General features: G+C 61.7%; 107 protein-coding genes, 1 tRNA gene and 3 pseudogenes (1 of these 111 only partly in view). 54 read left to right on the plus strand and 57 right to left on the minus strand.

Translation table 11 applies throughout. From position 1 onward, the window contains the following. Window positions 1–1,529, plus strand: the 3' portion of a protein-coding gene (locus tag RB548_RS03420) for a coiled-coil domain-containing protein (RefSeq protein ID WP_331373650.1). It extends 1,177 nt beyond the left edge of the window; the window shows 1,529 of its 2,706 coding nt (coding positions 1,178–2,706); the start codon falls outside the window, past its left edge; the stop codon is at window positions 1,527–1,529. A gap of 1,106 nt (window positions 1,530–2,635) precedes the next feature. On the opposite strand, the gene ggt is transcribed toward RB548_RS03420, so the two are convergent. Both ggt and RB548_RS03430 read right to left on the minus strand, forming a co-directional pair. After that, window positions 2,636–4,255, minus strand: a complete 1,620-nt coding sequence (gene ggt, locus RB548_RS03425) for a gamma-glutamyltransferase (protein ID WP_331373651.1) — start codon at window positions 4,253–4,255, stop codon at window positions 2,636–2,638. Window positions 4,256–4,642: 387 nt separating this feature from the next. Next, window positions 4,643–5,056, minus strand: a complete 414-nt coding sequence (locus tag RB548_RS03430) for a hypothetical protein (RefSeq protein WP_331373652.1) — start codon at window positions 5,054–5,056, stop codon at window positions 4,643–4,645. A gap of 291 nt (window positions 5,057–5,347) precedes the next feature. On the opposite strand from RB548_RS03430, the gene RB548_RS03435 reads away from it, so the two are divergent. Next, window positions 5,348–5,424, plus strand: a tRNA-Pro gene (locus tag RB548_RS03435). Between the two features lie 607 nt (window positions 5,425–6,031). Here the strand turns inward: RB548_RS03435 and RB548_RS03440 are convergent. From RB548_RS03440 to RB548_RS03455, 4 genes are all read right to left on the minus strand, one after another. After that, on the minus strand, window positions 6,032–6,169 hold the full coding sequence (locus RB548_RS03440) for a hypothetical protein (RefSeq protein WP_408642429.1): 138 nt from the start codon (window positions 6,167–6,169) through the stop codon (window positions 6,032–6,034). A 193-nt stretch (window positions 6,170–6,362) separates the two neighbouring features. Beyond that, window positions 6,363–7,865, minus strand: a complete 1,503-nt coding sequence (gene cysN / locus RB548_RS03445; RefSeq protein ID WP_331373654.1) for a sulfate adenylyltransferase subunit CysN — start codon at window positions 7,863–7,865, stop codon at window positions 6,363–6,365. Next, window positions 7,865–8,818: a sulfate adenylyltransferase subunit CysD gene (gene cysD, locus RB548_RS03450; RefSeq protein ID WP_331373655.1), complete on the minus strand. Its 954-nt coding sequence runs from the start codon at window positions 8,816–8,818 to the stop codon at window positions 7,865–7,867. Before cysD ends, cysN begins: the two co-directional genes overlap by 1 nt. Before the next feature lie 46 nt (window positions 8,819–8,864). Further along, the gene (locus RB548_RS03455) at window positions 8,865–9,620 is read right to left on the minus strand and encodes a phosphoadenylyl-sulfate reductase (protein WP_331373656.1); all 756 of its coding nucleotides are present in this window, start codon (window positions 9,618–9,620) and stop codon (window positions 8,865–8,867) included. 287 nt (window positions 9,621–9,907) lie between these two features. On the opposite strand from RB548_RS03455, the gene RB548_RS03460 reads away from it, so the two are divergent. Next, the gene (locus RB548_RS03460) at window positions 9,908–10,294 is read left to right on the plus strand and encodes a DUF6152 family protein (protein ID WP_331373657.1); all 387 of its coding nucleotides are present in this window, start codon (window positions 9,908–9,910) and stop codon (window positions 10,292–10,294) included. A gap of 8 nt (window positions 10,295–10,302) precedes the next feature. Next, window positions 10,303–10,779, plus strand: coding sequence for a DUF6644 family protein (locus RB548_RS03465; protein ID WP_331374872.1), 477 nt, complete (start codon window positions 10,303–10,305; stop codon window positions 10,777–10,779). Between the two features lie 56 nt (window positions 10,780–10,835). Here RB548_RS03465 and betA read toward each other — a convergent pair whose 3' ends face one another. The 4 genes from betA to betI form a co-directional block, all read right to left on the minus strand. Beyond that, entirely contained in the window at window positions 10,836–12,485 is a 1,650-nt protein-coding gene (gene betA / locus RB548_RS03470) for a choline dehydrogenase (protein WP_331373658.1), read from the minus strand. Between the two features lie 222 nt (window positions 12,486–12,707). Beyond that, the gene (gene betB / locus RB548_RS03475; protein WP_331373659.1) at window positions 12,708–14,171 is read right to left on the minus strand and encodes a betaine-aldehyde dehydrogenase; all 1,464 of its coding nucleotides are present in this window, start codon (window positions 14,169–14,171) and stop codon (window positions 12,708–12,710) included. A 1-nt stretch (window position 14,172) separates the two neighbouring features. Then, entirely contained in the window at window positions 14,173–15,711 is a 1,539-nt protein-coding gene (gene betC, locus RB548_RS03480) for a choline-sulfatase (RefSeq protein ID WP_331373660.1), read from the minus strand. A gap of 112 nt (window positions 15,712–15,823) precedes the next feature. Continuing rightward, window positions 15,824–16,462, minus strand: coding sequence for a transcriptional regulator BetI (gene betI, locus RB548_RS03485; RefSeq protein WP_331373661.1), 639 nt, complete (start codon window positions 16,460–16,462; stop codon window positions 15,824–15,826). Window positions 16,463–16,610: 148 nt separating this feature from the next. On the opposite strand from betI, the gene RB548_RS03490 reads away from it, so the two are divergent. The 3 genes from RB548_RS03490 to RB548_RS03500 all read left to right on the plus strand — a co-directional run bounded on the left by RB548_RS03490 (window position 16,611) and on the right by RB548_RS03500 (window position 20,206). Then, on the plus strand, window positions 16,611–17,159 hold the full coding sequence (locus RB548_RS03490) for an HdeD family acid-resistance protein (RefSeq protein ID WP_331373662.1): 549 nt from the start codon (window positions 16,611–16,613) through the stop codon (window positions 17,157–17,159). 159 nt (window positions 17,160–17,318) lie between these two features. Beyond that, complete coding sequence (locus tag RB548_RS03495; RefSeq protein WP_331373663.1) at window positions 17,319–19,118, plus strand: GGDEF domain-containing protein; 1,800 nt, start codon at window positions 17,319–17,321, stop codon at window positions 19,116–19,118. Between the two features lie 80 nt (window positions 19,119–19,198). Continuing rightward, window positions 19,199–20,206: an NAD(P)H-quinone oxidoreductase gene (locus tag RB548_RS03500; protein ID WP_331373664.1), complete on the plus strand. Its 1,008-nt coding sequence runs from the start codon at window positions 19,199–19,201 to the stop codon at window positions 20,204–20,206. 408 nt (window positions 20,207–20,614) lie between these two features. Here RB548_RS03500 and RB548_RS03505 read toward each other — a convergent pair whose 3' ends face one another. Continuing rightward, the gene (locus tag RB548_RS03505) at window positions 20,615–21,352 is read right to left on the minus strand and encodes a DUF3750 domain-containing protein (RefSeq protein ID WP_331373665.1); all 738 of its coding nucleotides are present in this window, start codon (window positions 21,350–21,352) and stop codon (window positions 20,615–20,617) included. A gap of 71 nt (window positions 21,353–21,423) precedes the next feature. Here RB548_RS03505 and RB548_RS03510 point away from each other — a divergent pair, with 71 nt between their 5' ends. Beyond that, window positions 21,424–22,431 carry an asparaginase gene (locus tag RB548_RS03510; RefSeq protein WP_331373666.1) on the plus strand — a complete coding sequence of 336 codons (1,008 nt, stop codon included), beginning with the start codon at window positions 21,424–21,426 and terminating at the stop codon, window positions 22,429–22,431. Here RB548_RS03510 and RB548_RS03515 read toward each other — a convergent pair. After that, window positions 22,428–23,177 (minus strand): DeoR/GlpR family DNA-binding transcription regulator, encoded by a 750-nt coding sequence (locus RB548_RS03515; protein ID WP_331373667.1) that lies wholly within the window; start codon window positions 23,175–23,177, stop codon window positions 22,428–22,430. The two genes, RB548_RS03510 and RB548_RS03515, sit on opposite strands and share 4 nt — an antisense overlap. Window positions 23,178–23,269: 92 nt before the next feature. Between RB548_RS03515 and RB548_RS03520 the strand changes: the two genes are divergently transcribed. Both RB548_RS03520 and RB548_RS03525 read left to right on the plus strand, forming a co-directional pair. After that, on the plus strand, window positions 23,270–23,641 hold the full coding sequence (locus tag RB548_RS03520; RefSeq protein WP_331373668.1) for a DUF4406 domain-containing protein: 372 nt from the start codon (window positions 23,270–23,272) through the stop codon (window positions 23,639–23,641). A gap of 124 nt (window positions 23,642–23,765) precedes the next feature. After that, window positions 23,766–24,386, plus strand: a complete 621-nt coding sequence (locus RB548_RS03525) for a glutathione S-transferase family protein (protein WP_331373669.1) — start codon at window positions 23,766–23,768, stop codon at window positions 24,384–24,386. A 9-nt stretch (window positions 24,387–24,395) separates the two neighbouring features. On the opposite strand, the gene RB548_RS03530 is transcribed toward RB548_RS03525, so the two are convergent. Together RB548_RS03530 and RB548_RS03535 are read right to left on the minus strand one after the other, a co-directional pair. Further along, window positions 24,396–24,761 (minus strand): MmcQ/YjbR family DNA-binding protein, encoded by a 366-nt coding sequence (locus RB548_RS03530; protein ID WP_331373670.1) that lies wholly within the window; start codon window positions 24,759–24,761, stop codon window positions 24,396–24,398. Between the two features lie 55 nt (window positions 24,762–24,816). After that, a complete protein-coding gene (locus RB548_RS03535) occupies window positions 24,817–25,011 on the minus strand; it encodes a hypothetical protein (RefSeq protein WP_331373671.1) in 195 nt (64 codons plus the stop codon). 90 nt (window positions 25,012–25,101) lie between these two features. Here RB548_RS03535 and RB548_RS03540 point away from each other — a divergent pair, with 90 nt between their 5' ends. Next, entirely contained in the window at window positions 25,102–26,031 is a 930-nt protein-coding gene (locus RB548_RS03540) for a LysR substrate-binding domain-containing protein (RefSeq protein ID WP_331373672.1), read from the plus strand. A gap of 72 nt (window positions 26,032–26,103) precedes the next feature. On the opposite strand, the pseudogene RB548_RS03545 reads toward RB548_RS03540, so the two are convergent. Beyond that, a pseudogene (locus tag RB548_RS03545) lies at window positions 26,104–26,761 on the minus strand (glutathione S-transferase family protein). Between the two features lie 269 nt (window positions 26,762–27,030). Between RB548_RS03545 and RB548_RS03550 the strand changes: the two are divergent. Both RB548_RS03550 and RB548_RS03555 read left to right on the plus strand, forming a co-directional pair. Beyond that, window positions 27,031–29,331, plus strand: a pseudogene (locus RB548_RS03550) (EAL domain-containing protein); the annotation flags it as partial. A gap of 310 nt (window positions 29,332–29,641) precedes the next feature. Beyond that, window positions 29,642–30,424, plus strand: a complete 783-nt coding sequence (locus RB548_RS03555; protein ID WP_331373673.1) for a L,D-transpeptidase family protein — start codon at window positions 29,642–29,644, stop codon at window positions 30,422–30,424. Between the two features lie 83 nt (window positions 30,425–30,507). On the opposite strand, the gene RB548_RS03560 is transcribed toward RB548_RS03555, so the two are convergent. Then, window positions 30,508–30,984 carry a MarR family winged helix-turn-helix transcriptional regulator gene (locus RB548_RS03560; protein ID WP_331373674.1) on the minus strand — a complete coding sequence of 159 codons (477 nt, stop codon included), beginning with the start codon at window positions 30,982–30,984 and terminating at the stop codon, window positions 30,508–30,510. A gap of 116 nt (window positions 30,985–31,100) precedes the next feature. On the opposite strand from RB548_RS03560, the gene RB548_RS03565 reads away from it, so the two are divergent. Then, window positions 31,101–31,523: an organic hydroperoxide resistance protein gene (locus tag RB548_RS03565; protein WP_331373675.1), complete on the plus strand. Its 423-nt coding sequence runs from the start codon at window positions 31,101–31,103 to the stop codon at window positions 31,521–31,523. A 231-nt stretch (window positions 31,524–31,754) separates the two neighbouring features. Here RB548_RS03565 and RB548_RS03570 read toward each other — a convergent pair whose 3' ends face one another. Continuing rightward, the gene (locus tag RB548_RS03570; RefSeq protein WP_225105191.1) at window positions 31,755–31,967 is read right to left on the minus strand and encodes an alkylphosphonate utilization protein; all 213 of its coding nucleotides are present in this window, start codon (window positions 31,965–31,967) and stop codon (window positions 31,755–31,757) included. An 87-nt stretch (window positions 31,968–32,054) separates the two neighbouring features. After that, window positions 32,055–33,617 carry a helicase HerA-like C-terminal domain-containing protein gene (locus RB548_RS03575; RefSeq protein WP_331373676.1) on the minus strand — a complete coding sequence of 521 codons (1,563 nt, stop codon included), beginning with the start codon at window positions 33,615–33,617 and terminating at the stop codon, window positions 32,055–32,057. Window positions 33,618–33,908: 291 nt separating this feature from the next. On the opposite strand from RB548_RS03575, the gene RB548_RS03580 reads away from it, so the two are divergent. Then, window positions 33,909–34,301 (plus strand): hypothetical protein, encoded by a 393-nt coding sequence (locus RB548_RS03580; RefSeq protein WP_180940466.1) that lies wholly within the window; start codon window positions 33,909–33,911, stop codon window positions 34,299–34,301. 92 nt (window positions 34,302–34,393) lie between these two features. Here the strand turns inward: RB548_RS03580 and RB548_RS03585 are convergent, their stop codons facing one another. Together RB548_RS03585 and RB548_RS03590 are read right to left on the minus strand one after the other, a co-directional pair. Continuing rightward, on the minus strand, window positions 34,394–35,227 hold the full coding sequence (locus RB548_RS03585; protein ID WP_331373677.1) for an aldo/keto reductase: 834 nt from the start codon (window positions 35,225–35,227) through the stop codon (window positions 34,394–34,396). An 80-nt stretch (window positions 35,228–35,307) separates the two neighbouring features. Further along, a complete protein-coding gene (locus RB548_RS03590) occupies window positions 35,308–36,489 on the minus strand; it encodes an MFS transporter (RefSeq protein ID WP_331373678.1) in 1,182 nt (393 codons plus the stop codon). Between the two features lie 155 nt (window positions 36,490–36,644). On the opposite strand from RB548_RS03590, the gene RB548_RS03595 reads away from it, so the two are divergent. After that, window positions 36,645–37,538 (plus strand): LysR family transcriptional regulator, encoded by an 894-nt coding sequence (locus tag RB548_RS03595; protein ID WP_331373679.1) that lies wholly within the window; start codon window positions 36,645–36,647, stop codon window positions 37,536–37,538. A gap of 4 nt (window positions 37,539–37,542) precedes the next feature. On the opposite strand, the gene RB548_RS03600 is transcribed toward RB548_RS03595, so the two are convergent. The 3 genes from RB548_RS03600 to RB548_RS03610 all read right to left on the minus strand — a co-directional run bounded on the left by RB548_RS03600 (window position 37,543) and on the right by RB548_RS03610 (window position 40,042). Then, window positions 37,543–38,205, minus strand: a complete 663-nt coding sequence (locus RB548_RS03600; protein ID WP_331373680.1) for a haloacid dehalogenase type II — start codon at window positions 38,203–38,205, stop codon at window positions 37,543–37,545. 173 nt (window positions 38,206–38,378) lie between these two features. After that, on the minus strand, window positions 38,379–38,930 hold the full coding sequence (locus tag RB548_RS03605) for a phosphatase (protein WP_331373681.1): 552 nt from the start codon (window positions 38,928–38,930) through the stop codon (window positions 38,379–38,381). Window positions 38,931–39,001: 71 nt separating this feature from the next. Beyond that, window positions 39,002–40,042, minus strand: coding sequence for a zinc-dependent alcohol dehydrogenase family protein (locus RB548_RS03610; protein ID WP_331373682.1), 1,041 nt, complete (start codon window positions 40,040–40,042; stop codon window positions 39,002–39,004). 259 nt (window positions 40,043–40,301) lie between these two features. Between RB548_RS03610 and RB548_RS03615 the strand changes: the two genes are divergently transcribed. After that, window positions 40,302–41,183 carry a branched-chain amino acid aminotransferase gene (locus RB548_RS03615; RefSeq protein WP_331373683.1) on the plus strand — a complete coding sequence of 294 codons (882 nt, stop codon included), beginning with the start codon at window positions 40,302–40,304 and terminating at the stop codon, window positions 41,181–41,183. Between the two features lie 144 nt (window positions 41,184–41,327). On the opposite strand, the gene RB548_RS03620 is transcribed toward RB548_RS03615, so the two are convergent. The 5 genes from RB548_RS03620 to RB548_RS03640 form a co-directional block, all read right to left on the minus strand. Further along, window positions 41,328–41,618, minus strand: coding sequence for a YdeI/OmpD-associated family protein (locus RB548_RS03620; RefSeq protein ID WP_331373684.1), 291 nt, complete (start codon window positions 41,616–41,618; stop codon window positions 41,328–41,330). Window positions 41,619–41,621: 3 nt separating this feature from the next. Next, window positions 41,622–42,032: a VOC family protein gene (locus RB548_RS03625; protein WP_331374873.1), complete on the minus strand. Its 411-nt coding sequence runs from the start codon at window positions 42,030–42,032 to the stop codon at window positions 41,622–41,624. A 119-nt stretch (window positions 42,033–42,151) separates the two neighbouring features. Next, window positions 42,152–42,673: a hypothetical protein gene (locus tag RB548_RS03630; RefSeq protein WP_331373685.1), complete on the minus strand. Its 522-nt coding sequence runs from the start codon at window positions 42,671–42,673 to the stop codon at window positions 42,152–42,154. Between the two features lie 63 nt (window positions 42,674–42,736). After that, a complete protein-coding gene (locus RB548_RS03635) occupies window positions 42,737–43,324 on the minus strand; it encodes a TetR/AcrR family transcriptional regulator (RefSeq protein WP_331373686.1) in 588 nt (195 codons plus the stop codon). 109 nt (window positions 43,325–43,433) lie between these two features. Further along, window positions 43,434–43,568, minus strand: coding sequence for a hypothetical protein (locus RB548_RS03640; RefSeq protein ID WP_331373687.1), 135 nt, complete (start codon window positions 43,566–43,568; stop codon window positions 43,434–43,436). A 407-nt stretch (window positions 43,569–43,975) separates the two neighbouring features. Between RB548_RS03640 and RB548_RS03645 the strand changes: the two genes are divergently transcribed. Next, window positions 43,976–44,578 (plus strand): superoxide dismutase, encoded by a 603-nt coding sequence (locus RB548_RS03645; protein ID WP_331373688.1) that lies wholly within the window; start codon window positions 43,976–43,978, stop codon window positions 44,576–44,578. A 205-nt stretch (window positions 44,579–44,783) separates the two neighbouring features. Here the strand turns inward: RB548_RS03645 and RB548_RS03650 are convergent, their stop codons facing one another. Beyond that, a complete protein-coding gene (locus RB548_RS03650; protein ID WP_331373689.1) occupies window positions 44,784–45,497 on the minus strand; it encodes a helix-turn-helix transcriptional regulator in 714 nt (237 codons plus the stop codon). A 134-nt stretch (window positions 45,498–45,631) separates the two neighbouring features. On the opposite strand from RB548_RS03650, the gene RB548_RS03655 reads away from it, so the two are divergent. The 3 genes from RB548_RS03655 (at window position 45,632) to RB548_RS03665 (ending at window position 47,939) form a co-directional block, all read left to right on the plus strand. Beyond that, window positions 45,632–46,270 carry a LysE family translocator gene (locus RB548_RS03655; RefSeq protein ID WP_331373690.1) on the plus strand — a complete coding sequence of 213 codons (639 nt, stop codon included), beginning with the start codon at window positions 45,632–45,634 and terminating at the stop codon, window positions 46,268–46,270. A gap of 225 nt (window positions 46,271–46,495) precedes the next feature. After that, window positions 46,496–46,942, plus strand: coding sequence for a c-type cytochrome (locus RB548_RS03660; RefSeq protein ID WP_331374874.1), 447 nt, complete (start codon window positions 46,496–46,498; stop codon window positions 46,940–46,942). Window positions 46,943–47,024: 82 nt separating this feature from the next. Beyond that, the gene (locus tag RB548_RS03665; RefSeq protein ID WP_331373691.1) at window positions 47,025–47,939 is read left to right on the plus strand and encodes a c-type cytochrome; all 915 of its coding nucleotides are present in this window, start codon (window positions 47,025–47,027) and stop codon (window positions 47,937–47,939) included. A 75-nt stretch (window positions 47,940–48,014) separates the two neighbouring features. On the opposite strand, the gene RB548_RS03670 is transcribed toward RB548_RS03665, so the two are convergent. The 3 genes from RB548_RS03670 to RB548_RS03680 all read right to left on the minus strand — a co-directional run bounded on the left by RB548_RS03670 (window position 48,015) and on the right by RB548_RS03680 (window position 49,736). Continuing rightward, entirely contained in the window at window positions 48,015–48,596 is a 582-nt protein-coding gene (locus tag RB548_RS03670; RefSeq protein ID WP_331373692.1) for a DJ-1/PfpI family protein, read from the minus strand. 12 nt (window positions 48,597–48,608) lie between these two features. Beyond that, window positions 48,609–49,112, minus strand: a complete 504-nt coding sequence (locus RB548_RS03675; protein ID WP_331373693.1) for a GNAT family N-acetyltransferase — start codon at window positions 49,110–49,112, stop codon at window positions 48,609–48,611. A 210-nt stretch (window positions 49,113–49,322) separates the two neighbouring features. After that, entirely contained in the window at window positions 49,323–49,736 is a 414-nt protein-coding gene (locus tag RB548_RS03680; RefSeq protein ID WP_331373694.1) for a MerR family transcriptional regulator, read from the minus strand. Between the two features lie 334 nt (window positions 49,737–50,070). Between RB548_RS03680 and bla the strand changes: the two genes are divergently transcribed. Beyond that, the gene (gene bla, locus RB548_RS03685) at window positions 50,071–50,961 is read left to right on the plus strand and encodes a class A beta-lactamase (RefSeq protein ID WP_331373695.1); all 891 of its coding nucleotides are present in this window, start codon (window positions 50,071–50,073) and stop codon (window positions 50,959–50,961) included. 14 nt (window positions 50,962–50,975) lie between these two features. On the opposite strand, the gene RB548_RS03690 is transcribed toward bla, so the two are convergent. The 4 genes from RB548_RS03690 to RB548_RS03705 form a co-directional block, all read right to left on the minus strand. Continuing rightward, window positions 50,976–51,437: a hypothetical protein gene (locus tag RB548_RS03690; protein WP_331373696.1), complete on the minus strand. Its 462-nt coding sequence runs from the start codon at window positions 51,435–51,437 to the stop codon at window positions 50,976–50,978. 82 nt (window positions 51,438–51,519) lie between these two features. Beyond that, window positions 51,520–53,856, minus strand: coding sequence for a glucose/quinate/shikimate family membrane-bound PQQ-dependent dehydrogenase (locus RB548_RS03695; protein WP_331373697.1), 2,337 nt, complete (start codon window positions 53,854–53,856; stop codon window positions 51,520–51,522). Window positions 53,857–54,101: 245 nt separating this feature from the next. After that, window positions 54,102–55,607: a protein adenylyltransferase SelO gene (locus RB548_RS03700; protein ID WP_331373698.1), complete on the minus strand. Its 1,506-nt coding sequence runs from the start codon at window positions 55,605–55,607 to the stop codon at window positions 54,102–54,104. 253 nt (window positions 55,608–55,860) lie between these two features. Beyond that, window positions 55,861–56,817: a homocysteine S-methyltransferase family protein gene (locus RB548_RS03705; RefSeq protein ID WP_331373699.1), complete on the minus strand. Its 957-nt coding sequence runs from the start codon at window positions 56,815–56,817 to the stop codon at window positions 55,861–55,863. Between the two features lie 232 nt (window positions 56,818–57,049). Here RB548_RS03705 and RB548_RS03710 point away from each other — a divergent pair, with 232 nt between their 5' ends. Then, the gene (locus tag RB548_RS03710) at window positions 57,050–57,670 is read left to right on the plus strand and encodes a TetR/AcrR family transcriptional regulator (RefSeq protein ID WP_331373700.1); all 621 of its coding nucleotides are present in this window, start codon (window positions 57,050–57,052) and stop codon (window positions 57,668–57,670) included. A 6-nt stretch (window positions 57,671–57,676) separates the two neighbouring features. On the opposite strand, the gene RB548_RS03715 is transcribed toward RB548_RS03710, so the two are convergent. From RB548_RS03715 to RB548_RS03725, 3 genes are all read right to left on the minus strand, one after another. Next, the gene (locus RB548_RS03715) at window positions 57,677–58,204 is read right to left on the minus strand and encodes a DUF1697 domain-containing protein (RefSeq protein ID WP_331373701.1); all 528 of its coding nucleotides are present in this window, start codon (window positions 58,202–58,204) and stop codon (window positions 57,677–57,679) included. Window positions 58,205–58,216: 12 nt separating this feature from the next. Further along, entirely contained in the window at window positions 58,217–60,325 is a 2,109-nt protein-coding gene (locus RB548_RS03720; RefSeq protein WP_331373702.1) for a S9 family peptidase, read from the minus strand. Window positions 60,326–60,445: 120 nt separating this feature from the next. Then, window positions 60,446–61,336, minus strand: a complete 891-nt coding sequence (locus RB548_RS03725; RefSeq protein WP_331373703.1) for a VOC family protein — start codon at window positions 61,334–61,336, stop codon at window positions 60,446–60,448. Between the two features lie 346 nt (window positions 61,337–61,682). Here RB548_RS03725 and RB548_RS03730 point away from each other — a divergent pair, with 346 nt between their 5' ends. The 3 genes from RB548_RS03730 (at window position 61,683) to trhA (ending at window position 63,599) form a co-directional block, all read left to right on the plus strand. Continuing rightward, window positions 61,683–62,105: a universal stress protein gene (locus RB548_RS03730; protein ID WP_331373704.1), complete on the plus strand. Its 423-nt coding sequence runs from the start codon at window positions 61,683–61,685 to the stop codon at window positions 62,103–62,105. 60 nt (window positions 62,106–62,165) lie between these two features. Beyond that, window positions 62,166–62,507 (plus strand): TraR/DksA family transcriptional regulator, encoded by a 342-nt coding sequence (locus RB548_RS03735; protein ID WP_180940496.1) that lies wholly within the window; start codon window positions 62,166–62,168, stop codon window positions 62,505–62,507. 429 nt (window positions 62,508–62,936) lie between these two features. Further along, the gene (gene trhA / locus RB548_RS03740; RefSeq protein WP_331373705.1) at window positions 62,937–63,599 is read left to right on the plus strand and encodes a PAQR family membrane homeostasis protein TrhA; all 663 of its coding nucleotides are present in this window, start codon (window positions 62,937–62,939) and stop codon (window positions 63,597–63,599) included. An 18-nt stretch (window positions 63,600–63,617) separates the two neighbouring features. Here trhA and RB548_RS03745 read toward each other — a convergent pair whose 3' ends face one another. Both RB548_RS03745 and RB548_RS03750 read right to left on the minus strand, forming a co-directional pair. Beyond that, entirely contained in the window at window positions 63,618–64,118 is a 501-nt protein-coding gene (locus RB548_RS03745) for a hypothetical protein (RefSeq protein WP_331373706.1), read from the minus strand. Window positions 64,119–64,272: 154 nt separating this feature from the next. After that, window positions 64,273–64,602, minus strand: a pseudogene (locus RB548_RS03750) (peptide-methionine (R)-S-oxide reductase); the annotation flags it as partial. A gap of 144 nt (window positions 64,603–64,746) precedes the next feature. Here RB548_RS03750 and RB548_RS03755 point away from each other — a divergent pair. The 8 genes from RB548_RS03755 (at window position 64,747) to mucR (ending at window position 71,526) form a co-directional block, all read left to right on the plus strand. Then, on the plus strand, window positions 64,747–67,107 hold the full coding sequence (locus RB548_RS03755; RefSeq protein WP_331374875.1) for a putative monovalent cation/H+ antiporter subunit A: 2,361 nt from the start codon (window positions 64,747–64,749) through the stop codon (window positions 67,105–67,107). Then, window positions 67,104–67,523 (plus strand): Na(+)/H(+) antiporter subunit B, encoded by a 420-nt coding sequence (locus RB548_RS03760; RefSeq protein ID WP_331373707.1) that lies wholly within the window; start codon window positions 67,104–67,106, stop codon window positions 67,521–67,523. Before RB548_RS03755 ends, RB548_RS03760 begins: the two co-directional genes overlap by 4 nt. Next, window positions 67,523–67,900, plus strand: a complete 378-nt coding sequence (locus tag RB548_RS03765; protein WP_331373708.1) for a Na+/H+ antiporter subunit C — start codon at window positions 67,523–67,525, stop codon at window positions 67,898–67,900. The genes RB548_RS03760 and RB548_RS03765 overlap by 1 nt, the downstream gene beginning before the upstream one ends. A gap of 7 nt (window positions 67,901–67,907) precedes the next feature. Further along, the gene (locus RB548_RS03770; RefSeq protein ID WP_331373709.1) at window positions 67,908–69,467 is read left to right on the plus strand and encodes a Na+/H+ antiporter subunit D; all 1,560 of its coding nucleotides are present in this window, start codon (window positions 67,908–67,910) and stop codon (window positions 69,465–69,467) included. A gap of 11 nt (window positions 69,468–69,478) precedes the next feature. Next, window positions 69,479–69,955, plus strand: coding sequence for a Na+/H+ antiporter subunit E (locus tag RB548_RS03775; RefSeq protein ID WP_331374876.1), 477 nt, complete (start codon window positions 69,479–69,481; stop codon window positions 69,953–69,955). Further along, window positions 69,952–70,329, plus strand: coding sequence for a cation:proton antiporter (locus tag RB548_RS03780; RefSeq protein ID WP_408642396.1), 378 nt, complete (start codon window positions 69,952–69,954; stop codon window positions 70,327–70,329). Before RB548_RS03775 ends, RB548_RS03780 begins: the two co-directional genes overlap by 4 nt. Further along, entirely contained in the window at window positions 70,329–70,688 is a 360-nt protein-coding gene (gene mnhG / locus RB548_RS03785; RefSeq protein WP_331373711.1) for a monovalent cation/H(+) antiporter subunit G, read from the plus strand. Before RB548_RS03780 ends, mnhG begins: the two co-directional genes overlap by 1 nt. 406 nt (window positions 70,689–71,094) lie before the next feature. Then, the gene (gene mucR, locus RB548_RS03790) at window positions 71,095–71,526 is read left to right on the plus strand and encodes an exopolysaccharide biosynthesis transcriptional regulator MucR (protein ID WP_136504043.1); all 432 of its coding nucleotides are present in this window, start codon (window positions 71,095–71,097) and stop codon (window positions 71,524–71,526) included. 144 nt (window positions 71,527–71,670) lie between these two features. On the opposite strand, the gene RB548_RS03795 is transcribed toward mucR, so the two are convergent. Then, complete coding sequence (locus RB548_RS03795; RefSeq protein ID WP_283962664.1) at window positions 71,671–72,093, minus strand: SufE family protein; 423 nt, start codon at window positions 72,091–72,093, stop codon at window positions 71,671–71,673. Window positions 72,094–72,384: 291 nt separating this feature from the next. Next, on the minus strand, window positions 72,385–72,816 hold the full coding sequence (locus RB548_RS03800; protein ID WP_331373712.1) for a DUF5330 domain-containing protein: 432 nt from the start codon (window positions 72,814–72,816) through the stop codon (window positions 72,385–72,387). A gap of 658 nt (window positions 72,817–73,474) precedes the next feature. Here RB548_RS03800 and RB548_RS03805 point away from each other — a divergent pair. The 3 genes from RB548_RS03805 (at window position 73,475) to RB548_RS03815 (ending at window position 76,320) form a co-directional block, all read left to right on the plus strand. Next, complete coding sequence (locus RB548_RS03805; protein WP_331373713.1) at window positions 73,475–74,989, plus strand: sensor histidine kinase; 1,515 nt, start codon at window positions 73,475–73,477, stop codon at window positions 74,987–74,989. Beyond that, the gene (locus RB548_RS03810; RefSeq protein ID WP_331373714.1) at window positions 74,961–75,869 is read left to right on the plus strand and encodes a peptidoglycan-binding domain-containing protein; all 909 of its coding nucleotides are present in this window, start codon (window positions 74,961–74,963) and stop codon (window positions 75,867–75,869) included. The genes RB548_RS03805 and RB548_RS03810 overlap by 29 nt, the downstream gene beginning before the upstream one ends. Window positions 75,870–75,960: 91 nt before the next feature. Next, window positions 75,961–76,320, plus strand: a complete 360-nt coding sequence (locus RB548_RS03815) for a DUF1491 family protein (RefSeq protein ID WP_331373715.1) — start codon at window positions 75,961–75,963, stop codon at window positions 76,318–76,320. Between the two features lie 144 nt (window positions 76,321–76,464). Here RB548_RS03815 and RB548_RS03820 read toward each other — a convergent pair whose 3' ends face one another. Then, window positions 76,465–77,511, minus strand: coding sequence for a DUF2336 domain-containing protein (locus RB548_RS03820; protein ID WP_408642397.1), 1,047 nt, complete (start codon window positions 77,509–77,511; stop codon window positions 76,465–76,467). A 292-nt stretch (window positions 77,512–77,803) separates the two neighbouring features. On the opposite strand from RB548_RS03820, the gene RB548_RS03825 reads away from it, so the two are divergent. Both RB548_RS03825 and RB548_RS03830 read left to right on the plus strand, forming a co-directional pair. After that, window positions 77,804–78,409, plus strand: coding sequence for an SH3 domain-containing protein (locus RB548_RS03825; protein WP_331373716.1), 606 nt, complete (start codon window positions 77,804–77,806; stop codon window positions 78,407–78,409). Window positions 78,410–78,595: 186 nt separating this feature from the next. Next, the gene (locus tag RB548_RS03830; protein WP_331373717.1) at window positions 78,596–78,880 is read left to right on the plus strand and encodes a hypothetical protein; all 285 of its coding nucleotides are present in this window, start codon (window positions 78,596–78,598) and stop codon (window positions 78,878–78,880) included. Between the two features lie 600 nt (window positions 78,881–79,480). On the opposite strand, the gene RB548_RS03835 is transcribed toward RB548_RS03830, so the two are convergent. The 3 genes from RB548_RS03835 to RB548_RS03845 all read right to left on the minus strand — a co-directional run bounded on the left by RB548_RS03835 (window position 79,481) and on the right by RB548_RS03845 (window position 82,910). Continuing rightward, window positions 79,481–80,026, minus strand: coding sequence for a DUF1254 domain-containing protein (locus tag RB548_RS03835; RefSeq protein ID WP_331373718.1), 546 nt, complete (start codon window positions 80,024–80,026; stop codon window positions 79,481–79,483). Continuing rightward, the gene (locus tag RB548_RS03840) at window positions 80,019–80,606 is read right to left on the minus strand and encodes a DUF1214 domain-containing protein (protein WP_331373719.1); all 588 of its coding nucleotides are present in this window, start codon (window positions 80,604–80,606) and stop codon (window positions 80,019–80,021) included. The genes RB548_RS03835 and RB548_RS03840 overlap by 8 nt, the downstream gene beginning before the upstream one ends. Window positions 80,607–80,702: 96 nt before the next feature. Then, window positions 80,703–82,910, minus strand: a complete 2,208-nt coding sequence (locus tag RB548_RS03845; protein WP_331373720.1) for a transglycosylase domain-containing protein — start codon at window positions 82,908–82,910, stop codon at window positions 80,703–80,705. A 153-nt stretch (window positions 82,911–83,063) separates the two neighbouring features. Here RB548_RS03845 and RB548_RS03850 point away from each other — a divergent pair, with 153 nt between their 5' ends. Then, window positions 83,064–83,531: a YcgN family cysteine cluster protein gene (locus RB548_RS03850; RefSeq protein ID WP_331374878.1), complete on the plus strand. Its 468-nt coding sequence runs from the start codon at window positions 83,064–83,066 to the stop codon at window positions 83,529–83,531. A 32-nt stretch (window positions 83,532–83,563) separates the two neighbouring features. On the opposite strand, the gene RB548_RS03855 is transcribed toward RB548_RS03850, so the two are convergent. Beyond that, complete coding sequence (locus RB548_RS03855) at window positions 83,564–83,899, minus strand: MmcQ/YjbR family DNA-binding protein (RefSeq protein WP_331373721.1); 336 nt, start codon at window positions 83,897–83,899, stop codon at window positions 83,564–83,566. Between the two features lie 139 nt (window positions 83,900–84,038). After that, on the minus strand, window positions 84,039–84,179 hold the full coding sequence (locus RB548_RS03860) for a hypothetical protein (protein ID WP_225105150.1): 141 nt from the start codon (window positions 84,177–84,179) through the stop codon (window positions 84,039–84,041). Between the two features lie 607 nt (window positions 84,180–84,786). On the opposite strand from RB548_RS03860, the gene feuN reads away from it, so the two are divergent. From feuN to RB548_RS03920, 12 genes are all read left to right on the plus strand, one after another. Further along, window positions 84,787–85,038 (plus strand): two-component system FeuPQ modulator FeuN, encoded by a 252-nt coding sequence (gene feuN, locus RB548_RS03865; protein WP_180940511.1) that lies wholly within the window; start codon window positions 84,787–84,789, stop codon window positions 85,036–85,038. A 41-nt stretch (window positions 85,039–85,079) separates the two neighbouring features. Continuing rightward, entirely contained in the window at window positions 85,080–85,751 is a 672-nt protein-coding gene (feuP, locus tag RB548_RS03870) for a two-component system response regulator FeuP (protein ID WP_136504056.1), read from the plus strand. Beyond that, window positions 85,741–87,126 carry an ATP-binding protein gene (locus RB548_RS03875; protein ID WP_331373722.1) on the plus strand — a complete coding sequence of 462 codons (1,386 nt, stop codon included), beginning with the start codon at window positions 85,741–85,743 and terminating at the stop codon, window positions 87,124–87,126. Before feuP ends, RB548_RS03875 begins: the two co-directional genes overlap by 11 nt. 180 nt (window positions 87,127–87,306) lie before the next feature. Next, a complete protein-coding gene (locus RB548_RS03880; RefSeq protein WP_331373723.1) occupies window positions 87,307–87,753 on the plus strand; it encodes a hypothetical protein in 447 nt (148 codons plus the stop codon). Window positions 87,754–88,099: 346 nt separating this feature from the next. Continuing rightward, window positions 88,100–89,245 (plus strand): c-type cytochrome biogenesis protein CcmI, encoded by a 1,146-nt coding sequence (gene ccmI / locus RB548_RS03885; protein ID WP_331373724.1) that lies wholly within the window; start codon window positions 88,100–88,102, stop codon window positions 89,243–89,245. Then, window positions 89,242–89,694, plus strand: coding sequence for a cytochrome c maturation protein CcmE (gene ccmE / locus RB548_RS03890; protein WP_331373725.1), 453 nt, complete (start codon window positions 89,242–89,244; stop codon window positions 89,692–89,694). The genes ccmI and ccmE overlap by 4 nt, the downstream gene beginning before the upstream one ends. Further along, window positions 89,691–91,679: a heme lyase CcmF/NrfE family subunit gene (locus tag RB548_RS03895; protein ID WP_331373726.1), complete on the plus strand. Its 1,989-nt coding sequence runs from the start codon at window positions 89,691–89,693 to the stop codon at window positions 91,677–91,679. Before ccmE ends, RB548_RS03895 begins: the two co-directional genes overlap by 4 nt. Next, window positions 91,676–92,131, plus strand: coding sequence for a cytochrome c-type biogenesis protein (locus RB548_RS03900; protein WP_331373727.1), 456 nt, complete (start codon window positions 91,676–91,678; stop codon window positions 92,129–92,131). Before RB548_RS03895 ends, RB548_RS03900 begins: the two co-directional genes overlap by 4 nt. A gap of 406 nt (window positions 92,132–92,537) precedes the next feature. After that, on the plus strand, window positions 92,538–94,100 hold the full coding sequence (locus RB548_RS03905) for a Do family serine endopeptidase (protein WP_331373728.1): 1,563 nt from the start codon (window positions 92,538–92,540) through the stop codon (window positions 94,098–94,100). Window positions 94,101–94,383: 283 nt separating this feature from the next. After that, a complete protein-coding gene (locus tag RB548_RS03910) occupies window positions 94,384–95,082 on the plus strand; it encodes a response regulator transcription factor (protein WP_153442097.1) in 699 nt (232 codons plus the stop codon). Further along, window positions 95,079–96,485 (plus strand): sensor histidine kinase, encoded by a 1,407-nt coding sequence (locus RB548_RS03915; protein WP_331373729.1) that lies wholly within the window; start codon window positions 95,079–95,081, stop codon window positions 96,483–96,485. Before RB548_RS03910 ends, RB548_RS03915 begins: the two co-directional genes overlap by 4 nt. A 32-nt stretch (window positions 96,486–96,517) precedes the next feature. After that, the gene (locus RB548_RS03920; RefSeq protein ID WP_331373730.1) at window positions 96,518–99,475 is read left to right on the plus strand and encodes a bifunctional [glutamine synthetase] adenylyltransferase/[glutamine synthetase]-adenylyl-L-tyrosine phosphorylase; all 2,958 of its coding nucleotides are present in this window, start codon (window positions 96,518–96,520) and stop codon (window positions 99,473–99,475) included. 91 nt (window positions 99,476–99,566) lie between these two features. Here the strand turns inward: RB548_RS03920 and RB548_RS03925 are convergent, their stop codons facing one another. The 3 genes from RB548_RS03925 to RB548_RS03935 form a co-directional block, all read right to left on the minus strand. Beyond that, window positions 99,567–101,900, minus strand: a complete 2,334-nt coding sequence (locus RB548_RS03925) for a PAS domain-containing sensor histidine kinase (protein ID WP_331374879.1) — start codon at window positions 101,898–101,900, stop codon at window positions 99,567–99,569. Window positions 101,901–102,252: 352 nt separating this feature from the next. Beyond that, window positions 102,253–104,901: an aminopeptidase N gene (pepN, locus tag RB548_RS03930; protein ID WP_331373731.1), complete on the minus strand. Its 2,649-nt coding sequence runs from the start codon at window positions 104,899–104,901 to the stop codon at window positions 102,253–102,255. Window positions 104,902–105,173: 272 nt separating this feature from the next. Beyond that, window positions 105,174–105,368: a hypothetical protein gene (locus RB548_RS03935; protein ID WP_331375056.1), complete on the minus strand. Its 195-nt coding sequence runs from the start codon at window positions 105,366–105,368 to the stop codon at window positions 105,174–105,176. Between RB548_RS03935 and RB548_RS03940 the strand changes: the two genes are divergently transcribed. Next, a complete protein-coding gene (locus RB548_RS03940) occupies window positions 105,325–106,263 on the plus strand; it encodes a DMT family transporter (RefSeq protein ID WP_331373732.1) in 939 nt (312 codons plus the stop codon). The two genes, RB548_RS03935 and RB548_RS03940, sit on opposite strands and share 44 nt — an antisense overlap. A gap of 16 nt (window positions 106,264–106,279) precedes the next feature. Here RB548_RS03940 and RB548_RS03945 read toward each other — a convergent pair whose 3' ends face one another. From RB548_RS03945 to RB548_RS03965, 5 genes are all read right to left on the minus strand, one after another. After that, entirely contained in the window at window positions 106,280–107,572 is a 1,293-nt protein-coding gene (locus RB548_RS03945; protein WP_331373733.1) for an MFS transporter, read from the minus strand. Window positions 107,573–107,756: 184 nt separating this feature from the next. Continuing rightward, window positions 107,757–107,912 carry a hypothetical protein gene (locus RB548_RS03950; RefSeq protein WP_331373734.1) on the minus strand — a complete coding sequence of 52 codons (156 nt, stop codon included), beginning with the start codon at window positions 107,910–107,912 and terminating at the stop codon, window positions 107,757–107,759. Between the two features lie 60 nt (window positions 107,913–107,972). Continuing rightward, the gene (locus RB548_RS03955) at window positions 107,973–108,152 is read right to left on the minus strand and encodes a hypothetical protein (protein WP_331373735.1); all 180 of its coding nucleotides are present in this window, start codon (window positions 108,150–108,152) and stop codon (window positions 107,973–107,975) included. A 141-nt stretch (window positions 108,153–108,293) separates the two neighbouring features. Continuing rightward, entirely contained in the window at window positions 108,294–109,178 is an 885-nt protein-coding gene (locus RB548_RS03960; protein WP_331373736.1) for a uracil-DNA glycosylase, read from the minus strand. Between the two features lie 40 nt (window positions 109,179–109,218). After that, window positions 109,219–110,514: an Hsp70 family protein gene (locus tag RB548_RS03965; RefSeq protein WP_331373737.1), complete on the minus strand. Its 1,296-nt coding sequence runs from the start codon at window positions 110,512–110,514 to the stop codon at window positions 109,219–109,221. 299 nt (window positions 110,515–110,813) lie between these two features. On the opposite strand from RB548_RS03965, the gene RB548_RS03970 reads away from it, so the two are divergent. Next, window positions 110,814–112,478 carry an electron transfer flavoprotein-ubiquinone oxidoreductase gene (locus RB548_RS03970; protein ID WP_331373738.1) on the plus strand — a complete coding sequence of 555 codons (1,665 nt, stop codon included), beginning with the start codon at window positions 110,814–110,816 and terminating at the stop codon, window positions 112,476–112,478. Window positions 112,479–112,735 lie beyond the last annotated feature (257 nt).

Consider the following 112,735-nt stretch of genomic DNA (forward strand, 5'->3'; position numbering starts at 1 on the left):
CGCTTGCGCGGGATCTCGACGCTGCTCGCCGGGAACGCGACGCGGCAGAAGAGGAATTGACCCGGGTCTTGGCGGCGCAGCGCACGGCGTTGGAGCAGCTTGAGCGCGATAATGGCGGCGAGATGGCGGCGGCGCGGCGCGAGATGGAAGATTTGAAGGCCAAAGCCGCTGGAGCGATCCAGTCAGAGGCCGCCGCGCTGAGAGCGCGGCAAGCCGGGGAGCTGGCCCTGGCCGATGCGAAACGAGCCCTTGATGAGGAGCGGCATAGGCTTGGCGCTTACGAACGCGATCTCGCAGCAGCCCGCCAATCGCTTGCCGCCCTCGAGGCTCGCGCCAATCTCGCCGCCACTGAGCAGGCTGCCGCTGTCGAGGCTCGAAAGCTTGCCGAGGCGGCGGCAAGCCGGACAGGCGAGGCACTCGCATTGGAGTCCGAGAAGAGAAGATCGCTTGCGCACGATCTCTACGTTGTTCGCCGGGAACGCGACACGGCAAAAGGGGAATTGACCCGGGTCTTGGCGGCGCAGCGCACGGCGCTGGAGCAGCGTGAGCGCGGTATCGGCGACCTGGCGGCGGCGCAGCGCGAGATGGAAGATTTGAAGGCCAAAGCCGCTGGAGTGATCCAGTCAGAGGCCGCCGCGCTGAGAGCGCGGCAAGCCGGGGAGGTGGCCCTGGCCGATGCGAAACGAGCCCTTGATGAGGAGCGGCATAAGCTTGGAGCCTACGAACGCGATCTCGCGGCAGCCCGTCAATCGCTAGCAGCCCTCGAGGCTCGCGCGGATCTCACCGCGGCTGAGCAGGCTGGCGCTGTCGAGGCTCGAATGCTTGCCGAGACGACGGCAAGCCGGGTAGGCGAAGCGCTCGCATCGGAGTCCGAGAAGAGAAAATCGCTTGCGCGGGATCTCGACGCTGCTCGCCGGGAACAGGCCGATGCGAAACGAGCCCTTGATGAGGAGCGGCACAAGCTTGGAGCTTACGAACGCGATCTCGCGGCAGCTCGCCAATCGCTAGCAGCCCTCGAGGCCCGCGCCAATCTCGCCGCCGCTGAGCAGGCTGCCGCCGCCGAGGCTCGAAAGCTTGCCGAGACGGCGGCAAGCCGGGCAGGCGAAGCGCTCGCACTGGAGTCCGAGAACGCAAGATCGCTTGCGCGCGATCTCGACGCTGCTCGCCGGGAACGCGACGCGGCAAAAGAGGAATTGACCCGGGTCTTGGCGGCGCAGCGCACGGCATTGGAGCAGCGCGAGCGCGGCAATGGCCGCGACCTGGGGGCGCGTAAGGAGCGGGACATCCTCAAACCTCGAGCTGAGCGCCGCGTGGAGGATATCGAGCAACCGAAGGCGCGCGCGGGTAATCGTACAAGTGAACGTGCAAAGGCCGCTGCACCGACCGGTGCACGATCGGCCCGTGATTCGGGATCGCAGAAGGTTCGGAAGGTACAGGTCCGCAAGCCAATGCGGGTCGTTCGACCGGCGACGATTGCGCTCCCCGACGCGCTGCTTCCTGAACGGTTGCCGGTGAGTGGGCTTTGGTAACGGAGGTGGAGGGCAAATTCGAGGGCTGATTTGCCCGGAGATGAGGAATACGACGATGCGCGCGAATCTAGCGGTCACATTGTTGATCACAGTTGCGATCGGCCCTGCCTCGGCCCTTGGCGCTGGCGTTACGGTCGGCGGTACCGGAGTCGGTGTCAGTATAGGTCTCAGCAAAAATGGCGCCTCGGTAGGTATTAGCACGAGCGGCAGCCAGGTGGGCGGAGCAAACGCTGGAGTGTCGGTCGCCAAGAATGGGAAATCAACCGTTGGCGTCAGTGGCAAAGGCGGCGGTAAGAGTGGCGGCAAATCGGGGGGCGCCGGTTTGAAAGCCGGGTCATCGCACGGTGGAAGGGCGGGAACTCGTCCCGCGGCTTCAGGGGGTTCGGTCACAGCACCTGGTTCGGGTGTCGTGTTGTCGGGAGGTGCGGGAGCGGGGACCGTTCCGGGGACGGTTTCAGGTGGCCCGCCAGGGAGTGCCGGCGGGACTCCCAGCCCGGTCACCGGCAACCCTCCCGCAGGCGGCTTACGACCGCTCGCGGCTCTGCCTCGCTTCCTGTGGCCGTTTAGAGTGGGGCGGACCGGAAACGAGCGAGGCGAACCGGGCTACCCCTCATTGGACCCGACTCGAACTGGGGCGATCCCGGCCATACCGCGCGCCGCCATACCGCTCGCCGTGGTTCGCGCCTGCCGTCAGGCGATCGTGTCGGCTGCGTCGCCCCTCGGCGCCGTGTGGGTGGGCGCGACAAGCGCCGGTCCTCTCCAGCGGGACCGCCGCGGCGCGCTCGTGGCCCCGCTCGCGGTGCGCATAGACTACGCAAGACAAGGTGGCATTCAGGTCCGTCAGGCCCGGATCACATGTCGCCTCGACTCCGCCGGCAGAGTCATCTCAGTGATTTAGGCCGTTCGATCCGTCAATGTGACTGCCGCCGGTGGCGAGTGGCGGCGGAAGGTCGAACCGGGCCATCTGCGGCCATCTCGGTCGAGCATCTTGGCGGCTGCGTGGTTTCTTAAATCGTGCCGATTTAAGGATAAAAACGTGCAGCAATTCAAAATGCTATAGAGTCTTTTGCGCCTCTGATTAAGACGCGCGGCGCTGTAGGAATGTTTCAAAAGGCGAGCGCGCAGCCATCCTTGCGCGGGTCCGAGCCAGCCTGCAGCACGCCATTCGCCGCATCGATCATGATCGCCTGACCGCCGCCATGGGGCATCTCGGCCATCTTGATCTCGTGGCCGAGCGCCGCGAGGCCGTGGAGCACATGCTCGCGGATGCCGCGCTCGGCCTCGAAGCGGCCCATCTGATGGAAGCCGCGGGCGCAGTCGATCGCCTCCTGAACATTCATGCCGAAGTCGAGGATATTTGTCAGCACATGGCTCTGGCCGACCGGTTGGAAGCCGCCGCCCATCACCCCGAATGAGAGCCAGGGCTTGCCGTCCTTCATCGCCATTGCCGGAATGATGGTGTGCAGCGGGCGTTTCCATGGCGCCACGCAATTGGGATGGGCGGGATCGAGGCTGAAGCCGGTACCGCGGTTCTGCAGGAGCACGCCGGTCTTCGGGCTGCTGAGGCCCGTGCCATAGGGCCAGAACAGCGAATTGATAAAGGAGCAGGCATTGCCCTCCTCGTCGACCACGCTGATATAAACCGTATCGCGATACGTCGTAGTGGCGGGCGTCGTCCCAAGCGTCGGCATGGCCTTTTTCAGGTCGATGCGGCCGCGAAGCTCTTCGGCGAAGCCGGCCGAGAGCAGCTTCTGCACCGGCACGTCGGCAAAGGCGGGGTCGGCGACATACATGTCGCGCGCCTCGAAGGCCAGCCTCGTGGCCTCGGCTTCGATATGGAAACGCTCGACGCCGACCGGATCGTATTTGCTGAGGTCGAAGCCGCTCAGGATGTTAAGCATCAACAATGTCGTGATGCCGACACCGTTCGGCGGGATCTCCAGGAGTTCGATCCCGCGATAGGTCGTCGAAATTGGCTCGACCCAGAAGGCCTCTTGCGTGGCGAAATCCTCCAGCGCATGCATGCCGCCCAGGCTGCGCAGGTATTCCACCATATCCTCGGCGACCCAGCCGGCATAAAAGCCGTCACGGCCCTTGGCGGCGATCTCGCGGAGGACTTTCGCATGCTCGGGCTGGCGGAAGACGTCGCCGGCGTTCGGCGCGTGGCCGCCCTCCTTCAACCACATGCGCGCGCTGTTGGCGTCCGCCTTGAGCTTGCCTTCGTTGCGGGCCCAATCGGTGGCGACGCGCTCTGTCACCACGAAGCCCTCCTCGGCATGGCGGATGGCGGGCTGCAGCAACTCGGCGAGCGGCATGGACCCGAAGCGCTGGTTCAGCTTGCTCCAGGAATCGACGGCGCCGGGTATGGTGACGGCATGCACCGAGGTCAGCCCGATCTCTTTCAGTCCTTGCTTCAGAAGATGCTCGACGGTAAGGCCCTTGGGCGCACGGCCCGAGCCGTTCAGGCCATAGACCTTTCCGCCCTTCGTGGCGCGCGCCGGATCGGCACGGGCGGGGGCAAAGAGAACGAAATTGTCGCCGCCGACGCCGGTCGAGCCCGGCTCCACCACACATTGCACGGCGCAGGCGGCAATGGCTGCGTCGGCAGCGTTGCCGCCGCGGCGCAGGATCTCGATCGCGGCGAGCGTCGAAAGAAAGTGCGAGGTGGCGGCGGCGCCATTCCGGCCCATGACGACGGAACGGCCGGGCAGGTGCAGATCACGCATGGGGAGCTCCGGGGTCTCGGGGAAAACTCAGGACCCGGAGCCTAAGCCCATGGCGGCCGGATGAAAAGGCTGGGAGCAATCGCGGGGCGGCGTGCCACTCGATCGTGCAACAGATCGTGCCCTTCAGACCATTACCCGGGATTCGTTTAGCCGCCGAAAGGAATGAAACCAGCGTTCCGTCTGTCCGAGCATCGTTGCTGGAGGTGGCAATGCCCGCGGCCGCGGGTCGCAAAAAACCCGCCGGCTTTGCCGACGGGTCGTCGAACCCTACAGCGCCGCGCGCCTTATCAGACGCGCAAAGGTCGCTGTAGCACTTTGAATTGCTGCATGCTTCTAACCCTTAAATCGGCTACGATTTAAGGAGACATGCAGTAGCGGAGGTGAACCTTACTCCGCCTTGGCGCCGCCCAGAAATTCCTCACACCAGCTCGGGCCGTTGGCGCGCTTGCGGTCGCCGACGAGGCGGACGGCGCGGATGACGTAGTCGGACGAGACGGTGAGTTGTACCGAGCAGCTCAAGTATTCCGTGCGGGCGGCGGAGATGCGCTTGCCGCGTTTGCCGTCGGCGGTCTTTTCATACTCGGCCGGGACCTTGCGGGTCTTGTAGCCGCCCTTCCAACTGTAGACGGTATCGTCACCCGTTTCGACGTCGGCGATCGGGGGGCCGAACTGAGCGAAGAAGGTGCCGGCAGGCTTGCCAAGCCATTGCGTTTCGACCGCGTTTCTTGCCACTCCAGAAGTCGTCGTGCAGCCGGCAAGGGCCAGCGCAAGGCCGGCGACCGTCATCATGCGGAAGTTCATGTTTTTGTCCCTTTGAGTCTCGTACTGAAATTTCCGGCGCGGAAGCCCGTATCCCCCGGATTTCCTAGCTTTCCGCTGTGCCTCTAGCGCCAAAGCGTGTGAAAGAAAATCCGCCATGGCCGCCGGTTTTGAGGAAATTATGAAGCGTTGCAGAAACGCCCTATTGCCGCTCGGCGCGAGGCACGCCGCGGGGTTTTCCACTGCTCGAAATTTTTGCGTCAGGCGGCGTTCTTTTTTGCGATGGGCGCTTGTGAAATCGAAAATGCTGTTCTATAGAGGCGCCGCTGGTCACGGAGTGTAGCGCAGTCTGGTAGCGCACCACGTTCGGGACGTGGGGGTCGCGTGTTCGAATCACGCCACTCCGACCAGCCAAATCAATCATTTACCGAACTATTTTGTCGACGAGGTCGCGCGATTGTCGCGGCGTAACGGCATCCACGGTCCATTAGGGAATCGGGTGGCGCAGGCTCTGGGTCGCGCTATGTCCTGCAACGGCGGCTTGTGGCCGAGGCGGACTGTCCCACGGCGTTCGGAAACGATGAAACAGTCCTATCGATCGTCATGATCGACGCGGCAGCTTACGAATGGGCGGTCGAGTTTAAAACCCTAATTTCTCAGGGGCGGACACGAGACGGGATCGTTTCCCGGCTTCGCTCCACGCAGTTTCGACGGCTTCGTCTCGGCGGCCTGAGCCGACGCAAGCAGGCGCCTTGATTGTTCAGTTTGAAATAGACCGTAAACCAAATGTTATCTATTCAGGGTGAACGATCAGCGCCACTATGCCCTTCAGCAAACGCACTCCCGTGAGGTCGCGATGTTGAAGGAACCAATTTTCACACTGCGCGAAATCGTTATCTGGTCTGCCATCTTGGGCAGTGTCATCGGGTACCAGCTTTGGCGCAACGGCGACCCGCCTCCGCTGACGATGCAGATGGCTCCGATCGAGCGGAACGCTTGATGATCCGCGATGAGTCCTCACTCCTCGGGAAGTCCGTTGCGTCGTGCAGCCTTGAGCAGCACGAGTTCGGGTGCAGCGGCGCCGAATTCCTCTTCCAGCCGATTGGCCTCGTCGTCATCCAGGCGGTATTTCCGCGCAAATGCTTCCATCGTCATCGTGGCGGTCTGAAGCAGCTTTGGGCATCTCGTTCCTGTCGTCGCCAACCATCGGGCGTCTCCTCGCTTCATCTGGCGAAAGCTAGGGCGGTCGACACTGTTTGGAAGAGATAAAGCGGAGCGATCTCCGACGACCGCGAGACCAATGAAAAGGGGCCGAATGGCCCCTTTTGCAACTTCGATAAGTTGCCGGTCAGCCGTCGATCGTGTCGATGATTTCGGCCGCCTTGCCGGCAGTGACGCGACGGATCTCCACGTCCTCTCGCCGGCCCGCGAAGAGTTCCGTCGCCATCAGCTGGTCGGCTAGGTCCGCCGGCAGCGACAGGATCACCCGGCTTTCTTCCGCATGGATGCCGCCGAGGGCGGCGCGCTTGGCGGTGATCATGCCGCCGGCAACTGTGTTGTTGGTGTCCGGGTCGATCAGGATGAAGGCGCCGGTGGTGCGGTTCTGTTCGTAAGCGTCGAAGATCGCCTGTTCATCGAAGACGAGATGAACCTTGCCGATGGCGTTCATCGGCAGCTCGTCCGCATGGTTCCACTTGCCGGTCTTGAGATCGAGCTGGCTTGCGGGTTGCACCTGCACGCGCTGGCGGCGGCTGCCGGATTTCAGCCAGTAGCGCTTGCCGGGCTGGATGCCCTCCGGCTGAAGGGCAACGAGCTGGGCGTCGAAGGCAAGTCCGGTCATCGGCTGGCTGTCGATCGCCGCGATCACGTCGCCGCGCGAGACGTCGACCTGGCGGTCGAGCACCAGCGTGACCGCGTCGCCGGCGACGGCCGCGTTGCGCACGAGGTCGAAGGTGACGATCTTGGTGACGTTGGCGACCATGCCGGACGGCAGGATCACGACGGAGTCGCCGGGTTTCACCGAGCCGCCGGCAACCGTGCCCTGATAGCCGCGGAAGCTCTCGCCCGGGCGCGAGACGCGTTGAACGGGCAGGCGGAAGCCGACGGTCTGCGCGGAGCGGGTCGTTGCGAGTTCCAAAACCTCGATCAGCGTCGGGCCATCGTACCAGGGCATGGAGGCACGGCCGTCATAGACGACGTTCTCGCCCTTGAGTGCCGAAACCGGGATCGCCGTGACTTGCCGCACACCGAGCGACAAGGCGAGTTCCTTGAACTCGTGCGAGATCTGCTCGAAGCGGGCGCGGTCATAATTGGTGAGGTCGATCTTGTTGACGGCGAGCACGAACTGGCGGATGCCCATCAGCGTTGCGATCGTCGCGTGGCGGCGGGTCTGCTCCAGAAGGCCGACGCGCGCATCGACCAGGAGCACGGCGAGATCGGCGGTCGAGGCGCCGGTCGCCATGTTGCGCGTGTATTGCTCGTGACCGGGCGTGTCGGCAACGATGAAGGAGCGCTTGTCGGTCGAGAAGTAGCGATAGGCGACATCGATGGTGATGCCCTGTTCGCGCTCGGCCTGCAGCCCGTCCAGAAGCAGCGCGAAATCGGGCAGGCCGAGATCGTTCTGCTTGCCGTTGGAATCACGCTGAAGGGTTGCGGCCTGGTCTTCCTTGACCGCCTTGGTGTCCCACAGCAGCCGACCGATCAGCGTCGATTTGCCGTCGTCGACGCTGCCGCAGGTGATGAGGCGAAGCGGGCGGGAATCGCGTGTGGCGCGCACCGGCTCCTGCGCCGGATAGGCTGCCACGGCGGTTGCGTCGTCCAGGGCGGCGTTCGCGATTGCGGGTGCGGTCATCAGAAATATCCCTCGCGTTTTTTCTTTTCCATCGAGCCTGACTGGTCCCGGTCGATGGCGCGTCCCTGTCGTTCGGAGACGGTCGCGGTTTCAAGTTCGGAAATGATGGCGTCGAGCGTCGTGGCGCTGGAACGGATGGCGCCCGTCAGCGGGAAACAACCGAGCGTGCGGAAGCGGATCACTTCCTCGCGCTTCATCTCGCCTGGAAGAAGTTCGAGACGCGGATCCTCGGCAAGGATCATCATGCCGTCACGTTCGACAATCGGGCGCTTCTTGGCGAAGTAGAGCGGCACGATCGGAATCTCTTCCGCCTGGATGTAGCGCCAGATGTCGACCTCGGTCCAGTTGGAGAGCGGGAACGCGCGCACGCTTTCGCCCTTGCGGATCATGCCGTTATAGAGGTTCCAGAGCTCGGGGCGCTGGTTGCGCGGATCCCAGCGGTGGTCCGGCGTGCGGAACGAATAGATCCGCTCCTTGGCGCGGCTTGCTTCTTCGTCGCGGCGTGCGCCGCCGAAGGCGGCATCGTACCGGCCGGCATCAAGCGCCTGGCGCAGTGCTTCCGTCTTCATGATGTCGGTATAGAGCGCCGAGCCGTGCGAGAAGGGGGTGACATTCTCCTTCGCCCCGCGCGGGTTGGTATGGACGACCAGGTCGAGATCGTATTTTTCGACCATCTCGTCGCGAAACGCGATCATTTCCTGGAACTTCCAGCCGGTATCGACATGAAGCAGCGGGAAGGGGACGCGGCCAGGGTAGAAGGCCTTGCGCGCCAGATGCAAGAGCACGGACGAATCCTTGCCGATCGAATAGAGCATCACCGGGCGCTCGAATTCGGCGGCAACCTCACGGAAAATGTGGATCGCTTCGTTTTCGAGCGCCTTGAGATGCGGATCGAGCGGCGGCTTCGTGCTCTGCGGATTATGCAGTTCCGTTTCCGGATGGTTATGGGGCATTTCGAACTCCGGGGAGGATACTTTGTCTCTGATGCGCCGGCCGCCTTCAGGCGGCGTTGCTGGCGCTGGGAATGATGGAGGAGGCCGCTTCCGGAACGTGCAGGCCGCATTCGCGCTTCTCGTCGTTCTCCCACCACCAGCGTCCGGCGCGCTCCAGCTCGCCGGGCTTTATCGCGCGGGTGCAGGGCTCGCAGCCGATCGAGGGATAGCCGCGGTCGTGCAGCGGGTTGACCGGAATGGCTTGTGCTGCGACATGGGCGCGGATCGCCTCGATATCCCAATCCGCGAGCGGATTGATCTTGATAAGCCCGCGTTCGATGTCGGCTTCGGCAAACGGGGTAGCGGCACGATTGCCCGACTGACCGCGGCGAAGGCCGGTGATCCAGTAGCTTGCCCCCTCGAGCGCACGCGCAAGCGGCTTCAGCTTGCGCACGCCGCAACAGGCATGTCTGGCTTCCACGCTTTCGTAGAAACCGTTCATGCCATACTGCGCCACATAGGCGTCGATGTCGGACTTTTCGGGGTAGAAACGCTTGATGAGGATCCCGTAGGTTTCCTCGGTCTTGTCGATAAGCGCGACAGTCTCGTTGAAGAGGCGGCCAGTCTTCAGCGTCGCTACATCGATGTCGAGGCGGTCGGTGCCGATCGCGGCCGTGATAACCTGATCCTCGATACCGAGCGACGTCGTGAAAACGGCCCTGCCTTCAAGACCGGCGATGAGCGCCAGGCGTCCGGCAAGATCGAGGCCTTCGAGCGCCTCGCTCAGGGCTTCCGCTTGGGCTTCGAGGGTCTGCGTGGTCATGGCTACATCCCGTTGCAATTTGCTCGGAATATCGCAGCCGTTTGTGACAAATGACAGAAAAACGGATTTCTATTGCTCAAGGATCAGAGCAAATATCTCTCTGATCCCTAAAGTTCTAAGAAAACCTAGTAATTTGATAGATTACTCATGGTGGAAGGGCGCATGGTAAGCTCCGCCGGCGAACACAGGCCCATGCTCGCCATTCAAGAATAGTTGAATACCCTGTCCTTTCGTTCCGCGTGCTCCAGGTTCAGGCTGATCTTCCGATCGCTAAAAGGAGACAAGTGATGGTTAGGTCCTTACCCGCTCGCATCCTTGTTGGAGGCTCGCTCGGACTGCTTCTCGTGACTGGCGCCTATGCCCACCATGGCTGGTCCTGGGCGGAGGCCGATCAAATCGAACTTTCCGGGACAATCCGGGAGATTTCCATGGCCCCGCCGCATCCGACGCTGGACGTCGAGACGGAGAATGACGGCCTCTGGCGGGTCGAACTTGCCAACCCGCGGCAGACTGAGCGCTCCGGCTTTGTCGAGGGCGTGGCGAAAGTCGGCGATCCCGTGGTGGCCCTCGGCAACCGTTCGCTCGATCGGAACGAGAAGAGGATGAAGGCCGTTCGGATCACCGTCGCCGGCAAAGTCTATAACCTCTATCCGGAACGGATACAGACGAATTGACGAACGGGATGGAGGCGTTGGAGTGGATCGGCGCCCTGCCTTTCGCGGTGGCGATACGACGCTCCGCGCTCCTCTACCTGTTCGTGAACGCTGCCCATATCCTGTCGATCGGAATAATCGTCGGTGCGATCCTGCCACTCGACCTGCGCCTGATCGGGTTTTTCGGCAAGGTGCCGGTCCCGGCGATCGGGCCGTACCTCTCGCGCGCCGCAGCAACCGGCGTAGTCCTAGCCATCGTCACGGGCTTCTGCCTCTTCAGTGTCCGCCCGCTTGAATATGCGGGCAACGCTGCCTTCCTGACAAAAATCACGCTGCTCGCACTCGGCATCGTCAATGCGGTTTTGCTGCATCTGACGCCGCAATGGCGTGTCGCCGTCAAAGGCGGACCGCTCTCCTGGAGAGTCCGCCTTTCGGCACTGCTTTCGATGGCGATCTGGACCGGAGCGGTCCTTGCCGGCCGCTGGATCGGTTTTCTTTCGGAGTGAGGACATGCCCAGGGAGCCGGACGCACTTTTTGACCCGCCTCCAGGCTCCTTACCATCTACCGGTCGCTGAGCGCCCAGCGCGGATTGATCCAGGGCTCCTGGTTGGAGCGGGCGAGCGGCTGCTTACCGAGGATGTGGTCGGCTGCCTTCTCGCCGGTCATGATCGAGGGACCGTTGAGGTTGCCGTAGGTGACATGCGGGAAGATTGAGGAGTCGGCGACGCGCAAGCCATCGACGCCGATCACCCGCGTTTCCGGATCCACCACTGCCATCGGGTCGTCCTTGGCGCCCATCTTGCAGGTGCCGCAGGGATGGTAGGCGCTTTCGAGATGTTCACGCAGGAAGGCGTCGATCTCCTCGTCCGTCTGGACCTTGTCGCCAGGCTGAATTTCCGGTCCGCGGTACTGGTCGAAGGCCTTCTGGGCGAAGATCTCGCGCGTCAGCCGCACGCAGTGGCGGAATTTCTCCCAGTCCTCCGGGTGGCTCATGTAGTTGAAGCGGATCACCGGATCGGCCGTCGGGTCGGACGAGCGAAGGGTGACGCTGCCGCGCGACTGTGAGAGGTTGTAGCCGACATGGACCTGGAAGCCGTGCGTGTTGGCCGCCGCCTTGCCGTCGTAGCTGATCGCCACGGGCAGGAAATGGTACTGGATATCGGGCTGTTTGACCCCCGGTGCCGAACGAAGGAAGGCGCAGGCCTCGAACTGGTTGGAAACGCCGAGGCCTCTCTTGAAGAGTAGCCATTGCGCGCCCGCGACCCCCTGCCAGAACCATGGCAGCCAAGAATAGAGCGACACCGGCTTCGTGCTGACCTGCTGGAAATAAAACTCCATGTGATCCTGAAGGTTCTGACCGACGCCCGGCCGGTCGGCCTTCACCTCGATGCCCATCTCCTTCAGATGCGCCGCCGGACCGATGCCGGAGAGCATCAACAGCTTCGGCGAGTTGAAGGAGGAGGCGGAGACGATCACTTCGCGGTTGGCCTTCACCACCTCGGTTTGACCATTGCGCTCGATCTCGACGCCGGTCGCGCGGCCGTTCTCGATGACGACCTTGTGGGCGAGGCAGCGGATCAGTCGGACATTCGGGCGCTTCAGCGCCGGCTTCAGATAGGCGGAGGCCGCTGACCAGCGCCGGCCTTGCCAGGTCGTCTGCTCCATCAGGCCGAAGCCTTCCTGCTTGGAGCCGTTATAGTCGTCGGTGAGTTCGAACCCTGCCTGCTTCCCCGCCTGGATGAAGGCGTGAAAAAGCGGGTTCCTGACGCTGCCGCGCTGGACATGCAGCGGCCCCTGCGTGCCGCGCCAGCCGTCTTCGCCACCATGCGAATGTTCCATCCGCTTGAAATAGGGAAGCACATCGGCGTAGGCCCAGCCTTGGGCGCCCAACTCCTCCCAGCGGTTGAAGTCCTCCGCGTGGCCGCGCACATAGACCATGCCGTTGATCGAGGAGGAACCGCCGATCACCTTGCCGCGCGGCGCGGTGATGCGTCGGTTGTTGAGGTTCGGCTCCGGTTCGGAGAGATAACCCCAATTGTAGCGGTTCATGCTCATCGGCCAGGCGAGCGCTGCCGGCATCTGGATGAACGGGCCGACGTCCGAGCCGCCGAACTCCAGCACGATGACCGAATGCTTGCCGTCTTCCGACAGGCGATAGGCCAGCGCCGAGCCAGCCGAACCGGAACCGATGATGACGAAATCTGCCTGCATATGCGTGGTCTTTCTTATAGATACTGCTCCATTAGATACTGCTCCATGTGCCCCTCATCCGGCTGCCGCCACCTTGTCCCCGCTTGCGGGGAGAAGGGACAAGCGGCGCCCGTTTGCATCTCTCCCGCTTGGGAGCAAAAAGGGGTTCGCCGCGTCCTCCAGTCCCCTCTCCCCGCGAGCGGGGAGAGGGTTAGGGTGAGGGGCAAATGCCAACTGCAACGGTCAGTACGGCGCCTGCACCGGCCCCATGCCGACATAGACGGTCTTGAGCTCGGTATAGTGGTTGAGCGCCGCGACCGAATTCTCCCGCCCGAAGCCCGATTGCTTCGAACCGCCGAAGGGGATCTCGACCGGGCAGAGATTGTAGGTGTTGATCCAGAGCGTACCCGCCTCGAGCCGGTCGACCACCCGATGCGCACGGGTGATGTCGGCCGTGAAGACGCCGGCGGAGAGACCGAATTCGGTGGCGTTCGCCCGAGCGACGACCTCCGCCTCGTCGTCGAAGTCGAGCACGCACATGACCGGCCCGAAGATCTCCTCGCGCGCGATCGTCATCCCGTCGGTGACGTCGGCAAAGACGGTCGGCTGGATATAGGTGCCGCCGGTGTTGACGTCGTTCGGAATGCCGCCGCCGGTCAACAGCCGCGCGCCCTCCGCCTTGCCCTTCTCGATGTAGGAGAAGACTTTGTCGCGCTGCGCCTTCGAAACCATCGGCCCAAGCTGTGTCGCCTCGTCCATCGGGTCGCCGATCACGATCGCCTCGGTCCGCTCCTTAAGGCGCGCCAGAAATGCTTCCTTGACTTTTCTCTGCACGAAGACGCGGGTGCCGTTCGAGCAGACCTGGCCGGTCGAATAGAAATTGCCGAGCATGGCGCCGCCGATGGCACTTTCGAGATCGGCATCGTCGAAGACGATCAACGGCGACTTGCCGCCGAGCTCCATCGTGACGTGCTTGAGTTCGGATGCGGCCGCCCCCGCCACTTGTCTGCCCGTCGGCACCGAGCCGGTGAGCGACACCTTGGCGACATCGGGGTGGTTGACGAGCAGCGGACCGGTGCCGCGGTCGCCTTGGATGACATTGTAGAGGCCCTTGGGCAGGCCGGCTTCGACCAGGATTTCGGCGATCTTCAGCGCGCCGAGGGGCGTGTTTTCCGAAGGCTTGAAGACCATGGCATTGCCGGCCGCGAGCGCCGGCGCGCCCTTCCAGCAGGCGATCTGCTGCGGATAGTTCCAGGCGCCGATGCCGACACAGACGCCGAGCGGCACCCGCTTGGTATAGGCGAAGTCGCCGCCAAGCGGGATATAGTCACCGTTGAGTGCGGCTGCCACGATGCCGCCGAAGAATTCGAAGCTGTCGGCGCCCGAGGTCGGGTCGGCGACGATCGTTTCCTGGATCGGCTTGCCGGTATCGAGTGTTTCCAACTCGGAAAGCGCGCGGTTGCGCTCGCGCATGATCTCGGCGGCGCGCTTCAGGATGCGGCCACGTGCAGTCGGGCTCATCGCCGCCCATTCCGGCTGCGCCCGTTTTGCGGCGGCGATCGCCTTTTCGACGATCGCAGGCGTCGCTGCATGAAGACGGGCGATCACCTCGCCGGTCGCGGGATAAACGCTCTCGATCACCGTGCCGGCGGTGTCCTCGATATATTCCCCGTCGATGAAGTGCGAGGCTTGCGGTTGGGCTTTCATGTCATTCTCCTCGCGGGTAGCGTTTGGATTCCTCGAGGTTGTCGAGGTTCATGTGGTTGCGCATGTAGCGCTCGGATGCCTTCTGCAGCGGCTGATGGTCCCAGGGGTAATAGGCACCGTTCCTGAGCGCCTCGTAGACCACCCAGCGCCGCGCCTGGCTTTCGCGCACCGCGGCGTCGAAGCCTTCCATGTCCCAGTGGGCGGCGCGCATGTCGCGGAAGGCCGTGAGCGTCGCCTGGTCGACAGGCCCGCGCGGCTTTTCCGCGAGATTGGTGAGTTCCAGCGGATCGGCTTCGAGGTCGTAGAGCTGGTCTGGATCAAGCGCGCAATGGACATATTTCCACTTGCCTTCGCGGATGGCGACGAGCGGCGCGTAGGAAGCCTCCGCCGCATATTCCATCAGCACCGGTTCCGTCCGCTCCGCACCGGTCACCATCGGCAGCAGGCTGACGCCGTCCGTCCAGGGCTTCACCTCGTCCATGGAAATGCCGGCGAGGTCGGCAAGCGTCGGCGTCACGTCGAGATTCGAGGTCGGCGCCAGATGCAGACCGGGTATGACGCCGGGTCCGGCGATCATCAGCGGCACGCGCGCCGAGCCCTCGAAGAAGTTCATCTTGAACCATAGGCCGCGCTCGCCGAGCATGTCGCCATGGTCGGAGCAGAAGAGAATAAGCGTGTCGTCGAGCATCCTCGTCCGCGTGAGGGTGTCGATCAGCTCGCCGACCTTTTCGTCGAGATAGGAGATGTTGGCGAAATAGGCGCGCCGCGAGCGGCGGATGTTCTCCTCGGTAATCTCGAAGTTTTCGTAATCACAGGAGTGCATGATGCGCCGCGAATGCGGGTCCTGCCGCTCGAAGGGGAGCGCGCCGACTTCTGGCAGCAGATGCTCGCAGTTCTCGTAGAGATCCCAGAACTTGCGCCGCGCGACGTAGGGATCATGCGGGTGCGTGAAGGAAGCGGTGAGGCACCAGGGGCGGCGGCTTTCGTCGTCGTTCTCGCGCGAAAGCCGATAGAGCTTCTGGTTCGCCAGAAAGGCCACCTCGTCGTCATATTCCATCTGGTTGGTGATCTCCGCCACGCCGGCGCCGGTGACGGAACCGAGATTGTGGTACCACCAGTCGATCCGCTCGCCGGGCTTGCGATAATCGGGCGTCCAGCCGAAATCGGCCGGATAGATATCGGTCGTCAGGCGCTCTTCGAAGCCGTGCAGTTGATCCGGTCCGACGAAATGCATCTTGCCCGAAAGCGCGGTGTAGTAGCCGGCCCGGCGCAGGTGATGGGCATAGGTCGGGATCGAGGACTGATACTCGGCGGCGTTGTCGTAGACGCGTGTGCGGCTCGGCAACTGGCCGGCCATGAAGGAGGCGCGGGCGGGAGCGCACAGCGGAGATGATGTGTAATTGTTGCGGAAGCGGGCCGAGCGTTTGGCCAGCGCCTTGAGGTTCGGCGCATGCAGGAAGTCGGCGGGGCCGTCCGGAAAGAGCTTTCCGTTCAGCTGATCCACCATGATGATCAGGATATTCGGCTTGCCGGCGGTCACTTATCGGTTCCTTGATGGTTCGAATTACAATCTGCTCGGTGCGGGCGATCGCCCCTCATCCGGCTGCCGCCACCTTCTCCCCGCACGCGGGGAGAAGGATATGCCGCGCCGCTCAGGTCCCCTCTCCCCGCGTGTGGGGAGAGGGCTGGGGTGAGGGGCGATTTCCACCATCCGCCGCCCGTAAATGCGCATTCACATAATCCTCCGTCAGCGCAATCGAAGCTTCGATGCTGATCGGAGCCGAGCGAAGACTTTGGCGGATATAGAGTCCGTCGATCATCGCAGCCGCGCCCTCGGCGAGGCGTTCCGCGTCATCGTCAGCACAAAGCGACTTGAGGCTCGCCAAAAGATTGGAACGCAGCCGCCGCGCGTAGATCACGAGGAGACGGCGAACGTCCTCCGAGCGCTGCGCCTCGGAATAGAAGGCGAGCCAGGCGGCGATCGTCTCGGGTGCGAACTGCTCAGCCCTGAAGCTCACGCGGATCAGCGCACTCAGCTTTTCGCGCGGCGTCGTCGCCGCCTGCAGCGCAACGACCGCGTCGTCGCGCAGCTGCGCCAAAAGGCTGCGGATCGTTGCGATCAACAATTGCTCCTTGCTGCCGAAATAGTGGTGCGCGAGCGCCGGCGAGACACCGGCGGTTCTGGCGATGTCCGACATGGTGACCGAGAGCGTGCCCCGGTCGCCGATCACGCGCAGCGCCGCGTCCACCAATGCCTTTCGCCGCACAGGCTCCATCCCGATTTTAGGCATCCGAAACTCCCGCGAATGCCGTCAGTTTATTTTTGATTGACTCATCAATCAATAAAAACTTTGTCGCTTTTTCTCTTTCTTTTTGCTGAGAAATCCGGCTCAATCGCGAGGTGGCGTTCACGCTCGCCGATAAGACTGGAGGTTGAAAATGGCCCACACGTTCGATCCCGCGGGCAGAGAGGCCGTTGCTGGAAAATGGGGATGGTTCGTCGCCCTCGGCGTGATCCTGATCATGTGCGGCGGTATCGCTTTCGGCAATCTGTTCGCGGCGACGGTCGCTTCGGTCTATTACGTCGGCTTGATCATGCTCATCGGTGGGCTGCTCAACCTTGCCCACGCATTTCAGGTCAAGACCTGGGGAAGCGTCGTCTACTGGGCTTTGAGCGGCGCGTGTTATGCGGCGGCTGGCCTGTTTGCGTTCATCAACCCGGTTCTTGCTTCCTCGGTCCTGACTTTCCTGATGGCGGTGGCGCTGATCGTTGCCGGCTGCTTCCGCATCTGGGTCGGCTTCAAGCTGCGGCCGCTCGCTGGCTGGGGCTGGATCGTCATCGGTGGGCTCGTCACCTTGGCTGCCGGCCTCATCATCGCTGTCGGATGGCCGGTCAACAGCCTTTGGATCCTGGGGCTGTTCCTCGCGGTGGATCTCGTTATCCAGGGGCTTGCGCTGATCGCTTTCGGCGTTCTCGCCAAGGGTTAGATTCCATCGCATCATCAATGCGCTACGGGAGGCGTCTCGGACGGGCCGCCGTCCTTGTCACGCAAGCTTCACAAAACTTTCATATCCGGGAAAGACTCCGTTCACGCTTGCCCTCGATGCTGGCGCCGCTTTGTTTGTGTATGTGTTCCTGGAGCCGGCATGTCCGTCGCCCCCGCCGAAACCCTTTCGCTTCGCCGCTTCGGCGACGACCAGATTGTCACGCTTGCCAAACTCGTAATCGAGAACGCCTTCCAGCCGATCGTCGAGGCGACGACCGGTGCTGTCTTTGGCTATGAGTCGCTGATGCGCGGGTTCCAGCGCCTGGGCTTTGCCTCGCCACTCGAATTGCTGGACAAGGCGGAGCAGGTGGGCCAGCTGCTGCCACTCGAACACCTCATCAACAGCCGTGCAGTCGCCGCTTTCGCAACGGTTCCGGATTTTGCGACACGCACGCTTTTCCTGAACTTCGATTCGCGGCTGGTCGGTGGCGAGGGCGATATCGTCGAGCGCCTCGTCAATCACCTGAAGCGCGCCAACATCGCCCCGTCCTCGCTCTGCTTCGAGCTTTCGGAGCGCTTCGACAGTGGCAAGATGCCGGATTTTTCGGCGCTGGTCCGCCAATTGCGGCTGGCCGGTTTCAAGCTTGCGATCGACGATTTCGGCGCGGGCTTCAACGGCCTGAAATTGCTGTGCGACCAACCGGTCGACTACGTCAAGATCGATCGGCATTTCATCTCCGGCATCGAGCGGGACCCGCGCAAGCGCCACCTCGTCCGCCATACGGTCAACATGGCTCATGTGCTCGGAACGCGGGTGATCGCGGAAGGCGTGGAGACGGAAGCCGAGTTCCTTGCCTGCCGCGATCTCGGATGCGACCTGGTTCAGGGTTATTTCATTGCCCGCCCCACCACGCATCTCAGCGAATTGCAACCGGCTTATCCTCATCTGGAATTGAGCGGTGCCGCACGGCGCTCATCCGCCACGCTCGACAGCATCCTGATCAGGAAGCAGATCGAACAGCTTCCGGCCGCCAGGGAAAGCGATGAACTCGAGTCCGTCTTCGATCTTTTCCGGCTCAATCCGCGCCAGGCTTTCTTTCCCGTGCTGAATGCCAACGGCGAGCCGCGCGGCATCTTGCACGAGTATCACGTCAAGGAAATGATCTACCATCCCTTCGGCCGGGACCTTCTGAAGAACCGCATCTATCAGCGCCGTATCTCGCATTTCGTCAGCCCGGCGCCGATTGCCGATCTCGACACGCCCGCCGACGAGATGCTGAAGATTTTCGCCGGCATGGACGGCAGCGACTGTGTGATCCTGACGGAAAACATGCGCTACGCCGGCATTCTTTCCGCTTCGTCGCTGCTGAAGATCATCAACGAGAAACAGTTGAAGACGGCGCAGGAGCAGAACCCGCTGACCGGCCTGCCGGGCAATCGCGCGATCCGCGACTATGTGCAGGACGCCATCCTCGACGGCGACGAGACGCGCTACTTCTGCTATTGCGACTTTGACGACTTCAAGCCGTTCAACGACACCTATGGCTTCCAGAAGGGCGACTTGGCGATCACGCTGTTCGCCGCTCTGCTCAGACGCCACTTCATCGGCGAAGAGAAGTTCCTGGGGCATGTCGGCGGCGACGATTTCTTCGTCGGCATCAGCGGCTGGACGGATCAGGAAATCCGCACTGTTCTCATGCGCCTTGTCGACGATTTCCGCTCGGATGTCCGGCAGCTCTATTCCGATGAGCACAGGGCGGAAGGACGGATCAGCGGATATGGCCGCGATGGGGTCAGCAAGAACTTCCCGCTGATGCGTTGTTCGATCGCCGTTCTCGTGCTGCCGCAGGGTTTCATTCTTTCGGACAGCCAGACGGTCAGCGCCAAGATCGCCGAAATCAAGGCACGCGCCAAGGCGAGCGAAAGCGGTCTCGTGCTCGAACTGCTCCACCGCGACTGACCGCCGCGTTGGGATCCGACTTTCCGGAGCCGTAAGCAAGCTATAGGTATAGTCGCAACGACGCTTGCGAGGATACCGCCATGACGCTTCCGACCGAAATGACCTATGTCGACCTGCCGAGCCCGGGTGGACCGGAGAACATGGTTTTGGCGCGCGGGCCGCTGCCAGACGTCAAAGCCGGCGATATCCTGATCCGTGTCGAGGCAGCCGGCATCAACCGGCCCGACGTCCTGCAGCGCAAGGGCGACTATCCGCCGCCGCCCGGTGCGTGCCCGATCCTCGGCCTTGAGGTGGCCGGCGAGGTTGTGGCCGTGGGCGAGGGCCCAGCGGCCTTCTCGATCGGGGACAAGGTTTGCGCGCTCGCCAATGGCGGCGGTTATGCGGAATATTGCGCAGTGCCGGCGACGCAGGCACTCGCCTGGCCAAAGGGCTATGACGCGACAAAGGCGGCGGCGCTGCCGGAAACTTTCTTCACGGTCTGGGCCAATGTCTTCGATATGGCCCGGCTCAAAGCGGGTGAAACGATCCTGGTTCATGGTGGATCGAGCGGAATCGGCACCACCGCCATCCAGCTCGCCAGGTCCTTCGGCGCCGCGGTTCTGGTGACCGCCGGCAGCGCCGAGAAGTGCAAGGCCTGCGAGGCGCTCGGGGCGAAGCGGGCGATCAACTATCGCGACGAAGACTTCAGGACCGTCGCGCTTGATGAAACCGGTGGGCGAGGGGTGGACGTCATTCTCGACATGGTCGGCGGGCGTTACTTCGATCGCAATATAGGATCGCTCGCGAAGGACGGTCGCCTGTCGATCATCGCCTTCCTGGGCGGGGCGCGCGTCGAAAACGCCAATATCGGGCCGATCCTCACAAAGCGCCTGCACGTCATGGGGTCCGCGCTTCGCCCGCGCACTTCCGTGGAAAAACAGGCGATCCGCGACGGACTTGCGGCAAAGGTCTGGCCATTGCTGGAGGGAGGGGCGGTGGCGCCGGTCATCCATCGGGTTCTACCCTTCGAAAGGGTCGCCGATGGCCATCGTCTGATGGAAGAAGGCGATCACATCGGCAAGATCGTGATGACGATGGGCCGATCCTAAAGCTATTCCAGGATAAGTGTGTAGCGGTTTTCCGTCAGGAATTGCGTATTTTCAAGGAGTTAGATCATTTCACTGGTTCCGTGAAACAGTGAAATGATCTAAGAGCGCCCGACCAGCCCTCCGATCGATGCCTTCGACGATAGTCGGTCTTGCATTCGGGCCGGAATGAACTACGTTTGAAGCAACGTCAACGAACAGAAAGGAAGGTGATCCAATGTCTAGTGAGATTTCGGTTCTCGTGACAGGCATGGGAGAGGTGAAGGAGTCGAGGCAGCCTTCGGCTTGATACCCGCCTTCCTTGGGCTGGAAAAGCCCGGGCCGTCACAGGCCAAATGCTCATGGAAGGGTCGCTGACGCGGCCCTTTTCCTTTTTAGCGGTACGTTCCCAACAAGCGCTGGAACTGGGGTTCAGATCCCGAATCGGCCGAGTGCCGGTATTTTGATGCCGGGCCGTGCAATGTCGAATCCGGCAACCAATCCCATGAAATGCAGTTCCAGCCCGCTCCGCCAGCCGGCCGAGACTCCGACCAGTCCGTAGAGCGTTGCGTGCAGGTCGCGGCCATCGGCGTCGATCTGAAAAAGTCTACCCTCCGGCAGGTAGTCGCGGCCGACGGCATTCGGCGGCAGCACGGCATCGAGCTCTGGCACCGAGCGAAGCACGTGCGCGACGAAGGTGTTGGAGTTCGGTCCCGGCCAAAGCCGGTAGGCGCCAGGCGACGAATAGGGGTAATCGGCAATCGCTTGCTCGACCTTCGGGATCAGGCGTTGCGCCTCCTGTCCCTTGATCGTCACGACGATGCGCGGGGCGTTCGAATACCAGCGACCATCGGCCCGGTAGGCGTTCTTGCGGATCGGTTTGCCCCAGCCGACCTTTTCGTATCGGGAATAGGCCGGCGCTCTTTCGTCCTTGGTGACGATCCACGCATGGCTGGCGACGGCTCCCTTCATGCCGCCGGTCGTTGCCGAGAGAATATAGACTGCCGCCTCGGGACTTTCTGCCGGTTTGGGGAGAAGGCCGGCGGACGACCAGTCCGCATCCCGCCAGCTTTGCGGCCTCTCCTTCATGTACCACCAGCCGGCCGAGGCCAGCGCCGGAAGCAGGTAGATGAGCATAAAGGCGACAAACAGCCTGCGGATGAATTTCATCGCACACCCCGGTTCCCAGCGGTCGGATTCCTGATAAATGCAGAGGCGAAAGAGGAAATTTGAGGGCAAGCATGTCTAATCCCGTCCTGGTCGAAGTCACCCGCGGAAATCTTGTCGAAAGCCGTCATCGCGGCACGGTCATCGCAGTCGACGGCGACGGCAACACCGTGTTTTCATTGGGTGACACGGATGCTGCCATCTTCCCGCGTTCGGCCTGCAAGGCAATGCAAGCCTTGCCACTGGTCGAAAGCGGGGCGGCGGACGCCTACGGGTTCGGCGCCAAGGCACTGGCGCTCGCCTGCGCCTCGCATTCCGGCGAACCGGAACATGTCGCGCTCGCGGCGGAAATGCTGGCAGCGGCCGGCCGCAATGTCGATGCGCTCGAGTGCGGTGCGCATTGGTCCATCGACCAGAAGACCTTGATCGCGCAGGCGCGTTCGATCGAGACGCCGAGCGCCTTGCACAACAATTGCTCCGGCAAGCATGCCGGCTTCGTCTGCGCCTGCTGTCATTCGGGCACGGAGGTTCGCGGTTATGTCGGTTACGACCATCCGATCCAGCGGGAAATCCGCGGCGTCATGGAAAGCCTGACGGGCGCCATCCTTGCGCAGGACAAATGCGGGGTCGACGGCTGTTCGATCCCGACCTATGCCGTGCCCCTGAAGGGACTTGCTCATGGCTTCGCCAAAATGGCAACGGGGGCAGGGCTTGCGGCAGAGCGGGCGCGCGCCTCCAGGCGGTTGATCGAGGCCTGCATGGCCGAGCCCTTCTACGTTGCGGGCACCAAGCGTGCCTGCACGCGGATGATGAAGACCGCGCCCGGCCGCATCTTCGCCAAGACCGGCGCCGAAGGCGTTTTCTGCGCGGCGATCCCGGAGAAGGGGATCGGCATCGCGCTCAAATGCGAAGACGGCACGACCCGCGCCGCCGAGGCGATGGTGACCGCGACGCTTGCGCAGTTCTTCGCCGATGACCCTGAGGTCCACACGGCGCTGATGGCGCAAGCCAACCATTCGATGCGCAACTGGAACGGCATCCATGTGGGCGACGTGCGTGTGACCGAGGCCTTTTCCGCTTAGGCAACGATCAAAGCGGTGCAATCGCGATAGGGTAACAGGGCGTCGTCCGACATGTCCGCGGGCACGACGAGACCGGTGAGCTCGTTGACGCTCATGATGCGGTGAGGCGAGGCCGCGCCGAGCTTCTCCGGCGTCGCGAGTACGTAGATGTCCGCCGCTTGGCCGGCGATCGCCCGCTTGATCGCCGCCTCCTCGTAGTCTCCGGTCGAAAGCCCCTGCGCCGGATGAATGGCTGTGACGCCGAGGAAGAAGGTGTCCACGCGGATTTGTTCGATCGCGGCCACCGCCGCCGCGCCGGTCGCCACCATGGAGTGTTTGTAGAGCCTGCCGCCGATCAGGATCACGTCAGCGTCGTGTTTTTCAAATTCGGCGGCGATCGTCGGGCTGTGCGTGACGATGGTGGCCCGCAAGTCGCGCGGCAAGGCACGCGCGATTTCCGCATGGGTCGTGCCACCGTCGAGAAAGACCGTTTGTCCGGGCTTGACGAGGTCCGCCGCTCGTCGTCCGAGCCGGCGCTTGAGGTCGCTGTCGATCGCTTGGCGGGCGGCGAAATCCGGGAGCGGCGGCATCATTGGCAGGGCTCCCCCGTGAACCCGCTTTAACAGGCCCTCGGCCGCCATTTCCCTGAGATCACGGCGGATAGTGTCCTCCGATAGCCCGAGTTCGTCCGCAAGCGCCTTGGCGACGATTTGCCCATCGCGTCCAAGCCTTGCCGAGATCATCGCCCGTCTCTGTGTCGTCAGCATCGATTCCTCCTTGACTCTTCACGATATTGCACGAAATATGATGGCATTCCCACAAATAACAGGAATATTCGTGTAATATCGTGGAGGAAAGCATGCTGATCCTGATTGCAGGTCCCTATCGCTCGGGTACGGGTGACGACCCGGCGAACATGGCTGAGAACTTGAGGCGCCTGGAGGAGCCGTCCTATGCGCTCTTCAAGGCCGGCCATGTGCCGATGATCGGCGAATGGGTCGCCTTGCCCGTGTGGCATGCGGCCGGCGGAATCAAAGTGGGCGACGATCTTTATGAGGAGATCTTTCATCCCGTTGCCGGCCGGCTGCTTGCCCTCTGCGATGCGGTCCTGCGATTGCCGGGCGAGTCCAAGGGTGCGGACAATGATGTGCGCATTGCCCGCGAGCGTGGCATTCCGGTCTATCACCGTCTCGAAGACGTGCCCGGTTGCGCGGGAGCGGTAGCCGCGTGAACAAGGCAGGCCGGCGGATCGGGGCCAGAGGGCTGTCCACGACCTTGTCAATCGCGGCTATTTCATTTCTTCTGCTGGCGAACGTGCGGCCCTGCGCCGCCACGCCAATATGGGAGACAGAATGATGCTGAAACTGTTTTATGCCCCGGGGACCTGTTCACTTGCCTCGCATATCGCCCTCGAAGAAGCGGGTGCGAGCTATGAGGCGCGCCGGGTCGATTTTGCGAAGGCGGAGCAGACCACTCCGGAATATCTCGCCATCAATCCGAAAGGGCGGGTGCCTGCGCTTGTGACCGATCGCGGCATCTTGACCGAAACGCCGGCCATCCTTGCCTATATCGCCCAAAGCTTCCCCGAGCGCCGTCTGGCGCCGCTCGACGATCCGTTCGAGTTTGCGCGGCTGCAGTCGTTCCTGAATTATCTCTGCTCGACGGTGCACGTCGCCCATGCCCATGCTCGGCGCGGCCCGAGATGGGCAGACGATCCGGCAGCGCATGAGGCAATGAAGGCCAAGGTGCCACAGAATATGGGCGATTGCTTCGCGCTGATCGAAAGCAAGATGTTTACCGGTCCCTTCGTCATGGGCGAGAACTATTCGATGGCCGATCCCTATCTCTTCACGATCGCCAACTGGCTGGAGGGCGATGGTGTCGATCCGGGGCGCTTCCCGAAAGTTCTCGACCATCGCAACCGCATGGTCGCACGGCCGGCCGTTGCCAGGGTGCTGGCGGAAGTGCGGGCATAAGCGCTCCGGTCAGGCCGGACCAGACGAGGCAAAGCGGCTTGCGAGGCGCCTCGGCGCCTTTTCCCGCCAGGCGGCGATCAGTCTTTGCGTCAGTGCTTCGTCGTCGATTGCGGCGAGCCTGACCAGCATTGCCGGCCAGCCCTTGTAGTGATCGGTCTCGAAAAATAGCGATGGATCGAGTTCCATCAGCATCTCCTTCTCTTCGAGCGCGCACATGACCACAAGCGTGTGCGCGTCTTTTATCCGCACAAAGCTCTTGCCTTTGACGAGCAGGGCCGGTGTCCCGTAGGACGTGCCGACGGTCGTTTCCGGCAGCCTTGCCGCCTCCGCCAGCAGCCGCACGCGCTCGAAGGAGCGTTCGAGATCATCGTTCATGTCTCACCATCGCCTGTGCGTCGCGCATCGCAGCGCGAATGAAGGTACCCTCAGCTCAGGCACATTCGCAATGCTCGCCGACGGCGCGCGGCCATGGCCAACCAGGAAACGGCAGGTCGGCAAGTTCGCGTTCGTCCATACGCGCGAGGTCCGGATGTTGCAGTGGATCGCGTTGCCACTTGAGCGAGGTTTCGGTTCGATCGCTTGAGGTCGATGCGGCGCGGTTGAACATCGATAGAATCTTCAGCATGGCGGATCATCCTTTCGATGCTCCCGAGCATCCGCCCGTTGCGGCAAGATTTCAATTGAGATTGCCGGCGATGCGTTTTAGAAAAACTATATGAAAGAGCTGAACGCCATCCATCTCAACGGTCTGCGTGCGGTCGAAGCAGCCGGCCGCCTGGGCTCGCTGGCGAGTGCCGCGGAAGAACTCGGCGTCACGGCCGGCGCCGTCAGCCAGCAGATTGCCAAGACCGAAGCGCAACTCGGCCGCCGGCTTTTCGAGCGCACCGCCCGCGGACTTGTCGCCACGGATTTCGGACGCCTGTTCCTCGCGCGTCTTTCAAACGCGTTCGGCGAACTCGCCGACGCGGTGGCATCGGCGCGCCGCCGGGATGAATCGGTGCTGACGATCTCTGTAGCCCCGGTTTTCGCGGCCCGATGGCTGGTTTACCGATTGAACCGCTTTGCCGAGCGGCATCCGGATATCCGGCTGAGGATCGACGCGACGACGACCCTCGTGAACCTGGACACCTCCGACGTGGATGTTGGCATCCGCGTCGGCACCGGTGACTGGCCGGGTGTGCATGCCGAACTCCTGCTGGAGCAGGAGATCTTCCCCGTGTGTTCGCCGAGCATGGCCGCAGACTTGCGTGTGCCTGCAGATATTCTAAAGCTACCGGCGGTGATCGACGGCCACTCGATGTTCACATGGGAAGTGTGGTTCAAGGAGGCTGGTCTCTCCGGCTCCGAGATGACCGTGCGCCACACGTTCAACGAAGCCTCGCTCGTACTCGATGCGGCGATCGCCGGCCAGGGGGTCATGCTCGCCTGGCAGACGCTCGCCGGTTTTGCCGTGACCGAGGGCAGCCTCGTTGCTCCGTTCGGTATCCGGGCGAAGACCGGCTTCGGTCATTATTTCGTGCGTACACCTTCCCGGCGGGAGAGCAAGGCCGCCGTGGCTTTCAAGCGCTGGGTGCGTGACGAGGTCGAAGAGGGAATGCGGCTGCTTGACGCGAAGGTCGCGAGCTATCTCGGCAACCGAGCCTAAAGCAATTCCAGGAAAAGTGTGTAACGGTTTCCCTTCGGAATTGCGTCGAATCAAGAGGCTAGCCCGGTAACCCTATTCCGGCTCCTTCAGTCGCTCTTCCATCATGGCGATGAAGCAAGGCCGCGATTGGCAGCGCGCAAGCCACGCCTTGACGCGCGGATGCCTGTCGAACAGCGCCGTCTGGCTCATCGTGTAGCGGAAAACCTCGGCAAGGTTGAGATCGGCGACAGTGAAGCGATTGCCGACGACGTAGTCGCAGCTTCCAAGATGCGCCTCGAGAACCGCGAAGGCTTTCTCGAGTGATTTGGCGCAAGCAGCAATGCGCGCTTGACCCTCGGGCGTGTCCTCGATGCCCTTGTCATGGGCGAGAACGATCTTGACCGCATGCGGCTCCACCTCCGTCGCCGCCCACATCGTCCAGTTGCCCATCTGTCCGTCCTCGCGGAGATCGGTCGCCGCGAGAGGACCGCCGTATTTGCGGGCGAGATATAGATTGTTGGCGAGGGATTCCGTCAGGACCAGACCGTCGTCATCGATTGCGGGGATGAGGCCCATCGGATTGATCGCAAGAAAATTCGGCGACCGGGTGTTGAGCGGCGCATCGGCGGCCAGCGGATCGGCAACGCGGCGCGCCTGGATCACCGGCACGGATGTAAAGGGAATGCCAAGCTCGCGCGCCATCCAAGTTACGCGATGCGCGCGAACGATAAACCCCATAGACTGTCAGCATTCCGGTCTCCTCCCGCCCGTTGTGATGCGCAATCAATAAGTGATTGCCGAGGCCGGCAGAAGCGGCCCTGGTTGATGTTGCTCATGAAATCTCTTGATGAAACGCAGCCCCTGCGCTCGTTAAGGTCGTGCCTGTTCCGGCCATGGCGACCGATATGCAACCTTTAGACGTTTTTTCCCATAACATTTAGAGAAGCATAACCTCTGTCGGCTAGACCAGAGCCCGGAATTATCCGCAATATGTCGGCGTTGCTCTTCCGGAGGCTTTGCTTGGCAAGGAAAACGTCCCGCAATACCCGCTATGCGGCCCTCAATGCCGGAGACAACGTCGAGACGCGTCGGCTCATCAACGCCGGCAATCGTCTGGCAGAAGAGGTGGCGCGCATTTTTCCTTCCGAGCCCGACATCGCCGACCGCCACTATTGGCTGGAGACGATGATCAATCATGTCCCCGATTATATCTATGCCAAGGACACGAAAGGCCGTTTTCTCATTGCCAATGAGGTGACCGTCGCGGACAACGGGCTTGAAAGCCTTCAGGATCTTGTCGGCAAGACGGATTTCGAGCTGCACCCGGCGAAGGCCGCCCAGGCCATCGCCGACGTGGAACAGCGCGTGATCGAAACCGGCGAACCGATCTTCGGGATAGAAGAGCGGGCGATTGTCACCAAGGGGCGTGATCGCTGGTTGATGACGTCGAAGGTGCCGCTGCGCAACAAGAGTGGCCAGATCGTCGGCATCGTCGGTGTATCGCGCGATATCAGCGATCGAAAAGCGGCAGAGCGCTTGCTCGAAGGGCAGGCGCGGCTGCTGGAGATGATTGCAAAGAGCAAGCCGCTCGATCAGTTCTTCACCGACCTCATCCTGCTGATCGAAACGCTGCTGCCCGGCATCAAGGGTTCCATCCTGCTTCTCTCCGACGACGGGCGGCATCTTCTGCATGGCGCTGCCCCAAGCCTGGACGAGGTGTTTTGTGCTACGCTCCACGGAGTCGAGATCCGCCCGAAAGTCGGTTCGTGCGGAACGGCCGCCTGGCGCGGCGAGCAGGTGATCGTTGCGGACGTGTTTGCCGACCCGCTGTGGAAAGGCTACACCGAGGTTGTGAGGCCCTATGGCTTCCGTTCCTGCTGGTCGACGCCGATTCATTCTCACGATCGCAAGGTGCTCGGAACTTTCGCGCTCTATTCGCCGGACGCCGGCGTTCCGAGCGAGCAGCAGAAGGAACTGATCGCCATGGCGACGTATCTCGCCGGGATCGCGATCGAGCGCAAGCGCGCCGAAGACAGAATAAGCTTCATGGCGCATCACGATGCGCTGACGGGCCTCCCCAATCGCGTCCTGTTCGAGGAGCAGGTGGCTGGGGTGCTAGAGGCGATTCGCGGACGCAATCAGTGGGCCGCCCTGGCCTTCTTGGACCTCGACAATTTCAAGCTCATCAATGACAGTCTCGGGCATACGGCCGGTGACGAATTGCTGAAGGTTGTTTCCGAGCGCATGCGCGCGGCAGTACGCAAGTCCGATATGGTCGTACGGGTCGGCGGCGACGAGTTCATAATTCTCCTGAATGGCCTGCCGACCGAGCGCGATGTCGTCCTGTCGCGGCTTGAGGATATCCGCGCGGCCATTGCCGCGCCGTTGCAACTCAACGGCCGCAGCCTGCAGGTGACCTGCAGCATGGGCGTCGCCTGCTTTCCCCAACAGGGCCGGACGGTCAGCGAATTGCTTGCCAATGCCGATGCGGCCATGTACCGCGCCAAGAAATTCGGGCGCAACAACCTGCAGGTCTTCACCGAAGAGATGGCGGCCAAGGCGCACGAGAAGCTCTTGCGGCAGGAGGAGTTGCGCGAGGCGATCGCCCGCGACGAATTTCTCCTGCATTTCCAGCCGCAGATGAATCTTGCAAGCGGCCGTATCTTCGCCGCGGAGGCATTGTTGCGCTGGCAGCATCCGGTGCATGGCCTGATCTCGCCCGGTGCCTTCATCCCGCTGGCGGAGGAAACCGGCCTGATCGTGCCGATCGGCGACTGGGTTCTGAAAACCGCATGCCGTCAGTGCAAGGCCTGGCAGGAGGCCGGTCTGCCGCCACTGGTTGTCAGCGTCAATGTTTCCGCCCGACAGTTCCTCGAGCGCAACTGGGCGAGCCGCGTGGCGGCTGTGCTCGCGGAAACCGGCCTGGAGGCGCGTTATCTCGAACTCGAACTGACCGAGAGCCTGATCATGCAGGACGTGCCCGGCGCGATCGCGACGATGCATGAGTTGGAGGCGGTCGGCGTGCACCTGGCGATCGACGACTTCCGGACGGGATATTCGAGTCTCAGCGCGCTAAAACGGTTCCCCGTGCAACGGCTGAAGATCGATCGCTCCTTCGTCGAGGACATTCCGTTGGACGCCGACGACAAGGCCATTACCGCGGCGATAATTTCGCTCGCGCAGAATCTTGGTCTGCGGGTCATCGCCGAAGGCGTGGAAACGGAAGCGCAGGTCGATTTCCTGCGGCAAAGCGGTTGCGATGAGATCCAGGGCTATTTCTTCAGCCCACCGCTCGTCGCCCGGGATTTCGAGGCGCTGCTCCACGAAGCCGGTCTCTCCGGAGACGGCATCCGAGCGGCGGGCCGGAGGGTGCAGAACGCGATGCCGCGATTGTGATAGGAAGTTTGCTGACATAAGTTTCTTTACACACGTAGATGCGATGGTTGTCGCAGGAGGGCGAGGAAAAGTCGAAACCATTCCGCTTGCATCCCGACTTGAGAATCGGTCGCGATGATTTTCGGTTGATTTAATCCGAAATCATCGTGATCTAGGTCTGGCCAGGAGCGGGGAGGTGTGAGTCGCGGATGCGGATCGCGCCACTCCTGCTCGCATACAAACCCGCTAGAGTTCGATGCCGCCTATTTTTTCTCGCCGCCAGTTTCTCCGTACATCCGGACTCGTAGCCATTTCCGCCGGGCTTGCGAGTTGCACCTCGTCAATGAACACGGACCGCTTCCGGCAGCAAACCATGCCGGTTTACCGCAATCCGGCGCTGGAGGGACGCTGGATCGATCCGCGCACCGGAGCTCTTCTTGAAGGGCCTGTCGTGGAGGCGGCGCTGCCGACCGGCCTGCCACCGCAGGACCCTTATTACTCGCAAATTTATGCCGCGGTGGACGACGGCGGTCATCTGGTCCCGGCGGTGCCTTACCAGCAGATCGACGCTCGATTTTACCGCCAGGAAGTCGACGACCCGTTCGGCGAGCAGCCGGGCACGATCGTGGTCGACACCGCCGATCGCTTTCTCTATCTGGTCCAGCCGGGCGGAAGGGCCATGCGTTACGGCGTAGGACTCGGCCGTGAAGGCTTTGCCTGGTCGGGACGCGGCGTCATTCAGTGGAAGCAGAGGTGGCCGAAATGGACACCGCCGGGTACGATGATCGAACGCCAGCCGGAGCTCGCGCGCTACTCGGAAAGCGCAGGCGGCATGCCGCCCGGCTTGAACAATCCGCTCGGCTCACGCGCGCTCTATATCTTCCAGAACGGCCAGGACACCTTGTACCGCGTTCACGGAACACCGGAGTGGCAATCGATCGGCAAGGCCGTTTCCTCCGGCTGCGTGCGCATGCTCAACCAGGATGTGATGGATCTCTACGACCGCGTCCGCGGCAAGGCGCCGATCCTCGTAATCTAGAGCGCCGTGCGTTCAAGTGAGCGGGATGCTGTAGCCAACTGAAGCGTATTCCGGCCGAAGACGACCGCCACTGAGGAATTCGGTCAGCTGTCCTGCTGGCTGCCGGTCAGTCGTTGGGTTAAGCGTTGCAGCGCCTCGCGCAACTCACGGACTTCTTCCAAAGTGCATCCGGTCGCCTTGCTGATGTCGGCGAGGATGCCGAAGGCTTCGGCCTTCAGGCTTCGCCCCCTTTCCGTGAGACTGACGATCACCTGCCGCTCGTCGTCGCGATCGCGGAGCCGGGTGACATAGCCGGCGGCCTCCAGCCGCTTCAACAAGGGGGAAAGCGTGCCGGAATCGAGGCCCATTTCCTCGCCGATCCGTTTCACCGTCATCTTGTCCTGTTGCCAGAGCGCAAGCAGCACGAGGTATTGCGGATAGGTGAGGCCAAAGCGATCAAGCAGCGGCTTATAGGTGCGGTTGAAGGCATGCCCGGCCGAATAAACCGCAAAGCACAGTTGCTGGCCCAGCGTCAGCGCCTCATCGGATATTGCCTCAAATTTTGCCGGCTTGGTCGTCATGATCGCATTGTCGCAAATTCACGGCCTTAATGCAATTTGCAAAATTAATTTGCGTGCAATTTAATTTTGCAATATGGAATGCGTATCGACATCGATCATCACCGAAGGAGACTGCCATGCCTATCCTCTATCGCACCACCGCCTCCGCAACCGGCGGCCGCGCCGGCCAGGCCAAGAGCGCCGATGGCGTTCTCGATATTTCCCTCACTGTCCCGAAGGAGCTCGGCGGCGACGGCGCCCGCGGCACCAATCCGGAGCAGCTCTTTGCCGCCGGCTATTCCGCCTGCTTCCTCGGCGCGTTGAAATTTGTTGCCGGCAAGGAAAAGGTAAAACTTCCGGAAGACACGAAAGTGACGGGCACCGTCGGGATTGGCCCGCGCGAAGACGGCACGGGCTTCTACATCGATGCGGCGCTTGAGATCTCGTCGCCCGGCGTCGACAAGGCCGTCCTTGAGGACCTGGTCCAGAAGGCTCATGTCGTATGCCCCTACAGCCACGCGACCAGGGGCAATGTCGACGTCAAGCTGACGGTGGCTTAAGGCAAACGTGATTGTTTAGCGCATCGGCCCGAAAATCGGAATCGATTTTCGGAAAGCACGATGCGTAGATACAAAGACTTACAGCGTCCTTTTGTGCGTCCTGAAAGACGCACGGCGCTGTAAATGTACTGAAGCCCGGGGCATTCACCCGGGCTTCGAATATTGACGGTAGCGTCCGTGCAACCGATGCGGACCGAACGAAGAACTCGGCGGCTCGTTCGCCCCGACGCCTCAGGCTTTCTTGAGGAACTCGGTGCGCAGCACCAGCCCCTTGATCTTTTCGACCCGGCATTCGACCTCGTCGGGATCGTCGGTCAGGCGAATGCCCTTCACCAGCGTACCGCGCTTCAGCGTGGTGGAGGTCCCTTTCACCTTCAGATCCTTGATCAGCGTGACGTTGTCGCCGTCCTTGAGGACGGCGCCGTTCGAATCCTTGACTTCCATAGTCAATCCTTTCTGGGTCGCAAGAATGTAGTCTGGCTCAAACGCGCAGGAGCGCGTGCAGGCCACTCGCCTCGTTCGCTGCGATACTTATCGCTTCAGGCTACCGAGGATGCCGCGCACCAGGGCGCGGCCGACCTGCGTTGCGACCGTGCGGGCAACGGACTTCATCGCCGCCTCGACGATCGTTTCGCGCTGATAGCCGGATGAGCGCGGCCGCGCCTGCTTGCCGGAGGGCGTCGCCGGTTCGTCGTCGCCGAAACCGGGCAGGGTCCAGCGGCTGCCGCCGGACGTCTCTTCTGCAGGCTGTTCTTGTGCCTGCCTCGCGGCCTCGGCCTGCTCGGCAGCCTTCGCGGCGCGCTTGGCAAGCAGCTCGTAAGCCGATTCCCGATCGAAATCCTCGTCATAGAGCCCGCGCACAGGGCTGACATCGATCACCTTTTGCCGTTCGGCCTCGGTGAGCGGACCAAGGCGCGATGCTGGCGGACGGATGAGGGTTCTCTCGACTATGGACGGCGAGCCCTTGCCCTCGAGCGTCGAAACGAGCGCTTCACCGGTGCCGAGATTGGTGATTACCTCAGCGCAGTTGAAGTCCGGGTTGGGGCGGAAGGTGTCGGCCGCGGTCTTCACCGCCTTCTGTTCGCGCGGCGAATAGGCGCGCAGCGCGTGCTGGACACGATTGCCGAGCTGCGCCAGCACCGTTTCCGGCACGTCGAGCGGGTTCTGGGTCACAAAGTATACGCCGACGCCCTTTGATCGGATCAGGCGCACCACCTGTTCGACGCGCTCGACGAGCACCTTCGGCGCGTCGTTGAAGAGCAGATGCGCTTCGTCGAAGAAGAACACCAACTTCGGCTTGTCGGGATCGCCGACTTCCGGCAGCTCCTCGAAAAGTTCGGAAAGGAGCCAAAGCAGGAAGGTCGCATAGAGCCTGGGGTTCATCATCAGCTTGTCGGCGGCAAGCACCGAGATCGCGCCGCGTCCGTCATTGGTCGTGCGCATGATGTCGGTGATCTTCAGCGCCGGCTCGCCGAAGAAGTGCTCCGCACCCTGCTGCTCGAGGATCAGCAACTCGCGCTGGATCGAGCCGACCGAGGACTTGGAAATGAAGCCGAACTGGTTGGAAAGCTCGCTTGCATTGTCGCCCATGTAGTTGAGAAGCGACTGGAGATCCTTGAGATCCAGGAGCGGCAGGCCGCCTTCGTCGGCGATCTTGAAGGCGATGTTCAGCACGCCTTCCTGGGCGTCGGTGGCATTCATCAGCCGCGACAGGAGCAGCGGTCCCATCTCGGACATGGTCGTGCGGACCCTGTGGCCCTTCTCGCCGTAAAGGTCCCAGAAGATCACCGGAAATTCCTGGAAGTCGTAGGGCGTAAGGCCAATCTGTTCGGCACGCTTGACGAGGAAATCCTTCGGTTCGCCGATCGCGCCGATGCCGGAAAGATCGCCTTTCACGTCGGCGCAGAAGACCGGAACACCGGCATTGGAGAATCCTTCCGCAAGGATCTGCAGCGTCACGGTCTTGCCGGTGCCGGTTGCACCGGTGATCAGTCCGTGACGGTTGCCGAATTTCAGCTCCAGATATTCGCCCTTGTTGATCGAATCGTCCGGCTTGCGGCTGGTTCCGATATAGAGCTTGCCTTCTTGCAGCATGTGGGCTTGATCTCCGTTTTGCCAATGAAAGCGGGCGTTTCGTTGCACTGCGCCGTCACTGAAATATCGTGCGTTTCTGTTATAGGCGGTGCTATTGGGCGCGGCAACCTGTTGCTCGATCGAGTGCGTTGCCAAGGGCGACGGTCCGTGAAACGATGCGCCTGGGCATGTGCCGCCCGCGATTTCGGCGGTGGCCGCGACTGCGTCATGAGCGGCTCATTGCCCGCTTGTTATTTTGGAGGCGATCATTTACCTTGACGTCAACGTCAAAATTCAAACGAGGAGATTTCCATGAGTGAACTGGTCACCCGCGTGGCGGAAAATGTCGGCATCGAGCCCGCAACGGCCGAGAAGGCGGTTGGCATGATCCTCGGCTTTCTGCAGCGCGAGGCGGCTGAGGGTCCGGTTGCCAGGATGATCGAAGCGATTCCGGGCGCGCCGGAATTGGTCGCCCAGTACAACGGCGAGGGCAGCAACGGTGGTGGTCTGCTCGGCGGCCTGATGTCGGCGATCGGTGGAGGCGGCGTCATGGCGCTCGGGCAGCAGTTGATGAGCCAGGGCCTCGGCATGGGCGAGATCACTTCGCTTGCCAAGGAAACGATCGCTTTCGCCAAGGAGAAGGCAGGCGACGAGGTCGTCGATGAAGTCGTCGCCTCCGTTCCGGGTCTCAGCCAGTTCGTCTGATCGGTTCAGTTCCACACAACAATACCCGCCGGAGTGGTCTTGATCCGGCGGGTTCTATTTTCGCCTAATCGCGAGCTTCGCGATGCGATCGCTCAGGCCGCTTTATCCCATTCCGGCGCGAGACCCGCGGGGCTGACGATCCGGCCGTCCGGGCGTGCAAGCTTGCGGATTGCTGCCATTTCCTCCGGCGTCAGTGCGAAATCGAAAATTGCGAAATTCTCCTTGAGCCGAGCCTCCGTCGCTGTCTTCGACAAGGTAATCACGTCCTTCTGCTGCACAAGCCAGCGCAAGGCGACCTGAGCCGCCGTCTTGCCGTGGCGCGCAGCGACATCCTTGAGCAGGGGATCGGAGGGCACCTTGCCGTTGGCCATGGCATAATAGGCGGTGAGTGACATGCCCAGCCGACGCGCGGCCTGCAAAACCTTCGTCTGGTCGAGATAGGGGTGATATTCGACCTGGTTGGTCGCTATCGGCGCATCGCTGAGCAGGACTGCTTCCTCCATCTGCGCGATGTTGAAATTGCTGACGCCGATATGGCGTACCTTGCCAGCCTTGTGCACTTCGTTCAGGGCGCCGACGCGCTCAGCCATCGGCACGTCGCTGCCCGGCCAGTGGAGGAGGAGCAGATCCACGTAGTCCGTCTTCAGCTTTTTCAGGCTCTCGTCGACGGAGGCGAGGAAGGCGTCGTGGCGATAATTGTCGACCCAGACCTTGGTCGTCAGAAAAATATCCGCGCGCTGAACGTCCGATTTGTGGATCACTTCACCGACTTCCGCCTCGTTGCCGTAGATCTGTGCCGTGTCGACATGGTGGAAGCCGAGTTTGAGCGCTTCCGGCAGGACGCGAAGCACATCGGCGCCGGGCATGCGGAAGGTACCAAAACCGAGGGCGGGAATATTGGCGCCGTTGGAATTGACTGCGTGCATGGAAAGCTCCTTGGTTGGGAGGGCCCGGCAGGTGCCGGGCGGAATTCGACATTCTATACTTGTTGCGGCGCGACGAAGGTTCAAGCCGGCTGTTCGACGAGAACCGCGCGCCGGTCGAGCGCGCCGCTCCACAACGTCAGAACCAGCGCGACGGCAACCAGCATCGCGCCGACCAAGGGCGTCGAACCGAGGCCGAGCGGCGAAGAGACTATAAGGCCGCCCAGCCAGGCGCCGACCGCAATGCCGAGATTGAAGGCGGCGATGTTGAGCGCCGAGGCGACGTCGACGGCGCCGGGGCGGTACTGCTTGGCAAGCTGGACGACATAGAGTTGCAGACCGGGCACGTTGGCGAAGGAGAGGAAGCCGAGTGCCGCGAGCGTGACCAGCGTCAGTACCGGGGAGGGGGCCGTGAAAGTGAAGAGCACGAGCACGGCTGTCTGGGCGAGAAAGAGGCCGATCATCGCCTTTACCGGATCCCGGTTGGCGATTTTCCCGCCGGCAATATTGCCGATTGCGATGGCGACGCCATAGAGAACCAGGATGAGGCTGACGCTGCCTTCCGAATAACCGGTGATTTGCTGCAGGATCGGTGCGAGGAACGTGAAGGCCACGAAGGTGCCGCCATAGCCGAGCGCGGTCATGGCAAAGACGATCAGCAGACGGCCGGATCCAAGCACGCGAAGCTGATCGACGAGACGCGCCGCGGAGGCCTTGCTCAGCGTATTCGGCAGCAGGGCGGCGATGCCGATGAAGGCGATGACGCCGAGCGCGGTAACCGCCCAGAAGGTGGCCCGCCAACCGAAGGTCTGGCCGATATAGGTACCGAGCGGCACGCCGGTAACGATAGCCACCGTCAGACCCATGAACATCATTGCAATTGCCGAGGCCCGGCGATCTTCGGGCACAAGATCGGCGGCAATCGTCGAGCCGACGGAGAAAAAGACGCCATGCGCGAAGGCCGAGAGGACGCGTGCGACGAGCAGCAATTCGTAGCTCGGCGAAAGCGCCGCGGCGGCATTGCCGATGATGAAGAGAGCCATCAGGCCAAGGAGCAGTGGCTTGCGCTCGATGCGACCGGTAAGCGCGGTCAGCACCGGCGCGCCGAAGGTGACGCCGAGGGCATAAACGCTGACGATGAGGCCGGCGAGCGGCAGGGAGATGTGAAGATCGGAGGCGACCGTCGGCAAGAGGCCGACAATTACGAATTCGGTTGTCCCGATCGCATAGGCCGCGATCGTCAAGGCAAAGAGAGCGATGGGCATAGGGATACCTTCCCGCCCGCATGCTGTGCGGGCTGAGCTTTGCGGCCTTGCCGCGGTTGGGTGGTTGATGAACCGGAATATGGATCGATCGGGCTTGCGCGATAATCCGGGGGAATGGATAAATGCCTGTGAACTGAGTTCAAAGGTGGTTCAAAATGGACAACCGCGCCGGCGAAATGGAAGTCTTTGTTGCCGCGGCTGAATTGCGCAGCTTTTCCGCCGCCGGCCGGCGGCTGAAGCTGTCGCCTTCCGCCGTCAGCAAGCTTGTCTCGCGTATCGAAGACAGGCTCAGGACGCGGCTCGTCGTGCGCTCCACCCGCATGCTGCAGCTGACGCCGGAGGGAGAAATCTACCTTCAACGCGCGCAACGCATCCTGGCGGCGATCGCCGAGACCGAACAGGTGGTTGCCGGCGGCGGTCGGGCGATGCCGCGTGGTCCGCTACGGGTGAATGCATCCGTCGGCTTTGGCGAGCGCTATATCCTGCCGCTCGCTGCCGAATTCCTCGCGCGCTATCCCGACGTGCAGCTTGATCTCTCTCTTACCGACAATACCATCGACTTGATCGAGGAACGGACAGACATCGCCATTCGGTCCGGGCCGATGCGCGATTCCGCGCTCAAGGCACGCAAATTGCTCGATAGCCGCCAGGTGGTTATCGCCGCGCCGGCCTATCTCGAGGCCCATGGCGTGCCGCGGACGCCGGACGACCTCGCCCGCCACAATTGCTTCACCTTCAATTTCCGTCGCAGTCTCGACGGCTGGCCTTTCCGCAAACCGGGCTCATCCAATGTCTATCTGCGCCCGGTCGCCGGGAATATGCAGGCAAACAGCGGTGCCATCGTCCGTAATCTCTGCCTTGCCGGCCTCGGCCTCGGCCGCGTCGGCCAGTTCCACGTGCAGCCGGATATCGACGCAGGTCGATTGGTGCCGGTGCTGGAGGATTACAATCCGGAAGACATGGAACGGGTGCACGCCGTCTATGCCGGGCATGAACACCTCGCCGCCCGCATCCGCGCCTTCATCGATTTCCTGGTCGAGAGAATCTAGCGACTCAAATACCGAACTGCAGGCTTTCGAGCGAGGGGAGGATAAGCGCCGGACCATAGTCCTTGTACTCATCCGGCATGTCGTAACGGTTGATCCAGACAGTGCGGAAGCCGAATTTCGTCGCTCCCGCAATGTCCCAGCGGTTCGAAGATTGGAAGGAAACCGCATGCGGATAAAGCCGGTACTGCGTCGTCACCAGATCGTAGACGGCGGGCGCCGTCTTGAACGCCTTGACCGCGTCGACCGAGAACACGTCGTCGATCACGATGTCGAGCGCAGCATTTTTCACCGCCGATGCGAGCATCGCCGGCGACCCGTTGGAAAGGATGGCGATGCGGGCGCCGCGCTCCTTCAATCCCTTCAGCACGGCCGGCACCTCGGGATAGCAGTCGAGCGTCCAATAGGCATCGAGCAGCCGCTTCTTGAGTTTCGGATCGGCCGAGGGGAAGCGCTGAAAGGCGTAGTCGAGCGACTGCTCGGTCAGTTGCCAGAAGTCGACATAGGCGCCCATCAGCGAGCGCACCCAGGAATATTCGAGCTGCTTGGCGCGCCAGAGTTCGGAAAAGGCCTGCCCGTCGGGGCCGATCGCTTCGGCATGGCGCCGGACCGCCGCATGCACGTCGAAAAGCGTGCCATAGGCATCGAAGACATAGGCCGCCAGAGACATCGAACTCTCCCGTCATCACCGTTCAGCGGCGCATCACGCATCGTGCTCGCTGAAAATCGGTTCCGACTTCGGCACCGGTGCGGTAGGCGCAACGCTTGGTCAGTTGTTTCCCGGGATCATGTCAAAACTTTGTGCGGCGCACAATGCCATCATGTGTGGCAACGCGAATTTTACTAGGCTTTCCAGACTTTTGCGGGAAAACGCAGCGCCTGATTGGCAAGTTTCCCTTTAAGCCCGAGGGCGGCATCACAGAGCCCGACGACATGCCGGTTCGGTTTGGCTTCCGGGCGAAGCGTATGAAGGGCCGCGGCCGCTTCCTCGGGCGCCATGTAGCGCGCCAGAATGCCGAGCGTCAGCGCAGTCGATCTGCCGAAGCCGCGAAGACAGTGGATAAGCAGATGCGCATCCTCAGGCAGCGTGTCGATGAAGGCGAAGGTTGCATCGATCGCCTCCGCGCGAGCGGCATCGGGCGCGTCCGGGTCGGTCGCATCGCCGAAGTAAAGCTCCAGATGCCGCTCGGGCGGCAGTTCGATCATGGAAAGCAGCCGGCTTGCGGGCGCACGGATCGAGACGAGATGCGTTGGGGCCCAAAGGTGGCGGTTGTGGCGCGCCTCGGTCTGCGAACCGACGATCACGCGTATCGGCCAGCCGTTCGGATGTCGGGAATTGCTCCCGAGAACGGGCCGATAGAGTTCAGTTTCGGTGGTTTGAGCCGCAAGCGCCATGACGGGACCCTCGTTGATTCGTCTTGCTTGCGAAGACCATAACAGCGCGCGGCGGCGATCGGAATCCCTGATCAGAACCGCGTGATCACGCTGATCCCGAGGTCCGTCGCGCGGTCCATGGTCACTAGCGCCGGAATGGCGTCCTCCAGCGAGATCTCGCGGCCGATCAGTTGTTTTGGGCTCAGCTTGCCGGCGGTGATCATCGACAGCATCGCGTCATAGCGCCAGGCCTGCATGCCGTGGCTGCCGTAGATTTCGAGTTCGTGGCCGATCACCTGTGCCATCGGGATCTGCGGTGTCGCATGCTCTGCGAGCATGAGGCCCACCTGCACATGGCGCCCGCGCCGACGCAGGTTCTTGATCGAATTGAAGCAGGTGATCGGCGAGCCGAGAGCGTCGATCGAGACATGGGCGCCGCCCTTGGTGATTTCCCTTACGGCCTCGGCAACGTCTCCCGTTTCCTTGCCGTTGATCGCGGCCACGGCGCCAAGTTTGCGGGCAAAGGCGAGTTTTTCCTCGGATATGTCGATTGCGATCGGGTTGGCGCCGAGCGCCGCGGCGATCATGATCGCCGAAAGGCCGACGCCGCCGCAGCCGTGCACGGCCACCCATTCACCGCCCGTGACGCGGGCTTGGTCGGCGATCGCCCGGAAGGATGTGGCGAAGCGGCAGCCGAGGCTTGCGGCGGTCGCGAAATCCATACTCTCCGGAAGGTGCACGAGGTTCTGGTCGGCAAAATCGATCGCCACATATTCGGCAAACGAGCCCCAATGGGTAAAGCCCGGCTGGAACTGTGCCTCGCAAACCTGCTGGTTGCCCGAGCGGCATTCCGCGCAACGGCCGCAGCCGGAAACGAACGGAACGGTCACGCGGTCGCCGATCTTGTAACGCAGGACACCGCGTCCGGTCGCCGTTATGGTCCCCGCGAGTTCGTGGCCAGGCACGTGCGGCAAACGAATATCCGCGTCGTGCCCCATCCAACCATGCCAGTCGCTGCGGCAGAGGCCGGTCGCCTCGACCTTGATGACAACGCCGTACTCACTCGGCTTCGGGTCCGGCAAGACCTTGATCTCCGGCATCTTCTCGAACGCGTCGTAATACATCGCTTTCATGTCTGGTCAGGCTCCTGTGCTCGTCGGCCTATTTTGGCATGACGGTTCGGCCGGTTCCACAATGGACGGCATGACATTTTTTGATGTACCCATTCACCCTGACACTGCCTTTTTCGGCTAGAGCTAGATGAGGAAAAAGTGTCCGCTTTTCCGGCCGCGCTTCGCTCTATCCAGTAGGGCCGACCACGATGGCAGTTGGATTGATCCAGCCGAAAGAAGGTCGGTGCGGCCGAGCGGACGATAACGAGAGGAGAGGCCGATGGCCGTCGATACAACCCCCCGCTCAACCACGTGGACCTATGTCGACGGTGAATGGCTTTCCGGCAATCCTCCCTTGATCGGGCCGACCTCCCACGCGATGTGGCTCGGCTCCACCGTTTTCGACGGTGCCCGTTGGTTCGACGGTATCGCGCCGGACCTTGACCTGCACTGCCAGCGCGTCAATCGCTCCGCCGTTTCGTTGGGTCTCAAGCCCACGATATCCGCTGAAGAGATCGAGACGCTGACCTGGGAGGGCGTGAAGAAGTTCGACGGCAAGACGGCGATCTACGTCAAGCCGATGTATTGGGGCGAGCATGGTTCCTGGAGCGTCGTCGCCGTCGATCCGGAATCGACACGTTTCGCGCTCTGCCTGTTCGAGGCACCATTGGGCAACGCTCACGGGGGCTCGTCGCTGACCTTGTCGCCCTTCCGCCGGCCGACAATCGAGTGCATGCCGACGGATGCGAAGGCGGGCTGCCTTTATCCCAACAATGCCCGGATCCTTAACGAAGCGCGCTCGCGCGGCTTCGACAACGCGCTTGTGCGCGACATGCTCGGCAATATCGCCGAGACCGGATCATCCAACATTTTCATGGTGAAGGACGGTGTCGTCTTCACGCCGGCCGCCAACAAGACCTTCCTCGCCGGCATCACCCGCTTCCGCGTCATGAGCCTCTTGCGCGAGGCCGGCTTCGAGGTCGTCGAGACCACCATGACGATGGCCGATTTCGAAGCGGCGGACGAGATCTTCACCACCGGCAACTATTCCAAGGTGCTGCCCGTGACCCGCCTTGACGACCGCGACCTTCAGGCCGGCCCGATCGCCGCCAAGGCGCGCGATCTTTACATGGACTGGGCGCATTCGAGCCGGGACGTTTGACGGCACGGACACGCGTTATTCATAGGCCCGGCAGGGCGACTGCTGCCCCAACCGATCGCACGTCGGCTAGATCGTTTCATTGCTTCTTTGAAACAGTGAAATGATGTAACTCTTTGAAATCACGCAATTCCGGACGGAAAACCGTTACACACTTTTCCTGGAGTTGCTTCGGTTCTCGTCGCGCCGATCGCCATAGGGCATGCGCATATAGGCGTCTCCGGCTTGAAGTTCGGCGAGCATCTGGGCGATGCGCTTCTCGCGGGTTTCGCTACGCTTGGCGCGGGCGATCCACCCGAGATAGTCGTTGCGCTGATAGGCGGGACGGGCGGCATAGGCAGCTTCGAGCCCGCTGTCACGCAGCCGCGCTGCAATGTCGTCGGGCATCGGCTGGATCGCCCGCCTGAGATTTGCCATGCCTTTGCCTGTTCCCGTCACGCCTCAATCTCCGAGCGGACGGATGACGACATCGGCGGAAGAGCGCGTCGTCGGCCCGTGGTAGACCGCTTCGATATTGTTGCCGTCGGGGTCGAGGAGAAAGGCGGCGAAATAGCCGGGGTGATAGGGTCGCTCGCCGGGCTCGCCATTGTCTTTCCCACCGTTTGCGAGGCCGGCTTCGTAGAACCGGTGAACCGCATCCGGATTGATTGCCTGGAAGGCGACATGGACATGGCTGCGATAGCTTTCGGCCTGATCGATAAAGAGTTCGTCGAATGCAATCGCCTCATCAGTCTCGAAGGTCGGCTGGTGGCCGAGCGTGGCGAGAATTGCGCGGTAGAAACGCTTGCTTGCGGCGAGGTCTCTTGCCCGGAGATGCACATGGTCGAGCAGCCGCCCCTGATGGAATTCCATAACGTCCTCCGCCTGCGTGTTCTGTTCATGGATGTTGGAAGACATAGGACCCTTGTGCAGGATGTCGATGCGGCTGCCGGACGGGGAAACAAATGCAGCCTTCGGGCAGGCTCCCGCGGTCAGCGAGAGAGGGGAGCGCGTGCGGCTTTCACCGCGACTGCGCGCTTGCGGATCAAATAGGCCTGAAGCGAAACGCCCGAGAGGAAAATCACGAGCCAGGCCATCAGGGTCGTCTGGACGATCGGCGAGTCCGGGCCGTTCGCAAGAGGCTGGGAAGCGGGTAGTCGCGTCAGCGACTCATTGATTGCCGGCACGATCAGCAGGAAAAAGCTGAAACTTAGTCCGAAGCTGGTGAGATAGGGCTTCAGGCGGCCGAGTCTGTTTGTGCGGGCGCCGGCGAGGCTGCTCGCCACGACAACAAGCGTCATGATCCCGAGCGCATGCCCCTCGTTGAAGCCGCCGGTGCTCGACAATCCGAAGGATGTCAACACCGAGAGCACCAATGAGGAGACATAGATCTTACACGAACGGGTCTCCGGGACGATTGCGCCGTGGCGCGCAAAACCGTAGAGGCCCGCGACGACTGGCGCGAGGCTGATCGCCGTATGGATCATGCCGAGAGTGGAGAGGGGGTTGGCCATTTTCCTGTTCCTTTGATAATGGACCGACTAGTTGGTCCGTTTCTGCTCAAAAAAATGATGCGCCTATTTGTTCTGCCGCTGCATGATCTGTCCGACCGCGCGGCGGGCAATGGCGGAAAACACCTCAGGGTCCGATCCCGCGACACGCGCTGCGAGCATGGCCCCGTGCACGGTTGCCATGAGCATTTCCGCTTCGGCGGTGGCACCCTTTTCCGTCTCCAGTTTGCCGGCTTGAACTCCGCCGTTGATCGCGACGGCAAGCCAGGAGGCGAGGTCCGAAAAGTGGCCCTGCACCTGCCGCACGACACCTTCCGGCAGCGACGGAATTTCCGAGGCAAGCAGGGCACCGATGCAGAAAGGCTTTTCCTTTCTGCGGATGCAGTCTTCCCAGTAACCGATATAGGCGCCTAGCCGCTCGGCCGGATCCGACACCGCCGAAAACAACGCTTCGACGCTTTGCCGATTCTTCTCGCGATAGCGCGCGAGAACCTTTTCGGCGAGGTCGGCCTTGGTTGGAAAGTGGTGATGGATCGTTGCCTTGCCGACACCGACCTCGGCTGAAATGTCCGCATAGCTGAACGCGTTGTAGCCCCTCGAAACCATGAGGTCCTCTGCCGCGTCCAGAATTCTGTCATATGTCCCGCTTGCCATGGCGAGAATCTACCGACTAGTTGGTCGATAGACAAGTGCCCGAATCTCACAAGGTCGTGACAGGGTCTGCCTAGGCCCTGTGCGGGGGAGCGCGACTGTCGGCTGCTGGTTACGGCTTCGATACCGGTATTACCTGAGCGCCGATCTCGCCGCCAAGTTCCACGGCCTTGGTCTGCTTGTTGTAGACGCAGATCTGCGTGACGGTGGCGTCGCCGGCTTTCGGCTTGCCGGATACGAGCGCCACTCCGTAGCTTTCGGTACCGAAAGGATCAACGATCGCGCTGACCTCCTCAAGTGATTCGGCGGCGGCAATGCACTTGGCCGATACGTCTGCCGGAATTCCTCCTATGCATCGTCCGATGAGGCATGTGCTGCACCCGCGGCAATGCCTACTGCTGCAAAAAGGCTCAGGATTAAGGCAGGGCGTCTCGGCATCTGTGGTTCCTCATATTCGTCGGGACGCGCAGGTTGTAGCACGCCGATCTTGACGAGAATTTGCCAGAGAGAAGGATTCGCTCGAAACGCAACGAAAGTATTTTGCGCGTGGCAGAGAAATTTTGGCACCGCATCGGTTGCCTCGGTCTATGCCGGTGCCTATGTTCCCGCTCACAGATTTCCTTGACGAAATCCATACCAAGAGGAGATGCCACAATGGCTTTCGAATTGCCGAACCTTCCCTATGACTACGATGCGCTCGCCCCCTATATGTCGCGCGAAACGCTCGAATATCATCACGACAAGCATCACCTCGCTTACGTGACGAACGGCAACAAGCTCGCCGAGGAAGCCGGTCTTTCCGGTCTTTCGCTCGAGGAAGTCGTCAAGAAGTCCTATGGGACCAACCAACCGCTGTTCAACAATGCCGGCCAGCACTACAACCACATCCATTTCTGGAAGTGGATGAAGAAGGGCGGCGGCGGCACCAGCCTGCCGGGCAAGCTCGACGCGGCCATCAAGTCGGACCTCGGCGGCTACGACAAGTTCCGCGCCGATTTCATCGCCGCCGGCACCGGCCAGTTCGGCTCAGGCTGGGCCTGGCTCTCGGTCAAGAACGGCAAACTTGAAGTCTCGAAGACCCCGAACGGCGAAAATCCGCTCGTCCACGGCGCGTCGCCGATCCTTGGCGTCGATGTCTGGGAGCACTCCTACTACATCGACTACCGCAACGCCCGCCCGAAGTACCTCGAGGCCTTCGTCGACAATCTCATCAACTGGGATTACGTGCTCGAAATGTACGAGGCTGCGACGAAGTAAGCGGCTGTTTTCATCTCGGCAGGCAATTCGGCCCGGCGCTTGCGCCGGGCCTTTTCGTTTTGACAAGCTTGCAGTTTTGCCCCTCACCCTAGCCCTCTCCCCGCAGGCGGGGAGAGGGGGCACTGGGGCCGAAACGCTGCCGCGAGTCTCCTTCGCCCCGCTTGCGGGGAGAAGGTGGCCGGCCGGTCGGATGAGGGGCAAATCCTCACGCATCCTCCGCCTCAAGCGGCCGATCGGCATTCATCTTCCAGCCGCTGATCCAAAGCTGCCTGAGATCATTGCCCTCGCCGTGGAAGAAGTCGTCGACTGGTTCGCAATGCTCCACCCGGTCGGCGCGGAAGTTGCGGATGTCTTGGCGCAGTTCGCACCAGGCGACCATCATCGCGTGTTCCGAATAATAGATCAGCGCCAGCGGGCGCACCGTGCGTTCGCTCGCCCGCCCGAGTTCGTCGCGATAGTCGAGCGCGAGCTTCTGTTCGTCGCGGATCGCGCGGCGAACCATGGCGAGATCGATGGCGGGCGGCGGCGCTGCAACAGTGCCCCAGGCGTGCAGTGCCTGCGACTGGAACGCCTGGCGCAACGGCCCGGGAACGGCGCCGGTGATCTTCTGGTTCACGCGCCGCGCGGCGGCCTTCAGTTCCTCGTCACCCGTACGTGCGAGCAGCGCCAGCGCCAGTACGATCGCCTCCGTCTCTTCGATCGTGAACATCAAGGGTGGCAGATCAAAGCCGGGTCTTAAGACATAGCCGAGGCCGCGTTCGCCCTCGATCGGCACCCGCATCGCCTGCAGGGCGGCGATGTCGCGGTAGATCGAGCGCGGCGTCACCTCCAGCGTTTCGGCAATTTCGGCGGCCGTTACCGGTTTCCTGGCAAGCCGCAGGATCTGGATGATTTCAAACAGGCGCGACGCCTTGCGCACAGAAAAAACCCTCCATCGCCTCAAAGGCTCCTGACAAATCCCTGTCAGTTGGGCAGCGATATAACACGTGTCAACGGATTGAAAAATCGACAATCCGCTCACGCATTCACATGGAAATCTCACGGACAACTGACATGAGCTACGCGGAAAACCTCTGGCTTTTCTTCACCCTTCTCTTCGGCATCATCATCGTGCCTGGCATGGACATGGTCTTCGTGCTGGCGAATTCACTGACCGGCGGACGGGCCTCCGGCCTGTCGGCGACAGCCGGCATCATGGCTGGCGGCGTGCTCCACACGCTCTATGCCGCGCTCGGCGTCAGCGTCGTCCTGCATCTCGTGCCACAGCTTTTCAACGTGCTGCTTGTCGCCGGTGCCCTCTACATCGCCTGGATCGGCTTCTCGCTGTTGCGCAGTTCGATCACCATCGGCGGTATCGAAAAGGCGGTGCAGCTGTCGCGCTGGGCGAGCTTTCGCCAGGGCGCGCTGACAAGCCTGATGAATCCCAAGGCTTATCTCTTCATGCTGGCCGTCTACCCGCAGTTCCTCAAGCCGCAATTCGGTCCGATCTGGTCGCAGGCCGCGGTCATGGCGATGATGATCGCGCTAACGCAGCTTGCGGTCTATGGCGGGCTCGCGCTTGCCGCCGGCCGCGGCCGTGATCTGCTTGTCGGCAGTCCAGGCGCGACGGTGGCAATCGGAAGGGCGGCCGGTCTCCTGCTCATCGCCGTTGCCGTCTTTACCGTATGGCATGGGTGGGTAGCTGTCCGGTGAGGAAGGGGGCCGTCGATCGCTCCCAAGTATTATGGCGCGGCTGTCCTGTCCAAGCTGTTTTCCGACATGCGACAAGCGCCGGCAGTACCGCCGTTGGCGCCAAGTTATGTTGCAGTGACAAGAACATCAAAAAAATGTTACTTCCGTCAAAAGGCCAAAATGCCATCATGCCCGCGCCTTCAACAGGAAGCCGCAGAAGCGGATTCGAATGACCGGGAGATCATGATGAAGATACGAGCTTTTATGCTTGCTGCCGTCCTCGCAGGCTTGGGTGTTACCGCGGTCACGGCGGCGGACGAGCCGCAGGCGGTGCGCCAGCAACTGATGAAGAAGGTCGGTCAGGCCGCCGGTGCGTTGAGCGGCATAGCCAAGGGCGAAAAACCCTACGATGCGGAAATCGTCAAGGCATCGCTGACGACAATCAGCGAGACGGTGAAGATCTTCCCGACTCATTTCCCGGCGGGCACGGAAACCGGCTTGGAAACCGAAGCAAGCCCGAAGATCTGGGAAAACATGGATGACTTCAAGGCCAAAGCCGCCAAGCTCGGCACCGACGCGAGCACGCTGCTTGCCCAGCTTCCTGCCGATAAGGCCGGCGTTGGCGCTGCCCTGGGCATTCTCGGCAAGGACTGTTCCAGCTGTCACGAGACCTATCGCCTGAAAAAGGACTGAGAAGCGTTCCTTCATTCTGACTGTTTGCGATGCGCCGGCCCTGCTGGCGCATGCTTTGTCTTCCAGCATGAGGGGAGGCCCGATGGGCCGGCGAACAACGAAACTGCTGTCTGGTCTGGTCGTGCTGGCTCTTGCCGGAGCCGGCGGTTCTTGGTGGCTGACGAAACCTGCGCCATGGGACCAAGCCCATTGGGAGGGACTTGGCGAACCGGACCTCGCCAATGGCGAACAGATTTTCTGGGCCGGCGGCTGCGTCAGCTGCCACGCTGCGCCGGGGGCAAAAGATGACGCGCGACTCGTGCTTTCAGGCGGCCGGGCACTGAAAAGTGCCTTCGGTACCTTCCATGTTCCGAACATCTCACCCGATGAAAGCGCCGGCATCGGCGACTGGACGCTCGCCGAGTTCGGCAACGCCATGACGCGCGGTGTCGGGCAAAATGGCGAGCACCTTTATCCATCTTTCCCGTACGGTTCCTACACGCGCATGACCGCGAAGGATATCAATGACCTCTGGGGATATCTGCAGACGCTGCCGAAGAGCGCCAATGTGGCGCCGCCGCACGACTTGCCGTTTCCCTACAATATCCGCCTGGCGCTGGGCGGCTGGAAGCTCTTGTTCTTCACCGACGAGCCGCGTGTCGAGGTGAATACAGCGGATGCCAAGCTCGCCCGCGGGCAGTATCTGGTGGAAGGTCCCGGCCATTGCGGCGAGTGTCACACGCCGCGCAATGCGCTCGGCGGATTTGAGCCTGGCAGGTGGCTGGCCGGCGCGCCGAACCCCGAAGGCGAAGGGCGCATCCCCGACATTACGCCGGGCTCGAGAAGCGTCGGCAGTTGGAGCGCATCCGACATCGCCTCCTATCTGGAGACCGGTTTCACGCCGGATTTTGATTCCGTTGGCGGTTCGATGGTCGAGGTCCAGAAAAACTTGGCGAGGCTTTCGCCCTCTGACCGCGAGGCGATCGCCGCCTACCTGAAGGCGCTCCCGCCGCTTTGAAGGAATCACGCAGTGATTCAAAGTGCTACGGCGACCCTTGTGCATCTCAAAAGACGCGCGGCGCTGCAAGTTGCACTATCGTGCAGCGTGAACGGCCGCGTGCTCCTTGGCGTAGAGCGCAAGATAGTCGTCAAGCGCTGCGGAACCGAGACCGAGTGCGTGGAAAATCTCGGCCGTAAAGCTGACCGGGGCCGTGCCCGCAGCCGTCACCAGCCGGCCGCTGCGAAGGGCCTGCGGTTGGTCGCGGTAGCGTCGTTGACCGTGATAGCCGGCAACCGCTGAGAGACTTTCGAGCGAGTTGCCCGTGTGGTCCGCCTCGTTGAGTATGCCGCTGGCGGCAAGCCCGAGCGTCGCCCCGCAAATCCCTGCGACGACACGGCCCTTCCCATGGAAGGCATGGATCATCGCAGTGAGATTGGGTGCCGCGGCTGTTTCCCAGGCTGAGCCGCCGCAGAGCACAAGGGCGTCGAACTCCGCCGGCGCCAGCGTTTTCGTCGGCAGGTGCGGCGTGATGTGAAGACCGCCCATCGACGTGACAACGGTGCCGCCGGGCGTGGCGATCAGCACGTCGAGCCCGAGCTCGGTGCGCGCCGTGGCCATCAGCAGCGCGCATTCCCAGTCGGCAAAACCTTCCGTCAGAACGATTGCGAGGCGCATGTGCCCTCCCGTTCACCCAAGTTTCTGCATATAGCGCATGCCGGTGACAGGTCGAGGTACGAAGCGTTCGGATTCATAGAAGCGATGCGCCTGGAAATTGCCGGTGGCGGCGCTGACGGAAAGATAGTCGCAGCCGGCCATGCGCGCCTGTTCGCGCGCCTTGGCAACGAGGTGGCGGCCGATGCCGGTCCCACGATGACCGGGACGAACGAAAAGGTGATGCAGTTCCATGCCGCGCAAGCCTTCGGCTGCGCGATAGGTCGGCACAAGGATGGCGTAGCCGATCAACTGGTTGCCGGCTTCGGCGACAAGCGCGGTGATCCAGGGGGTGCGGCTGAAGAGGTCGCGTTCAAGCCGTTCCGCCGTGAGCGGCGCGGCGTCGCCGTGAAGCGCCGCAAGTTCGACGATCATCTCGTGCAACTCGGGAAGATCGCGCGGTTTGGCGCAGCGGATCGTCACCATCAGTGGACGTGCCGATGGCACGGGATGAAGGGAAGGGGTGGCGGTCTGCAACATTCTCGGCTCCTATGGTTCTGCCGCCATCAGGTGCCGTGAAAAACAAAAGCCGCCTGATGGCGGCCTTGTTGAATATGATCAGCAGGCCGCTCCTATCGGAACAGCCAAAAATACACGCGGGAAATGGGTGCGTTCTTGATCATGCGCGTAGATTCGCCATTTCCGCGATTTTGTCAACGGGGATTCTCGCGGGGCTTGGGCCGGCGTCTCTCAATGCTCGCTCTCACACATCGAATGGTCGGCAAGCGCCCGGATGACGTAGCAGTCGCCGATCGTATGGTCGCCATGGCAGGCGACGATGCGTTGCAGTTCGCTTTCCAGCTTTCGCAGCCTGGCGATTTTTTCCCGTACCGAGGCGAGGTGCTCAGTGGCGATGCGGTCAGCCTCGCCGCAGGGGCGCTCCGGATGCTCGCTGAGCGCCAGAAGATCGCGGATCGCCTCGATCGAGAGTCCCAGGTCACGTGCGTGGCGGATGAAGGCCAGGCGCTCGAGTTCGCGTTTTTCATAGCGCCGCTGATTGCCTTCCGAGCGTTCGGGCGCCTCGATCAATCCCATCTGCTCGTAATAGCGAATGGTCGGGATCTTGACGCCGGTGCGGCGGGAGAGGTCACCGATCGAATACATGCTGTCGCCCCGTATCTATAGTCGCTGGAGCATTTACATAGGGCGGGGCAAGGCGGCCATCAATAGTGCGTGGAGGCCGCAGAAGACCTCGCCCCCGCCATATTTCCCGCCTACAGCGCCGCGCGTCTTGTCGGACGCGCAAAGGTCGCTGTAGCACTTTGAATTGCTGCATGTCTTTGTCCTTAAATTGAGGTCGATTTAAGGAGACATGCAGTAGCGATTTGCTTCGCAATGGCCGCTCGTGGCGGCCGCGTCGGTCGGAAATAAACATTCACTATCAATAATTTAGTGGTGTGTGTGGCGAAGGCCTGCGCGCCCAGGACGGAGGAAGAACGTGCCTTTGATCATCAATCGCCGCACCATGCTTATCGGCTCTGCGATGCTCTATCCGGCACTCGTTCTGCCCGGCACGGCGCGCGCCGTTACCGAGGCGAACAACGATGTCTCGAAGCAGCTTGGCGAACTCGAAAAACGCACCGGCGGTCGCCTCGGCGTCGCAGTGCTCGACACGGAAACGAACATCTCCTTCGGCCACCGGGAAAACGAGCGCTTTGCCATGTGCTCGACCTTCAAGGCGTTGGCCGCGGCCTGCGTGCTGGCCCGTGTGGACCGGGGGGAGGAAAAGCTCGACCGGCGCATCAAATTCGGGAAGGGCGCGCTGGTTCCCTATTCGCCGGCGACCGAGAAACATGCGGGAGGCGACGGCATGACGGTCGCAGAGCTCTGTGAGGCGGCGGTGACGATCAGCGATAACGCTGCGGGCAACCTGCTGCTCGAAAGTTTCGGCGGGCCGGAAGGATTGACGACCTGGTTGCGGTCGATCGACGATCAGACGACGCGCCTTGACCGCACCGAGCCCGGGCTTAACGAGGCAAGGCCAGGGGACCCGCGTGACACGACGACGCCTGCCGCCATGCTGGAAACGCTCGGCAACCTGACGCTCGGACCGGTTCTGTCGGAGAGTTCCCGCATGCGGTTCATCGACTGGATCGTCGCCAACAGGACCGGCGACGCGCGCCTTCGGGCCGGCATGCCGAAGGATTGGCGAATCGGGGACAAGACCGGGACGAGCACGACAGGCGCGGCGTCCGATATTGCCGTTGTTTGGCCGAAGGATCGCGGGCCGATACTGATCACGGTCTACATCGCCGAGGCCAAGGCGCCCGTGAAGGAACTGAATCCCGTCTTCGCCGAGGTCGGAAAGATTGTTGCAGCGATGGTTTGATCGTGCCGACGGCATCAGGCATCGGCAGCGTTTTCTGCGATGTCCGATGCCGTCTCGCTGGCCTGTTGCTCGATGCCGAGGCTTTCGGCGACTGCCTTGCGGATTTCCTCCTCGATTGCTTCGCGATCCTCGGCCGGCATGGCTTCGAGGCTTTCCTCCGTCAGCCCATGTGCTTCGAGATACTGAGCCCGGATTTTTTCGGCAAACGACATCTTCGACCATTCAAGGAACTCGTCGGCAACCGTCGAGCCGGATGATGACAGATCACCGGTGATCGAGGAGGCCGCCGTTTCGCCCTGGGCGAGCGACAGCCAGAGCGCGCCTGAAAGCGAGGCAGAGGGTGACGCGGGTGCAATGGTGGGCGGAGAACGACGCTGCGTCTGCTCGCCGCCGGTTTCTTCGAGCGGGGCAAGATTGCTTGCGGCGGAGCGGCGCTGCAAAAGGTAGTAGCTGGAAAGGTTGCTGTCGATTTTCATGGGAATCCCCGGATGTGAAGCCCGGGGGGAGCTTGTCTATCACGGCTTGCGCGAGCCTTTCCGACGCAACTGTTTGGCGAATTCAGGGCAGGGTGTAAGCGATAACGTAGTCGCCCGGCTTGGTACCGACCGAACCGTGGCCGCCAGCAACCATCAGCACATATTGCTTGTCGCCGACGGCGTAGGTCATCGGCGTCGACTGCCCGCCTGCGGGCAGTCGCGCCTCCCAGAGCTGACTGCCGGTGGTAAGGTCGTAGGCTCTCAAATAGTTGTCGACAGCGGCACCCAGGAAGGCGACGCCGCCCTTGGTGATCATCGGTCCGCCGATGCCCGGCACGCCGACTTTGAAGGGCAGCGGCAGCGGCGTCATGTCGTAGACGGTGCCGTTCTTGTGCTTGTAGGCGATCTTGCCCGTCCTGAGGTCGGCGCCCGCGACATAGCCCCAGGGAGGGGCCTGGCAGGGGATCTGCAGCGGACCGAGGAACGGTCCCATGAAGACGCCGTAGGGCGCGCCTTCATTGCGGTTGAGGCCCTGCTCGCTGCCTGTTTCGCCCGCCTGCTTCGGCGGGATCTGGTCGCGCGGAACGAGCCGGGATGTGAAGGCGAGATAGGTCGGCATGCCGAACATCACCTGCCGTTCCGGGTCGACCGCCACCGAGCCCCAGTTGAATGTGCCGAAATTACCCGGATAGACCAGCGTTCCTTCGAACGAAGGCGGCGTATAGCGGCCCTCGTATTTGAGCGACCTGAAGGCTATGCGGCAGGCGAACTGGTCGAACATCGAGATGCCCCACATGTCCCTCTCTTGCAGTGGCGGCGGCATGAAGGTGAGGCCGGAGACCGGTTGGGTTGGCGCTGAAATATCTTCGGGGATAGCGCCGCCGGGTGCGGCGACTTCCTCGACCGGAATGATCGGCTTGCCGCTCCGCCGGTCGAGCACATAGAGGTCACCCTGCTTGGTCGGCCCGACGAGCGCCGGCACGACCGTTCCATCTTCCTTGGCGATGTCGATGAGCGACGGTTGCGCCGGCACGTCCATGTCCCAGAGGTCGTGGTGCACCGTCTGGCGCACCCAGCGCGGCGCGCCGGTATTGATGTCGAGCGCGACGATCGAGGAGGAATATTTCTCCACGTGCTCGCTTCGGCCCATGCCGAGCTGGTCCGGCACCTGGTTGCCGAGCGGCACATAGATCAGGCCGAGACCTTCGTCGACCGAGGAAACCGACCAGCTGTTCGGCGAATTCGTCGTGTAGAACTGACCGGCCGGCAATGGAGCTGTCTGGTCGGGGTTACCGCTGTCCCAGTTCCACAGCAGCGTGCCGCTGTTGATGTCGAAGGCACGGATGACGCCGGATTGTTCCTGGGTCGAATAGTTGTCGTTGACGGCACCGCCGACGATGATCTTGCCGGCGACCGCGACGGGCGGCGACGTCGAGTAGTAATAGCCAGCCGGGTTGTACCTCATCCCCTGTTCCAGATGCAGGACGCCATTGTCGGCAAAGCGCGTGCAGACCTCGCCGTTCGCGGCGTCGAGCGCGATCAGGCGCGCATCGGACGTCGGCAGGTAGACGCGTTCGGCGCAGGCGCTTCCAGGGCTTGCGGCGGGATCGGCCCAATAGGTGACGCCGCGGCAGGTCTGGTGCTGGCGGTCGGGGTTCATGCCGGAGTTGGAATCGTATTTCCATTTTTCCTGGCCGTTCGCGGCGTCAAGTGCGATCACCCAGCTGTGCGGCGTGCAGAGATAGAGCGTGTCCTTCACCTTGAGCGGCGTCACCTGATAGGTGGTCTCGCCGATATCGTCTGGCCGCTTCACGTCGCCCGTCTGGTATTGCCAGGCGACCCTGAGATTCGCGACGTTTTCCGCATTGATCTGGTCGAGCGGCGAATAGCGTTGCCCGAAGAGTGTACGGCCGTATTGGTGCCACTCGCCGGGCGGCACATTGCCGCCAAGATTGGCCTTGGCAACGATCGCGCCGCTCTGCAGGTCGCCAGGGATATCGTGCGGGTCCTGCGTCATCGCGAATACGGCGACGCCGATCGAAACGAGGCTGGCGACGGCAAGCGGCCATGCCGCGGCGCTGTAGTGCTCGCCGGAGGGGCTGGCGAAGCCGAGCGGGCGGCGGATCCAGGGAGTGAGCAGCCAGAGCCCAAGGAGGATGATGACACCGCCGCGAGGGCCGAGCTGCCACCAGTCGAAGCCGACCTCCCAGATCGCCCAGGCGAGCGAGCCGACCACGACGAGCGCATAGACCCAAAGCGCTGCAGCGCGCCGGCCGAAAAGCAGGAGCGCTGTCAGCAGAAAACCGAACCCCGCGATCAGGTAATAGGGACTGCCGTCCAGCATCAGGAGCTTGATTCCCCCCGCTCCGAGCGCAAGACCGATCAGGGTGAAGAGAATGGCCGTCAGCACGATGAGCATGAGTTCACCCCCGAATTGAAGTACCGTGCCGAGCGGTACGGCCGAACCCTGCGGACAGGCGCGGCCTGGCCCCGGGAAACGGCGTCCCCGTTTCCGGCGCCTGCCGCGTCAACCGCCATCGGACGACGCCATCTGAGAAGCTAACGCATGGAGCGTGCCTTTCAATGGTAGCACTCTGTGGGGTTGCAAAAATACGGTCGCAAAGAGTAGCGAATGTGCGACCGGCCGCGGCACCACGCTGTCGCTCAGGTACCGCAGAAGGTCTGCAGCACTTCTTCGCCAGGCTCGGGCGGGGCAGCGTAGGCCGCGTGCTCGGGCCGGTCTTCATAAGGCCTGGACGTGACGTCGAGCAGCGCTTCGAACAGCGAGAAATCCGCGTCGCGAGTCGCTGCCTCGATGGCCTGTTCCACCCGATGGTTGCGCGGAATGAAGGCCGGGCTGACGGATCGCATCGCCGCGGCGCGTGCGCCGGCATCGAGCGCTTCGCGGGCCAGGCGCCTGCGCCAGTCACGAAGCCAGGGCGAAACTGCGCCGGGCTTTTCGAAAAGCTCGACGAGGGCCGGGTCGGCGCCCTCGTCGTCAGCCGATGCCGCGAGGCGCCGGAAGACAAGGGTGAAGTCAGCGTTGCCCTCATGCATCAGGGTGAGCAGCGATTGGATCAGATCGAGATCGCCGTCCTCTTCGGTCGAAAGCCCAATCTTGCGGCGCATGCCGTCGAGCCAATGCTTCTGGAAGATCGATCCGTATTCGGTGAGCGCGTCGTTCGCGAGGTTGACCGCCGTATCGGCGACCGGGTCGAACAGCGGCACCAGCGTTTCAGCGAGACGCGCAAGGTTCCACTGGCCAATGGCCGGCTGGTTGGCATAGGCATAGCGACCAAACTGGTCGATCGAGCTGAACACCTTCTTCGGGTCATAGGCGTCCATGAAGGCGCAAGGGCCGAAATCGATCGTCTCGCCGGAGATTGCCATGTTGTCGGTGTTCATCACCCCGTGGATGAAGCCGATGTGGAGCCAGCGGGCAATCAGCGCCGCCTGCCGCGCGGCGACCGCCTTGAACAGCGAAAAATAGGCTTGTTCGCTATCCTTCAACTCCGGGTAATGCCGTTCGATCGCGTAGTCGGCCAGGGCCTTGACCGACTCCATGTCGCCGCGGGCGGCAAAGAATTGAAACGTACCGACCCGGATATGGCTTGAGGCGACGCGGGTGAAGACCGCACCGGGCAGGATCTGCTCGCGATAGACCGGCTGGCCGGTGACGGTTGCAGCGAGCGCGCGGGTCGTCGGCACGCCGAGCGCATGCATCGCTTCGCTGATGATGTATTCCCGCAGCACCGGTCCGAGCGCCGCCCGTCCATCGCCGCGGCGGGAATAGGGTGTCTGGCCGGATCCTTTGAGCTGGATGTCGCGTCTGTTTCCGTTCCGATCGACCACCTCGCCAAGCAGGATGGCGCGCCCGTCACCGAGCTGCGGGACGAAGGTGCCGAACTGGTGTCCCGCATAGGCCATGGCAATCGGCGTTGCGCCAGGGGGGACCTTGTTGCCTGAAAAGATCGCCGCGCCGTCGCGTTCGAGCGCTTCTCCATCGAGGCCAAGCTCTTCGGCGAGCTTTCGGTTGAACTTGATCAGCCACGGCTCCGCAACCGGTGTCGGCTCGACATGAGCATAGAAGTTCGCCGGCAACCGCGCATAGCTGTTGTCGAAGGGAACGGGGGCCGTTCCGGAGGCCGATTGCGGGGGTATGTGGTTCATCATTCTCGGTCCCATTGCGTGTGCCGGGCGGTGCCGACGAACCGCGCTCTCCTGCATGGTTCCTTAAATCGGAATCGACTTAAGGACAAAATCATGCAGCACTTCAAAGCGCTACAGCGACCTTAGCGCGTCCGATTGGACGCGCGGCGCTGTAGGAACAAGTCTACACGAGCGCTGATTGTTCCGCGAGGCCGAGACTTTATCCGTCGCCCCTCCGGTGTATTGCCGGAGAGGCGACGGCTTTGCCTCCGCGTCAGGCGCTGAGGGCGGTGCGAGGAAGGCAGGCTTCGCATATCGCGGCGATGTGGCGGTGGTCGGTACCGCAGCAGCCGCCGAGCACGCGCAGATGCGGCATGCGGCTCGTCAGCGACCGATAGCGCCGCGCGAGATCGGCCGGATCGCCCGCATCGAGCGTTTCGCTCTCGTCGAGTTCGGCATGGCTCATCATCGAGGCATTGGCGCGAATGCCGCCGATCCGCTTGACCCAGGACTGGCCCTGATCGAGTGCCCCGTCGAAATGGCTCGGATGCGCGCAGTTGATCATGTAGTAATGCGGATAGCCGTCCGTCTCCGCGTCCACGGTCCCGATCGCATCCTGCAGTGATAAGCCTGTCACCAGCCGGCCATCGGTCTCGACCGTGAACGAGATGACGCAGGGCATGCCGTGCGCCTTTGCCGCGTGGGCAATGCCGATACCTTCGTCGACATTGGTCAATGTGATAGCCGATACCATGTCGGCTTCGCTCGCGGCGAAGGTGGCAATCTGGGCCGCATGGTAATCCTCCGCCTCGTCGGCCTTCATCCTGCCGGCTTTGTAGCCGTCGCCGCGCGGGCCGATCACGCCATTGAGGACAATGGGCGCTTGCGGCCGCTCGTACTCGGTGCGCAACCCGGTCAGCAGATAGACCGCGTCGCGATTGGCCGCTGCCAGCGCATCAGCGTCGTAGCCAAGCTTTTCACCCCAATCGGCGTTGGCTCGCCACGTGGCGGTGTCGAGCACGAAGCCGGTATCATGACGCCGGGCGACGTCGAGATAGTGCGTGTAATATTGCAGAAGCTTCCGGCGACCCTCGGCCGACGACAAAAGCACGAAGGAAGCGAAATGCGGAAGCTCGAAGCCGTCGTGAAAAATCAGCGTTGTCTCCATGCCGCCATCGGTGAGGAATGTCCCTCCGTTCCGCAGCGGCAAGTTTTCTCTATACTTGGCCATCTCTTGCTCCATCCTCTTTCCTCCTGATCTTCACGGATCTTCCGTGTCAGGGATCGGATGAATTTCTGCCTTTTTATCATCTGCTAAACTAGAGGAGTTGCGGTATACTACTTGCGGAATATCCTGATATCGATGTGAAAACAAACACTTGGCCGTCGAGTTTCGGCTGTGGCAGAAAACGCGACTGGCGTTTTCGGAGTGGAAAACCGTACCGGCGGTACAGGAGCGGGGCATGCGAAAGGGTGAGGAAACGCGGACAAGGATCCTCGATGTTGCCGAAGCTGCCGTGCTGGCGAAAGGCTTCGGGGCCACGTCGATCGACGAACTGATCGCTGAAACCGGCATCACCAAGAGCGGTTTCTTCTACCATTTCCGCGACAAGAACGAACTCGCCAAGGCGCTCCTGGAACGTTACATCGAAAACGATGAACGGATCTACGACGAGATCTTCAGCCGGGCACACGAACTCGCGGACGACCCGCTGCAGGCCTTCCTGCTTGGCCTGAAGCTGCTGTCGGAATTGCTCGCGGACCTGCCGAACGGTCATCCCGGTTGTCTCGTCGCAAGCATGTGCACGCAGGAGCGCGCCTTCGACCGCGAAATCCAGGAAATCAACCGGCAGGCGGCGCTGATGTGGCGCCGGCGCTTCGCCGCCATGTTCAGCGATATCATGCGCCTCTATCGCCCGCGCGAATCGCTCGATGCCGACCAACTGGCCGACATGGTCTCCACCGTGATCGAAGGCGGCATCGTGCTTTCCAAGGCGTTGAAGGAACCGAGGAGCCTGCCCGACCAGTTGCTTGTCTTCCGCACCTTCGTGCGGCTGCTGTTCCAGCCGATTGCGCACGCCTGATGGCGTTCAGGTGCGGCTTTCCTCGAGCTCGGCCGCGAGTTCGGCGAGTTTCCGGACGGTGTTGAGATTGCGGGCGGTGCCCGGCTTGAGGGCGGGCAATTTCAGCTTCGACTTTCCCGAGCCGTTGGGAAAATGGATATAAATCTCCCTGCAGCTGACCTGCACCTCTTCGCCGTCCGGCGCGACGAGCTTGTCAAGCGCGTCGGCCGGCGGCGGCTCAGGCAAGAAGGTCACCAGCAGTAAATTCGGCTTGGCGTTTGCAAACGGCGCCTTGTCGACAATCTTTTGGAGCTCTTTTTCGCTGCGCAGGATGACGCCGGGCGCTTTGCCCATTCTTTCCGCCAGAGCATCTTCGAGCCCCGTCTGCACCTCGGCTTCGGAAAGCTCGGACCGAAAGAGCACGTTACCGCTCTGGATATAGGTCCTCACATCGGTGAAACCGAGGCCCTCGCAAATGGCCTTCAGATCCGCCATCGGAAGCGTGCCGGTCCCTCCGACATTGACCGCCCGCAGCAGTGCAACATAGACCGGCATTCCCTTCCTCCATTAAATCCTGCCCGCGACCTTGATGGCGAAGGCGTATTCGAAGGCGATTTCCTCCAGCCGCTGGAAACGTCCGGACGCGCCACCATGGCCGGCATCCATGTTGGTTTTCATCAGGATCGGAGCGCTGCCGGTGGTCTTCTCCCGGAGTTTCGCCACCCACTTCGCCGGCTCCCAATAGGTCACGCGCGGATCGGTCAGGCCGCCGAGCGCCAGGATCGCCGGATAGGCCTTCGCCTCCACTTTGTCGTAGGGCGAGTAGCCGGCGATGATGTTGTAGAATTCGGCGCTCTCGATCGGATTGCCCCACTCCGGCCATTCCGGCGGGGTCAGCGGCAGCGTGTCGTCGAGCATGGTGTTCAAGACGTCGACGAAGGGAACGGCGGCAATGATGCCTTTGAACTTCTCCGGCGCCATATTGGCGACGGCTCCCATCAGCATGCCACCGGCGGAGCCGCCTTCGGCGATGATGTTCGCGTAGGACGTGAACTTCTCCTGATTCAAATAGTCAGCCGCAGCGATGAAGTCTTTGAAGGTATTGGTCTTCTTCGCCATCTTGCCGTCTTCGTACCACTGAAAGCCCCTGTCCTTGCCGCCGCGGATATGGGCGATGGCGTAGACGAAGCCGCGGTCGACGAGCGAGAGGCAGTTGGTGTTGAAGCCGGCCGGTATGGTGATTCCATAGGCGCCGTAACCATAGAGCAGACAAGGGGCGGAACCGTCGAGCGGCGTGTCCTTGCGGTAGAGCAGGGTGACAGGCACCTCGACGCCATCCCACGACGGCGCAAAGACGCGGCGGGTGACGTAGTCGTCCGCATCGTGGCCAGAGGGCACTTCCTGGGTTTTCAGGAGCGTGCGCTGACGCGTTGCCATGTCGTAGTCGAAAAGCTGCGACGGCGTCGTCATCGACGAGTAAGAGAAGCGGATGACGTCGGTGTCGTATTCCGCAGCGCCCGAGAGCCCCAAAGAGTACGCTTCCTCGGCGAAGGCGATGGCGTGCGCCTCGCCGGTCTTGCGGTCACGGATGACGATTTCCGGCAATCCGTCGCGTCGCTGCAGCCAGACCAGATGGCGGGCATAGGCCATGTGACTAAGGATCAGCGTGCCCGGCTTGTGCGGCACGATTTCGCGCCAGTTTTCCTTTTGCGGCGCCTGCACTGACGCTTCCATGATCTTGAAATCCTTGGCGCCGTCGGCATTGGTGAGGATGTAGAAAACATCCCCGCCTTCCGTCATCGAGTACTCGAGACCGGTTATGCGTTCAGCCACGACCTGCGGCTCGCCTGTCAGGTTCTCGGTCGAGAGCAGCCGGTATTCGCTGGTTTCGTGGTCATGGATATCGATGTAGATGAAGTCGTCGAGCAGCGACCCGCCGACCGACATGAAGAAGCCCGGGTCCTTTTCCTCATAGACGAGTCGGTCGTCTTTCTGAGGCGTGCCGATGACGTGGTGGAAGATCTTCGACGGCCGATGGTTCTCGTCGAGCACGGTGTAGAAGAAGCTCTTGCCGTCCGGCGCCCATGCGCCGCCGCCACCCGTATTCTCGATCACATCGGACAGATCCTCGCCGGTTGAAAGGTCGCGCACTTTCAGCGTGAAATATTCCGACCCCTTGTCGTCGTAGCCCCAGATGCCTCGGGAATGGTCGCTGCAATGGTCGATGCCGGCGAGACGGAAATAGGCCTTGCCTTCGGCTTCCTTGTCGCCGTCGAGCAGAACGTGGCGGATCGCCTCATCCTTCGGGTTGCCGTTGCGCGGAATGCGGAAGTAGCGGGGCTGTTCGCCGTCGATCACGTAAGAGGTGCCGTAAGCGAAGGCCCCATCCTTCATCGGAACGGAAGAATCGTCCTCCTTGATGCGGCCGCGCATCTCGGCAAAGAGGGTCTTCTGCAATTCCTTCGTGTCCGCCATCGCCGCATTCATGTACGCGTTTTCCGCTTCGAGATGCTTGCGGATCTCCGGATCGAGAATGGAAGGATCCTTGAACATAGCCTGCCAATTGTCCGCCCGGAGCCAGGCATAGTCGTCGGTCCGGGTAATACCGTGGCGTGTATCGGTGACCGGTTTCTTCGGAGCGACGGGGGCGGTGGGCAGGTTCTTGAAAGCAGACAAGGCGTGTCTCCGGATTTGATGGGAGACCATGAGATAGAGAGCGTCATTGCGGCGATCAAGCAGAAAGCCGGAGTTCATCCGTCCTAAAGGCACTTATCGAGGATGGCCGCCGCGCCTTTATCAGGGGGCGAGCTTGAGGCCGATGCCCCATGGATCGACCAGGCTGTGGACGTCGCCTTGCTTGCTTACCGGTATCTCCAGTTCGTCGAGCCTGGCGAGCGCCGTTGCAAGCTTCTGAGCATCGCTGAAGCGGATCGTATAGTCCGCGAGGCCGGTCATGTTGCTCTGCCGTTTGGACGCGCCCCGGGAGTTCCAGATATTGGCCGCAACATGATGATGATACTTGCCCGAGGCAAAGAAGCTCGCTCCGGGGTAGCGCGCCATCAGGTCCAACCCGAGCACGTCACGAAAAAACGCGTCCGCCTGGGGGATGTCGGAGACCTGCAGATGGATATGGCCGATCGTCGTGCCTTCGGCGAGACCGTCCCATTGGTCCTTCGGTGCTTCGTCGTAGAGGGCCTGCAGGTCGAGCGGCAGCGTGCTCATCGCCACGGTGCCGTCCGGCTGGTAGTTCCACTCGCCGCGCGAGCGGTCGCGATAGACCTCGATGCCGTTACCCTCCGGATCGGCGAGATAGATCGCCTCGCTGACCAGGTGGTCGGATGCGCCCTGCAGGCGAATGTTGTGGTGTGCCGCGTGCGCAAGCCAGTGTCCGAGTTCGCGCCGATTGGGAACGAGAAAAGCGGTATGGAACAGGCCCGGCGCGTTGCGCGGAGCTCTTGCCGCATTCCCTTCGGTCGTCAGCGTCAGCAGCGGCCTGCCGGCGACACCGAGGGTCTCGCCCTTTGCGCCGGTCTCGATCGGCGTCAGGCCCAGAATTCTCTGGTACCAGCTAGAAACCATCGGCAGATCCTGGACGACGAGGTGGGACCGGTCGACATAGGCCGGCATTGCGACCGCGTGGTCCGCGGGGATGCTGATTGCCGGGCGCGACTGGGTTGTATGTTGCATTGCGTCGCCTTTCTGGGCCGGACCGGCACTCCCGTGGCTGCCGGTCGCAGTTTCTTGAAACTGCGATAAATATGGGCCCGTGACCGCGTTCAGGAAAGCTATTATATTACTTGATGTTGTGTTCGATGAGCGTTGACAGTCGTGACCGTCGCACTACCTGATCTTTCAGTGATGCTAATACGACGGTGGCGGCCGATTTGATTTCAATCAATGCTGGAACATCGCCTCCGCGCAAATTCATGTTGGCGCGGAAACGGGAGAAGTGAAGACCGGCCTTCTCCTTGATCCGCGCATAGGGGCTGGCCTCGCCATATGGCGACCGGGAACGTAATAGAAGGAGTGCAGCATGTACAAAAAAATCATCGTCCCGATCGCCATGGATCAGCTGGAGCATGGCGAATCCGTACTCAGCATCGCCGAGAAGCTCATCGACGAAGGGGGGGAAATCGTCCTGCTCAACGTCGTCGAGGATCTTAACGCCTATGCGCAGGGTTATATGATCGTCGATTTTCCGCTCGAGATGATCGAGGAGTCGCGCAAACATGCGGTCAAGACGCTGGAAGGGTTGAAGACCAAGCATGGGATCAAGGGACGTATCGAAATCCGCACCGGCGGGGCGGCCGGCACCATCAACGCTCTCGCCAAGGAAGAGAATGCGGACCTCGTGATTATTGCTTCGCACCGGCCCGGCCTGATCGACTATTTTATCGGTTCGACCGCCAGCCGCGTGGTCAGCCATTGCCCCTGCGCCGTTCTCGTCGACCGGTAAAGATGCCAAGAACAAGAAGGCGGCGTGGTTCGACCGCGCCGCGACCAAGGAGCCCTGCAAATGGACAAGTACGCGCTTGATGACTTTCGCGAACAGCTTCTCCGCCGCAAACGCGAGCTTTATGGTCGGCTGGTGAAGATCGAGGAGGATCTCGATCAGCCGATGAATGCCGACGTACCGGATCGCGTCACCGAACGAGAAAACGACGAGGTACTGGAGGGCCTCGGCCTCGCAGGTCAGGGCGAGATTCGCGCCATTGATGCCGCTCTGGACCGAATCGAGGCCGGAACCTTCGGCACCTGCGCGCGCTGCGGTGACCCGATTTCGCCGGAAAGACTGCACGCGGTGCCGCACGCTCCGCTTTGCCAGACCTGTGCGGCGGAGATAGCACGCGCAAGATAAGCTGGGCTCAAGCAATTTCGTTTGACGACGCTCTCGCTCGCTGGCGCCCTTGACCGTCGCGGATTGTCGTTCCGACAGCGTCCTCCGGACGTAGCCGCCACGTGCCGTAGCAATCAGGATGTGACCGCGCGGTTACCTTCAACCGCCGATCCGAGAGCGGCCGACCGGAAGCAAGTCGGGTCGGCTTTGCAGGACATCAGCCGATTGTTGTAATAGGTTGCAAAAATTGATCCTTTTCGCCGTCGGGGGGCTCTTTGCCGCGGGCGCGTGCTGTGGCACGTTAAACGGGTGGAACACGTGCCCGCGTCGGGCCGAACGTCACCGCCGATCAGGAAATTGTCTCGATTTCCGATCGCGGTGCGGGTCGGGGCATGAGCAGGCCCTTTCTGCGTTCAAGGGATGTCGACGCGGCGTCGAGGGGAGGATCGCGTGGAGCCTGACGGCGTCAAGTGGAACTATGACCGATCCGAACTGATTGCGGATGGGATCGTCCACGGCATCGGTCTTGCGGCCGCGCTCTGCGGTGTCACGGCGCTGATTTTCTATGCAACGCTTTGGAGCACATCCGGTCAACTTGCCGCCGCCTGGATTTACGGCATCGGACTTGTCACCACCCTTTCGGTGTCGTTCCTCTACAATCTCTTCCCGATCTGCAGGCTGAAGTGGCTCCTGCGTCGGTTCGACCATTCCTCGATCTTCGTGCTGATCGCGGCAACCTATACGCCGTTTCTCCAGCGCGGCTGGGACAACCCGTTCCTTTCCAGGATGCTGGTCGGCATATGGGCCATCGCCGCGCTCGGGATAATTATCAAGTGTCTCTTCCCCGGTCGGTTCGACCGGCTCGCGCTCCTGCTCTATCTGGGCATGGGCTGGAGCGGCGTGCTCGCCGCCCGGTCGCTTTTGTCCACGCTGACGGCGACGACACTGATCCTGATCCTGATCGGCGGCGTCATCTACTCGACCGGCGTGATCTTCCATGTCTGGGAACGCTTGCGCTTCCAGAACGCGATCTGGCACGGCTTTGTCGTTGCGGGTTCGGCGGTGCACTATTCGGCGGTCGTGACCTGCTTCAGCGGCGCGGCACTGTCCTGACCCTCTTCATCCCGCCGGTCATTCTGGCGCGAGCCGACAGCCGTCGGACGGCCTCAGCGCCGCGGCCATGCGCGAGATGATCCCGTCGAAACTCGTCAGAGGATTCTTGCGATATTGCAGGCGGAAATAGGCGGCACTTCCGTCGCAAAGGGCGATCGCCCGGGCATAGAACACTTCGCCATCACGCGCGCCGGAGAAACTGGCCCAGGCAGGCGTAACGCGTGAAAACAGCATTCTCCAATCATCCTGCGTCTCGAGACTGATGCGGTCCGCGACATCGGTTTCGAAATCGCCATCTGGCGGATGGCTTCCGAACACAGCAAGCGTCGCTCCGTTGTCGTCCGCATGGAAACTCGCGCCGTCGCCATCGTCGGATGCGTCCTGGCGCAGTTCGAAGCCCGGCGGGATCTCGACCGTGTAGCCGAAGCGAGGATTGGCATAGGGGTGCCAGTCGTCCTCCGCGGCTGCGGGGAACGCGAGCCCCATAAGGAGGGCGAGGGCGAAGAAAGCGCGGCGCATGCGGGCATCCTTTTGGCTTGCTTCGATCTGCCGCTCCTCGTAGCCCGGCCCCGAAGCCCTTGCTGTTTCTCCCGGAACAGCCGGAGCGCCACGCGTTCAACACAATGCAGGAAAGCAGCGCTCACGCTCATGGCACTGCTTCCGTGTCGCGCTGTCAATCCTCTTCGAACGTATGGCGGTGCCGTTGAGGCAACAACGCAAGCCCGCCGCCGAAGGGTCGTCGGAAAACACGGCCGAGACAGCGTCGCGCGCCGCGCAGCGGATTTCAGTCCGCACCATGAAATACGCGCGATCATATTCTCTGATCGCCTGGTCGTCGATGGGTGCGAAATCGCTCGGATGGCCGCCGCCGGCATCGAACCAGTATCCGACCGGAGAAGGGCCGGCTGCAGCGGACGCATTTATCGCGTGCCGACCTTTTTACTATCGAGAAGGGGCTGCCAATAGGATGCTCGGTGCCATGTTCGCAGGTAGCGCGATGCTGCGATGTTTGCCTGCGCTTTGCAGTGTATTACTGTCGCGCAACTCCGATTCGTGCCGATTCACTCTTGAGGCGGAACAGGCCTTATTTTATGTCCGGCAATAATTTGATCGGATGGTCAAAACGGCGAAGGAGCTTGCCAAGACGATGGATGTCGCGGCCCTGACATTTCTGGCCCTCGGTCTCCCCTTCGTCGCGGCACTCGTGGCCCCGGTGCTGACGCGGTTTCTCGGTCACAACGCCGCCTGGCTGCTGGCTCTCGCGCCGGTCGCGATCTTCGTGCATTTTCTCCGCTTCGTTCCGGAAGTCGCTGACGGCGAAATGGTCACCGGCGGCTATGCCTGGATTCCCTCCTTCAACGTCAGCTTCTCCTGGCTGATCGACGGCCTGTCGCTGACGTTTGCACTTTTGATTTCCGGCATCGGGGCGCTGATCGTCCTCTACTCGGGCGGTTATCTAAAGGGCCACCCGCATCAGGGCCGGTTCCTTTCCTTCATCCTGATGTTCATGGGCTCTATGCAGGGTCTCGTCCTTTCGGACAGTTTCCTGATGCTTTTCGTCTTCTGGGAACTGACGTCGATTACTTCCTTCCTGCTGATCGGCTTCGATCACGGCCGCGAGGCCGCACGCCGTGCGGCGCTGCAGGCATTGGTCGTCACGGGGGGAGGAGGCCTGCTACTGCTCGCCGGCCTTCTCATTCTCTGGAACGTCAGCGGCATTACCCAGTTCTCGTTGCTTCTCTCTTTCGGTGAGGAGGTGAAGGGGAGCCCGTTCTATCTCGCAGCACTTCTTCTCGTGCTGGGCGGAGCCTTCACCAAGTCTGCGCAGTTTCCGTTTCATTTCTGGCTGCCGAATGCCATGGAGGCACCGACGCCGGTTTCGGCCTATCTGCATTCGGCGACGATGGTGAAGGCGGGGGTCTACCTCCTGATGCGGCTCAATCCGGTACTCGGGGGCACGCCGGAATGGCAAATCCTGCTGCCGTTGTTCGGGGTGGCGACGCTCGTGAGCGGCGCTGCGCTGGCGGTGCGTCAAACCGACCTCAAGCTGATGCTCGCCTATACGACGATGGCCTCGCTCGGTCTTCTGGTCCTGCTAACAGGCCTCGGTTCGCCGCACGCAATCGAGGCGGCGGCGCTCTATCTCGTGGCGCATGCGCTGTTCAAGGGCGCACTGTTCATGGTTGCGGGCATTATCGACCACGAGACGGGCTCACGCGACCTGACAAAGCTCGGCGGGCTGCGCTCGGCCATGCCGCTGACCTTCGCGGTCGCACTTGCCGCCGCGCTTTCGATGGGCGGTCTGCCGCCGTTTTTCGGTTTCCTCGCAAAGGAGGAAATCTACGGTGCGCTTTCCACTTTCAATCTGCGCTCCATGGCCTTTGCGGCGCTGACCGTTCTTGGCAATGCCCTCATGTTTGCTGTCGCTTTCGCCATCGCCTTGAAACCGTTCCTCGGATCAAAGGTAGAGATGCCGAGGCATGCCCACGGGGCGCCGGTCCTCCTCTGGCTTGGCCCGGCGATTCTGGCACTGAAGGGTCTGTCGATCGCTCTGATGTCCGGCCTCGCTCATCGCCTGATTTCTTCGCCGATGTCCTCCGCCATCGCTGGTGAGCCACGAACGGTGACGATATCGCTCGCGCCACATATCGGCGTACCGCTGCTCCTTTCCGCTGTCACGTTGCTGCTGGGCTTCGTCTTCTATCTCAACCTCGACCGTCTCCGGGCAGCCGTGGCGGTTATCCTGACCGATATCGGCTGGGGACCTGACCGGGGTTTCGACCAGTTCATCCGCGGGCTCTTGCGGCTCGCCGTGGCCGTCACTCGCCGGTTGCAGGGCGGCAAGCTCGACGTCTACATGACCGTCGTCTTCGTGCTGATCGCGGTCGTGCTTCTTGCAACTCCGGTACATTTTGGAGAGCTGCCGCGCGCACCGTTCTTCGCGGCGGACGTTCCGATGCATGAGCTTGCCATCATGGCCATTGCGGTTGCTGGGCTTTTGGCCGTGGTGCTGGCCGCCGATCGCCTGACTGCGATCGTCTCGCTGGGCATACAGGGCTTTGCGGTCGCCGTCATCTTTTTGCTCTACGGCGCGCCGGACCTCTCCTTTACCCAGTTCATGATCGAGACGCTGTCGGTGGTGGTGCTGGCACTGGTCATGACGCGACTGCACCTTTCCCCCTCGGATAGCCGGCCGCTGCGCCAGAAGGTTCCCGACTCGATGATCGCGCTCGCCTGCGGGCTCGGTTTCGGCCTCTTTCTGCTGAGAGCCACGGGCACGCCGTTCGACTCGACGCTGACGGATTTCTACGATCTCTATTCGAAGTCGATCGCGCACGGAGCCAATGTCGTCAACGTCATCATCGTCGATTTCCGCGGTACGGACACGCTTGGCGAAATCGCCGTGGTGATGATCACCGGTCTTGCCATCCTCTCGCTCGTGCGGCTGAGAGCGGGCTCGCTCAAGCGCGGCGCCGATGCTCGACAGGATGCGGAGGAACGTGCATGAAATCGCTGATTTTCCGTACGGTCGCGCCGTTCCTGACAAGTCTGATGACGCTGTTCTCGATCTTCGTCCTGTTGCGGGGCCATAACGAACCGGGCGGCGGGTTCATCGGCGGGTTGATCGCCGTTTCCGCCTTGGCGATCTACGGCATCGCCCACGGCGTCGAGACAGTAAGACGTGCGATCTATTTCCATCCGATGGCGATCGCCGGCGCGGGACTCCTTGCCGCGACGGTCGCGGGTCTGATTTCGCTCTTTGCACACGTGCCGTTCATGACCGGGCTGTGGATCTATCCGTCGCTTTTTGGTGTCGAGATCCCGCTCTCGACGGTCATGCTGTTCGATACCGGCGTTTATCTCGTGGTTGTCGGAGCGATCAGTTCGGTCGCGCTTTCGCTTGAAGAACGGGGAGGCGAGTGATGGAGGCTTGGTTTGCGTTGCTCGTGGGCATCTTCTTCACTGTCGCGGTCTACCTGATGCTGTCGAAGTTCATCATCCGCGTGCTCCTCGGCGTGGCGGTTCTCGGCAATGCGGTCAACCTTTTGATCTTCACCGGGGGGCGGCTCACGCGCGACGTGCCGCCGGTCATCGCAGGCGGTGTCGACACGCTAGCCGGCCCTGCCGCCAATGCGTTGCCGCAGGCGCTGATCCTGACGGCGATCGTCATTTCCTTTTCCTTCTTCGCTTTCCTACTGGTTCTCGCCTGGCGCGCCTATGAGGATCTGTCGACCGACAACACGGACGAGATGCGTGTGGCGGAGCCGGTGAAGGATCCGATGCCGCCGCTTGGATATTGATCGACCCATGGCTGTTCCGACTTCATCCTCCGTCGATCTTTCCGCCGCGCTCGTTCTCGGCCCGACGACCGTTGCCGATTGGCTGGTGATCCTGCCCGTCGCGTGGTGCTTCGCCATCGGCGCGGTTCTGGTCATGTTGCGCCGCGCGGTCGGCCTTCACCCGATCATCGCGGTTGCAGGGCTTGCAGGACTTGTCCTGATCGACGCGCTGCTGCTCAGGCATGTGGTTACCAACGGACCGGTGACCATGGTCATGGGTCGATGGTTGCCGCCCTTCGGCATCGCGTTCACGGTCGATCTGACGGGGGCGCTCTTCGCTCTGGTCGCGGCAATCGTTGCGCTCGCCGGCGGCATCTTCTCGCTTGCCGATATCAACGACAGCGGCAGGCGCTATGGCTTCTATCCGTTCCTGATGCTGCTGATGGCGGGCGTTTCCGGCGCCTTCCTGACAGGGGACGTGTTCAACCTCTACGTCTGGTTCGAAGTTCTCCTGATTTCCTCTTTCGGTCTTCTGGTTCTCGGTTCCGAGCCCGAGCAGATCGACGGCACGGTGAAGTATGGCTTCCTGAACCTCGTGGCAACGACGCTGTTCCTGGTCGCGACGGGCTATCTTTATGCCGTGTTCGGGACGCTGAACATGGCCGACATCGCCCGCAAGGCGGAAGGCTTGCGGGGCAGCGCGCCGTTGATGACGCTGACGGCACTCTATGTGCTCGCCTTCGGCATGAAGGCAGCGGCGTTCCCTGTGAATTTCTGGCTGCCGGCCTCCTACCACACCCCGCGTGTCGTCGTGTCGGCGCTTTTTGCCGGTCTGCTTACCAAGGTCGGCATCTACGCCCTGATCCGCGTTATGGTCATGCTTTTCCCGGTTGAAAGAGAAGAGCTGAGCTTCGTCATGGCGCTTGCCGGAGCGTTGACGATGATCGTCGGTGTTCTTGGCGCGCTGGCGCAGAGCGACTTTCGCCGCATCCTTGGCTATCTCGTCGTTTCTGGGATCGGGTCGATGCTGGCGGGGATTGCCGTCGGCGGTCCTGGCGGCATCGGCGGCGCGATCTTCTATGCGCTCCATTCGATGCTGGTGATGACCGGTCTCTATTTCGCCGCCGGAATTGCCGCGCGGCTCGGCGGGGGCTCTTCCATCGCGACCGTCTCAGGCCTCTACCGCAAGAACGTGGGATTTGCCGCACTGACCCTGATGTTGTGCTTCGCCGTTTCCGGGTTGCCGCCCTTTTCCGGCTTCTGGCCGAAGGTTATGCTCGTCAAGGCGGCGCTCGACATCGGTGCCTGGTGGCTTGCGGCGGCACTCCTTCTCGCCGGCTTCTGCACGGTGATTGCGACCGGCCGGCTGTTCCTGCTCGCCTATTGGCGTGACGAGGCCGGCGCAGCTGTCGAGACCGTGCGGCTGCCGCCGGCCGTGCTGGCTCCGCTCGCGGCCCTTTCCCTTCTCACGCTCGGGATCGGCCTCTATCCGGAGCCGCTGCTGGCGACGATCCAGAGTGCGGCCGCCGGGCTTGCGGAGCCGTCGGCGTATCTGAACTCGGTCTTTCCCGCGGGAGGCCTGCAATGAAGTTCGCTGGGATGAAGTTCCTTGTGATCAACCTGATCTTCACAGTCATCTGGGGCGCCATCAGTTCGAGCTTCACCCTCGCAAATCTCGTGCTCGGCTTCCTGGTCGGCGCGCTGTCGCTTGGGCTCATTCGGCGTGAGTTGCGGCCGGTGACCTATCCGATACGGCCTTTGCGCATGCTGCTTCTCCTGCTGCTCTTCTTCAAGGAGTTGGCCGTTTCCGCGACCAAGGTCGCCATTCTCGTCATGCGGCCGAAGATGGTACTGAAGCCCGGCATCTTCGCCTATCCACTGACGCTCAGGAGCGATTTCGAGATCACCCTGCTCGCCAATCTCATCACTTTGACACCGGGAACCCTTTCGGTCGACGTGTCCGACGATCGCAAGACCCTCTACGTCCATGCGCTCGATTGCGCCGATCCGGGCGCGCTTCGGCAGGACATCGCACGCGGCTTCGAACGCCGAATCCGGGAGGCCTTTGGATCGTGATGGCTCAGACCGTGCTTTCCGCAGCGATCGGCTTCGCGCTGGTGCTCCTCTCCGCCGCCCTGCTGATGACGGTGTTGCGTATCATCCGAGGCCCCACTCTGCCGGACCGCGTCCTTGGCCTCGATATGCTGGTGGCGATCGCGATCGGTTTCATCGCCGTAATCGCCATCAAGACTGGCTTCAACCTTTATATAGACATCGCCATCGCTTTGGGTCTGGTAGGCTTTCTCGCGACCGTTGCCTTCGCCCGTTTCATCCTGACGCGCGGACTGGCACCGGAACAGTCCGCGGAGGTCGCGTCGGCCAAAAAGTTACCCCCGAAGCGCGGCAAGGCGGTCCAGGCGGTGCGCCGCAAACGCAGGGGAGCACGTTGATGGAAGCGCAAGTCAGTGGCGCAGTCGCGCTTGTCGTCGCGTTGATCGTCGTTGTGGGTGCCGCCTTCTCGCTGCTGGCGGCTCTGGGGATCGTTCGGTTCCCGGACCTCTACACGCGCATGCATGCGGCGTCGAAAGCGGGAACCATCGGTTCCGGTCTCCTGCTTCTGGCGGCCGGGTTGCATTCCCTCGACGGTGCAATTTTGGTGCGTGCGCTTGCCGGTTTTGTTTTCTTCGTTCTGACGGCGCCGATCTCCGCCCATCTCTTGGCCAAGGCCGCGCACCAGGCCGGTTACAGATTGACGAAACTGTCGGTAATAGATCAGCTTCCACAAAAGGAAGAGCCACGTCGGCTTTGATCGACGCCGTTTCTGTTTTTGTATTTCCGAACAAATCCGCGCGTGGTGACAATTTTAGCAGTTTGGAATAAAGTTGCTGCTGTTCCATAAATTTATGTTTGGACTTTTCGGCGATCAATGTTAATGCAGTAAATGCAAAGTGTCGTCGTGGAAAATACTTTGAACTGAAATTCCAGCTTGAGTTGTGAATATTATCCGTTGCTTTGAGGTGTCGATTGTGCTGATACCTTGGTGGCGGGTTTCGCTATCCCAATTCGAGCCTTGATGTTGCGGCAGAACCTCGGTCCTTGCCGTACAGTTATCGGTCAATTCCAAGGCAGCGGGCGCTGTTCGGCGGCATTTTCGCGAATTCCTCCCTCTGAAACACTGTTTCAGATTTGTTGCTGAATTCCGATAGGAGAAAGAAATGACAGAAACCACGCCCGGCGCGAGCCATGAACTCCTGGTTGAGTTGACGGCGGAAATCGTTGCCGCCTATGTAAGCAACCACGTGGTTCCGGTTGCCGAGCTTCCGACGCTCATAGCCGATGTTCACTCGGCGCTCAACAACACGACGGCTCCCGCACCGGTGGTGGTTCCGGTCGAGAAGCCGAAGCCCGCTGTTTCGGTGCGCAAGTCGGTTCAGGATGATCAGATCACCTGCCTTGAATGCGGCGGCACGTTCAAGTCGCTGAAGCGCCACCTGATGACCCATCACAACCTTTCGCCTGAAGAGTATCGCGAAAAGTGGGATCTGCCCGCGGACTATCCGATGGTTGCGCCCGCTTATGCGGAAGCCCGCTCGCGTCTCGCCAAGGAAATGGGCCTCGGACAGCGTCGCAAGCGCCGCGGGAAGTAATCCCGTTCGCCGCTTGGCCCGGCAAGGCTGAGCGGGGACGAGTGCGCTCAGCGTTTCGTCTTGGAAAGCAGGGTCGGGTCGAGCCATCGCCCCGGCCTTCTTCGTTTTTGTGACAAGGCCCCCGACCAGGCGAGCTGCGCGGCGTCACGCCGCCAGCCGGACCTCCGCCTCGTTCTTGATCCGCCGGACCATGGAGCGCAGGCCATTGGCGCGCTGCGACGACAGATGCTCGATGAGGCCGATCTTGCCGAAGACGTCGAGGGCGTCGAGCTGCGCGATTTCGGAAGCGTGTTTGCCGGAATAAAGGGCGAGAACAATCGCCACGAGACCGCGAACGATGTGGGCGTCGGATTCCCCTTCGAAGGTCAGCACGGGGTTCTCCGGATCGCCCGTCGTGTGAGTCACAAGCCAGACCTGGCTTGCGCAGCCCTGAACCTTGTTCTCGCTCGTTCGCAAGGCCTCCGGCATCTCTGGCAAACTCTTGCCCAGTTCGATCACGTAGCGGTAGCGGTCCTCCCACTCATCGAGGAAGGAAAAGTCGTCAATGATCTGGTCAAGTGGAGTCATGGCCCGTCCGATTCTCGGCGCCGTTTCGCGACCGGCTGCCGCCGCGCGATAACTGCGCCCGTCCCGATCCCGCTCTTGCCGTCATCGGGACCTCACCCTTTCATATAGGAGATGCGAGCGGCAATGAGAACAGCCAATACCATTTCGGCCCAAACATCGTCGCGACTCTGGTCCGTTCCGTACGTAAAAGTACACCGCGGAGAATGGATATCTCCGCGGTGGCCGAAACGGAACGGCTAATCAGGCAGTTGGAGTGTGAGACGATCGCAGGTCGGCCGGCGAAGCCAGTCGTTACTGCGCCACGGCGGCCCTTGGGTCGAGACGCTTCTCCGGAACCGGCGTGCGCTTGAAGGTCGGCGCGCTGGGATTTGCTTCGTCATGCGAAGTCTCTGTGGGCGTGACCGTGCCAGTCATGATCTTGGCGTCCGGTGCGCCGGCATCGGTTTCAGCGAACTGCGTGTCGAGAAATTCGTAGGCGATGCGCGCGCCTTCACGGGCTCGATGGCCGAGCGCAACGAAAGTCTCGGCGCCCTTCTCGCAGACGTCAGGCTTCTGGATGCAGATGGCGCTTACATATTGGAACGCTTCGCTGGCCGCCGAAAAGGTATCGCCGATCTCCACCTTCGGTCCGCGCTGTAGCTTCTCGGTGCTGGAGGGATCCAGGAACGGCAGGAGGACCAGAACCAGAGAAAACCAGCATGCTGCTTTGACGAAAAACCACATCTTCTGCCCATCCTTTGTTCGGCTGCCGCAGCTCCCGGTCTTTTAACCGATTTTGCCTTTCTCGACAGTCCCGGACGAGAGGTATCGCCTGATACACACGCCCGCTTGCGTTCCATGTCGGGAATCGGTGACGTGTCCGGCTCCTCCATGCTTTGCGACGGACATTAGTGTGGGAATCACAAGGGCGCTTTTCCAAAACCAGTGGAATTTGTCTCGAATTTTAATGAAATGCGCGATTTCGGCATCCGAAGTGGCATTTATCTCAAATTTTAGCGATTGCCGTTAAGGTTCGTGGCAAGGCTCGGGCCAGAGACTGCTTGTGGCACGGGCAATGGACCTTGAAGACGCTGCCCAAATTCTTAACAAGAACCGAAAAATCAACGAAAATCCGACGCTTACGCCCCGTTAACCACAAGGAACGAAGCTCGCCGGAGTTGCCCCAAAACAGGATTTTTTGCCCGCTTTGTGCCCGCTCCGAGGTGGCCCGTTTATTCTTTCATTAAGTCGGGGGTGCGAGATTCGGACCGTCACGAGACAGCCCGGCCAACCCCCTTCGAAAGCGAAATAGGTGTTCCGGATCGGCTCGAAAGAAACAACAAAGGTGGCAGGGCAAAGCGTGAATGTATTGCGTGACATCGCTGGCAGATGGGCATCCCGCATGGATGACGCTGCTGCCGCGTGGCTGCCGCATCGTGACTTCAAGCGTCTGCGTGCTATCGCAGCCGTCTCTCTGACGGCTCTGCCGATCGTGCCCCTGGCGCTTATGGCTGTGTTGCCGGTCTCCGTCGCTCTGCCGGTGGGGACGGCGCTGTGGGCCTCGGCATCGCTGTTGGCCTCGGCCGCTGCCATTGGTCGGGACCACCATCCTCAGGCATATCATGTTCGCGAGCCTGCGACTGCGCTTCCCGATCTTTCGGCGGCTTATGATCTTTTCGCCGGTCTCGTCACAGTGCATGACCTGCGCGGCAATGTCCTGTCCGTGCACGGTCGCGATGCTGCCGAACATCTCGCTTTGATGCGCGACCCTTGCGGCCGCGGGTTCATCGAGCAGATTCACGTCTCCGATCGGATCACGTTCCTGCGGGCTATCGATGCGCTGCGCCAGAATGGCGAGAGATCGATGGTCGACATCCGCCTCGAGCGGCTGTCGGTCCCGGCCGAAGGGACGCAGTTTGTGCACATGCGTTGCGAGATGACACCGGTCCGGGACGCCGAGGATCGGCTGACTGCCATCGTCGTGCAATCCCGCGATGTCTCCGAGGAAGCGCGGCTGCGGGCGGAAGCAACCGCCAAGGCAGCCTATGCCGAATCGGCGAACGACGCGAAGACGCGTTTTCTCGCGGCCGTAAGCCATGAACTGCGCACCCCGCTCAACGCCATCCTCGGCTTTTCGGACGTGCTGGCCGGCGAATATTTCGGCAAGCTGGAGAACGACAGACAGCGCGAATATGTCTCGCTGATTCACAAATCCGGAGCCCACCTCCTTTCTGTCGTCAACACGATGCTTGACGTGAGCAAGATCGAGGCCGGCCGCTACGAGCTTGTTCCGGAGCCCTTCCGCGTGGCCGACGCCGTCGCCGCTTGCGAGGCCATGCTTTCCCATCAGGCACGCGAGAAGGGCGTAAGGCTGACAAGCCGCGTCACGCGCGCAGTTGCTGAAATCAATGCCGATCAGCGCGCTTTTCAGCAAATATTGATCAACCTTGTCGGCAACGCGATCAAGTTTACCAATCAGGGCGGGCTGGTCACTATCGATGCCGAAACCGACGGCGCAGTTCTGAAGCTCACCGTGAGCGACACGGGGATCGGCATTGCCGAAGACAAGCTGCAGATGCTCGGCCAACCTTTCGTCCAGATTCAGAATGACTATACGCGCCGCTACGAAGGAACCGGGCTCGGTTTGTCGTTGGTGAAGGGATTGGTCACGCTGCACGGGGGCAATGTTTCGATCCGTAGTTGCGAAGGCGAGGGGACGGTAATCGTCGTTTCGATCCCACGCGACGGATCCGGCATCGCGAACGGCGAACAAGCGAGCATTCCCGTTACAGTGGAGTTCCCTCCGCGGCTCGGGGAGCGCGGCGAGGGAGCGGCGCGTATACGGGAGGTTGGCTTCCAAGACGAGGGAATGAACGAGGACCGGGGACATGGCTCCGCGCAAGCGCAAACAGCCTGAGCGGAAGAGAGCGGCACAAACTCGACCTGGCCTCGCATTGCGCGGCCTGGCCGTAGCCGCTCGCGCTCTTGCATCTGCCGCCAGAGTTATGGCTCGCCACCCGGTCGGCGCGGGCGGATCCGCCGCCTTCGTCGTCGTCTTCAGCTTCGTTGCGGCCAACGCCATGTGGTACCAGCACGGCGCCCACCCGTCGCCACTTCTGCGCACCCGCGTTCCGCTGGTCGGACCCGAAGTTGCCGAGCGCTTGGCCGCTGCCAATGGTGAGCCGGTCGAGCCTCGCAATGTAACGACCTTCGTCATCGAACGGGAAGGCGCCGAAAAACCCGGGAACATCGACGACGCGGCTGCCGCCGCACCGGCCGCCTCGACGCTTACTGCGGACATACAGAGAGAGTTGGCGCGGCTGGGTCTTTACGATGGAGCGCCGGATGGGCGTACCGGCCCGAAAACCTCCGCCGCGATCCTGCGCTTCGAAAAACAGACCGGGCGTCTGCAAAGCGGCGAAGCGAGGGACGACTTGTTGCAGGCGTTGCGTGCGACGCGCGATACTGGCCTTCCCGCCGCCACCCCTGGCGACCGTCCCTATTCGGACCCAAAGGGCGCGTCGGCAGAGGTCGATCCGGTCGCTGCAGCGATCCGCACTGCCGAAGAGGACAAGACATTCCTTCCTCGGGCCGACATTCCTGTCCCGAGCGAATTGGTGGTGAGCATCCAGAAGGGGCTCAGCAATCTTGCCTATGCCGACATCGTGGTCGATGGTGTCGCCGGCGATCAGACGCGCGCCGCCATCCGGCATTTTGAAAAGCACTATCGCCTGCCGCAGACCGGTGAACCGAATGCGAAGGTTCTCAAGAAGCTGAAGGAAATCGGTGCGCTTTGAGCAGCACCGCGGATCTGAGCTCAGCACGGCAGCGGCGGCCGACGCTTCCCGAACAATTGCATGCCGGTGGTCTCACGTGTATCAGCCTCGAATGCGCCTAAAATCCGATATCTTCGTGTCCTCTCTGCTACGCCGCGTCTTTGCCGTCGGTGGCTATGCCGCCGTGCTGCGCAAGGGGGCGCAGGAGGCAGGCGCAATCTTCATTCGCCAGCGCTCGCGGTTCGGGATCGAGACCCTCTATGCGCCCGCGCCGCAGAACTTCTTCGAAGATGAAGCCGATACGAGCCGCAAATTCGAGATACGGTTGCAGAATGCGGAAGTGGATCACATCGACAGCGCGCTTTCCTCCGAGATCCGCTTCGATCCTGATTGCTGGATCGTCGAAATCGAACTGGACGATTGCGACGGTCTGTTCGAGGTCGTGGCCGCCGAAGACAGTCCCCGGCGATAACCAAGGCGCCGCGGCTACTGCATGTTTCCTAAAATCGTCGCCGATTTAAGGATAAAAACATGCAGCAATGCAAAGTGCTACAGCGACCTTTGCGCGTCTGATAAGACGCGCGGCGCTGTAGTTAACACGGAGCGCGAAGCGAGGTTAGCCTCTCCCGAACCCGCGCATGGGCTGGGTGGTGCTGCGATGGGCGAGGGCTGGACGAGCCTCTTGCTGGCGGGGGTCGGAGGCACGGTTGTCGGCGAAGTGGGCCTCGTAGCGGGCCGGCTCGGTGGCTCCATGCTCATCCGCACGCAGCCAGGCCTCGACCCGTTCGACGCTGACCTTCCTTGCAACCGCCTCAACCAGGGCTGTGGTGCGCGTGCCGCCGCCGAGCCTTTCGGAAAGGTGTGGATAGAATGCCTCGAGCAGAGAACTCATCTCGCCTGCGGGGAACTCAAGTGCAGAAAGGGTCACGGCGAGTTGCTGACCTGAAATGTCGAGAAGGATCCGCTCCGCAAGCGCTCGGCTCGATCGCAATGCGTCGGCGAGAGCCGTAGCGAAGAGAACCGCTTCGCCGCTGCGGGCAAACCGCATGAGCAACGCCTGGTGGAGTTCGTCGATCGGCCGAATGCGGGAGGTGCCTTCTCGCGGCTCGGCCCGCGCCAATGCCTTGATTTCCTCGCGCAGCTTGTCTTCGCGGGCGATGCGATCGGAAGAAGCGCTGTCCTCGGCCGGCGGCGGTGGGCTTATCGCGTCTGTCCCGGGCTGATTCGCATCCAGCTGTCCGTTCGCATACATGGCCTGGTGGTGCTCGACGAGCGCATCGACGACCGAGGGTGAAAGGTTTTCGCGGTGCGCGATCGCGCCGGCATGGGCCGATCCCTGCCGGCGGATGATGGCAATCAGCGCCCGATCGGAAATTGCTTTCGATCGGGTCAGAAAGGTAGCGGCAATGGAAATCGGCATGCTGCCGATCAGCAGGGCGACGGGCTCGGGCACGTGCGCACATTGCGAAAGGGCGGCGGTCGCCTGACGGCGGGCTTCGTCGCTCGATCCGAGGAAAAGCGGTTCGAACAGCTCGGCAAACTGCTTCATGTCCGACTTGCGCGGGATGCGAAGGCTCTCGAAGCCGGTGACGGTCGCCATCAGCACGACGTCCTTCAGTCGGCCCGTTTGCGGCCTCTCCAACTCACGAAACCGGTTCGTCACAATTTATCCTTGCACGCAAAACACGATCGCCATCGCCGATGGCCCGGAACGGCACACGTCATCAAAAATAGATCTAAAACGTTAGCGTAGCATTAACTATGGACGTTGGGGCTTTATTCAGGCTTGCGGCACTGTCGTGGCGAAGCGGAATATTCGTTGATCCACAGAGGTCGGAATTCCGGGCTGTTTTCAGCCTTAAAAACTCCACATGCACTTCTATTTGATCCGCAAATCGGCGACGCGCTGGTGCCAGCCGAAGGGACCGAAGGTGGCCCTCTATGGAGATAGATCTGTGAAAGATGCGTTTTTTCGGGCGGTCGCTGTTTGTGCGCTCATGCTCGTCCCGGCGGTAGCCGAGGCTGCGGAAGGTTTTGCCACCGCCAATGTCAACATGCGATCGGGGCCGAGCATACGCTATCCGGCCGTGACCGTGATCCCTGCCGGCGAATCGGTAGAAATCCACGGCTGCCTGGCGGACCTGCCGTGGTGTGATGTTTCCTTCTACGGCGGGCGCGGTTGGGTTGCCGGTCGATATGTGCAGGCCATCTACCGCAGCGGCAGGGTTTATCTGGAGCCGGAGTATTATCGCCCGCTCGGCATTCCCACGGTCGTCTTCCAGTTCGATCGTTATTGGGACCGCAACTACAGGGGCCGCGACTTCTACCGCAACCGCGACCGCTGGCGCCGTGGTCCGGACTGGGCGGAAGAACGGGACCGGCGTGACTGGGAACGACAGCGTGCGTGGGATCGGCGCGAATGGGAGCGCAGGCAAGTGAGCGAGGATCGCCGGGAATGGGAGCGTGACCGCGACGACGAGCGGCGCGAACGACGCCGCGACGATGAAATGCGAGTGGTTCCGGAGTGTGGTTTCGATGACCGTCTGTGTGAGAACGACTGAAGCGCCGTGCCCTCAGTCGGCGGCGGGCCGCTCGAAGGTCGGGCTACGACACGCAGGCGGTGAGAACGGCTAGAGACGTTTCGAGATGGCGCCGCCCGCTCTTTTGGTTCGGTCTATTTGCGCCGCCTCGCGGGAACCAATCCTGCTTCGGTGCGTTGACATCGCGCGAAGAAGAGGAGCGACAAAATGGCGGAGAAGAAGCTGGCGGCCGTCGGGGCGGAAACGGATGCTGAAGCACGCACCGCGAGCGCGCAGGCGGAATTGGAAGCACAGATTGCAGACCTGAGAACCGAGATTGCTCGGCTCACGGAAACGGTTTCGGCCATCAGCACTGGCGCAAAAGCCGTCGTGCAGGGCGAAGCCGAGTTGATGACGGCGCGCGTCCGTGAACGCGTTCGCGAGGAGCCGATATCGAGCCTGTTGACGATCGCGGGTGTTGCATTCCTGTTCGGGCTGCTTGCGAGACGCTGACCGCTTCAGGCACCGGAATAGCGGACCAAAAAGGGGGGAAGCACGATGAGCTTAAGATAGTGTTAACTAGGCTATGGCTCAATCAGGATGGACCGGCTATCATCGGTCCGGCATCTGATGGGAACCGAAACAACGTCCGGGTCACCGGAAGAAGGAGCAGATGAGAACGGCGTGTCTGTCCAGGGAATGTGGTCTTTGGAAAATGCGTCAGCCCGACGGCGGGCAGGGTGAAATCGGTACGGTAGTTCATCCGTCTCATGAAAATACGGAGACGAGCATGGCAGACGTAATCAGAATGCAGGACCGCAGGGTCCAAAAGCCGCGAAGGCGGCCCGTGAAATCAGGCAGCGCCACTGTGCTGTTGTTTACAGGTATCCGTTACGAGCGTCTCGACGGTCGTGGACCACAGCCCTCGGCACCGGCTGGACGGCGGGTGAAGAAGCAGTAGTTCAATTGTAGCGTGCGGCACCGCCGCCCACGCGGGTGCGGCCGCGTGACTTAAGTCGTCACTTCAATGCCCGGGATACCGGGCGCCTCCACAAATCTTCGACCACAATGCCATCCGGAACGCCGGGAAGCGGCGGCGCCGGCCGTATCGCGTCAACGCCGGAAGGGCTCGCAGCTCGACTCGGTCAGGAAATTGCGAACCTGTTCCTCGAAGCTGTCGAGCGGAGCAAGAGCGCGCAGAACCGCATAACCCTCGTCGTCCTTCATCTCGATCATGATGGACTGAGCCAGCGTTTCGGGGGGCGACTTGCGCAATTCGACAAGTTGGATCGGCGTGGCGACAACCAGGTCGAGACTGCCGTTGACGGCCGTGTGATCGTTCATGCTGAACACTTCGTTCGAGTTGCTGTCGAAGACGGAAAGCGACCAGAACGGCACCGCGCCGCGGGCGATGAAGCGCGCGGGCGCCTCCGCGATCGAAAAGCTGCAGGCGGCCGTTCGCAGATAAGGGTCGCTGTTGTCGAGTCCAGTTACCCCCGGCTCGACCGTCAGCGGGAAGAAGCTGTCCATCTCGAGGAGGCCGAGCACGCGCGTATAGGCGTCCCGGCCGGTGAATTGCGGTAGGGCGAGCACGATGATGATATGCAGCAGAGCCGCGCCAAACAGGCCGACGAGAACGGCGAACAGCGTGCTACGCATTTCCGCACCCCGTCTTGACGATTTTCGGCATCGCAAGATCGATCAGCCCCGAGGAGCCGGCAGTCGGTGTGTCGAGTAGGGTCAATACGAATTTGAAGCTGCCGCTGTGGCGAATGGCGAGCCAGTTTTCTGGATGCGCGACGGGCGAGGCGTGAACGACGAAACTGCTGTTTTCAGCGCGCAGCACCGTCCAGGAGTTCACCGCCGAAGGCAGGTCAGGTCCGGGCCGCAAGGTCACGCCCTCCGACGTCGTCGCATAGAGGGTCCAGAAACGGGCCGGCGGCGTTATGCCCGAGATGTCGTAGGAGCAGGCCGGCGACAGCCGGGCGCCGCTGTCGTCGGTCGCAGCCGTGAAAATCAGCCCTTCCGCGCCCCCGAAGAGCAACTCGCCGGCGCGGGCGCGGTGCGCCTTGGCGTAAGGGTCTGCCGCCGCCGTCTGCGCCTGGGGGAACGCGACCCAGGGGCCGATCGCGATCGAGCCGAAGCCGACGGTCGCCTTCAGCGCCCAGACAGCCGAAGTGACCCCGCCGCCAAAGGCGACGATCAGAGCGAGTGCGACGAGGAGGGGGATGCGAAACAAGGAGCGGCTCTATCGTATCTCGTTTGCCTGGCAATTTGCGAAAGCCACGCGGCATGACCGGTTCGTTCGTCAAAGAACGGATTTGTGACTACAAAGTCAATTGCTTGTGGCATTCGCCGTAACGCGTTCGGGGGAGTTGTTCGTCGGCGTCTCAAGCACTGCGACCCTGCCGGAGTTCTTTTCCGGTGCCTTGAGCGGGGATGCTTTTTCGAACGTCGCGCCGATCGCTTTCAACAGTCTGGTCACTTCGGCGGAGAGGGAACGCGGGCGAACAAGCGGCGGAAGGGCATTTTCATCGGGCTTTGCATCCGCGACCGCTGCCGGCTCCTTGGTCGCGTCCGGAAGCGGATTGTCGATGCCGGGGATCGCGCGATGCTCGATGCCTTGTTCTGCATAATCCATCAACCGTTTGAAGGTCATGGCCGGCAACGAGCCGCCGGTCATCTCATCGGTCGATGTATAGTCGTCGTTTCCGAACCACACAGCGGTCGTGTAGTCGCCGGTGAAGCCGATAAACCAGGCATCGCGATACGCCTGCGTGGTGCCGGTTTTCCCGCCGGTAACGATGCCTTTGTCGAGGGCTGCGCGCCTCGCGGTGCCCATCACCGGAATCTGGGTGAGAATGCGGTTCATCGACAAGGTCGCCTGTTCGCTCAGAACCCGTTGCGCCGGAGGTGCATCGCGGCCGAAATCGTAAAGGATGTCGCCATCGTAGTTGAGGATCTGGCTGATGCCGTGACGCCGCGACTGCAGGCCGCCCGCAGGGAAGACAGCATAGGCCGTCGCCTGGTCGAGCACGGTTACTTCGGAGGTCCCGAGCGGCATCGTCTTGTCGGTGCGGATGGGCGTTTCGACGCCCATCTTCTTTGCGGTAGCGGCAATAATCTCGGTGCCGAGCTTGTCCTTGGCGAGGCGAACAGGGACGGTGTTGATCGATCTCGCGAGCGCGTTCATCAAGGTAACCCGGCCGGCATACTTGCGCGCGTAGTTCTGCGGCGACCAGCCGCGCCAGGTGATCGGCGCATCGACGACTACCGTCTCCGGGGTCATGCCCTTTTCCATCGCCGCGGCGTAAGTATAGACCTTGAAGGAAGAGCCCGGCTGCCGCAGCGCCCGTGTTGCCCGATTGAACTGGCTTTCGCCATAGTCGCGGCCGCCGACCATGGCACGTACGGAACCGCCGTTTTCCACCATGACCACGGCGCCCTGCTTCACCTTGTAGCTTTCGCCATATTGCCGGAGGCTCGACTCGACCGAGTCCTCGGCTGCCTGTTGCAGACCCATGTCGATCGTCGTGCGCACGATCAGGGAGTGTTGCGCGAAGGGGGCGGCGATACGTTGGGCTTCGTCAAAAGCCCAGTCGAGGAAGAAGTCGGGCGCCTTGACCTGGGCGCGATCGATCACAGTCGCGGGATTAAGGCGAGCGGCAATCACTTGGCCCTCGGTCATCAGGCCGCCCTGAACCATGTTGGTGAGAACCTCATTGGCGCGGCCGCGTGCGGCCGGCAGGTTCACGTGCGGCGCATAGCGGGCCGGAGCCTTGAAAAGGCCGGCGAGCATAGCGGATTCGGCGAGATTGATGTCGGTGATCGCCTTGCCGAAATAGAACTGCGCCGCCGCCGCCGCTCCGAAGGTGCCGCCGCCCATGTAGGCGCGGTCGAGATAGAGGCGCAAGATTTCCTTCTTTGACAGGTTGCATTCCAGCCAGACGGCGAGGAAGGCTTCCTTGATCTTGCGCTCGATCGTGCGTTCGTTCGACAGGAACAGGTTCTTGGCAAGCTGCTGGGTGAGGGTCGAGCCGCCCTGGACCACGCCTCCCGCCCGGGCATTCTCGGTCATGGCGCGCGCCAGACCGAGAAAATCGATGCCCCAGTGATCGAAGAAACGCCGATCCTCGGTGGCGAGAACCGCCTTGATGAGATGGTCCGGCAGTTCGTCGATCGGAGCCGAGTCTTCATGAATAATGCCGCGGTGGCCGATCTCATTGCCGTAACGGTCGAGGAAGGTCACCGCAAAGTCGCTCTGGGCGCGCCAATTGCCTTTGGTTTCCTCAAACGCCGGAAGGGCCAGAGCCAGCATCAGCACCGAGCCGGCCGTCCCCCACGTTGCCGTTTCGCCAAGCACTTCGAAAAGAGCTCTCTTCCAGCCGCGTACGCGAAAGCGACGGAAGAAGATGGTCGTCTCTTCCCACCATTCAGCCAGCCGGAATCCGGCATTCCACACCGTCGAGTCGATCCAGGAATCGATTCTGAGAAAGATGTGTCGCCTCTTCGGCCGGTTGTCCTCTTTCCTCGGTTCCTGCACGGCGTTCTCGTTCCGAAGGTTCGCTTGCCCTGCAATGATATTTGCACGAGGCGAGTTTCCAATCTACTTGCATATCGCGCTGCCGGCCTTAAAAAACCGGCAATTTTCTGCAAATCTTCCATGTCGGCATGGAACGGACGAAAGTGTGACATGATGGGCGAAATGCCTTTCTGGAAAACCAAAAGCCTTGAAGAAATGAGCAATGCCGAGTGGGAAAGCCTCTGTGACGGCTGCGGGCTCTGTTGCCTGAACAAGCTCGAGGACTGGGATACGGGCGAGATCGCGTGGACGTCGATCCGCTGTACTCTGCTCGATGGTGAAAGCTGTCGCTGCAAGGATTACGACAACAGGCAGGCCACCGTGCCCGACTGCATTCAGCTGACCCCGAAAGTGGTGCATGAGATCTCATGGCTGCCGCCGACCTGCGCCTATCGGCTGATCGGCGAGGGGAGGGATCTCTATTGGTGGCATCCGCTCGTGTCCGGCGATCCGGAAACCGTCCATGCGGCAGGCATATCCGTGCGGGGCCGCACCGTTGCGGAGGATGGTATCGATGTCGAGGATTATGAAGACTACCTGGTTACCTGGCCGCTGGAAGTAGGCCTGGAACCGGTCCGTTAAGCGCTAACGCGTCCTTTGGGCGGGGCGAAGGATCAGGCGCCACCGTTCTTCTTCACGAGGCTTTTCGGCGCGACGTTGCGCCATGCGGTTTCCATGGACTGCCGGACAAGCTCCTCGTCGGCGTCGACAAAATAGAACGACGTCCAGCCGCGTTCTCCCCAGCCGCCGGGGACCGCGGCGCAAACTCCGGGCTCCATTTCCAATAACATACGCTGCTGGTCGGGCGTGAACTTGAAGACCGCGCGGCCTGCCTCCGGCAGGGACATGAAAATCCGCTTGCCCACACGAAAATCCCGCGTTCCGAAATGGGCATTCTCTTGAGTTCCGGGCAGGCTGAGCGCCAGCTTTTCGAGCTCTTCGGTCAGCATTGCGGAAGAGTAACATGGAATTGTGGATTGGTAAAAAGGCCGAGAAGCCTCCGTCGTCGACGGTCAACAAGAGCTGCGGCGCCTTTTTTGAGGAATGGCACCGCTGGTAGAACGGTGTTCTTTCAGCGGTGCAGGAATGTCATTCTGCAGGCGGAACGGGCTTTTGTGCAGTCTCGCCAGCCGTGCGCATCTCGCGCCACTCGTTCTCGAAACGATCGAGAAGCGATTGCGGAATCCTGGATTGCGGTAGTGCGGGCTGTTTGTTCGCGAGCGTCTGCATCCGTTTCTCCTGGCTTCATGACGGTTAAAGGATGCAAGACCATTTCACATCGTAAATACTTTGTAAATCAGTGGTTTAAATCATTTAAACGATTGAAAATTCTTTAAATCGATTAATGTTCGATTGCTCCACAATTTTATTCTTGAACCACTTGGACGGGGGGAACACAACCGGAAAACGGTGCGTTTTCAAACCCTTGAGCAAATATGCGGGCTTACTTCCGGAGATCGCTGGTTCGGCCTCTGAAGGATCGGACTCAATTCTTGAAAAAACGGCCGCAAGCGATTCAGATGAATCGCGAATTCGGGAAGAATTAAAGCGCCGGGTGGGCGTCCAGCCTCCAAAAGGAGCGATCGCGGTTCGTGTACTCGTAAGCATCTCCTGCAAAAATCTCAACAAAGCCACTGTCCAGGGTGGTCGGCGAACGGTGGTGCCGGTCAAGTTGCGCGATCTTTCGCAACCGGAGGAATCGTTGCAATCTACGGTCGTTTTCCTGCGTGACGGTACCGTCGCCGGGGGGGCGTGCTGCATCCGACATTCATTTGCCATTCAGCCTGTATCAGTTAATGATTTTCGCCATGATGCTTCCCAAGTCGAAAGTGCGTTCATGTCTTCACCAGTGATCATAGCCGCGCTTGCCGCAGGCCTGGCGGGCTTGTCGCCGCCTGCCATCAACGTGCCTTCGGCTGTTGTCCGCGCGGCTGGCGATTGCAGCGCTGCCGCCGCGCAAGTGGTTGCCGAGACGGGTGGAGAACTGCTCTCCGCCCAGCCGACATCCGACGGCCAATGCGTGATCACGGTGCTTATCCCGGGCAACGGTGGGCGGCCGAAGAAGGTGACGGTGAAGGTGCCGATGTAGGCTGCTTGCGGGCGACCTACGAGCAAGGGAAATGAACGCAGATGCGCATTCTTATAGTCGAGGACGACGCTAACCTGAACCGGCAGCTTGCCGACGCCTTGAAAGAAGCCGGTTACGTCGTCGACCAGGCCTTCGACGGTGAGGAGGGCCACTATCTTGGCGATGCGGAACCCTATGACGCCGTGATCCTCGACATTGGCCTGCCGGAGATGGACGGCATTACCGTTCTGGAGAAGTGGCGCGGTGACGGCAAGACCATGCCGGTCCTGATTTTGACCGCACGCGACCGCTGGAGCGACAAGGTGGCCGGTATCGACGCCGGCGCCGATGACTATGTGGCCAAGCCCTTCCATGTGGAAGAGGTTCTTGCCCGGATCCGCGCATTGATCCGGCGAGCCGCGGGACATGCGAGTTCCGAGATCGTCTGCGGTCCCGTGCGGCTCGATACCAAGGGCTCCAAGGCGACCGTTCGCGGCGTGCCGCTGAAGCTCACGTCGCATGAGTTCCGGCTGCTCTCCTACCTGATGCACCATATGGGGCAGGTGGTATCGCGCACGGAGTTGGTCGAACACATGTATGATCAGGATTTTGACCGGGACTCCAACACGATCGAAGTGTTCGTTGGTCGGTTGCGCAAGAAGATCGGCAACGACCTGATCGAAACGGTCCGCGGCCTCGGATATCGCATGCAAGCGCCCGGCAATGGCAATTAGATCGCTCACGGCCCGCGTACTGGCGGTTTCGACCGTTTGGGCCGTCGTCGCCCTCGTTGTGATCGGAGTGGTTATCTCCGCGCTGTACAGGCAAGGGTCTGAGCGCGGCTTCCAGGATCTGCTGCGCGCACAGCTCTACAATGTCATCAACTCGATTTCCGTTAACGAGAGGGCCGTTCTGTCCGGAAGTCCGCAACTCGGCGACCTTCGTTTCTCCCAGCCCCAGACTGGATGGTACTGGATCGTCGAACCGATCGGTGAATTTGATACGCCACCACTCTTGTCGACGTCTCTCGGCTCCGCGAAACTGCCGATTGCCAGTATCGAAGAAGTCCCCTTCGATATTCGCTACGAGCGCTTCTACACGACCATGGATCCGTTCGGAAACGAGGTCGAGGTGGCCGAAACCGAGGTCGTGCTCGACATTCAGGGACATGCCGCCCGCTTCCGCGTCGCGGGCAATCGCGATGTGCTGGAGGCGGATATCGATCGCTTCACCCGCAATCTCACCATCGCGCTGTCGATCTTCGGTCTCGGCGGCCTTGGCGTCAATGCGCTGACGATTCTGTTCGGCCTCAGGCCACTCGACCAAGTGCGCCGCTCCCTTGAAAAGATCCGCGCGGGCGAGAGCGAGCGCCTGGACGGTGCTTTCCCGCGTGAGATCCAGCCGCTTGCCAACGAGGTGAACGCCCTGATCGACAGCAATCGCCGCATCATCGAGCGGGCGCGCATGCAGGTCGGCAACCTTGCCCATTCGCTGAAGACGCCGATCGCAGTTCTGCTCAACGAAGCGCGTGTGTTGGAAGTACCGCATGGGGAATTGGTGAAGACGCAGGCCGATGCCATGCAGACCCAGGTGCAAATCTATCTCAGCCGCGCGCGTATCGCCGCGCAGCGCGGCTCGATCCTCGCCAGAACCGAGGCTCAGCCCGCGCTCGAACGGCTTGTCCGGGTAATGCGGCGGCTCAATCCGGATAGGCAGTTCAGCCTGTCGATCAATCCGCCTGGTTTGATATTGGCGATGGAGCAGCAGGACGTCGAGGAAACGGTCGGCAATTTGCTCGAAAACGCCGCGCGGCACGCACGCGAGCATGTCTGTCTGAGTGTGCGGCCCGCCCCGGAAGACGTGCACGGCAAGGATCAGGGCCGGCACTGGATCGTACTCGACGTCGATGACGACGGTCCGGGGCTCAATCCGGACCAGATCGCCTTGGCAATGAAGCGTGGCAAAAGGCTTGATGAGAGCAAGCCCGGCACTGGGCTTGGACTTTCGATCGTGAGTGAAATTGTCGGAGAATATCAAGGCACGATCGAACTTTCGCGGCGCGACGAAGGAGGATTGCGGGCGCAACTCGTTTTGCCTGCTGCGGTTTAGCGGCCACACCGCGGCCGAAAATGCCGATGCCCTGAGAGGGTGTGGTTGCTTGACGCGCTGGGGAGTGCAAAAAGAAAATCGACGGGGTGCCACCTGTCCGCTGCCGGATGTGCGGGAAGGCGGAGAAGGTGGTTTGCGTTGAAGTTGAGTTGTCGGGGGATCATGAGGAACCACGCAGTAATGGCACGAGCCCTTGTCGCCAGCGGTAGGATCGCCGTCATCGCGTCTGCCGTCGCGCTGGCTGGTTGCGGTACGGCATCGAACGGCCAGCGTGGGGCCGTCTCAGGTCTTTCTGCGACCGCAACGCGAGGAGCGTCGTCGACAGCCTATATCGCCGCCCTGCAGGGTGGCGTCATCGCGCGCCTCGATGGCATCGATCTCGGCAAGTCTGATCGGCAGAGGGCGCTCGAGGCCGAGTACCGGGCGCTGGAGGCGGCACCGGGCGGGCAGCCGGTCGTGTGGGAGGGACGCGGCGTCAGCGGCTCCGTCGTCGCCGCGGCACCCTTTCAGGTCGGTTCACAGAATTGCCGGCAATACAGCCACACGGTGACCGCTAAAGGACAGCAAACGACCGCGCGCGGAGCGGCGTGCCGCAATTCCGATGGAACGTGGACGCCGCTGACGTGAACTACGGCATGCCCCTTAAATGGTGGCCGAACTAGAGCAATTCCAGGAAAAGTGTGTAACGGTTTTCCGTCCGGAATTGCGTAATTTCAAATAGTTAGATCATTTCACTGTTTCAAAGAAACAATGAAATGATCTCGGATAAAAACACGCAGCGATTCAAAGTGCCACAGCGTCCTTTGCGCGCCTGATAAGATGCGCGGCGCTGTAGCAGCGTCACTTCGGTGACGCGCCCTTGGTCTGCCAAACCATCGACGTACACGGGCGACCTTGCGGCGAAACGCCTCAAATCTCCGTCATTGCCTGTTTTCGAGTTGGAATGGCACGGGGCTCATAGTATTTCCCCTGCATGTTGTTTTGGATCCTCGTCGCTATCTTGACGGCGGCAACCGCTGCCGTGCTCGTTCTCCCGCTGATACGGGCAGCGGCACCGCTTTCGTCTCCCCACAGCCATGACATCGAAGTTTATCGCGATCAGCTCGAGGAAGTGACGCGGGATCAGAAGTCCGGCCTGATCAGCGGCGAGGACGCGGAACTCGCCAGGGCGGAGATCGCGCGACGGCTGCTTGCGGCAAGCGCCGCGGACGCGCCCATCAAGGAGAGCGGTCCGAAATCTCTGCGCTCGAACCGCGTCGCGCAGCTCTTCGTTCTTGTCTGTCTTCCGGCCGTGGGGCTTTGCCTCTATCTCCTTACCGGCAGTCCCGGCGTGCCAGCGCAACCGCTTGCAGCCAGGCTCGCCAATCCGGGTGACGATATCAACATTTTGATTGCACGGGCCGAGAACCATCTCGCGGCCAACCCGGGCGATGGCCAGGGCTGGGATCTGCTGGCGCCGATCTACATGCGCAGCGGCCGGGTCGAGGACGCTGTTGCCGCCTACGATCAGGCGATCCGCCTGCTCGGGCCGACGCCCGCCAGGCTCGGTGGCTATGCGGAAGCGTTGATCGTGCAGTCCGGCGGCCTGGTGACGGCCGACGCGCAGGAAGCCTTGAAGAAGTCGCTCGCCCTTGACCCCAACGACCCGCGCTCGGAATTCTATCTGGCTCTCGGCCTCAAGCAGGAGGGTAGACAGCAGGATGCGCTCGCCGCGTTCCGCAAGCTTGCCGGCAATTCTCCTGTCGATGCGCCTTGGTTGCCATTGGTGAACCAGCACATCGCAGAGCTCTCCGCCGGCCAGGCGCCTGCCGGCAACACGATGCCCGCAAACCCGACGTCCGAGGATATGGCCGCCGCAGCGCAGATGGACACCGGCGATCGCCAGGCCATGATCCGCGGCATGGTCGACAGCCTGTCGAGCAAACTGAAGGAAAATCCCGCGAACTTCGAAGGATGGATGCGCCTGATCCGTTCCTACGTTGTGCTTGATCAAAGAGACAAGGCGCGCGACGCTCTACAGCAAGGGCTGAAGGCTTTCCCGGCCACCGGGGAGCAGGGGAAGCAATTGCTGGCTCTCGGCCGCGAACTCGGCATCGACGCGGACGGAGAAGAAGAATGACACGCAAGCAGAAACGGTTGGCGATCATCGGCGGTGGCGTCAGCTTCTTGATGGCCGCGGTTTTCCTGGTGATGTTCGCCTTCAGCCAGGCGGTCGCCTACTTCTATGTTCCGGGCGATCTCGCAAAGGCAGGCCTTGCGCCGGGAACGCGCATCCGCCTCGGCGGCCTGGTCGAATCCGGTTCGCTCAAGCGTGGCGGGGGCAGGACCGTGACCTTCAACGTTACCGATACGCTCGGAACGGTGCCGGTTACCTATACCGGCATCCTGCCCGATCTTTTCCGCGAGGGGCAGGGTGTGGTGGCCGAGGGCGCTTTTCTTGCAGACAGCCCCGTGTTCGTCGCCGATACGGTGCTCGCCAAGCACGATGAAACCTATATGCCGAAGGACGTTGCAGACCGCCTGAAGGCCCAGGGTGTTGCACTCGGCGGCAAGGAAAACATTCAATGATCATCGAGCTCGGACATTACGCCCTGGTGCTGGCGCTCGCGACAGCGCTCATCCAGGCGATCTTGCCGATCGCCGGGGCGCGGCGCGGCGACAAAGCGCTGATGGAACTCGCATCGAGCGCTGCGCTCGTCTGCGCCTTGCTCGTTGCCTTCTCCTTTGCGGTGCTGACCTTTGCCTACGTGACCTCCGACTTCTCGGTGCGGAACGTCTGGGAGAATTCGCATTCCCTGAAGCCCTTGATCTACAAGTTCTCCGGCGTGTGGGGGAACCACGAGGGATCCATGCTGCTCTGGCTGTTGATCCTCGTCTTCTTCTCCGCGCTCGTGGCGCTTTTCGGCCGCAACCTCCCGGAAACGCTGAAGGCAACCGTGCTCGCCGTACAGGCCTGGATCGCGGCCGCCTTCGCGCTCTTCATCCTGCTGACGTCCAATCCCTTTGCCCGCCTCATTCCTGCACCGGGAGAGGGCAAGGACCTGAACCCCGTGCTGCAGGACGTCGGCCTCGCCATCCATCCGCCCTTGCTCTACCTCGGCTATGTGGGCTTTTCCGTCTGTTTTTCCTTTGCGGTCGCGGCACTGATCGAAGGCCGCATCGACGCGGCATGGGCGCGTTGGGTGCGCCCATGGACGCTTGCTGCCTGGACCTTCCTGACGGCCGGTATCGCCATGGGCTCCTACTGGGCCTATTACGAACTCGGCTGGGGCGGCTGGTGGTTCTGGGATCCGGTCGAAAATGCCTCTTTCATGCCGTGGCTCGCGGGCACCGCGCTGCTGCACTCTGCGCTGGTGATGGAAAAGCGCGAGGCGCTGAAGATCTGGACCGTGCTGCTGGCGATCATGACCTTTTCGCTGTCGCTGCTCGGTACTTTCCTCGTCCGTTCTGGTGTGCTCACGTCGGTGCATGCTTTTGCGACCGATCCGACGCGTGGAATCTTCATTCTCGCCATTCTCGTCGTCTTCATCGGCGGCGCGTTTTCGCTCTTCGCGCTCCGGGCGTCCCGCCTCAAGTCCGGAGGGCTTTTTGCGCCGATCTCGCGCGAAGGCGCACTTGTTCTCAACAACCTCATTCTCACGACGGCTGCAGCGACCGTGCTTACCGGCACACTCTACCCGCTGGTGCTTGAAGCCCTGACGGGGGAAAAGATCTCGGTCGGTGCACCGTTCTTCAACATGACCTTCGGTCTGTTGATGCTGCCGCTGCTCTGCGCAGTTCCCTTCGGTCCGCTGCTTGCCTGGAAGCGCGGTGATCTCACGGGCGCTGCCCAGCGTTTGTTCGTCGCGGCCGCGGTCGGCCTCCTTGTCGCGGCGGTCTATTACTACGCGATGAATGGCGGCCCCGTACTCGCTCTGCTCGGCATTGCACTCGGCGTCTATCTGATAGCGGGGGCGCTGACCGATCTCGTTCTGCGTTCCGGTATCGGCAAAGTGACTGGGAGCGCTGCCTGGAAGCGGCTTTCGGGCCTGCCGCGCTCTGTCTTCGGGACAGCACTCGCCCATGCGGGACTCGGCGTCACGTTGATCGGCATCGTCGCAGTCACTGCCTTCGAGACCGAGACGGTTGTCGAAATGAAGCCGGGCATGGTGGTGGACGCCGGCGGCTATACCCTGCGCTTCGACGGAATGCGCCAAGGGCGCGGACCGAACTATACCGACGAAACGGGGCATTTCACCGTCAGCCGGGGCGGTGTAGCGGTCACTGAAATCTGGTCGTCGAAGCGGCTCTATACGGCGCGCCGGATGCCGACGACGGAGGCCGGAATTCGGACCTTTGGCCTCAGCCAGCTCTATGTTTCGCTCGGCGATCAGATGACGGACGGCGGTATCGTCGTGCGTCTCTGGTGGAAGCCGCTGATACTTTGCATCTGGGGCGGAGCGCTGATCATGATGGCGGGCGGCGTTGTCTCCCTCAGTGATCGCCGCTTGCGGGTTGGTGCGCCAACGCGCGCCAAGAGGGCCGCGCGGCTCGCCTTGGGGGCAGCCGAATGATCCGCTTGCTCCTCGCGCTTTTCCTTTGCCTCTCTTCCGCGCTACCCGCCCTGGCGGTCAATCCGGACGAAGTGCTTGCCGATCCCGCACTCGAAGCGCGTGCGCGGGCGATCTCGGCCAAGCTTCGCTGCATGGTCTGCCAGAACCAGTCGATCGACGACTCCAATGCCGAACTCGCCAAGGATTTGCGGGTACTGGTGCGCGAACGGTTGACGAATGGCGACACGGATGAAGCGGTGATTGCCTATGTCGTCTCCCGCTACGGTGAATTCGTGCTGTTGAAGCCGCGTTTCGAGGCAAAGACTGTGATCCTCTGGGGTATGCCGGTCATCCTGCTTCTTTGCGGCGGAGTTGCCCTCGTTGTGGCTGCGCGCCGACGCAGCGCTGGTACGCCCGGCGCGCCGCTTTCCGACAAGGAAAAGGAAGAGCTCGACAAGCTCCTGAGGTCCTAGAGCGGGATGAGGAAAAGTCCGCGCGGTTTTTCCGCCCGCATCCCGCTCTAACTTATTAGAACCGATGCCCAGATGCCCCGGGCTCTGAGAATCGCGTCTTGATGCCGAGCGATAGTTCGAGGCGCATAGACGGTTTTCGCATATTCGAAACGAGCTGTAGTGCCGTTCCGCATGGCGCTGATTAGTCTCTCCGCCGCTTCCGTGCGAACATTACCAAATATTCATCTGCCGGACAGAACTCAGTAAGGTCCGGTCCGTTACACCTTCCTCATCGGCTGTTCCTCCAGCGCAGCCAGGCGAGCACTTCCCCGGACGTCAAATACCGTTTGGCAAGGTGCTCGTGGTCAAGGTTTCGAAGCCGCCCGCCGATTGGCGTGGGCTTCATGGAAGAGAGAAGGCAAAACGAATGTCCAACATCAAGCGTCCATCCCTGAAGGCGGTCCTGAAGACTTCTACGGTTGCAGGCCTCGCGGCCGTCATGCTGACCAGCGGTCTGCCGGCCCAGATTTCTCAGTCCTTCGCCGAGGCGGTGAAGACGGAAGCGCCCGCGGTCCCGAGCTTTGCGAATGTCGTCGACGCGGTTTCGCCGGCCGTCGTTTCCGTTCGTGTGCAGTCGCGCGTGAACGCTTCCGATGATGAAGCCAGCAACTTCAGCTTCGACTTCGGCGGCCGCGGCTTTGAAGATCTGCCCGATGATCATCCGCTGAAGCGCTTCTTCCGCGAGTTCGGCGGCCCGCGTGGTGATGGTGGCGATGATCGCGCCGAGCGTCGCCCTGATCGTCGTGGTCCGCACGCCGAGGGTCGCCTTCGTCCGCGAGGCCAGGGCTCCGGCTTCTTCATCACAGAAGACGGTTACCTTGTAACCAATAACCATGTCGTTTCCGATGGCTCCGCCTTCACGGTCATCCTGAATGACGGAACGGAACTTGATGCCAAGCTGGTCGGTAAGGACAGCCGCACGGATCTTGCGGTACTCAAGGTCGACGACAAGCGCAAGTTCACCTATGTGAGCTTCGCGGACGACAGCAAAGTGCGCGTCGGCGATTGGGTCGTCGCAGTCGGCAACCCGTTTGGCCTCGGTGGAACGGTGACGGCCGGCATCGTCTCGGCTCGCGGCCGCGACATCGGCTCCGGCCCCTATGACGATTACCTGCAGGTCGACGCCGCTGTGAACCGCGGCAACTCCGGTGGTCCGACGTTCAACCTTTCGGGTGAGGTTGTCGGCATCAACACCGCGATCCTCGCCCCGTCGGGTGGCAATGTCGGCATCGCCTTCGCGATCCCCGCATCCGTTGCCAAGGACGTCGTCAACGACCTCATGAAGGACGGCAGCGTCTCGCGCGGTTGGCTTGGCGTTCAGATCCAGCCCGTAACGAAGGACATCGCCGATTCGCTCGGCCTCTCCGAAGCAAGCGGCGCTCTGGTCGTAGAACCGCAGGCCGGTTCTCCGGGCGAAAAGGCCGGGATCAAGAAGGGCGATGTGGTGACGGCACTGAACGGCGAGCCGATCAAGGATCCGCGCGATCTCGCCCGCAAGGTCGCGGTACTGCGTCCGGGCTCTTCTGCCGACGTAACTCTGTGGCGCGATGGCAAGTCTGAAAGCGTCAAGCTCGAAATCGGCAATCTGCCGAACGAGACCAGCGACGCTGTGCAGCCGAAGGATGAGCAGTCCGAGCAGGGCCCGACAGCCAGTGATGAAGCGCTTGCCGGTCTCGGCGTGACGGTAACGCCTTCCGAGGACGGCACGGGTGTGACGATCTCTTCCGTCGATCCGGACTCGGACGCCGGCGACCGCGGCCTGAAGGAAGGTGAGAAGATCGTCACCGTCAACAATCAGGAAGTGAAGTCGGCGGACGACATCCTCAAGGTGATCAACAACGCCAAGAAGGATGGGCGGACCAAGGCGCTCTTCCAGATCGAAACCGACGACGGCAGCCGCTTTGTCGCGCTTCCGATCGACCAAGGCTGATAACGCGGCCATCGAAGGATTGGAGTGGGTCGCCCGCTCCAATCCATTCTGACCGATCGCGGTGATGGGTCGGCACAATCCGCAAATCACCATGATCCAACTGTGCCGCGACATCCGAGTGATTTCGCGGCGCTTTTCATTCGGGCCGAAGCGATGGTTGCCACGGTGCTGGAGCGAAGTGATGCAGCAATTCAAGGAGCTACAGCGACCTTTGCGCGTCTGATAAGACGCGCGGCGCTGCAGAGGTGGTGGAACCGGTTGAGACAGACAGGGATCCGGGACTATGGTCACGCGCATGAAGATTCTGATTGTTGAAGACGACCTTGAGGCGGCGGCCTATCTCGCCAAGGCGTTTCGCGAGGCCGGCATTGTCTCCGACCACGCCAGCGATGGCGAAAGCGGGCTGTTCATGGCGAGCGAGAATGCCTACGACGTGCTGGTGGTCGATCGTATGCTGCCGCGCCGCGATGGCCTGTCGCTGATCACCGAACTGAGGCGGCGGGATATCCACACGCCCGTCCTCATTCTTTCGGCGCTCGGCCAGGTGGACGACCGCGTCACGGGCCTGCGCGCCGGGGGCGACGACTATCTTCCGAAGCCCTACGCGTTCAACGAGCTTCTCGCGCGGGTCGAGGTACTCGGTCGCCGCAAGGGCGCGCCCGAACAGGATATGGTCTACCGCGTCGGCGACCTCGAGCTCGACCGGCTCGCCCACTCGGTTCGACGGCAGGGCAAGGAAATCCCGTTGCAGCCGCGCGAATTCCGGCTCCTCGAATATCTCATGAAGAATGCGGGCCAGGTCGTGACGAGGACGATGCTGCTTGAAAACGTCTGGGATTACCATTTCGACCCGCAAACCAACGTCATTGACGTACATGTCTCGCGTCTGCGCTCGAAGATCGAAAAGGACTTCGACATGCCGCTCTTGAGGACGGTGCGTGGCGCCGGCTACATGATCAAGGACGACCGGACCGAGACATGAGCAAACTCAGGGTCCTGTTCAGAACGACGGCAGTCCGGCTCTCCGCACTCTATCTTATTCTCTTTTCCCTCTGCGCGGTCTTTCTCGTCTTCTACGTGACAGGCATGTCCGAGCGCTTGCTCGAGCAGCAGACGCGCGACGCCATCAGCGCCGAAGTGAGCCAGATCGAGGCCGTCTACGAGCGCGCCGGCATGAACGGTCTGCTTCGCTCGCTCGAACGACGGGCACGCCAGCCGGGCGCCAATCTCTATGTGATTGCCGGTCCGAGCGGAGAAATCCTCGCGGGCAACGTGGCTGGCCTGCAGCCGGGCCTGCTTGACGACGAAGGCTGGAAGTCGGAGCCGTTCCATTACCGGCGGTTCACCGACGAAAGCCGCGGGGAGAGCCACGTGGCTCTTGCCCAGGTTCTTTTGCTTGATAATGGGCTCAGGATTCTCGTCGGTCACGATCTTCAGGAGCCGGAGAAGTTCCGCGTGCTTGTGCGCCAGGCATTGGTCGTCGCCCTGGGGGTGATGGGGCTTGGCGCGCTCGTCATCTGGTTCGGCATCGGTCGCAACGCGCTGAAGCGCATCGACCGCATGTCCGAGGCCAGCACGAAGATCATGGCGGGCGATCTCTCGCAGCGTCTGCCGACGAGCGGATCCGGCGACGAGTTCGATCGGCTTTCGGAATCGCTCAACGCCATGCTCGGGCGAATCGAGAAGCTGAACGAAGGGCTGAGGCAGGTTTCCGATAACATCGCCCACGACCTCAAGACGCCGCTGACGCGCCTGCGCAACAGGGCCGAAGCCGCACTCTCCGGCAAGGAGGACGGAAGCCAGAGTGGCGCCCTGGAGGAAATCATCGCCGAATCGGACCAGTTGATCCGTACGTTCAATGCGCTCTTGATGATCTCCCGGGTCGAGGCGGGTTCCGCTATCGCCGAGATGAGCGATGTCGATCTTTCCCAGATCGTTGCCGATTGCGTCGAGCTTTACGAGCCTGCGGCCGAAGACAAGGCCTTGAAGCTGGAAGCGGATATCCCGCCGGGCGTCGTGATCTCGGGGAATCGCGAACTCATCGGTCAGGCGCTTGGAAACCTGATGGACAATGCGATCAAATATGCCGAGGGAGCGTCAAATCCACTGATCCGTGTGGCGATGACAACGAGTGGAAACGAGGCGGTGCTGACGGTCGCGGATCACGGTCCCGGCATCCCGGAGGATATGTACCGCGAGGTGTTGAAGCGCTTTGTTCGTCTGGATGAAAGCCGGTCGAAACCGGGGACCGGGCTTGGTTTGTCGCTTGTCGAGGCCGTGATGGAGATGCACCGAGGCTCGCTTGCGCTCAGTGCGACCGACCCGGAAAGCAAAGATGGAAAGGGACTGACGGTGCGCATGGTTTTCCCCGCTCGTGCGACCTGATAGACCGGTCATGAGATTGGGAGGAGGTGTCCATGCCGGAAGCGGATGAGCGGCGTCTGTCCGATATCGAAGTGGTTCCGATCCGTCCGACCAGCCAGGCGGACGCAAAGGCTGCTTTGTCCGTTTTGAAGGATGTCGCCAAGGGTCGCGATCGCATCGCGGATCTGCTGGCGTCGAAGATGCCCCTCAAGGACTTCGTTGTCTCGGCGCTCGCGCTCTCTCCCTTTTTAAGGGATACGACTGGCAGCGATCCAGCAATCCTCGAGGACCTGCTCGCCACACCTTTATCCGAATTCCTGAAGCGCCGGATCGAGGCAGCCCGGTCAGCGTGGCGACCCGAGCCAGCGGCGGCCGCACTGCCGGACGCTGAGATTATGTCCAGGCTTCGCAAGGCAAAGCGCGAATTGGCCTTCGCAGTCGCTCTGGCGGATCTGTCACGGCTTTTCGACGGCCGGGAAACGACGCGATGGTTGAGCGATTTCGCGGCTGCCACTGTTGCCGCCGCGATCGATCATCTGCTCCTTGGCGCGCATGAAAGCGGCAAGTTCAAATTAAAAGATCCGTCGGAGCCGAGCATCGGCTCCGGGGTCGTCGTTCTCGGGATGGGTAAGCTCGGTGCGTGCGAACTCAACTATTCCTCGGACATTGACCTCGTCATCTTCTATGATCCGCAGTCCGGCATCATTGTCGACCGGGATGACGCTTCGGATATCTTCGCGCGACTGCTGAGGCGCCTGGTTCGTATCCTGCAGGAACGTACGGGGGACGGCTATGTCTTCCGAACGGACCTGCGCCTGCGCCCCGATCCGGGTTCGACGCCGCTCGCGATCTCGATCGAAGCGGCGATGCTCTATTACGAGAGCAGGGGACAGAACTGGGAGCGCGCCGCGTTCATCAAGGCACGGCCGGTTGCCGGGGATCTGGAGGCCGGCGAGCGCTTCGTGAAGGAGCTGACGCCCTTCGTCTTCCGCAAATACCTGGATTATGCGGCCATTGCCGACATTCATTCGATCAAACGGCAGATTCACGCGCACAAGGGACATGGCGAAATCGCCGTCAAGGGTCACAACATCAAGCTCGGCCGTGGCGGCATCCGCGAGATCGAGTTCTTCGTCCAGACGCAGCAATTGATCGCTGGCGGCCGCATGCCCGAGCTTCGGCTGCGCGCGACGGAGCCGATGCTACGCGCCCTCGTGGAGGCAGGGTGGATCGATCAGTCGACCGCCGATGAGCTTATCGAGGCCTACTGGTTCCTGCGCAATGTCGAGCACCGGATCCAGATGGTCCGCGATGAACAGACACACGTCCTGCCGGAGACGGAGGCGGAGCTCAAGCGGATCGCCTACATGCTCGGCTTCGAGGATACCGCTTCCTTCTCAACAGAGTTGTCGCGTGTGTTGCGAACCGTCGAGCGGCGCTATGCGCAGCTTTTCGAGCAGGAGGCAAAGCTCTCGACCGAGACCGGAAATCTGGTCTTCACCGGGCAACAGGACGATCCCGACACGCTGGAGACCCTGAAGAAGCTTGGCTTCCAGCGCCCGTCCGATATCGCGCGGACGATCCGCACATGGCACTACGGACGCTATCGGGCAACGCAGTCGGTGGAGGCGCGCGAGCGACTGACCGAACTGACGCCGGAACTCTTGCGCGTGTTCGGCGAAAGCCGGCGCGCCGACGAGGCGCTGCTTAGGTTCGACCATTTCATCTCCGGCCTGCCGGCCGGCATCCAGCTTTTCTCGCTGCTCGGAAACAATCCGAGGCTCCTGTCGCTGATCGTCAACATCATGTCGTCGGCCCCTCGGCTGGCGGACGTCATCGCCGCAAGGCCTCACGTCTTCGACGGAATGCTGGATCCGGGGCTGCTCGCGGAACTGCCGACACGGGAATATCTGGCACCGAGAATCGCAAATTTCGTTGCCGGCGGCCATCATTACGAGGAGGTGCTGGATCGCCTGCGCATCATCGCCGCCGAACAGCGTTTTCTGATCGGCATAAGACTTTTGACCGGTGCCATTTCCGGCATCCAGGCAGGGCGTGCCTTCACTGATCTCGCCGACCTCATCATCGCAGCGGCGCTCGATGCGGTGATGGAGGAAGTCCGCGCGGCGCATGGGCGCTTCCCGGGGGGCAGGGTCGCCGTCGTCGGCATGGGCAAGCTCGGCAGCCACGAGTTGACTGCCGGCTCCGACGTCGATCTCATCTTGCTCTACGACTACGATAGCGAAGCGGCGCAGTCCGATGGCATGAAGCCGCTCGATCCGGTGCGCTATTACACCCGTCTGACGCAGCGGCTGATAGCGGCGCTCTCCGCACCGACCGCCGAGGGCATCCTCTACGACGTCGACATGCGATTGCGGCCGTCGGGGAACAAAGGGCCTGTGGCGACCCGCATTACGGCCTTTGCCAAATACCAGCGCGCGGAAGCCTGGACGTGGGAACACCTGGCACTGACGCGCGCGCGCTGCATCTGCGGCGATGAAAGCCTGTTCAGCGAGGCGGAGGCGATTTTCGGCGAGGTCCTTTCACAAAAGCGCGACATCGGGAAGGTCCGCAAGGACGTGGAGGAGATGCGCGATCTGATCGACAAGGAGAAGCCGCCGAGTGACATCTGGGATTTCAAACTCATCCCCGGCGGTCTCGTCGACATCGAGTTCATCGCGCAATACCTTGCCCTGATCGCGCCCGCAAAAGGGGTCACGCCGCCGCCGGCGGGTACGCACACGCTTGAGGCGTTGAAGAGCCTCGGCGCGGCCATGATGAATGCCAACGACCTGGACGTGGCCGTCGATGCGTTGACGCTTTTCACCGAAGTCTCGCAGATCGTGCGCCTCTGCATCGACGGGGACTTCGACCCGAAGGACGCCCCTGCTGGCCTCGTCGATCTCGTTTGCGGGGCAGGCGACTATCCGGATCTCAAGCACCTTGAGGCGGATATCCGAAGCCTCTCCAAGGCGGTCCGCGGGATTTTCCAATCCGTTGTCGCTGAGTGACTTCGGCGCAACGCTCTCCGTGCTTTCGAGTGAGCGTCCGCGCGGATGAAGTAACTGCTGCATATGCAGCAATTCAAAGCGCTGTAGGGGTTCAGCCGCCGACGCGGTCGGGGATGCGCACGGATATGATCGTGCCGACGTTTTCGGTGGAGTGAATCTTCATCGTTCCCCCGTGAAGGCGCGTCAGTGAGCGGGAAATCGCAAGCCCGAGGCCGGAACCGCCCTTGCTCTTGGCGTACTGGCTCTGCACCTGCTCGAAGGGCTGGCCGATCTTCTGCAAGGCGTCCTTCGGAATGCCGATGCCTGAATCGGCGATCGTCAGCGTCACTGCCCCGGTGACCTTGCGCGCTCTTAAAGAGATGCGGCCGCCTTCGTTGGTGAATTTAATGGCGTTTGAAAGCAGGTTCAGCAAAACCTGCTTCATCGCGCGGCGGTCGGCAATCATGGTGAGGCCCGAGGAAATCTGCTGAACGACGCGGATGTTCTTCTGCTCGGCTGGAATGGTGGTGAAGCGAAGGGTCTCTTCGATGAGCGGCGCCAGATCGATCTTCTCGCGCGTGATGCGCATGTGGCCTGCCTCGATCTTCGACATATCCAGGATGTCGTTGATGACGTTGAGCAGGTGTTTGCCGCTCTCGTAGATGTCGCGCGAATATTCGTGGTATTTCTCCGACCCGAGCGGACCGAACATCTGGTTCTGCAGGATCTCCGAAAAGCCGAGAATGGCGTTCAGCGGTGTGCGCAATTCATGCGACATGTTCGCCAGAAATTCGGACTTGGCCCGGTTCGCGGCTTCTGCACGCTCCTTCTCCGCCTGGTAGTTGGCGTTGGCGACCGAAAGCTCGGCCTTCTGTTGTTCCAGGCTGATGCGTGATGCCGAAAGGTCACCGATCGTTGCCATAAGCCGACGCTCGGATTCGCGCAGGCGCACCTGGTGGCGCTTGAGCAGCGTGATGTCGGTGCCGACAGAAACCAGACCGCCGTCGCGGGTGCGGCGTTCGTTGATCTGAAGCCATCGCTCATCGGCGAGTTGCACCTCGCTTGTCTGCGAGTGATTGCTGCGATCCGGATCGGCGACCCGCCGCTCGACAACCGGCCGTGCCGCGGCGGCATGGACGACTGTACGCTCAGTCCCGGGCACGAGCACGTGATCCGGCAATTGATACGCCTGTTGATAGTGGGTGTTGCACATGACCAGGCGATCGTGCTTGTCCCAGAGCACGAAGGCCTCCGACGTGCATTCGATGGCGTCGGCCAAACGCTGATCCGCTTCCGCATAACGCTGGGCAAGGCGGTGTTGCTCGGTGACGTCCATGGCGATGCCGATAAGGTGCGTGCGGCCGGAGGCGGTGCGAATGACCTGGGCACGCGCGCGCAGCCACACGTAATGGCCGTCGGCATGGCGCATCCGAAACACCTGGTCGATCTGGCGCGCATTATCGCGGGCGATCGCCCGCGCCACGCTGTAAATGCCGCGCTCCTCCGGATGCATCAACCGCGCAGCGTCGCCGAAAGACAGCACGCTGCTGTCGCCTGGCATGCCCAGCATCTCGTACATCGACCGCGACCAGAAGAGGCGCCGGTTGGCGAGGTCGAAATCCCACAGGCCGCAGCGACCGCGCGAGAGCGCGGTTTCGACGCGCAGGTTCGATTCGGCGAAAACGGCATCGGCGTCGCGGGCGCGGTTTGCCTGAATGTAATAGGCGTAGAGCACGACGAGCAGGATCGCGGAGATACCTGCAAACAGGGTGACATTGAGCGAAACTTCGTCGCGCCACGCCGTTTCGAGTTCAGCGATCGGTATTGCCGCCAGAATGACGCCGGCGGCTTCCGGGAGCTGTGTCAGGGCAACAAGGTGGTTGACGTCGCCGATTGGCGTCTCCACCACGCTTGATCCTTCACCGTAATACTGCAACGTGGCGAGGTCGGGAGCGATCGATGCCAGCGTGCGTCCGATGAAGTGAACGCCCTCCTGCGTGCTTGCAAATATCCGTCCGTCCTTGCGGACGGTCAGCAGAAACATGCCGCCGTCGAGCGTGTCTGCGGGAAGATATTCGCCGAGCCGCTGCTCGGCCTCCCAGCGCCGGCCGTCGGCGAAAAGTGTCGCGCCATCGGCTTGGAAGGCAGCCGCGGCGGCCGCCGCCGCGAGACTCACAGCCTGGCGGGAACTGCCCTCCATCCGGGCGTGTTCGCCCATGATGCCCGACATGCGGGAAATGGCCACGATAATCAGGAAAGCGATGATCAGGACGGGAATGGAGCGCTTGAGAACGGGCTCGGCGCTCGCGAGCCGCTGCGATGCGGGCTCGGCAAACAGCTTTGCCTGCTCGATGAACTCCCGTTCTAGGCTGGAAAGGCCTGGAAACTTGAGTCGCAACCGCCCGTCGGCTGCGCTTCCCCGTCGCGCGTCCGCCATCTTTCCCAATCTTGTCATCCTCGAAAGCGCCTCGCATCCGCAATGGATGTGCCGGAGACGCCTGATCCTCTAAATCTGAGACATGTGCCGCCCCAGCGTTCGGCTGGAGAATGGTCGCCTCAGTGATTCGGCGCGCCGCTCGCCCGAATCTGACTCAATGAATCACAGGGCGATTCGCCTTGTCCAGAGGAAATGGTAAAGATTTCTTAACCAATTCTCATCGTTGGAAAATCATAGGCCGGATCGCCGTCACCGCTTCGGCTCTTCGCGTGAGATGAGCTTTAATTCATTGGAATCGTTCATGGCGGCGTTGGCCTGATTCGAGCCAAAGCCGCCATGAACCGCGATGATGGGAGGACTGTCAGGACTCCAGCATGCGATCGACGATATCGCTGACATCCGCGGAGAGGCTGGCTGCGCCGGCGATCTCCGTGAGCGCGTTGCGGGCATGACCGGCGCGAACTTCCTCCAGCGAACGCCAGGAGCGCATCGACGTCAGAATGCGCGCGGCGAGCTGCGGATTGCGCGGATCGATGTCGAGAATTTGCCGGGCAAGGAAGCGATAGCCTTCGCCATCGGCCCGATTGAACCCGGTCGGGTTGGAGAAGGCGAAAGTTCCGACAAGCGAACGGACGCGGTTCGGGTTGTTACCGTTGAAGAGCGGGTCGGCCATCAGCGTCTTGACGCGATCGAGGGTCCCGGCGCCGGGAATCGTCGCCTGGATCGCAAACCATTTGTCGATGACGAGGGCGTTGTCCGCAAAGCGTTGCTTGAACGCAGCGAGCGCCTCGGCCGTCTCCTTCGCATCTGGAAACCGATGAGCAAGCAACGTCAGCGCGAGGCTGAGATCGGTCATATTGTTGGCGGCCCGGAATGCCTCGGCTGCCCTTTCCGGTCCCTTGTCGCCATAAACGAGTTGAGAAAGGGCGCTGTTGCGCAACGCCCGCCGACCGGCACTGGTGGCGTCCGGGCTGAATGGGCCTGACGATGCCATGTCGTCCGCCAGTCGGGTGAAAGTGTCCCGTCCGGCTGCGGCGACACCGGCCAGAATCTGCTGACGGCCGGCATGAATGGCATCCGGGTCATTGTCACTGCCGATTTCCCGCGCGATGTCGGATTCACTCGGCAGCGCCAGGGCTTGCGAGCGGAACGCCGGCTCCAGCCGGTCATCCGCTGCCGCGGCAATCAGGCCGCTTACGAGAGCGCCGTCGCAGGTAACCGGCAGGCCGCTGCGTGCCTGCGTGGTCGCGGCAACCAGATTGTCGAGCGCAATGGCATTCAGTGCCTGCCAGCGCGCAAAGAGGTCGATCTCGTGGCGCGCGATGAGCGCGCGGTCCTCGGCGCTCTGTTCGATATGGAGGTTGATCGGCGCGGAGAACCCGCGGTTCAAGGAGGGCACGGGGCGCGACGGAATGCCGGTGAACAAAACCGTCTGCTTGCGTTTGGTCAGATGGATGACATCTTCCGTGAGATCCGCGCCGGAAACCGTTGCGGCTTTCGCTTCGCTGCCGTCCTCCAGCAAGAGTCCGAGCCGCAGCGGAATATGCATCGGTTCCTTGGTGCTCTGACCTGGCGTCGGGGGCACCATCTGCTCCAGCGAGAGCGAAAAGGTCCGCTTTTCCGCATCATAGGATCCGGAAGCGGTGACGAGCGGCGTTCCCGCTTGGTGATACCAGAGCGAAAATTGCTTGAGGTTGCGCCCGCTGGCATCCTCGAAGCAGGCGACGAAATCTTCGATCGTCACCGCCTGACCGTCGTGGCGGTCGAAATAGAGATCCATGCCCCTCTTGAACAGGTCGCGGCCGAGGAGGGTGGCGATCATCCGCGTCACCTCGGATCCCTTCTCGTAGACAGTTGTCGTGTAGAAGTTGTTGATTTCACGATACTTTGTCGGACGTACCGGATGGGCGAGGGGGCCGGCATCCTCCGGAAACTGCTCCGACTTCAGGTGACGCACCTCGGCGACGCGCTTGACGGCGCGTGAACGCATGTCCGCAGAAAATTCGTGGTCGCGGTAGACGGTCAGGCCTTCCTTGAGGCAGAGCTGGAACCAGTCGCGGCAGGTGATGCGGTTGCCCGTCCAGTTGTGGAAATATTCGTGCGCGATGATCGCTTCAATATTGGCATAGTCCGCGTCCGTCGCAGTTTCCGGGTCCGCGAGCACGTACTTGTCGTTGAAGACGTTGAGCCCCTTGTTCTCCATCGCGCCCATGTTGAAGTCCGAGACCGCGACGATCATGAAGATGTCGAGGTCGTATTCGCGGCCGAAAACCTCCTCGTCCCACTTCATCGAGCGCTTGAGCGCGTCCATGGCGTAGGAGGCGCCGGCCTCCTTGCCATGCTCGACATAGATCCGAAGCGCGACCGTGCGGCCGGAGGCGGTCGTAAACGTGTCTTCCACGACGCCGAGGTCGCCGGCGACCAGCGCAAAAAGATAGCTCGGCTTCGGGTGCGGATCGAACCAGGCGGCGAAATGGCGGCCGTCGCCCATATCGGCGCCGCCGAGATAGTTGCCGTTCGAGAGCAGCAACGGTGCCGTCGCCTTGTCGGCGATAATGTTGACCGTGTAGACGGCGAGCACATCCGGGCGGTCGGGGAAGTAGGTGATGCGGCGGAACCCTTCCGCCTCGCATTGGGTGCAGTAGACGTTGTTGGTGCGGTAGAGCCCCATCAGCTTGGTGTTGGTCTCGGGCGACAGCAAGGTGGTTACCGTGACCTCGAACGGGGCCGTCTCTGGCAGCCCGTGGATCGTCAACGTGTCGTCCGTGGCCTCAAAGAGCGTTGGCGATATTTCCACCTGATCGAGCAACAGGCCGGTCATGCGCAGTTCGTCGCCGTCGAGTACCAGCGGCGCCGCCGGGCTCACACCCTCTCGCCGGTGGAAAATGAGGCGCGCTTCGACCTTTGTTTCCTTCGGGTCGAGCTCGAAGGTCAGATCCACTCTTTCAAGAACGAAGTCGGTCGGCCGGTAGTCTTCCAGATGAATGGTCTGGCCCGTATTTGTCCGCATGATCAGTCTCGCTTGCGCCTTCGCTATACAGTCGATTTGTAGAGGGCGCCTGTGATGGTGAAAAGCCCAAGGGGCGAAAAGCAAAGCTTTGCCACATGATTGTGATGCCGGCGACCGCACTACGTCGGACAAGAGGTGGCTTCCGGTATTCTTCCCGTTCCCTTATCGATCAGTGGTTTACAGAAGCGTCACTAACAAGAACTAAATCGGCAAGGATTTTTTCGCGCTTGCTAAAGAATCTCGGAGAGGCCTGGGCCGCAATGGTGGACGCATCAAGAAAAAATGCTTTCCATCAAGAAATTTGATCCATATTCCGCCATGGCGCCGCTAGAGTGAGCGCGACCTTCCTGCGGCTTTTCTGCCGCGTCTTCCCCGGCCGACATTCTTCCTGCATCAGCCGGCGGCATTTGAAAAGTGCGTTTGATGGATGCGGACATCCAAAGCCCGATGAAGGGAATCCTGCTCAAGGTACTTTCCGTCATCATCTTCGTTTGCATGTCCACTTGCATCAAGGCCGCAGGCAACGACATCGCTACCGGTCAGATTACTTTCTACCGTTCCGCCTTTGCGATGGTGCCGATCCTGGGTTTCCTGGCGCTTCGCGGCAAATTGCGCGATGCGTTCAGAACCGACAACTTGACCGGGCATCTGGCGCGCGGCTTCGTCGGCATTCTTTCCATGAGCTGCGGCTTCTATGGGCTCGTCCACCTGCCGCTGCCGGAGGCGATCGCGATCGGCTACGCCATGCCGCTGCTTGCCGTCATCTTTGCAGCCGTTTTTCTCCGGGAGACCGTGCGGCTCTACCGGTGGTCTGCGGTCGTTATCGGGCTCACGGGCGTGCTGATCATCACCTGGCCCCGGCTGACGCTGTTCCATAATGGAGATTTCGGCTCGTCCGAGGCGCTTGGTGCAGCCGCTGTGCTGCTTTCGGCGACGCTTGGGGCGATGGCGATGGTGCTCGTGCGCAAGCTCGTGAAGGTCGAGCGAACGCACACGATCGTGCTTTACTTCTCCCTGTCGGCCTCGCTGTTTTCGCTTGCGACGCTGCCCTTCGGCTGGCCGGCAATGTCCTGGACGTCCTTCCTGCTGCTGATGGTCGCCGGCTTCTGCGGAGGCGTCGCGCAGATCCTGTTGACGGAAAGCTACCGTCACGCCGACATGTCGACGATCGCCCCGTTCGAGTACACGTCGATCGTACTGGGCATTGCCATTGGCTATTTTTTCTTCGGCGATATCCCGACGCGAACCATGTTGGCGGGCACAGTTATTGTTGTCTGCGCCGGCATCTTCATCATCTTTCGCGAGCACAAGCTGGGTTTGGAGCGCAAGGGCGCCCGCAAGCATGTGACGCCGCAAGGCTGAGGATTGCTCGCCAGCCTCACTCTGGCTGCCTCTCCCAAATGGGAACGGTGTCGTCGCTGATGAGCGCATCGGCATCCGCCTGCCGGGCGATCGGACTCGTCACGTCGGGACCAGGCGTCGGCAGAACCGTGGTCGCCTGGAAGTCGGTCTTGGCGACGAGCCCCTGATGTTGATCGCGCCTCAGAATGCGCCAGGCGGCATAACTACTATAAAGGGCGAAGTAGACGGCAAGAACGACGAACAGGACCGCGGGGCCGAAGCGGTCCATGACCGGACCGACCATCAACGGTCCAACAATGGTACCGATGCCATAGGTGACCATCAGGCCTGACGAGATTTCCACATATTCGTTCGGGCGGGCGAGGTCATTGGCATGCGCGACATTGAGCGCATAGATCGGAAAGAGCACGCTGCCGATGCAGGCGGCAACAAGATAAAGCACAGCGGGGCTGCTGCCGATCGATACGGACATGACCAGGCAGGAGATGACGCCGACGATCCCGCAGGCGACCATGACGATGCGGCGGTCCATCCGGTCCGAGGCGCGGCCGATCGGTATCTGCGAGAGCGCGCTGCCCGTGAGCAGCGATGCAAGCAGCGTGGCGCCCTCGGCGGTTGAAAGCCCGATCCTCTGGGTGAAAACGCCGCCGAGATTGAGCCAGGCGCCGGAAAGCGCGCCGGCGAGTACCCCGCCGACTACGGCCACCGGCGAGCGCCGGAACAGGCCCGGAATATCGAATTTCGCTTGTGCCGGCGGCGCCGGCATGGGCGAGGAGGAAAGCGCCGTCGGCAGCAGCGCCAGCGAAAACAGCACGCCGCAGAGAATGAACAGCGACGTGTTGGTCGGATCGCCGAGCGGCACCAGATACTGGCCACCGATGGTTCCGACCATGGTCGTGATGAGGTAGAGCGAAAAGAGCAGGCCGCGGTTTTCGTTCGTGACACGCTCGTTGAGCCAACTCTCGATGACGAGATAGCTTCCGGAAATGGCAAAGCCGGAGATTGCACGGAAGGCGATCCAGGCACGCCAGTCGACGACGAGCCCGCACATCAGGATGGCAATCGAAAGCAGCGTGATCAGCGCGGTGAACACGCGGACATGCCCGACGCGCAGCACGAATTTTGGAGTGACGATGCAGGAGAGCGTAAAGCCGAGCGTGTAGCCGGTGGCGAAGATCGAGACCGTGAGCGTCGACCAGCTTTCCGCAACCGAGCGAACCGGAATGACGTAGCCTTGCAGCCCGAAGGCCACCATCATCAGCAAGGTGGACAACATAAGGCTTAAAACGGAAGCGAGACTGGCCAGCATCGGCGCTCCTGGACGTTGCCGGTCTCGTCTTCAACCGTTGCGGAGAAGCGCCCGGGGCACGGGGGGAGCGGTCGATCGGACGTTCGCGAGCTCACTCCGCGGATCGGAATGAGTGTGGCTTTATCGAAGTATTTTGACGCTGTCGATTGCGACAGTCGATGGCGAAAAGACGCAGGACGGAAGACTAGTTCGGCAGCAGCGGGCTGACCGCGACGCGGTGAGCGCGTCGCGAATCATTGATTGTGCTCAAGCGGCTGTATTCGCGCGAGGCACGCACCGCTGTGCCGATGTCGGAGATCGTGTCGAGCAGAACCCGAATGCTGTCGAGCGGCGTGGACATGATCCTTTTCCTTCTCAGCGATGCAGAACGCGTTGCGGAGCCGAGTGCTCCGCGCGATCGTTAGCGTTGGATGAATTCGGCGTAGATTTGTGCCGGGCGGCGCGTGGTCCGGGTAAAGCCGATTGCGGTCATCTGCTCGTTGGCTGCCGTGCCGAAATTGTTGAAAGGCGTCCGCAGCGCGGCGCCGGCATGGCGGAGCGTCTCAAAGCTGCTGTGAATCGGACGAAAGCGGGCAGTCATGGTTCATTTCCTTTTCCATTCCTCCCACATGTCTATATTGCGATGCAGCATAGATTTTGCAACGCATTAAAACGCGGCGCAGGCATGCGCAATTCGCATGGCTTTTTTCACCATTTGTTCATGAATTGGGCGTGGAACTTGCTAGGTGTTGATCTTTGCCTTGAAGACCAGCAGATCCTGCCAGGCAAAGCGCTTGTTGACCGGCGCGGTCACGAGATCTTGGGGATGCAGCGTGGCCAGCGCCGGAACGCTGTGCCCGCCTGCGGAAAGCTCGCGCCATTCCCCCCGCAATTGATGTATCGTATCGCCGCCGCCGAAGAAGAAGCGAGCTGTGAAGTTTCCAAGAAGCAGCAATTGCCTGGGCTCGGCAAGTGCGATCTGCCGCTCGATGAAGGGGCGGCAGATATCCGCCTCGCGGCCAGAAGGCACGCGATTGCCGGGTGGGCGCCAGGGTACGACATTGGTCAGCAGCACGTCCTGCCTTGCAAGGCCGATTCCGAAAAGCATGCGCTCGAGGATTTCACCCAGCCTGCCGGCGAATGGCTGACCATCGCGATCGTCATCCGCATAGGGCATCGGTCCGACGATCATGACCCCGGAAGCGGGATCGCCCTCGGCGAAGACGAGATTGCGGGCACTGTTCTTCAGATTGCAATGGTTGAAGGATTCCATCGCAGTTCTGAGTTCCGGCAGCGAGCGCGCTGTTTCCGCGGCGAATCGGGCCTCCTTGACGGCTTGCTCGTCGGGAATCGCCACGGACGGAGGGGAGGCTGCCGGTGCTGCAGGCGCGGCATTGCGGGACTGGGCGGGTGCCGGTGGCTTCGCTTCCGCAACTTGCCTTTGCCCGGTGCCCGTCGGAGCGCTTTGCGGCATGCCGCGTGTTTCCACGCGCCTTGCCTTCATCCCTTCGAATTCGGCGAACCGGTCGACGGCTTCGTCTTCCAGCAGCCATTCGACGCCCGCATCCGCGTGGAAGGCGAGAAGGGCGGCAAGCTCTGCAGGGGAAAGGTCGTTGGCCGGGATCATGACGCGAATTTAGCAGATCGTTGGGAGCGGTCCAGCGGCATCAGGCAGCTTCGGCCGTCCAGGTCGCGATGTCCTGCCGCTCGCCGATCAACGCCAGCCCATGCGCGATCGACAGGAGTTCTCCACCGCTTTCGATCTTTGTCCGCTCGAAGCGGTTGTCGAAGATCCGCCTTGCCGCCGGTACGAAGGACGTGCCGCCGGTAAGGAATACCTTGTCGATCGTTGCCGGCGCCGTCTCCGTTTTCTGAAGCACTTCATCGAGTGCCTGTTCGATGCGGGCAAGGTCAGGCGCGATCCAGGTCTCGAAGTCGGCGCGCCGAACCGTCCTGCGCGCCCGTTCGCCGAGCGGCGCAAAGAAGAACTCGGTTTCCTCCGCCTGCGACAGCCGCATCTTGGTGGCTGAAACCGCCTGGTAGAGCGGGTAGCCCTCGTCGTGCTCGATCAGGTCCACGAAGGCTTCGAGCTTTTCCGGCTCCAGGCTCGCGCGGACGAGCTTCTTCAATTCAGTGAAATCTTTCAACGTTTTGAAGATCGAAAGCTGATTCCAGCGGCCGAAATTGGCGTAGTAGCTCGACGGCACTTCAAGCAGCTTGTCGAAGCTCTTGAAGAGACTCCCCTTTCCAATCAGCGGCGAGACGATGTTGTCGATGATGCGGAAGTCGAAGTGATCGCCCGCGATGCCGACGCCGGCATGCCCGACCGGCATGGCCGTCAGCCGGCCGCCCTGGCTCTCGAAGCGGATGATTGAATAGTCTGTCGTGCCGCCACCGAAATCGGCGACGAGCACCGTCGCGTCCCTGTCGAGGGTTCGTGCAAAATAGAAGGCTGCCGCGACCGGTTCGTAAACGTAGTGGATTTCCGGAAAGTCAAAGCGTGCCAAGGCGCGATTGTAACGCTCGAGTGCCAGCTTCTCGTCCGGGTTGGCTCCGGAAAACTGCACCGGACGCCCGACGACGATGCGTGTCAGTTCGCTGTTCCAGTCGCTGCCCGCATAGTCCCTCAACCGCGCGAGGAACGCGTACATGAGGTCTTCGAAATCGTGCCGCTTGGCGAAGACCAGCGTGCCCTGGAACAACGCACTCGCTGCGAATGTCTTGATCGACTGAAGAAAGCGGCATTCGCCGGGATTGTCGATAAATTCCCGGATCGCCGCCTGTCCCACTTCGATCTGCAACGGTTCGCGGCCCGCTTCCTTCAGGAACGACAGAGCCGTGCGCGTTGTATCCGATTTGCCCGCCGGACTTTCGACCACGACGGAGCGGGTCGATGTGCTGCCCTGTGACAATGCCAGCACGGAATTGGTTGTGCCGAAATCGAGGCCGAGGGCGGATGCCATGACTTTCTCCGTGTATCGAGCAGTTCGGAAAAATGTGGACGGTTTTCCGGCGTTGCGCTGAAGGGAAGGGCGGGCCTCCTCGCATGCGGGTGCGGCAAAAGCAAGCAGGATTCGCAGCGATATTTACGTTTACGTCAAAGTAATATAGAGCGCGTGTGGTAAACTCATGAAGTTGTGCGCAAATGCAGAGATAGTCTGTCGCATCCCGGCTCGACAATTCCGACCGCATTTGCCATGACGGGATGATTTGGCTTGGGAACAGAACCGGCGAAAGACCGGCGACACTGGAGAGCATGAGAATGACCGAGGCGATGGAACTGCCGGAACGCGAGAGCATGGAATTCGACGTTGTGATCGTCGGCGCCGGTCCGGCCGGGCTCGCCGCGGCGATCCGGCTGAAGCAGGTCAATCCGGAACTCTCGGTCGTGGTGCTTGAAAAAGGCGCAGAAGTCGGCGCGCACATCCTCTCCGGTGCCGTCGTCGACCCGATCGGCATCGACCGGCTGTTGCCCGGCTGGCGCGACGAGCCCAACCATCCGTTCAAGACGGAGGTCACCGACGATCATTTCCTCTTCTTGGGTCCCGCCGGCTCGATCCGCCTGCCGAATTTCCTGATGCCGCCGCTGATGAACAATCACGGCAACTATATCGTCTCGCTTGGCAACGTCTGTCGCTGGCTCGCCACCCATGCGGAAGCCTTGGGCGTCGAGATCTATCCGGGTTTCGCCGCAACAGAAGTGCTCTACAACGACGAGGGCGCGGTGATCGGCGTGGCCACCGGCGACATGGGCATCGAACGCTCCGGCGAGCCGGGACCGAACTTCGCGCGCGGCATGGCGCTTCTCGGCAAATACACGCTAATCGGCGAGGGCGTGCGCGGCTCGCTCGCCAAGGAGCTGATCGCCAAATACAAACTCGGTGAAGGCCGCGACGTGCCGAAATTCGGCATCGGGCTGAAAGAGCTCTGGGAGGTCAAGCCGGAAAACCACAAGCCCGGCCTGGTGCAGCATTCCTTCGGCTGGCCGCTCGATATGAAGACCGGTGGCGGCTCCTTCCTCTATCATCTCGAGGACAATCTCGTCGCCGTCGGCTTCGTGGTGCACCTCAATTACAAGAACCCCTATCTGCATCCCTTCGAGGAGTTCCAGCGCTTCAAGACGCATCCGGCGATCCGCGGCACCTTCGAGGGCGGCAAGCGCCTGTCCTACGGGGCGCGGGCGATCACCGAAGGGGGGTACCAGTCGGTGCCGAAGCTTTCCTTCCCCGGCGGCGCGCTGATCGGCTGCTCGGCCGGCTTCGTCAACGTGCCGCGCATCAAGGGCAGCCACAATGCGGTGCTATCGGGCATGCTGGCGGCGGAAAAACTCGCCGAAGCGATTGCCGCCGGCCGGGCCAATGATGAGCCGGTCGAAATCGAAAACGCCTGGCGGGCGAGCGACATCGGCCGCGACCTGAAGCGGGTGAGGAACGTCAAGCCGCTGTGGTCGAAGTTCGGCACCGCGGTCGGCGTGGCACTCGGCGGTTTCGACATGTGGACGAACCAGCTGTTCGGCTTCTCCTTCTTCGGCACGCTGAAGCACGGCAAGACCGATGCGGCCTCGCTCCAACCGGCGGAACAGCACAAGAAGATCGATTATCCGAAGCCGGACGGCGTTTTGACCTTCGATCGCCTCTCTTCGGTGTTCCTGTCGAACACCAACCATGAGGAAGACCAGCCGATCCACTTGCAAGTGAAGGATCCCGACCTCCAGAAGCGGTCGGAATACGACGTCTTTGCCGGCCCGTCGACGCGCTACTGTCCGGCGGCGGTCTACGAGTGGGTGGAGAAGGACGGCAAGCCGACCTTCGTCATCAACGCCCAGAACTGCGTGCACTGCAAGACCTGCGACATCAAGGACCCCAACCAGAACATCAACTGGGTGCCGCCGCAGGGCGGAGAGGGGCCGGTCTATCCGAACATGTAATGTTCATCAGCCGGCACCGCCCCTCGTAAAGTGCGCGCGGCCTGGGCCGGGTCGGCCGAGCGCGCAATTTAGTCGCCGGCGGTGGCCTAAGCCACGGCCGGCGCATTCGGTTGCCTCGAACAGTTACGCTCCACGAGCCTGAATCTGTCGGAGCGCCCGCGTCGGGCCCGCAGTGAATCCGGTCTTTGGCGAAGGCAGGACGGCCGTCCGGGTCCCCTCCGAAAACCCATCAATTATATGTGTTCGGGATGCGGGAG

This window comes from Sinorhizobium chiapasense (assembly GCF_036488675.1).
GTDB lineage: Bacteria > Pseudomonadota > Alphaproteobacteria > Rhizobiales > Rhizobiaceae > Sinorhizobium > Sinorhizobium chiapasense.

Coding starts and splice junctions, on each gene's coding strand:
- ggt (WP_331373651.1), bottom strand. CDS start 4,255: ATGCGTGATCTGCACCTGCCCGGCCGTTCCGTCGTCATGGGCCGGAAT.
- RB548_RS03430 (WP_331373652.1), bottom strand. CDS start 5,056: ATGAACTTCCGCATGATGACGGTCGCCGGCCTTGCGCTGGCCCTTGCC.
- RB548_RS03440 (WP_408642429.1), bottom strand. CDS start 6,169: ATGACGATGGAAGCATTTGCGCGGAAATACCGCCTGGATGACGACGAG.
- cysN (WP_331373654.1), bottom strand. CDS start 7,865: ATGACCGCACCCGCAATCGCGAACGCCGCCCTGGACGACGCAACCGCC.
- cysD (WP_331373655.1), bottom strand. CDS start 8,818: ATGCCCCATAACCATCCGGAAACGGAACTGCATAATCCGCAGAGCACG.
- RB548_RS03455 (WP_331373656.1), bottom strand. CDS start 9,620: ATGACCACGCAGACCCTCGAAGCCCAAGCGGAAGCCCTGAGCGAGGCG.
- RB548_RS03460 (WP_331373657.1), top strand. CDS start 9,908: ATGGTTAGGTCCTTACCCGCTCGCATCCTTGTTGGAGGCTCGCTCGGA.
- RB548_RS03465 (WP_331374872.1), top strand. CDS start 10,303: ATGGAGGCGTTGGAGTGGATCGGCGCCCTGCCTTTCGCGGTGGCGATA.
- betA (WP_331373658.1), bottom strand. CDS start 12,485: ATGCAGGCAGATTTCGTCATCATCGGTTCCGGTTCGGCTGGCTCGGCG.
- betB (WP_331373659.1), bottom strand. CDS start 14,171: ATGAAAGCCCAACCGCAAGCCTCGCACTTCATCGACGGGGAATATATC.
- betI (WP_331373661.1), bottom strand. CDS start 16,462: ATGCCTAAAATCGGGATGGAGCCTGTGCGGCGAAAGGCATTGGTGGAC.
- RB548_RS03490 (WP_331373662.1), top strand. CDS start 16,611: ATGGCCCACACGTTCGATCCCGCGGGCAGAGAGGCCGTTGCTGGAAAA.
- RB548_RS03495 (WP_331373663.1), top strand. CDS start 17,319: ATGTCCGTCGCCCCCGCCGAAACCCTTTCGCTTCGCCGCTTCGGCGAC.
- RB548_RS03500 (WP_331373664.1), top strand. CDS start 19,199: ATGACGCTTCCGACCGAAATGACCTATGTCGACCTGCCGAGCCCGGGT.
- RB548_RS03505 (WP_331373665.1), bottom strand. CDS start 21,352: ATGAAATTCATCCGCAGGCTGTTTGTCGCCTTTATGCTCATCTACCTG.
- RB548_RS03510 (WP_331373666.1), top strand. CDS start 21,424: ATGTCTAATCCCGTCCTGGTCGAAGTCACCCGCGGAAATCTTGTCGAA.
- RB548_RS03515 (WP_331373667.1), bottom strand. CDS start 23,177: ATGCTGACGACACAGAGACGGGCGATGATCTCGGCAAGGCTTGGACGC.
- RB548_RS03520 (WP_331373668.1), top strand. CDS start 23,270: ATGCTGATCCTGATTGCAGGTCCCTATCGCTCGGGTACGGGTGACGAC.
- RB548_RS03525 (WP_331373669.1), top strand. CDS start 23,766: ATGCTGAAACTGTTTTATGCCCCGGGGACCTGTTCACTTGCCTCGCAT.
- RB548_RS03530 (WP_331373670.1), bottom strand. CDS start 24,761: ATGAACGATGATCTCGAACGCTCCTTCGAGCGCGTGCGGCTGCTGGCG.
- RB548_RS03535 (WP_331373671.1), bottom strand. CDS start 25,011: ATGCTGAAGATTCTATCGATGTTCAACCGCGCCGCATCGACCTCAAGC.
- RB548_RS03540 (WP_331373672.1), top strand. CDS start 25,102: ATGAAAGAGCTGAACGCCATCCATCTCAACGGTCTGCGTGCGGTCGAA.
- RB548_RS03555 (WP_331373673.1), top strand. CDS start 29,642: ATGCCGCCTATTTTTTCTCGCCGCCAGTTTCTCCGTACATCCGGACTC.
- RB548_RS03560 (WP_331373674.1), bottom strand. CDS start 30,984: ATGACGACCAAGCCGGCAAAATTTGAGGCAATATCCGATGAGGCGCTG.
- RB548_RS03565 (WP_331373675.1), top strand. CDS start 31,101: ATGCCTATCCTCTATCGCACCACCGCCTCCGCAACCGGCGGCCGCGCC.
- RB548_RS03570 (WP_225105191.1), bottom strand. CDS start 31,967: ATGGAAGTCAAGGATTCGAACGGCGCCGTCCTCAAGGACGGCGACAAC.
- RB548_RS03575 (WP_331373676.1), bottom strand. CDS start 33,617: ATGCTGCAAGAAGGCAAGCTCTATATCGGAACCAGCCGCAAGCCGGAC.
- RB548_RS03580 (WP_180940466.1), top strand. CDS start 33,909: ATGAGTGAACTGGTCACCCGCGTGGCGGAAAATGTCGGCATCGAGCCC.
- RB548_RS03585 (WP_331373677.1), bottom strand. CDS start 35,227: ATGCACGCAGTCAATTCCAACGGCGCCAATATTCCCGCCCTCGGTTTT.
- RB548_RS03590 (WP_331373678.1), bottom strand. CDS start 36,489: ATGCCCATCGCTCTCTTTGCCTTGACGATCGCGGCCTATGCGATCGGG.
- RB548_RS03595 (WP_331373679.1), top strand. CDS start 36,645: ATGGACAACCGCGCCGGCGAAATGGAAGTCTTTGTTGCCGCGGCTGAA.
- RB548_RS03600 (WP_331373680.1), bottom strand. CDS start 38,205: ATGTCTCTGGCGGCCTATGTCTTCGATGCCTATGGCACGCTTTTCGAC.
- RB548_RS03605 (WP_331373681.1), bottom strand. CDS start 38,930: ATGGCGCTTGCGGCTCAAACCACCGAAACTGAACTCTATCGGCCCGTT.
- RB548_RS03610 (WP_331373682.1), bottom strand. CDS start 40,042: ATGAAAGCGATGTATTACGACGCGTTCGAGAAGATGCCGGAGATCAAG.
- RB548_RS03615 (WP_331373683.1), top strand. CDS start 40,302: ATGGCCGTCGATACAACCCCCCGCTCAACCACGTGGACCTATGTCGAC.
- RB548_RS03625 (WP_331374873.1), bottom strand. CDS start 42,032: ATGGAATTCCATCAGGGGCGGCTGCTCGACCATGTGCATCTCCGGGCA.
- RB548_RS03630 (WP_331373685.1), bottom strand. CDS start 42,673: ATGGCCAACCCCCTCTCCACTCTCGGCATGATCCATACGGCGATCAGC.
- RB548_RS03635 (WP_331373686.1), bottom strand. CDS start 43,324: ATGGCAAGCGGGACATATGACAGAATTCTGGACGCGGCAGAGGACCTC.
- RB548_RS03645 (WP_331373688.1), top strand. CDS start 43,976: ATGGCTTTCGAATTGCCGAACCTTCCCTATGACTACGATGCGCTCGCC.
- RB548_RS03655 (WP_331373690.1), top strand. CDS start 45,632: ATGAGCTACGCGGAAAACCTCTGGCTTTTCTTCACCCTTCTCTTCGGC.
- RB548_RS03660 (WP_331374874.1), top strand. CDS start 46,496: ATGAAGATACGAGCTTTTATGCTTGCTGCCGTCCTCGCAGGCTTGGGT.
- RB548_RS03665 (WP_331373691.1), top strand. CDS start 47,025: ATGGGCCGGCGAACAACGAAACTGCTGTCTGGTCTGGTCGTGCTGGCT.
- RB548_RS03670 (WP_331373692.1), bottom strand. CDS start 48,596: ATGCGCCTCGCAATCGTTCTGACGGAAGGTTTTGCCGACTGGGAATGC.
- RB548_RS03675 (WP_331373693.1), bottom strand. CDS start 49,112: ATGTTGCAGACCGCCACCCCTTCCCTTCATCCCGTGCCATCGGCACGT.
- RB548_RS03680 (WP_331373694.1), bottom strand. CDS start 49,736: ATGTATTCGATCGGTGACCTCTCCCGCCGCACCGGCGTCAAGATCCCG.
- RB548_RS03690 (WP_331373696.1), bottom strand. CDS start 51,437: ATGAAAATCGACAGCAACCTTTCCAGCTACTACCTTTTGCAGCGCCGC.
- RB548_RS03695 (WP_331373697.1), bottom strand. CDS start 53,856: ATGCTCATCGTGCTGACGGCCATTCTCTTCACCCTGATCGGTCTTGCG.
- RB548_RS03700 (WP_331373698.1), bottom strand. CDS start 55,607: ATGAACCACATACCCCCGCAATCGGCCTCCGGAACGGCCCCCGTTCCC.
- RB548_RS03705 (WP_331373699.1), bottom strand. CDS start 56,817: ATGGCCAAGTATAGAGAAAACTTGCCGCTGCGGAACGGAGGGACATTC.
- RB548_RS03710 (WP_331373700.1), top strand. CDS start 57,050: ATGCGAAAGGGTGAGGAAACGCGGACAAGGATCCTCGATGTTGCCGAA.
- RB548_RS03715 (WP_331373701.1), bottom strand. CDS start 58,204: ATGCCGGTCTATGTTGCACTGCTGCGGGCGGTCAATGTCGGAGGGACC.
- RB548_RS03725 (WP_331373703.1), bottom strand. CDS start 61,336: ATGCAACATACAACCCAGTCGCGCCCGGCAATCAGCATCCCCGCGGAC.
- RB548_RS03730 (WP_331373704.1), top strand. CDS start 61,683: ATGTACAAAAAAATCATCGTCCCGATCGCCATGGATCAGCTGGAGCAT.
- RB548_RS03735 (WP_180940496.1), top strand. CDS start 62,166: ATGGACAAGTACGCGCTTGATGACTTTCGCGAACAGCTTCTCCGCCGC.
- RB548_RS03745 (WP_331373706.1), bottom strand. CDS start 64,118: ATGCGCCGCGCTTTCTTCGCCCTCGCCCTCCTTATGGGGCTCGCGTTC.
- RB548_RS03755 (WP_331374875.1), top strand. CDS start 64,747: ATGGATGTCGCGGCCCTGACATTTCTGGCCCTCGGTCTCCCCTTCGTC.
- RB548_RS03760 (WP_331373707.1), top strand. CDS start 67,104: ATGAAATCGCTGATTTTCCGTACGGTCGCGCCGTTCCTGACAAGTCTG.
- RB548_RS03765 (WP_331373708.1), top strand. CDS start 67,523: ATGGAGGCTTGGTTTGCGTTGCTCGTGGGCATCTTCTTCACTGTCGCG.
- RB548_RS03770 (WP_331373709.1), top strand. CDS start 67,908: ATGGCTGTTCCGACTTCATCCTCCGTCGATCTTTCCGCCGCGCTCGTT.
- RB548_RS03775 (WP_331374876.1), top strand. CDS start 69,479: ATGAAGTTCCTTGTGATCAACCTGATCTTCACAGTCATCTGGGGCGCC.
- mnhG (WP_331373711.1), top strand. CDS start 70,329: ATGGAAGCGCAAGTCAGTGGCGCAGTCGCGCTTGTCGTCGCGTTGATC.
- mucR (WP_136504043.1), top strand. CDS start 71,095: ATGACAGAAACCACGCCCGGCGCGAGCCATGAACTCCTGGTTGAGTTG.
- RB548_RS03795 (WP_283962664.1), bottom strand. CDS start 72,093: ATGACTCCACTTGACCAGATCATTGACGACTTTTCCTTCCTCGATGAG.
- RB548_RS03800 (WP_331373712.1), bottom strand. CDS start 72,816: ATGTGGTTTTTCGTCAAAGCAGCATGCTGGTTTTCTCTGGTTCTGGTC.
- RB548_RS03805 (WP_331373713.1), top strand. CDS start 73,475: ATGGATGACGCTGCTGCCGCGTGGCTGCCGCATCGTGACTTCAAGCGT.
- RB548_RS03810 (WP_331373714.1), top strand. CDS start 74,961: ATGGCTCCGCGCAAGCGCAAACAGCCTGAGCGGAAGAGAGCGGCACAA.
- RB548_RS03815 (WP_331373715.1), top strand. CDS start 75,961: ATGCGCCTAAAATCCGATATCTTCGTGTCCTCTCTGCTACGCCGCGTC.
- RB548_RS03830 (WP_331373717.1), top strand. CDS start 78,596: ATGGCGGAGAAGAAGCTGGCGGCCGTCGGGGCGGAAACGGATGCTGAA.
- RB548_RS03835 (WP_331373718.1), bottom strand. CDS start 80,026: ATGCGTAGCACGCTGTTCGCCGTTCTCGTCGGCCTGTTTGGCGCGGCT.
- RB548_RS03850 (WP_331374878.1), top strand. CDS start 83,064: ATGGGCGAAATGCCTTTCTGGAAAACCAAAAGCCTTGAAGAAATGAGC.
- RB548_RS03855 (WP_331373721.1), bottom strand. CDS start 83,899: ATGCTGACCGAAGAGCTCGAAAAGCTGGCGCTCAGCCTGCCCGGAACT.
- RB548_RS03860 (WP_225105150.1), bottom strand. CDS start 84,179: ATGCAGACGCTCGCGAACAAACAGCCCGCACTACCGCAATCCAGGATT.
- feuN (WP_180940511.1), top strand. CDS start 84,787: ATGTCTTCACCAGTGATCATAGCCGCGCTTGCCGCAGGCCTGGCGGGC.
- feuP (WP_136504056.1), top strand. CDS start 85,080: ATGCGCATTCTTATAGTCGAGGACGACGCTAACCTGAACCGGCAGCTT.
- RB548_RS03875 (WP_331373722.1), top strand. CDS start 85,741: ATGGCAATTAGATCGCTCACGGCCCGCGTACTGGCGGTTTCGACCGTT.
- RB548_RS03880 (WP_331373723.1), top strand. CDS start 87,307: ATGGCACGAGCCCTTGTCGCCAGCGGTAGGATCGCCGTCATCGCGTCT.
- ccmI (WP_331373724.1), top strand. CDS start 88,100: ATGTTGTTTTGGATCCTCGTCGCTATCTTGACGGCGGCAACCGCTGCC.
- ccmE (WP_331373725.1), top strand. CDS start 89,242: ATGACACGCAAGCAGAAACGGTTGGCGATCATCGGCGGTGGCGTCAGC.
- RB548_RS03895 (WP_331373726.1), top strand. CDS start 89,691: ATGATCATCGAGCTCGGACATTACGCCCTGGTGCTGGCGCTCGCGACA.
- RB548_RS03900 (WP_331373727.1), top strand. CDS start 91,676: ATGATCCGCTTGCTCCTCGCGCTTTTCCTTTGCCTCTCTTCCGCGCTA.
- RB548_RS03905 (WP_331373728.1), top strand. CDS start 92,538: ATGTCCAACATCAAGCGTCCATCCCTGAAGGCGGTCCTGAAGACTTCT.
- RB548_RS03910 (WP_153442097.1), top strand. CDS start 94,384: ATGGTCACGCGCATGAAGATTCTGATTGTTGAAGACGACCTTGAGGCG.
- RB548_RS03915 (WP_331373729.1), top strand. CDS start 95,079: ATGAGCAAACTCAGGGTCCTGTTCAGAACGACGGCAGTCCGGCTCTCC.
- RB548_RS03920 (WP_331373730.1), top strand. CDS start 96,518: ATGCCGGAAGCGGATGAGCGGCGTCTGTCCGATATCGAAGTGGTTCCG.
- pepN (WP_331373731.1), bottom strand. CDS start 104,901: ATGCGGACAAATACGGGCCAGACCATTCATCTGGAAGACTACCGGCCG.
- RB548_RS03940 (WP_331373732.1), top strand. CDS start 105,325: ATGGATGCGGACATCCAAAGCCCGATGAAGGGAATCCTGCTCAAGGTA.
- RB548_RS03945 (WP_331373733.1), bottom strand. CDS start 107,572: ATGCTGGCCAGTCTCGCTTCCGTTTTAAGCCTTATGTTGTCCACCTTG.
- RB548_RS03950 (WP_331373734.1), bottom strand. CDS start 107,912: ATGTCCACGCCGCTCGACAGCATTCGGGTTCTGCTCGACACGATCTCC.
- RB548_RS03955 (WP_331373735.1), bottom strand. CDS start 108,152: ATGACTGCCCGCTTTCGTCCGATTCACAGCAGCTTTGAGACGCTCCGC.
- RB548_RS03960 (WP_331373736.1), bottom strand. CDS start 109,178: ATGATCCCGGCCAACGACCTTTCCCCTGCAGAGCTTGCCGCCCTTCTC.
- RB548_RS03965 (WP_331373737.1), bottom strand. CDS start 110,514: ATGGCATCCGCCCTCGGCCTCGATTTCGGCACAACCAATTCCGTGCTG.
- RB548_RS03970 (WP_331373738.1), top strand. CDS start 110,814: ATGACCGAGGCGATGGAACTGCCGGAACGCGAGAGCATGGAATTCGAC.